This is a genomic window from Escherichia sp. E2586 (assembly GCF_005781105.1).
In the GTDB taxonomy this organism is placed as follows: domain Bacteria; phylum Pseudomonadota; class Gammaproteobacteria; order Enterobacterales; family Enterobacteriaceae; genus Escherichia.
The window spans coordinates 113,727-229,069 of record NZ_VATN01000019.1 but is presented as its reverse complement, the minus strand read 5'-3'; the positions used below and the strand labels follow the sequence as shown (position 1 = coordinate 229,069).

At 50.2% G+C, this 115,343-nt stretch carries 109 protein-coding genes, 2 tRNA genes, 2 other RNA genes, 2 pseudogenes and 1 other annotated feature (1 of these 116 only partly in view); of the genes and pseudogenes, 56 read left to right on the top strand and 59 right to left on the bottom strand.

The features are described 5' to 3' along the window. The first annotated feature begins 96 nt into the window (after positions 1–96). From yciZ to osmB, 3 genes are all read left to right on the top strand, one after another. Positions 97–270 carry a protein YciZ gene (gene yciZ / locus FEK50_RS18445; RefSeq protein WP_130208833.1) on the top strand — a complete coding sequence of 58 codons (174 nt, stop codon included), beginning with the start codon at positions 97–99 and terminating at the stop codon, positions 268–270. A gap of 93 nt (positions 271–363) precedes the next feature. Beyond that, positions 364–1,113, top strand: coding sequence for a DNA-binding transcriptional regulator YciT (locus FEK50_RS18440; protein ID WP_130208835.1), 750 nt, complete (start codon positions 364–366; stop codon positions 1,111–1,113). A gap of 266 nt (positions 1,114–1,379) precedes the next feature. Further along, the gene (gene osmB / locus FEK50_RS18435; protein ID WP_000498252.1) at positions 1,380–1,598 is read left to right on the top strand and encodes an osmotically-inducible lipoprotein OsmB; all 219 of its coding nucleotides are present in this window, start codon (positions 1,380–1,382) and stop codon (positions 1,596–1,598) included. A 126-nt stretch (positions 1,599–1,724) separates the two neighbouring features. On the opposite strand, the gene yciH is transcribed toward osmB, so the two are convergent. The 5 genes from yciH to pgpB form a co-directional block, all read right to left on the bottom strand. Then, complete coding sequence (gene yciH, locus FEK50_RS18430) at positions 1,725–2,051, bottom strand: stress response translation initiation inhibitor YciH (RefSeq protein WP_131161802.1); 327 nt, start codon at positions 2,049–2,051, stop codon at positions 1,725–1,727. After that, positions 2,051–2,788 carry an orotidine-5'-phosphate decarboxylase gene (gene pyrF, locus FEK50_RS18425; protein WP_130208839.1) on the bottom strand — a complete coding sequence of 246 codons (738 nt, stop codon included), beginning with the start codon at positions 2,786–2,788 and terminating at the stop codon, positions 2,051–2,053. Before pyrF ends, yciH begins: the two co-directional genes overlap by 1 nt. 193 nt (positions 2,789–2,981) lie before the next feature. After that, entirely contained in the window at positions 2,982–4,151 is a 1,170-nt protein-coding gene (lapB, locus tag FEK50_RS18420) for a lipopolysaccharide assembly protein LapB (RefSeq protein ID WP_130208841.1), read from the bottom strand. A gap of 6 nt (positions 4,152–4,157) precedes the next feature. After that, a complete protein-coding gene (lapA, locus tag FEK50_RS18415) occupies positions 4,158–4,466 on the bottom strand; it encodes a lipopolysaccharide assembly protein LapA (RefSeq protein WP_130208843.1) in 309 nt (102 codons plus the stop codon). A 148-nt stretch (positions 4,467–4,614) separates the two neighbouring features. After that, complete coding sequence (gene pgpB, locus FEK50_RS18410; RefSeq protein WP_130259732.1) at positions 4,615–5,379, bottom strand: phosphatidylglycerophosphatase B; 765 nt, start codon at positions 5,377–5,379, stop codon at positions 4,615–4,617. Between the two features lie 168 nt (positions 5,380–5,547). Here pgpB and ribA point away from each other — a divergent pair, with 168 nt between their 5' ends. Continuing rightward, complete coding sequence (gene ribA / locus FEK50_RS18405) at positions 5,548–6,138, top strand: GTP cyclohydrolase II (protein WP_130208847.1); 591 nt, start codon at positions 5,548–5,550, stop codon at positions 6,136–6,138. Positions 6,139–6,200: 62 nt separating this feature from the next. Here the strand turns inward: ribA and acnA are convergent, their stop codons facing one another. From acnA to topA, 6 genes are all read right to left on the bottom strand, one after another. Beyond that, positions 6,201–8,876: an aconitate hydratase AcnA gene (acnA, locus tag FEK50_RS18400; RefSeq protein ID WP_131161801.1), complete on the bottom strand. Its 2,676-nt coding sequence runs from the start codon at positions 8,874–8,876 to the stop codon at positions 6,201–6,203. Between the two features lie 163 nt (positions 8,877–9,039). Then, positions 9,040–9,135 (bottom strand): small membrane protein YmiC, encoded by a 96-nt coding sequence (gene ymiC, locus FEK50_RS18395; RefSeq protein ID WP_130208851.1) that lies wholly within the window; start codon positions 9,133–9,135, stop codon positions 9,040–9,042. Positions 9,136–9,250: 115 nt separating this feature from the next. Beyond that, positions 9,251–9,421: a hypothetical protein gene (locus FEK50_RS18390; protein ID WP_130208853.1), complete on the bottom strand. Its 171-nt coding sequence runs from the start codon at positions 9,419–9,421 to the stop codon at positions 9,251–9,253. 2 nt (positions 9,422–9,423) lie between these two features. Further along, entirely contained in the window at positions 9,424–9,564 is a 141-nt protein-coding gene (locus FEK50_RS18385; protein ID WP_212741620.1) for a YmiA family putative membrane protein, read from the bottom strand. A 319-nt stretch (positions 9,565–9,883) separates the two neighbouring features. Continuing rightward, positions 9,884–10,858, bottom strand: a complete 975-nt coding sequence (gene cysB, locus FEK50_RS18380) for an HTH-type transcriptional regulator CysB (RefSeq protein ID WP_064527218.1) — start codon at positions 10,856–10,858, stop codon at positions 9,884–9,886. 209 nt (positions 10,859–11,067) lie between these two features. Further along, the gene (gene topA, locus FEK50_RS18375; protein WP_130208855.1) at positions 11,068–13,665 is read right to left on the bottom strand and encodes a type I DNA topoisomerase; all 2,598 of its coding nucleotides are present in this window, start codon (positions 13,663–13,665) and stop codon (positions 11,068–11,070) included. Positions 13,666–14,043: 378 nt separating this feature from the next. Between topA and FEK50_RS18370 the strand changes: the two genes are divergently transcribed. Further along, positions 14,044–14,295, top strand: coding sequence for a YciN family protein (locus FEK50_RS18370; RefSeq protein WP_130208857.1), 252 nt, complete (start codon positions 14,044–14,046; stop codon positions 14,293–14,295). A 35-nt stretch (positions 14,296–14,330) separates the two neighbouring features. Here FEK50_RS18370 and sohB read toward each other — a convergent pair whose 3' ends face one another. After that, positions 14,331–15,380, bottom strand: a complete 1,050-nt coding sequence (gene sohB / locus FEK50_RS18365; protein ID WP_131161800.1) for a protease SohB — start codon at positions 15,378–15,380, stop codon at positions 14,331–14,333. Between the two features lie 218 nt (positions 15,381–15,598). Here sohB and FEK50_RS18360 point away from each other — a divergent pair, with 218 nt between their 5' ends. Together FEK50_RS18360 and cobO are read left to right on the top strand one after the other, a co-directional pair. Then, positions 15,599–16,357: a YciK family oxidoreductase gene (locus FEK50_RS18360; protein WP_131161799.1), complete on the top strand. Its 759-nt coding sequence runs from the start codon at positions 15,599–15,601 to the stop codon at positions 16,355–16,357. Beyond that, positions 16,354–16,944 carry a cob(I)yrinic acid a,c-diamide adenosyltransferase gene (gene cobO / locus FEK50_RS18355; RefSeq protein WP_130259727.1) on the top strand — a complete coding sequence of 197 codons (591 nt, stop codon included), beginning with the start codon at positions 16,354–16,356 and terminating at the stop codon, positions 16,942–16,944. Before FEK50_RS18360 ends, cobO begins: the two co-directional genes overlap by 4 nt. Positions 16,945–16,995: 51 nt before the next feature. Here cobO and FEK50_RS18350 read toward each other — a convergent pair whose 3' ends face one another. The 6 genes and pseudogenes from FEK50_RS18350 to rnm form a co-directional block, all read right to left on the bottom strand. Continuing rightward, on the bottom strand, positions 16,996–17,304 hold the full coding sequence (locus tag FEK50_RS18350; RefSeq protein WP_131161798.1) for a hypothetical protein: 309 nt from the start codon (positions 17,302–17,304) through the stop codon (positions 16,996–16,998). 10 nt (positions 17,305–17,314) lie between these two features. Further along, entirely contained in the window at positions 17,315–18,316 is a 1,002-nt protein-coding gene (locus FEK50_RS18345; RefSeq protein WP_131161797.1) for a hypothetical protein, read from the bottom strand. A 169-nt stretch (positions 18,317–18,485) separates the two neighbouring features. Further along, positions 18,486–19,361 carry a 23S rRNA pseudouridine(2605) synthase RluB gene (gene rluB, locus FEK50_RS18340; RefSeq protein ID WP_001291217.1) on the bottom strand — a complete coding sequence of 292 codons (876 nt, stop codon included), beginning with the start codon at positions 19,359–19,361 and terminating at the stop codon, positions 18,486–18,488. Between the two features lie 191 nt (positions 19,362–19,552). Next, positions 19,553–21,232 (bottom strand): annotated as a pseudogene (locus tag FEK50_RS18335) (DUF2207 domain-containing protein). Between the two features lie 27 nt (positions 21,233–21,259). After that, a complete protein-coding gene (locus FEK50_RS18330; RefSeq protein WP_131161796.1) occupies positions 21,260–21,880 on the bottom strand; it encodes an L-threonylcarbamoyladenylate synthase in 621 nt (206 codons plus the stop codon). After that, positions 21,877–22,758, bottom strand: coding sequence for an RNase AM (gene rnm / locus FEK50_RS18325; RefSeq protein WP_001285663.1), 882 nt, complete (start codon positions 22,756–22,758; stop codon positions 21,877–21,879). The genes FEK50_RS18330 and rnm overlap by 4 nt, the downstream gene beginning before the upstream one ends. A gap of 137 nt (positions 22,759–22,895) precedes the next feature. Here rnm and trpL point away from each other — a divergent pair, with 137 nt between their 5' ends. The 6 genes from trpL (at position 22,896) to trpA (ending at position 29,562) form a co-directional block, all read left to right on the top strand. Beyond that, a complete protein-coding gene (trpL, locus tag FEK50_RS18320; RefSeq protein WP_131161820.1) occupies positions 22,896–22,940 on the top strand; it encodes a trp operon leader peptide in 45 nt (14 codons plus the stop codon). Beyond that, positions 22,917–23,010: a sequence feature (Trp leader region), on the top strand. It overlaps the preceding gene by 24 nt. A gap of 21 nt (positions 23,011–23,031) precedes the next feature. Then, positions 23,032–24,594, top strand: a complete 1,563-nt coding sequence (trpE, locus tag FEK50_RS18315; RefSeq protein WP_131161795.1) for an anthranilate synthase component I — start codon at positions 23,032–23,034, stop codon at positions 24,592–24,594. Beyond that, complete coding sequence (trpD, locus tag FEK50_RS18310) at positions 24,594–26,189, top strand: bifunctional anthranilate synthase glutamate amidotransferase component TrpG/anthranilate phosphoribosyltransferase TrpD (protein ID WP_131161794.1); 1,596 nt, start codon at positions 24,594–24,596, stop codon at positions 26,187–26,189. Before trpE ends, trpD begins: the two co-directional genes overlap by 1 nt. Continuing rightward, positions 26,190–27,551, top strand: a complete 1,362-nt coding sequence (trpCF, locus tag FEK50_RS18305) for a bifunctional indole-3-glycerol-phosphate synthase TrpC/phosphoribosylanthranilate isomerase TrpF (protein WP_171025405.1) — start codon at positions 26,190–26,192, stop codon at positions 27,549–27,551. An 11-nt stretch (positions 27,552–27,562) separates the two neighbouring features. Beyond that, positions 27,563–28,756: a tryptophan synthase subunit beta gene (gene trpB / locus FEK50_RS18300; protein ID WP_130258918.1), complete on the top strand. Its 1,194-nt coding sequence runs from the start codon at positions 27,563–27,565 to the stop codon at positions 28,754–28,756. Then, positions 28,756–29,562 (top strand): tryptophan synthase subunit alpha, encoded by an 807-nt coding sequence (gene trpA / locus FEK50_RS18295; protein WP_130259720.1) that lies wholly within the window; start codon positions 28,756–28,758, stop codon positions 29,560–29,562. The genes trpB and trpA overlap by 1 nt, the downstream gene beginning before the upstream one ends. Before the next feature lie 50 nt (positions 29,563–29,612). Here the strand turns inward: trpA and ompW are convergent, their stop codons facing one another. Further along, on the bottom strand, positions 29,613–30,266 hold the full coding sequence (ompW, locus tag FEK50_RS18290) for an outer membrane protein OmpW (protein WP_064527188.1): 654 nt from the start codon (positions 30,264–30,266) through the stop codon (positions 29,613–29,615). A gap of 201 nt (positions 30,267–30,467) precedes the next feature. Between ompW and FEK50_RS24565 the strand changes: the two are divergent. The 4 genes and pseudogenes from FEK50_RS24565 to yciA all read left to right on the top strand — a co-directional run. Further along, positions 30,468–30,682, top strand: a pseudogene (locus FEK50_RS24565) (YkgJ family cysteine cluster protein); the annotation flags it as partial. A 27-nt stretch (positions 30,683–30,709) separates the two neighbouring features. After that, positions 30,710–31,453, top strand: a complete 744-nt coding sequence (locus tag FEK50_RS18285) for a YciC family protein (protein WP_130208877.1) — start codon at positions 30,710–30,712, stop codon at positions 31,451–31,453. A 29-nt stretch (positions 31,454–31,482) separates the two neighbouring features. Continuing rightward, positions 31,483–32,022 (top strand): septation protein A, encoded by a 540-nt coding sequence (locus FEK50_RS18280; RefSeq protein WP_000808667.1) that lies wholly within the window; start codon positions 31,483–31,485, stop codon positions 32,020–32,022. A 104-nt stretch (positions 32,023–32,126) separates the two neighbouring features. Further along, the gene (yciA, locus tag FEK50_RS18275) at positions 32,127–32,525 is read left to right on the top strand and encodes an acyl-CoA thioester hydrolase YciA (RefSeq protein WP_130208879.1); all 399 of its coding nucleotides are present in this window, start codon (positions 32,127–32,129) and stop codon (positions 32,523–32,525) included. A gap of 39 nt (positions 32,526–32,564) precedes the next feature. On the opposite strand, the gene tonB is transcribed toward yciA, so the two are convergent. Beyond that, the gene (tonB, locus tag FEK50_RS18270; protein ID WP_064528843.1) at positions 32,565–33,284 is read right to left on the bottom strand and encodes a TonB system transport protein TonB; all 720 of its coding nucleotides are present in this window, start codon (positions 33,282–33,284) and stop codon (positions 32,565–32,567) included. Between the two features lie 223 nt (positions 33,285–33,507). Between tonB and FEK50_RS18265 the strand changes: the two genes are divergently transcribed. After that, on the top strand, positions 33,508–33,804 hold the full coding sequence (locus tag FEK50_RS18265; protein WP_000967596.1) for a YciI family protein: 297 nt from the start codon (positions 33,508–33,510) through the stop codon (positions 33,802–33,804). 302 nt (positions 33,805–34,106) lie between these two features. Then, the gene (gene kch, locus FEK50_RS18260; protein ID WP_131161793.1) at positions 34,107–35,360 is read left to right on the top strand and encodes a voltage-gated potassium channel protein; all 1,254 of its coding nucleotides are present in this window, start codon (positions 34,107–34,109) and stop codon (positions 35,358–35,360) included. Positions 35,361–35,414: 54 nt separating this feature from the next. Here kch and FEK50_RS18255 read toward each other — a convergent pair whose 3' ends face one another. Beyond that, positions 35,415–35,588, bottom strand: coding sequence for a YciY family protein (locus tag FEK50_RS18255; RefSeq protein ID WP_122983112.1), 174 nt, complete (start codon positions 35,586–35,588; stop codon positions 35,415–35,417). Between the two features lie 142 nt (positions 35,589–35,730). On the opposite strand from FEK50_RS18255, the gene cls reads away from it, so the two are divergent. Then, positions 35,731–37,191, top strand: a complete 1,461-nt coding sequence (cls, locus tag FEK50_RS18250; RefSeq protein ID WP_131161792.1) for a cardiolipin synthase — start codon at positions 35,731–35,733, stop codon at positions 37,189–37,191. A gap of 34 nt (positions 37,192–37,225) precedes the next feature. Continuing rightward, positions 37,226–37,555, top strand: coding sequence for an HI1450 family dsDNA-mimic protein (locus tag FEK50_RS18245; RefSeq protein WP_000366958.1), 330 nt, complete (start codon positions 37,226–37,228; stop codon positions 37,553–37,555). A 55-nt stretch (positions 37,556–37,610) separates the two neighbouring features. On the opposite strand, the gene FEK50_RS18240 is transcribed toward FEK50_RS18245, so the two are convergent. The 7 genes from FEK50_RS18240 to ychE form a co-directional block, all read right to left on the bottom strand. Further along, on the bottom strand, positions 37,611–38,456 hold the full coding sequence (locus tag FEK50_RS18240; protein ID WP_130259717.1) for a potassium channel family protein: 846 nt from the start codon (positions 38,454–38,456) through the stop codon (positions 37,611–37,613). Between the two features lie 48 nt (positions 38,457–38,504). Further along, positions 38,505–39,509: a murein tripeptide/oligopeptide ABC transporter ATP-binding protein OppF gene (oppF, locus tag FEK50_RS18235; protein ID WP_131161791.1), complete on the bottom strand. Its 1,005-nt coding sequence runs from the start codon at positions 39,507–39,509 to the stop codon at positions 38,505–38,507. Next, positions 39,506–40,519 carry a murein tripeptide/oligopeptide ABC transporter ATP-binding protein OppD gene (gene oppD, locus FEK50_RS18230; protein WP_130208888.1) on the bottom strand — a complete coding sequence of 338 codons (1,014 nt, stop codon included), beginning with the start codon at positions 40,517–40,519 and terminating at the stop codon, positions 39,506–39,508. Before oppD ends, oppF begins: the two co-directional genes overlap by 4 nt. 11 nt (positions 40,520–40,530) lie before the next feature. Further along, on the bottom strand, positions 40,531–41,439 hold the full coding sequence (gene oppC, locus FEK50_RS18225; RefSeq protein ID WP_000979659.1) for an oligopeptide ABC transporter permease OppC: 909 nt from the start codon (positions 41,437–41,439) through the stop codon (positions 40,531–40,533). A 14-nt stretch (positions 41,440–41,453) separates the two neighbouring features. Beyond that, positions 41,454–42,374 carry an oligopeptide ABC transporter permease OppB gene (gene oppB, locus FEK50_RS18220; RefSeq protein WP_131161790.1) on the bottom strand — a complete coding sequence of 307 codons (921 nt, stop codon included), beginning with the start codon at positions 42,372–42,374 and terminating at the stop codon, positions 41,454–41,456. An 85-nt stretch (positions 42,375–42,459) separates the two neighbouring features. Continuing rightward, positions 42,460–44,091: an oligopeptide ABC transporter substrate-binding protein OppA gene (gene oppA, locus FEK50_RS18215; protein WP_131161789.1), complete on the bottom strand. Its 1,632-nt coding sequence runs from the start codon at positions 44,089–44,091 to the stop codon at positions 42,460–42,462. A 728-nt stretch (positions 44,092–44,819) separates the two neighbouring features. After that, positions 44,820–45,467 (bottom strand): NAAT family transporter YchE, encoded by a 648-nt coding sequence (ychE, locus tag FEK50_RS18210; protein WP_000616766.1) that lies wholly within the window; start codon positions 45,465–45,467, stop codon positions 44,820–44,822. Positions 45,468–45,944: 477 nt separating this feature from the next. Here ychE and adhE point away from each other — a divergent pair, with 477 nt between their 5' ends. Continuing rightward, entirely contained in the window at positions 45,945–48,617 is a 2,673-nt protein-coding gene (adhE, locus tag FEK50_RS18205) for a bifunctional acetaldehyde-CoA/alcohol dehydrogenase (RefSeq protein ID WP_130208892.1), read from the top strand. A 317-nt stretch (positions 48,618–48,934) separates the two neighbouring features. Here adhE and tdk read toward each other — a convergent pair whose 3' ends face one another. Further along, positions 48,935–49,552, bottom strand: coding sequence for a thymidine kinase (gene tdk, locus FEK50_RS18200; protein WP_130208894.1), 618 nt, complete (start codon positions 49,550–49,552; stop codon positions 48,935–48,937). Positions 49,553–50,153: 601 nt separating this feature from the next. Between tdk and hns the strand changes: the two genes are divergently transcribed. Next, the gene (gene hns, locus FEK50_RS18195; RefSeq protein ID WP_105289150.1) at positions 50,154–50,567 is read left to right on the top strand and encodes a histone-like nucleoid-structuring protein H-NS; all 414 of its coding nucleotides are present in this window, start codon (positions 50,154–50,156) and stop codon (positions 50,565–50,567) included. A gap of 143 nt (positions 50,568–50,710) precedes the next feature. Here hns and galU read toward each other — a convergent pair whose 3' ends face one another. From galU to rssA, 3 genes are all read right to left on the bottom strand, one after another. Then, entirely contained in the window at positions 50,711–51,619 is a 909-nt protein-coding gene (gene galU / locus FEK50_RS18190; protein WP_130208896.1) for a UTP--glucose-1-phosphate uridylyltransferase GalU, read from the bottom strand. 201 nt (positions 51,620–51,820) lie between these two features. After that, positions 51,821–52,834, bottom strand: coding sequence for a two-component system response regulator RssB (gene rssB / locus FEK50_RS18185; RefSeq protein WP_130216020.1), 1,014 nt, complete (start codon positions 52,832–52,834; stop codon positions 51,821–51,823). A gap of 86 nt (positions 52,835–52,920) precedes the next feature. Then, complete coding sequence (gene rssA, locus FEK50_RS18180) at positions 52,921–53,832, bottom strand: patatin-like phospholipase RssA (protein WP_131161788.1); 912 nt, start codon at positions 53,830–53,832, stop codon at positions 52,921–52,923. 112 nt (positions 53,833–53,944) lie between these two features. On the opposite strand from rssA, the gene FEK50_RS18175 reads away from it, so the two are divergent. The 6 genes from FEK50_RS18175 (at position 53,945) to FEK50_RS18150 (ending at position 56,015) form a co-directional block, all read left to right on the top strand. Continuing rightward, positions 53,945–54,403 (top strand): YchJ family protein, encoded by a 459-nt coding sequence (locus tag FEK50_RS18175; protein WP_130208902.1) that lies wholly within the window; start codon positions 53,945–53,947, stop codon positions 54,401–54,403. A gap of 49 nt (positions 54,404–54,452) precedes the next feature. Then, the gene (gene purU, locus FEK50_RS18170; RefSeq protein WP_130208904.1) at positions 54,453–55,295 is read left to right on the top strand and encodes a formyltetrahydrofolate deformylase; all 843 of its coding nucleotides are present in this window, start codon (positions 54,453–54,455) and stop codon (positions 55,293–55,295) included. A gap of 160 nt (positions 55,296–55,455) precedes the next feature. Further along, positions 55,456–55,540: transfer RNA gene (locus tag FEK50_RS18165), tRNA-Tyr, on the top strand. A 33-nt stretch (positions 55,541–55,573) separates the two neighbouring features. Further along, positions 55,574–55,658: transfer RNA gene (locus FEK50_RS18160), tRNA-Tyr, on the top strand. 47 nt (positions 55,659–55,705) lie between these two features. Beyond that, positions 55,706–55,837, top strand: a non-coding RNA gene (locus FEK50_RS18155) — RtT sRNA. A 47-nt stretch (positions 55,838–55,884) separates the two neighbouring features. Continuing rightward, a non-coding RNA gene (locus FEK50_RS18150) (RtT sRNA) lies at positions 55,885–56,015 on the top strand. 16 nt (positions 56,016–56,031) lie between these two features. On the opposite strand, the gene FEK50_RS18145 is transcribed toward FEK50_RS18150, so the two are convergent. From FEK50_RS18145 to narK, 12 genes are all read right to left on the bottom strand, one after another. Then, entirely contained in the window at positions 56,032–57,123 is a 1,092-nt protein-coding gene (locus FEK50_RS18145; protein WP_131162647.1) for an acyl-CoA desaturase, read from the bottom strand. Then, on the bottom strand, positions 57,110–58,234 hold the full coding sequence (locus tag FEK50_RS18140) for a sterol desaturase family protein (protein ID WP_131162648.1): 1,125 nt from the start codon (positions 58,232–58,234) through the stop codon (positions 57,110–57,112). The genes FEK50_RS18145 and FEK50_RS18140 overlap by 14 nt, the downstream gene beginning before the upstream one ends. After that, positions 58,227–58,829, bottom strand: a complete 603-nt coding sequence (locus FEK50_RS18135) for a phosphatase PAP2 family protein (protein ID WP_131162649.1) — start codon at positions 58,827–58,829, stop codon at positions 58,227–58,229. The genes FEK50_RS18140 and FEK50_RS18135 overlap by 8 nt, the downstream gene beginning before the upstream one ends. Then, a complete protein-coding gene (locus tag FEK50_RS18130; RefSeq protein ID WP_131162650.1) occupies positions 58,826–60,112 on the bottom strand; it encodes a F390 synthetase-related protein in 1,287 nt (428 codons plus the stop codon). The genes FEK50_RS18135 and FEK50_RS18130 overlap by 4 nt, the downstream gene beginning before the upstream one ends. Then, complete coding sequence (locus FEK50_RS18125; protein WP_131162651.1) at positions 60,109–60,915, bottom strand: MBL fold metallo-hydrolase; 807 nt, start codon at positions 60,913–60,915, stop codon at positions 60,109–60,111. The genes FEK50_RS18130 and FEK50_RS18125 overlap by 4 nt, the downstream gene beginning before the upstream one ends. Continuing rightward, positions 60,893–61,924 carry an NAD(P)-dependent oxidoreductase gene (locus tag FEK50_RS18120; RefSeq protein ID WP_131162652.1) on the bottom strand — a complete coding sequence of 344 codons (1,032 nt, stop codon included), beginning with the start codon at positions 61,922–61,924 and terminating at the stop codon, positions 60,893–60,895. Before FEK50_RS18120 ends, FEK50_RS18125 begins: the two co-directional genes overlap by 23 nt. Next, positions 61,921–62,928 (bottom strand): 3-oxoacyl-[acyl-carrier-protein] synthase III C-terminal domain-containing protein, encoded by a 1,008-nt coding sequence (locus FEK50_RS18115; RefSeq protein ID WP_131162653.1) that lies wholly within the window; start codon positions 62,926–62,928, stop codon positions 61,921–61,923. The genes FEK50_RS18120 and FEK50_RS18115 overlap by 4 nt, the downstream gene beginning before the upstream one ends. A gap of 235 nt (positions 62,929–63,163) precedes the next feature. Continuing rightward, positions 63,164–63,841: a respiratory nitrate reductase subunit gamma gene (narI, locus tag FEK50_RS18110; RefSeq protein ID WP_001160110.1), complete on the bottom strand. Its 678-nt coding sequence runs from the start codon at positions 63,839–63,841 to the stop codon at positions 63,164–63,166. Beyond that, positions 63,841–64,551 (bottom strand): nitrate reductase molybdenum cofactor assembly chaperone, encoded by a 711-nt coding sequence (narJ, locus tag FEK50_RS18105; protein ID WP_000571678.1) that lies wholly within the window; start codon positions 64,549–64,551, stop codon positions 63,841–63,843. Before narJ ends, narI begins: the two co-directional genes overlap by 1 nt. After that, positions 64,548–66,086 (bottom strand): nitrate reductase subunit beta, encoded by a 1,539-nt coding sequence (gene narH / locus FEK50_RS18100; protein ID WP_138211670.1) that lies wholly within the window; start codon positions 66,084–66,086, stop codon positions 64,548–64,550. The genes narJ and narH overlap by 4 nt, the downstream gene beginning before the upstream one ends. Beyond that, positions 66,083–69,826 carry a nitrate reductase subunit alpha gene (locus tag FEK50_RS18095; protein WP_130205689.1) on the bottom strand — a complete coding sequence of 1,248 codons (3,744 nt, stop codon included), beginning with the start codon at positions 69,824–69,826 and terminating at the stop codon, positions 66,083–66,085. The genes narH and FEK50_RS18095 overlap by 4 nt, the downstream gene beginning before the upstream one ends. A gap of 516 nt (positions 69,827–70,342) precedes the next feature. Next, a complete protein-coding gene (gene narK / locus FEK50_RS18090) occupies positions 70,343–71,734 on the bottom strand; it encodes a nitrate transporter NarK (protein ID WP_130205687.1) in 1,392 nt (463 codons plus the stop codon). A gap of 338 nt (positions 71,735–72,072) precedes the next feature. Here narK and narX point away from each other — a divergent pair, with 338 nt between their 5' ends. Together narX and narL are read left to right on the top strand one after the other, a co-directional pair. Further along, positions 72,073–73,869, top strand: coding sequence for a nitrate/nitrite two-component system sensor histidine kinase NarX (narX, locus tag FEK50_RS18085; RefSeq protein ID WP_130222809.1), 1,797 nt, complete (start codon positions 72,073–72,075; stop codon positions 73,867–73,869). Continuing rightward, the gene (narL, locus tag FEK50_RS18080) at positions 73,862–74,512 is read left to right on the top strand and encodes a two-component system response regulator NarL (RefSeq protein WP_000070491.1); all 651 of its coding nucleotides are present in this window, start codon (positions 73,862–73,864) and stop codon (positions 74,510–74,512) included. The genes narX and narL overlap by 8 nt, the downstream gene beginning before the upstream one ends. On the opposite strand, the gene FEK50_RS18075 is transcribed toward narL, so the two are convergent. Continuing rightward, positions 74,513–75,907, bottom strand: coding sequence for a YchO/YchP family invasin (locus FEK50_RS18075; RefSeq protein WP_130205683.1), 1,395 nt, complete (start codon positions 75,905–75,907; stop codon positions 74,513–74,515). A 184-nt stretch (positions 75,908–76,091) separates the two neighbouring features. Here FEK50_RS18075 and ychN point away from each other — a divergent pair, with 184 nt between their 5' ends. Continuing rightward, on the top strand, positions 76,092–76,445 hold the full coding sequence (gene ychN / locus FEK50_RS18070; RefSeq protein ID WP_064528737.1) for a DsrE/F sulfur relay family protein YchN: 354 nt from the start codon (positions 76,092–76,094) through the stop codon (positions 76,443–76,445). 51 nt (positions 76,446–76,496) lie between these two features. Here the strand turns inward: ychN and chaC are convergent, their stop codons facing one another. Together chaC and chaB are read right to left on the bottom strand one after the other, a co-directional pair. Next, a complete protein-coding gene (gene chaC, locus FEK50_RS18065) occupies positions 76,497–77,195 on the bottom strand; it encodes a glutathione-specific gamma-glutamylcyclotransferase (protein WP_130205681.1) in 699 nt (232 codons plus the stop codon). Positions 77,196–77,352: 157 nt separating this feature from the next. Next, complete coding sequence (gene chaB, locus FEK50_RS18060) at positions 77,353–77,583, bottom strand: putative cation transport regulator ChaB (RefSeq protein WP_131162217.1); 231 nt, start codon at positions 77,581–77,583, stop codon at positions 77,353–77,355. A gap of 268 nt (positions 77,584–77,851) precedes the next feature. On the opposite strand from chaB, the gene chaA reads away from it, so the two are divergent. The 3 genes from chaA (at position 77,852) to FEK50_RS18035 (ending at position 80,002) form a co-directional block, all read left to right on the top strand. Continuing rightward, positions 77,852–78,952 (top strand): sodium-potassium/proton antiporter ChaA, encoded by a 1,101-nt coding sequence (gene chaA / locus FEK50_RS18055; RefSeq protein ID WP_064528732.1) that lies wholly within the window; start codon positions 77,852–77,854, stop codon positions 78,950–78,952. A gap of 408 nt (positions 78,953–79,360) precedes the next feature. Continuing rightward, positions 79,361–79,468: a type I toxin-antitoxin system toxin Ldr family protein gene (locus FEK50_RS18045; RefSeq protein ID WP_064528728.1), complete on the top strand. Its 108-nt coding sequence runs from the start codon at positions 79,361–79,363 to the stop codon at positions 79,466–79,468. A gap of 426 nt (positions 79,469–79,894) precedes the next feature. Continuing rightward, positions 79,895–80,002 (top strand): type I toxin-antitoxin system toxin Ldr family protein, encoded by a 108-nt coding sequence (locus tag FEK50_RS18035; protein ID WP_001441942.1) that lies wholly within the window; start codon positions 79,895–79,897, stop codon positions 80,000–80,002. Between the two features lie 149 nt (positions 80,003–80,151). Here FEK50_RS18035 and kdsA read toward each other — a convergent pair whose 3' ends face one another. Genes kdsA through hemA form a run of 6 tightly spaced genes read right to left on the bottom strand, consistent with a single transcriptional unit; the run spans position 80,152 to position 85,456 of the window. Continuing rightward, positions 80,152–81,006, bottom strand: coding sequence for a 3-deoxy-8-phosphooctulonate synthase (kdsA, locus tag FEK50_RS18030; protein ID WP_000811058.1), 855 nt, complete (start codon positions 81,004–81,006; stop codon positions 80,152–80,154). 35 nt (positions 81,007–81,041) lie between these two features. Then, positions 81,042–81,851 carry an invasion regulator SirB1 gene (gene sirB1 / locus FEK50_RS18025; protein ID WP_001764444.1) on the bottom strand — a complete coding sequence of 270 codons (810 nt, stop codon included), beginning with the start codon at positions 81,849–81,851 and terminating at the stop codon, positions 81,042–81,044. 3 nt (positions 81,852–81,854) lie between these two features. Continuing rightward, on the bottom strand, positions 81,855–82,247 hold the full coding sequence (gene sirB2, locus FEK50_RS18020; protein WP_130259705.1) for an invasion regulator SirB2: 393 nt from the start codon (positions 82,245–82,247) through the stop codon (positions 81,855–81,857). Continuing rightward, positions 82,241–83,077, bottom strand: a complete 837-nt coding sequence (gene prmC, locus FEK50_RS18015; protein WP_131162218.1) for a peptide chain release factor N(5)-glutamine methyltransferase — start codon at positions 83,075–83,077, stop codon at positions 82,241–82,243. Before prmC ends, sirB2 begins: the two co-directional genes overlap by 7 nt. Beyond that, positions 83,077–84,159 carry a peptide chain release factor 1 gene (gene prfA, locus FEK50_RS18010; protein WP_130205673.1) on the bottom strand — a complete coding sequence of 361 codons (1,083 nt, stop codon included), beginning with the start codon at positions 84,157–84,159 and terminating at the stop codon, positions 83,077–83,079. Before prfA ends, prmC begins: the two co-directional genes overlap by 1 nt. Before the next feature lie 40 nt (positions 84,160–84,199). After that, entirely contained in the window at positions 84,200–85,456 is a 1,257-nt protein-coding gene (gene hemA, locus FEK50_RS18005; protein WP_130205671.1) for a glutamyl-tRNA reductase, read from the bottom strand. Between the two features lie 213 nt (positions 85,457–85,669). On the opposite strand from hemA, the gene lolB reads away from it, so the two are divergent. The 4 genes from lolB (at position 85,670) to dauA (ending at position 90,046) form a co-directional block, all read left to right on the top strand. Further along, positions 85,670–86,293: a lipoprotein insertase outer membrane protein LolB gene (gene lolB, locus FEK50_RS18000; RefSeq protein ID WP_130205669.1), complete on the top strand. Its 624-nt coding sequence runs from the start codon at positions 85,670–85,672 to the stop codon at positions 86,291–86,293. Then, positions 86,293–87,144, top strand: a complete 852-nt coding sequence (gene ispE / locus FEK50_RS17995; protein WP_131162219.1) for a 4-(cytidine 5'-diphospho)-2-C-methyl-D-erythritol kinase — start codon at positions 86,293–86,295, stop codon at positions 87,142–87,144. The genes lolB and ispE overlap by 1 nt, the downstream gene beginning before the upstream one ends. Positions 87,145–87,294: 150 nt before the next feature. Continuing rightward, on the top strand, positions 87,295–88,242 hold the full coding sequence (prs, locus tag FEK50_RS17990; protein WP_001298109.1) for a ribose-phosphate diphosphokinase: 948 nt from the start codon (positions 87,295–87,297) through the stop codon (positions 88,240–88,242). A gap of 124 nt (positions 88,243–88,366) precedes the next feature. After that, complete coding sequence (dauA, locus tag FEK50_RS17985) at positions 88,367–90,046, top strand: C4-dicarboxylic acid transporter DauA (RefSeq protein WP_131162220.1); 1,680 nt, start codon at positions 88,367–88,369, stop codon at positions 90,044–90,046. Between the two features lie 59 nt (positions 90,047–90,105). Here dauA and ychH read toward each other — a convergent pair whose 3' ends face one another. After that, entirely contained in the window at positions 90,106–90,384 is a 279-nt protein-coding gene (gene ychH, locus FEK50_RS17980) for a stress-induced protein YchH (RefSeq protein WP_064528711.1), read from the bottom strand. 277 nt (positions 90,385–90,661) lie between these two features. On the opposite strand from ychH, the gene pth reads away from it, so the two are divergent. The 3 genes from pth (at position 90,662) to FEK50_RS17965 (ending at position 92,820) form a co-directional block, all read left to right on the top strand. Next, positions 90,662–91,246 carry an aminoacyl-tRNA hydrolase gene (gene pth, locus FEK50_RS17975; protein WP_000152933.1) on the top strand — a complete coding sequence of 195 codons (585 nt, stop codon included), beginning with the start codon at positions 90,662–90,664 and terminating at the stop codon, positions 91,244–91,246. A 116-nt stretch (positions 91,247–91,362) separates the two neighbouring features. Beyond that, the gene (ychF, locus tag FEK50_RS17970) at positions 91,363–92,454 is read left to right on the top strand and encodes a redox-regulated ATPase YchF (protein WP_000505866.1); all 1,092 of its coding nucleotides are present in this window, start codon (positions 91,363–91,365) and stop codon (positions 92,452–92,454) included. Positions 92,455–92,643: 189 nt separating this feature from the next. Further along, on the top strand, positions 92,644–92,820 hold the full coding sequence (locus tag FEK50_RS17965) for a hypothetical protein (protein ID WP_165383448.1): 177 nt from the start codon (positions 92,644–92,646) through the stop codon (positions 92,818–92,820). 37 nt (positions 92,821–92,857) lie between these two features. On the opposite strand, the gene dhaR is transcribed toward FEK50_RS17965, so the two are convergent. Beyond that, positions 92,858–94,777 (bottom strand): dihydroxyacetone kinase operon transcriptional regulator DhaR, encoded by a 1,920-nt coding sequence (dhaR, locus tag FEK50_RS17960; RefSeq protein WP_130205661.1) that lies wholly within the window; start codon positions 94,775–94,777, stop codon positions 92,858–92,860. Between the two features lie 227 nt (positions 94,778–95,004). On the opposite strand from dhaR, the gene dhaK reads away from it, so the two are divergent. From dhaK to FEK50_RS17910, 10 genes are all read left to right on the top strand, one after another. Then, entirely contained in the window at positions 95,005–96,075 is a 1,071-nt protein-coding gene (gene dhaK / locus FEK50_RS17955; protein WP_131162221.1) for a dihydroxyacetone kinase subunit DhaK, read from the top strand. 10 nt (positions 96,076–96,085) lie between these two features. Continuing rightward, positions 96,086–96,718 carry a dihydroxyacetone kinase subunit DhaL gene (gene dhaL, locus FEK50_RS17950; protein ID WP_130259701.1) on the top strand — a complete coding sequence of 211 codons (633 nt, stop codon included), beginning with the start codon at positions 96,086–96,088 and terminating at the stop codon, positions 96,716–96,718. A 10-nt stretch (positions 96,719–96,728) separates the two neighbouring features. Then, positions 96,729–98,147, top strand: coding sequence for a dihydroxyacetone kinase phosphoryl donor subunit DhaM (gene dhaM / locus FEK50_RS17945; RefSeq protein WP_131162222.1), 1,419 nt, complete (start codon positions 96,729–96,731; stop codon positions 98,145–98,147). A gap of 121 nt (positions 98,148–98,268) precedes the next feature. Continuing rightward, entirely contained in the window at positions 98,269–99,966 is a 1,698-nt protein-coding gene (locus FEK50_RS17940) for an alpha,alpha-trehalase (RefSeq protein WP_131162223.1), read from the top strand. Between the two features lie 337 nt (positions 99,967–100,303). Beyond that, positions 100,304–101,326, top strand: coding sequence for an iron ABC transporter substrate-binding protein (locus FEK50_RS17935; RefSeq protein WP_130259699.1), 1,023 nt, complete (start codon positions 100,304–100,306; stop codon positions 101,324–101,326). Then, positions 101,326–102,306: an iron ABC transporter permease gene (locus tag FEK50_RS17930; protein WP_131162224.1), complete on the top strand. Its 981-nt coding sequence runs from the start codon at positions 101,326–101,328 to the stop codon at positions 102,304–102,306. The genes FEK50_RS17935 and FEK50_RS17930 overlap by 1 nt, the downstream gene beginning before the upstream one ends. Beyond that, complete coding sequence (locus FEK50_RS17925; RefSeq protein WP_130215977.1) at positions 102,303–103,061, top strand: ABC transporter ATP-binding protein; 759 nt, start codon at positions 102,303–102,305, stop codon at positions 103,059–103,061. Before FEK50_RS17930 ends, FEK50_RS17925 begins: the two co-directional genes overlap by 4 nt. Before the next feature lie 9 nt (positions 103,062–103,070). Further along, positions 103,071–103,883, top strand: a complete 813-nt coding sequence (locus FEK50_RS17920) for a class I SAM-dependent methyltransferase (RefSeq protein ID WP_131162225.1) — start codon at positions 103,071–103,073, stop codon at positions 103,881–103,883. Further along, positions 103,880–104,734, top strand: a complete 855-nt coding sequence (modD, locus tag FEK50_RS17915) for a ModD protein (protein ID WP_130259696.1) — start codon at positions 103,880–103,882, stop codon at positions 104,732–104,734. The genes FEK50_RS17920 and modD overlap by 4 nt, the downstream gene beginning before the upstream one ends. A gap of 25 nt (positions 104,735–104,759) precedes the next feature. Then, positions 104,760–106,730, top strand: a complete 1,971-nt coding sequence (locus tag FEK50_RS17910) for a TonB-dependent receptor (RefSeq protein ID WP_131162226.1) — start codon at positions 104,760–104,762, stop codon at positions 106,728–106,730. A gap of 49 nt (positions 106,731–106,779) precedes the next feature. On the opposite strand, the gene FEK50_RS17905 is transcribed toward FEK50_RS17910, so the two are convergent. Further along, positions 106,780–107,034 carry a GlsB/YeaQ/YmgE family stress response membrane protein gene (locus FEK50_RS17905; RefSeq protein ID WP_000511315.1) on the bottom strand — a complete coding sequence of 85 codons (255 nt, stop codon included), beginning with the start codon at positions 107,032–107,034 and terminating at the stop codon, positions 106,780–106,782. Between the two features lie 198 nt (positions 107,035–107,232). Here FEK50_RS17905 and FEK50_RS17900 point away from each other — a divergent pair, with 198 nt between their 5' ends. After that, positions 107,233–107,967 (top strand): flagellar brake protein, encoded by a 735-nt coding sequence (locus FEK50_RS17900; RefSeq protein WP_130259694.1) that lies wholly within the window; start codon positions 107,233–107,235, stop codon positions 107,965–107,967. Between the two features lies 1 nt (position 107,968). On the opposite strand, the gene emtA is transcribed toward FEK50_RS17900, so the two are convergent. Then, a complete protein-coding gene (emtA, locus tag FEK50_RS17895; protein ID WP_130205637.1) occupies positions 107,969–108,580 on the bottom strand; it encodes a membrane-bound lytic murein transglycosylase EmtA in 612 nt (203 codons plus the stop codon). Between the two features lie 99 nt (positions 108,581–108,679). On the opposite strand from emtA, the gene ldcA reads away from it, so the two are divergent. Together ldcA and FEK50_RS17885 are read left to right on the top strand one after the other, a co-directional pair. Continuing rightward, positions 108,680–109,594, top strand: a complete 915-nt coding sequence (gene ldcA, locus FEK50_RS17890; protein ID WP_130205635.1) for a muramoyltetrapeptide carboxypeptidase — start codon at positions 108,680–108,682, stop codon at positions 109,592–109,594. Positions 109,595–109,688: 94 nt separating this feature from the next. Continuing rightward, positions 109,689–111,425 carry a potassium/proton antiporter gene (locus FEK50_RS17885; RefSeq protein ID WP_131162227.1) on the top strand — a complete coding sequence of 579 codons (1,737 nt, stop codon included), beginning with the start codon at positions 109,689–109,691 and terminating at the stop codon, positions 111,423–111,425. Positions 111,426–111,481: 56 nt separating this feature from the next. Here the strand turns inward: FEK50_RS17885 and dadX are convergent, their stop codons facing one another. Both dadX and dadA read right to left on the bottom strand, forming a co-directional pair. Beyond that, the gene (gene dadX / locus FEK50_RS17880) at positions 111,482–112,552 is read right to left on the bottom strand and encodes a catabolic alanine racemase DadX (protein ID WP_130259691.1); all 1,071 of its coding nucleotides are present in this window, start codon (positions 112,550–112,552) and stop codon (positions 111,482–111,484) included. A gap of 9 nt (positions 112,553–112,561) precedes the next feature. Then, positions 112,562–113,860: a D-amino acid dehydrogenase gene (gene dadA, locus FEK50_RS17875; protein ID WP_131162228.1), complete on the bottom strand. Its 1,299-nt coding sequence runs from the start codon at positions 113,858–113,860 to the stop codon at positions 112,562–112,564. A gap of 329 nt (positions 113,861–114,189) precedes the next feature. Between dadA and FEK50_RS17870 the strand changes: the two genes are divergently transcribed. Beyond that, positions 114,190–115,343 carry the 5' portion of a SpoVR family protein gene (locus FEK50_RS17870; RefSeq protein WP_130205627.1) on the top strand. The gene runs 379 nt beyond the window's last position, so only the first 1,154 of its 1,533 coding nucleotides appear in the window; the start codon lies at positions 114,190–114,192; the stop codon falls past the right edge of the window.

Genomic DNA, 115,343 nt, shown 5'->3' with positions numbered 1-115,343 from the left:
TCGAATGAAAATTGGCCTTTGCCACTATACGCTTCTCTTTTAGTGGCAATTTTTGCATTATTCATTTTTGCCTTTATTTGCCATAAGGATGCCCTCATGTCTGAATTTGATGCCCAGCGCGTTGCCGAACGTATTGATATTGTGTTAGATATCCTTGTGGCGGGCGATCACCACTCTGCGATCCATAATCTCGAGATACTAAAAGCAGAACTCTTGCGCCAGGTTGCTGCATCTACGCCAGACATCCCGAAGGCACCGTGGGAGATTTAACAGTCGTGCTTTCAGGCTTTCCATTTAGCAGAAAAGGATGCCAGGCGCGTCAGCTTTTTTATTGAATATTATAACGTTATAAGAATTACAGCGATGAATTCCCGACAACAAACAATTCTACAGATGGTCATTGACCAGGGTCAGGTTAGCGTAACCGAACTGGCAAAAGCCACTGGTGTTTCTGAAGTTACTATTCGCCAGGATCTCAACACCCTCGAAAAACTGAGTTATCTGCGCCGCGCGCATGGTTTTGCAGTTTCGCTTGATAGCGATGATGTTGAAACCAGGATGATGAGTAATTATACGCTGAAGCGTGAACTTGCCGAGTTTGCGGCTGCTCTGGTTCAGTCAGGTGAAACTATCTTTATTGAAAATGGCAGCAGCAATGCCCTTCTGGCTCGCACGTTAGGCGAACAGAAGAAAGATGTTACCATCATTACGGTTAGCAGCTACATTGCGCATTTGTTGAAAGACGCCCCCTGTGAAGTCATTTTACTTGGTGGCGTGTACCAGAAAAAAAGCGAAAGCATGGTTGGCCCTCTGACACGTCAGTGTATCCAGCAGGTTCATTTCAGTAAGGCATTTATTGGTATTGATGGCTGGCAACCTGAAACTGGATTTACTGGACGCGACATGATGCGTACCGACGTAGTCAATGCAGTGCTGGAAAAAGAGTGCGAAGCAATAGTTCTGACGGACAGCTCAAAATTTGGTGCCGTACATTCTTACTCCATCGGCCCTGTTGAGAAAATCAAACGGGTCATTACCGACTCGAAGATACCTGCCAGCCACCTGTTGCATCTTGAGCATAATAGACTGACAGTTCACGTCGTCGACAATTAATTTCCCCTCCTCTACGGATGATTTGCACTTTCGCAAATCATCCGCTCTAAGATGATTCCTGGCTGTTAATTAAGACTATTTACCTGTCCTTAAAACTTCAAAGTTGTAAACTTAACATTAGCGATATAACAGGAAGTGACTGTCACCTGCGTGATATAACCCTGCGCGAGAGGATTTCACGGAAAATAACTTTTTCAGAAAGCGTGTTAACTATTATAGTTAAAGAGAGCTTACTTCCGTGAATCATAAATTCAGGAGAGAGTATTATGTTTGTAACGAGCAAAAAAATGACCGCGGCTGTTCTGGCGATTACGCTGGCTATGTCTCTAAGTGCCTGTTCTAACTGGTCTAAACGAGATCGTAATACCGCAATCGGTGCGGGTGCAGGTGCTTTAGGTGGCGCAGTACTGACTGATGGCAGCACGCTGGGTACGTTAGGCGGTGCGGCAGTCGGTGGTATTATCGGTCACCAGGTCGGTAAATAATCGTAAATAAATGTCGATTAGCGACTCGCAATTATAATACGCTTAACTCTGTTCAGTACGAAATAACTGAATAATACACACAGTAAAATAAACGAAAGCCACGGAATATTTTCGTGGCTTTTTTTGTTAACCGCCGGCAAGTTTTACCTTCATGCCTTTCGCTTCAAGCATTGATTTTAATAAATCACGCTTATCTCCCTGAATTTCGATAATTCCTTCTTTTACTGACCCTCCGCAGCCGCATTTTTTCTTCAGTTCTGCCGCTAGCTTTATCAGTTCAGCTTCATCGAGATCAACACCAGTAATCAGGCAAACACCCTTACCTTTGCGACCGCTGGTTTGACGTTGAATACGCACAACGCCATCACCTTTAGAGCGTAAAGGGGCCACTTTCGGTTCATCGATACGTCCGGTCTCCGTTGAATAGACCAGACGGCTGTTGGAATCACTCATTATGCACTCCGCTGTAACGAGGCGTTGATCGCTTTCAGCGTTTGCGCTGGATCCGCAGATTGCGTCACCGGGCGACCAATCACCATATAATCAACCCCAGCTGCCAGCGCCTGTTCTGGCGTCATAATGCGGCGCTGGTCTCCAGCATCACTCCCCTGCGGACGAATACCCGGCGTAACCAGTTTGAAGTCCTGACCAAACGCTTGTTTAAAACGAACGGCTTCCTGGGCAGAACACACCACACCATCAAGACCACATTTTTGTGTCAGCGCTGCCAGACGCTCTGCATAATCCGCTGGTGACAGTGTCACGCCGAGATCCGCCAGATCGCTTGATTCCATGCTAGTCAGCACAGTTACCGCTATTAACAACGGCGCGTCTTTGCCAAACGGAACCAGCGCCTCACGAGCAGCGGTCATCATACGCGCCCCGCCAGAGGCATGAACATTCACCATCCACACACCTAAGTCAGCCGCTGCAGCCACGGCGTGCGCTGCTGTGTTGGGAATGTCGTGAAATTTCAGGTCAAGGAAGATATCAAAACCACGCTCTTGCAGTTCACGGACAAACTGTGGCCCAAACAGCGTAAACATCTCTTTGCCAACTTTCAGACGACAATCGCGTGGGTCGATTTTGTCGACAAATGCCAGCGCAGCATCACGATTATTATAATCAAGGGCAACAACGACGGGAGAACGCGTAACAGCGCGGGAAGAAGATGAAGCAGTTAACGTCATGACCAGACCTTCTTGATGATGGGCACCGGAAGTGGCGCGAAAAAGGTAAACGGCGTGCATTCTACCCGTGGAAATAAAAAATTAACAGTTGCGATTTCTCCCCTGTCAGGCTTTTCCATACAGGAGTTACCGAAGCACATTTGTTGATAACAACCATTAGTATGTTGTAACTAAAGTTGATTTTTTTTAAAAACTACAGACCGTCCAGACCACGAATTGGTTTAATGGTCGACCAAGCCCGACAGGACGGACAATGCCAGTAAAGGGTATAAGCGGTAAAACCACACTTCTGGCAGCGATAACGCGGCTTACTGCGTACCTTCTCACCAACCATATCGCGCAGCACCATCAGGCTCTCTTTTGCACGCCCTTCTTCCGCTTCATTGAGGTGGTAATCCATCAATTTGTGGAACACGCGCATGGTTGGATGACGTTGCAACTGCCGCGTAATGTAAACCTGAGCTGCATCGCTCCCGTCACGCGATTCAATGATGTCAGCAAGCATCAGTTCAGCATCAGCACCCGTATTTTCTTCCACCGCTCGCTGGAGAAACTCTGCCCATTCGTCAGTTTTACCCAACTGCTGATAGCAGGTTTGCAGCATTTCCAACGTTTCGCTGACCAGTTCTCTGTCCTGAGAAATAACGCGTTGCAGGCTTTCGACCGCTTTGCCATACTCGCCTTTGGCCATAAAAACACGCCCCATCATGATGGATACGCGCGCGCTGTTTTTGTCGGCCGCCGCCCCTTTTTTCAGCAACGTCATGGCACGATCGAGATCTTCGCTGGCAATGTATTGAAGAGCTAATTCACAATAGAAATGAGCTATTTCGACCCGCTGTTTATCTTTACCCAGTTTAACCAAACGTTCGGCGACATCGATCGCCTTTTGCCATTCACTGGTGGCCTGGTAGATTTGCAGGAGTTGTTGCAAAGCGCCAACACGGAAGTCAGTTTCATCAGTCAATTGATTAAACATATCTTCCGCACGATCGTACAATCCGGCAGCCATGTAATCACGACCCAGTTGCTGAATTGCCAACAGGCGCTGTTCATAGGTCAGCGAGGCGCTTTCCATTAAGGTTTGGTGGATGCGAATTGCGCGATCGACTTCGCCACGGGATCGGAACAAGTTTCCGAGCGTAAGGTGGGCTTCAACGGTGCCGGTGTCCTCTTTGAGCATATCGAGGAACAGGTCCACCGCCTTATCTTGTTGATTGCTAAGCAGAAAGTTAACCCCCGCCACGTAATCACGTGACAGGCGATTGGCTTCATCTTGCTTGTTTTGTTGCGCACTTCTGCGGCCCATATACCAGCCATAGGCAGCGGCTACAGGCAAAAGCAGAAACAACAACTCCAGCATAGAAGGTTATTCCTTCGCCACTGACGCATGCGGCGCTACCGCCACATCAGTCGCGGGTGAAAGCTGGTTTTCCAGTCGCTTTATTTTACGTTCAGCACGCGCCAGAGAAACACGAACTCGCAGCCAGAACAGTCCGCAAATTAACCAACCGATAGCAAAACCCGCAGCAAACAATACCGCCAGCAAAGTAGAGATACGATACTCCCCTTGCGCTAACAGATAGTTAAACGTCACCTGTTGATCGTTCTGCGCACCTAACGTGACCGAAATCACGAAAATCGCCAACACCAATAAGAAAATGAGTAAATATTTCACATTACTTCCCGTTATGTGGTTAGAGCGCATAAATTATGGTCAACTTACCGCAATAGCCCTTTAAAGTACCATTTTCACGCCGACTGCGAAATGGCAACTACGTGCATTGTTGGTGATTTAAGGGCGAAAATCAGAAAATCAACCAGCGTTAACTTTCTTCTTCTCGTTGCGCTATCTCACGATTTTCTTCCGGAGGTGGTGTTAATGGCCCACAAATTCGTTGTGCAAGCCAGGTTGCCACCGCCACCAGCGCCCACGAAATCAATGTAGCCACCACCAAATCACGCGGCCAATGCATCCCGAGTAGCAGACGGCTTCCCATGACTCCCGTGGCCCAAACCAGCAAGAGTGCAATGGTGAATGTTCGCCGACGCGGCCACAGTAACCCAACGGCCAGCAGCGCCCAACTGGCAGCAAACATCGTGTGACCGGAAGGAAAGGCAAAACCCGTCTCTTTCTGCCAGTGAGAGCGTAAATAGCCCGGTATATTATTTTCTGCAGCCAACTGTTCTTTCACTAAACTTCCGCGTTCCGCACGTTTTAAAGTGTAGAACTCCTCAACCGGAATATGATGTGTTTTTTCCAGCCATATCACAAAGGGGCGCGGCTCCTGAACTTTATCTTTTATCCAGGATTTCACGCCTTGTCCAATGAGGATCGCCGCAGCCAGAATGGTAAACAGCATAATTGCGGCTTTGAGGCGAAAACGCAGACACCAGAGAAACCAAGCGAATAAAATCAGATGTGTAATGACGCCCCAGGGCTGAGTAACGGTTTCAGTGATCCAAAAGGCCGCTTTTAACAGCCAACTTTGATCTCCTGGTTGCCAACGCCAGCCAGAAATCCATACAGCTACCGGCATTACAAGTAATAGTGCAGCTCCCACTGCGGTACGTCTGGCAATCGAACGCATGGCCTCTCCTTTTTATAATTCCCACAATCATAACTGAAAATGCCTGCTCCAGTAAAAATTGACAGATTTGTGCCATTCAGTGAACGATTGGCGCGTCGTGATTAGGAGAACCCCTTCGCGTTATGGCAAAATAAGCCAATACAGAACCAGCATTATCTGGAGAATTTCATGCAGCTTAAACGTGTGGCAGAAGCCAAACTGCCAACCCCATGGGGCGATTTCCTGATGGTGGGATTTGAAGAACTGGCAACCGGACACGATCATGTCGCGTTAGTTTATGGCGACATTTCAGGACATACTCCTGTCCTGGCACGCGTCCATTCTGAGTGTCTGACCGGTGATGCCCTGTTCAGCTTGCGCTGCGATTGCGGCTTCCAGCTTGAAGCGGCACTGACGCATATTGCCGAAGAAGGCCGTGGTATTTTGCTGTACCACCGTCAGGAAGGACGTAACATCGGTTTGTTGAATAAAATCCGTGCTTATGCGTTACAGGATCAAGGTTACGATACTGTAGAGGCCAATCATCAGTTAGGTTTCGCCGCTGATGAACGTGATTTCACCCTCTGCGCCGACATGTTCAAGTTACTGGGCGTTAATGAAGTCCGTCTGTTAACCAACAACCCGAAAAAAGTCGAAATTCTGACCGAAGCGGGTATCAACATTGTTGAACGCGTGCCGTTGATTGTTGGCCGTAACCCAAATAATGAACACTATCTCGATACTAAAGCCGAGAAAATGGGCCATTTGTTCAACAAATAACCCTGTTCGCTACAGGCTTAATATATTTGCCGGATGATCCACATCCGGCAACTAAAGTTGAATTACTTCAACATATTACGAATGACATAATGCAAAATACCGTCGTTCTGGTAATAGGTTAATTCTGTTGCAGTGTCGATGCGACAACGGCACGGCACAACGTCCTGCACACCATCAGCTCGCGTTACTGTCACAGAAACCGTAGCGCCAGGTTGCAGATTTTGCAGATCGGCAATATCAATCTTCTCTTCCCCCGTCAGCCCTAACGATTTACGCGTCACCCCTTGCGGGAACTCCAGCGGCAAAATACCCATGCCGATTAAATTCGAACGGTGAATACGTTCAAACGATTCTGCAATCACCACGCGAATACCGAGCAGACGCGGGCCTTTTGCCGCCCAGTCTCGACTCGAACCTGACCCATATTCTTTCCCGGCAATTACCGCCAGCGGTGTTTTCTCTTGCTGATAGCGCATCGCCGCATCATAAATAGAGATAACATCATTGCCTGGTAGATGGCGCGTCATCCCCCCTTCAACACCAGGCACCATTTCGTTACGAATGCGAATATTGGCGAACGTGCCACGCATCATCACTTCATGGTTACCACGACGCGAACCGTAGGAGTTAAAATCTTTACGCTCAACACCACGACCTTGTAGATATCGACCCGCGGGACTATCAGGCTTAATGCTGCCTGCCGGAGAGATATGGTCAGTGGTAACCGAATCACCCAGCATTGCCAGAATTCGCGCACCGTGAATATCTTCCACTGGCGCAGGGGTTGCCTGCATTTCATCAAAGAAAGGGGATAAGCGAATGTAGGTCGAATCATCCTGCCATCCGTAGGTATCTGATCGTACAACCTTAATCTCCTTCCACTCCGCAGTCCCTTCGAAAACTTCCGCGTACTCCTTACGGAACATTTCAGTGGAGACTTGCGCAACAGCGCGAGCAATCTCTTGAGTCGATGGCCAGATATCTTTCAGATATACCGGATCGCCTTTACGATCGTGCCCCAGAGGTTCGGAAGCCAGGTTGATATTCATATTGCCCGCCAGTGCATAGGCAACCACCAGCGGCGGCGAAGCCAACCAGTTGGTTTTAACCAGCGGATGAATACGTCCTTCAAAGTTACGGTTGCCAGACAGTACCGCGCCAACGGTTAAATCGCCCTTTTTGATCGCGGTTTCGATAGGATCGGGCAACGGACCAGAGTTACCAATACAGGTGGTACAACCATAGCCCACAAGGTTAAAGCCCAGTTCATCAAGATACGGCGTCAGTTTGGCTTTTGCCAGATAGTCAGAAACCACTTTCGAGCCAGGCGCGAGAGACGCTTTGACCCACGGTTGTCGTTTCAGCCCCAAGGTGACGGCTTTTTTCGCCAGTAATCCGGCCGCCATCAGCACGCTGGGGTTAGAGGTGTTGGTACACGACGTTATCGCAGCAATAACCACCGCACCATCAGGCAACTGATACTGATGCCCGTTCATAACATAATCGACCGGCTGGCGATCTTTATGCGTGGCGTTGACTTCCAGTTCGTTACTGGCGGCAAAAGTTTTTGGCACATCAGGCAGCGCAACACGATCTTGTGGACGCTTTGGACCGGCAAGACTAGCGACTACGTCGTTCATATTCAATTCAAGCGTACTGGTAAACACCGGTTCATCACCTGCGTTCCGCCACATCCCCTGCGCTTTAGCATATTTCTCAACCAGTTCAACCTGGTCTTCACTACGGCCGCTTAACCGCATGTAATCGAGAGTGACAGCATCGATTGGGAAGAAGCCGCAGGTCGCACCATATTCCGGCGACATATTGGCAATGGTTGCACGATCCGCCAGTGGCAGTGAATCCAGACCATCACCGTAAAATTCGACGAATTTACCTACTACGCCATGTTTACGTAGCATCTGAGTAACGGTCAGCACCAGGTCGGTGGCGGTAATGCCTTCACGCAGTTTACCGGTGAGTTTAAAGCCCACCACATCAGGAATAAGCATGGAAACTGGCTGACCTAACATCGCCGCTTCCGCTTCAATTCCACCAACGCCCCAGCCTAACACACCAAGACCGTTGATCATGGTCGTGTGCGAGTCGGTGCCAACGAGCGTATCCGGATAAGCAATCCACTCCCCCTCCTGCAATTCACTCCACACCGCTTTGCCGAGATATTCGAGGTTCACCTGGTGGCAAATCCCAGTGCCTGGTGGCACAACGCTAAAACGACTGAACGCCTGCTGCCCCCATTTCAGAAATACATAACGCTCGTGGTTGCGCTCCATTTCCAGGCGTACGTTTTCCTCAAATGCCTCATCATCGCCAAAGCGATCGACGGTCACCGAGTGGTCAATCACCAGATCGACCGGTGAGAGCGGATTCACCTTCGCGGTATCGCCACCGAGACGTTTTACGGCTTCCCGCATCGCCGCAAGATCAACAACAGCAGGTACGCCGGTAAAATCCTGCATCAGCACTCTGGCTGGACGGTAGGCAATTTCGCGGTCGGCATGGGCATTTTTCAGCCATCCCGCCAGCGCATGAATATCGTCTTCGGTGACCGAATTGCCATCCTGCCAGCGCAGCAGGTTTTCGAGCAGAACTTTGAGCGACTTAGGCAGACGGGTGATATCGCCCAGTGATTTGGCAGCAAGCGGCAGGCTGTAGTAGTGGTAAGTTTTATCTTTGGCCTGCAACGTGTCCTTACTGGCTTCTCGTAGGGTTGACGACATAGCTCCTCCTTAATAACAGGGTTGCGATGCCCTGATTCTCTTCAGGGTGAATATTAAAGATAACACAAACATCGCGTAACGATTTGATAACAACCCAAATTGATAAAAGAGGAGAAACCGTGTGGCAAAGCAAAAGAAAACCCCGCTGCAGCGGGGTCAGGGATCAGTGAGTAACGATCCAGAGGAGTTCAGCCCAGAAGAGCATCGACAGAGAAAATGCGCCCATCCAGGACCAGTATTTCGTATTTGTAGTGATCATAGGCTACACCCTTAATAGTTATTACTTTATGTTGAGATAACTCAACCTGTTATTGCTGTGGTGTAATAAAAGCCGTTATATTCATTAATATATTGGGGAACAAGAATGATGATAATTATTGTTTCTGCTGATCATCTTCAGCAAACATCTCTATAAAGGCTTGCTGTTGCGGTGTTAGTTTCCAGCTATGGGGTATAACGACGGAACAATCCCGTTTCGTTTCCGTTGCATTGTCATTCTGCTGACATAATGGTGACGGCTCCTGATGTTGCTCCTGAACGACCATAGTTATCCCCACACTTTCCAAATCAGCAGTGCGACAACCACCCAAAAGAGCGCAGAACCAAGAAATACCGCAAGCCAGGCTTTGCGTTTTAATTCAGGGTCCCGGCGGGGGTCCTGATTTCCAGAAGGCATTGCTAACCTCATATAATCGCCATCACTTATCAGAAAGACGCTAAACGATTGGTGTAATTAATCAAATGATAGGACAAATCCTAATGAAACTTTAGTCAAAAATCCAGCGAATTTACGAATCGTTTCCAGTGAATAATTCAATCTTTTGACCTGAAATAGATATTTGAAGAGTGGAGTTTGCAACGCGGATAAATAGACACTACTTTATGCTCGATTTGCCATAAAAATTTTGTGGATATTTATATTGTGAGCGACTAACAAATAAAAAGGAATAGAGAATATATTCCGGCACCTTTGTCACATAAAAAGATGCCGAAAATAACGTGGGTAATTATTTTTCTGGCAATTTGATATCTTTGAACATGACTTCAATTTCTTCATTGGAACGCAGTGCAACGGCGGCATCAACGACGTCTCGCGTTAAATGCGGCGCAAAACGCTGAATGAAATCATACATATAGCTGCGTAAAAACGTACTACGGCGAAAACCAATTTTAGTTGTGCTGTGGCTGAAGATATCATGTGCATCGACACGCACCAGATCGGGGTCTGAAACCGGATCGACCGCCATGCTGGCAATGACCCCTACTCCCAGCCCAAGACGAACGTAGGTTTTAATGACGTCAGCATCAGTTGCTGTGAAGACAATTCGCGGCGTCAGCCCTGCGCGGTTAAAGGCTGTGTCCAGTTCGGAACGGCCGGTAAAGCCGAAGGTATACGTTACTAGCGGATACTGCGCCAGTTCTTCAATCGTGATCTCCTTTTTGCCCGCCAGAGGATGATCCGGGGTTACCACAATGGCCCGGTTCCAGTGGTAGCACGGCAACATCACTAAATCTTCATATAAATGCAGGGCTTCCGTGGCAATTGCGAAATCAGCATTACCTTTAGAGACTGCATCAGCAATTTGTGTCGGCGAGCCCTGATGCATATGCAAAGAAACTCGAGGATAACGCTCGATAAAGCCTTTAATGACATTTGGCAGCGCATAACGTGCCTGAGTATGGGTAGTGGCAATATACAGCGAGCCTTTATCAGGCCAGGTGTGTTCACCGGCTACCGATTTAATGGCGTCGACCTTTGACAACACTTCACGAGCAATACGGATAATTTCCTGCCCTGCGGGGGTTACCTGCGTCAGGTGCTTACCGCTACGGGAAAAAATTTGAATGCCCAGTTCATCTTCCAACATTCTGACTTGCTTACTGATCCCGGGTTGTGATGTGTAAAGTCCTTCAGCCGTTGAGGAGACATTCAGGTTATGATTGACTACCTCAACAATATAGCGAAGTTGTTGTAATTTCATGTTAAACCATCCAATTAGACGCCATCAGAACATCGTTTTTTCGCCACACCTGGCGGGTGACTAATACGATTTAATAATAAAAAAAGTGATAACTATAACCACTATATCATTTATAGCTTTAGTGTATAGGTATGTAGAAAAAATAATATGCAATGAAAAAGGGCCGCTTTTGCGACCCTTTGTTTATAAAAACCTGACAGACTTAAAGGTTATTTTTTCCCTTCAACCCATTTGCCATCAACATAAAATGCTGACCAGCCAGTTGCCTTTCCGTCTTTTTCCGAAGAGACATATTGCTGTTTAGTTTTGCGGCTAAAGCGAACCATTGTCTTATTACCGTCTGGATCTTGCTGCGGAGCCTCCGCCAGATAACGCAGTTTTTCCGGTAGACGGTCGCGGAAGCGATAAAGCTCTTCAACCAGCGGCGCACGCGTTTCACGAGATTTCGGGAAGGTGTTGGCAGCCAGGAACACTCCAGCAGCGCCGTCACGGAGCACGAAATAAGCATCCGATTTTTCGCACGCTAATTCTGGCAGCGGAACCGGATCTTCTTTCGGTGGCGCCACTTCGCCGTTACGTAAAATCTTACGCGTGTTTTTACACTCTTCGTTGGTGCAGGCCATGTATTTACCGAAACGCCCCATTTTCAGGTGCATTTCAGAGCCACATTTTTCACACTCAACGATCGGGCCGTCATAACCTTTAATGCGGAATTCGCCCTCTTCGATCTCGTAACCATCGCAGGTTGGGTTATTACCACAAACATGCAACTTACGTTTTGGATCGATGAGATAGCTGTCCATCGCCGTGCCGCATTTCGGGCAACGACGTTTGGCGCGCAGGGCGTTAGTTTCAGCGTCTTCGCCTTCCAGTACGTTCAGTACTTCGTTTTCCGGCACCAGGTTAATGGTGGTTTTGCAACGCTCTTTCGGCGGCAGCGCATAGCCAGAACAGCCAAGGAATACCCCGGTGCTCGCTGTACGAATACCCATTTTGCGGCCACAGGTAGGGCAATCAATGCTGGTCAAAACCATCTGGTTTGGACGCATACCGCCCTCTTCCGGATCTTTTTCCGCTTTATCAAGCTGCTGGGTGAAATCCGAGAAGAAGTGATCCAGTACGGCTTTCCACTCCGCTTCGTGATTTGCCACCTGGTCGAGGCTGTTTTCCATCTGCGCGGTGAAGTCGTAATTCATTAATTCGCGGAAATTTTCTTCCAGACGATCGGTTACGATTTCACCCATTTTTTCCGCATAGAATCGACGGTTTTCCACACGCACATAGCCGCGATCCTGGATGGTCGAAATAATCGACGCATAGGTAGACGGACGACCAATACCACGTTTTTCCAGTTCTTTAACCAGCGAGGCTTCGCTGAAACGGGCTGGCGGCTTGGTAAAGTGCTGTGCCGGAGTCAGTTCAACAAGCGACAGAGAGTCGCCTTTATCGACTGCCGGTAAAATACGATCTTCATCGCCTTTACGCAGCGCAGGCATTACTTTCGTCCAGCCATCAAAGCGCAGAATACGTCCGCGTGCTTTCAGGCGGAAATCGCCTGCACCAACGGTCAGCGTGGTGGAATCATATTTCGCCGGGGTCATCTGACAGGCAACAAACTGACGCCAGATTAACTGGTAAAGTTTCTGTGCGTCCGCTTCCATATCCTTCAGCGATTCCGCCATCACATTGACGTCAGAAGGACGAATTGCTTCGTGCGCTTCTTGTGAGTTTTCTTTGCTGGCGTACTGATTCGGACTTTCCGGCAGATATTTATTACCAAAATTATCGCTGATATAACCGCGAACCATATTTACCGCGTCCTGACTCAGGTTAGTGGAGTCAGTACGCATGTAAGTGATATAGCCTGCTTCATACAGACGCTGCGCCATCATCATGGTCTTTTTCACGCCAAAACCAAGACGAGTGCTGGCAGCCTGTTGCAGCGTAGAGGTAATAAAAGGAGCGCCAGGTTTGCTTGTGGTCGGTTTGTCTTCACGTTCCAGCACGCTATAGCGCGCTTTTTCCAGCAGACTTACCGCAGCCTGAGTTTGTTCTTTATTGACCGGGCGGAACGGTTTGTCATTCTGATGAGTCACCTGCAAAGCCAATGCCTCGCCGGATGGCGTGGTCGTGCTGGCATCCACTTCCCAGAACTCTTCCGGTACGAACGCTTTAATTTCACGCTCACGTTCAACCACCAGGCGGACCGCTACCGACTGCACACGCCCGGCAGACAGACCACGAGCAATTTTTTTCCACAGCAGCGGAGAAACCATATACCCCACCACGCGGTCCATAAAGCGACGCGCCTGCTGGGCATTAACACGATCGATATTCAGCTCACCTGGCTTGTTAAATGCCTGACGAATCGCGTTTTTCGTAATTTCGTTAAATACCACTCGGCTATAGCGCGCATCATCACCACCAATCACTTCCCGCAGGTGCCATGCAATGGCTTCCCCTTCGCGGTCAAGGTCGGTTGCGAGATAGATGTGGTCGGCTTTTTCAGCCAGTTGTTTCAGTTCAGAGACGACCTTCTCTTTACCTGGCAACACTTCATAGTGCGCCTCCCAATTGTGCCACGGGTCAACCCCCATACGGTTGACGAGAGCGCCACGTTCATCCTTTTTAGGCTTTTTAGCCGTCTTGGTGGAGGTAGAGTCGGCACTCTTTTTGGCTGCTGAGCCACTGGTCGGCAAATCGCGGATGTGACCGACGCTGGATTTCACCACGTAGTCACTACCCAGATACTTGTTGATCGTTTTGGCTTTTGCCGGGGACTCAACGATGACAAGAGCTTTACCCATATTCACCTTACCTAATTTGATTCTTCCAGGAATGCGTCGCACATTGATAAACCTTCCACTGGCAACGAGTTACCGATATGGACTCGCTCTCTGCGGATATCAACCCCTTGTCGTGACTCTGTTCACGATAATTCAGGTGACTGAGTTAACAGGTCTGGCCTACAGGCGCTATAGCACGACGTAATTTTGGTCGAATGTCAAGCAAATCTATTGCCAGATTGACGAAAGCGTCACACTGTACCTGATAAAATCCGTTACGCAACTTTATTAGCATGCAAAATCCAAAGTTGCCAGTAAGGCGCTCTTGCCGTCAGCGTGGTATATTTGTCTGCAAGCCATGCCTGGCGTAGACTAATGTCCTTGTTTAAGGAGTAAATAATGAACAAAGAGACACAACCCATCGACCGCGAAACGCTGTTGAAAGAGGCTAACAAAATCATACGTGAGCATGAGGATACGCTCGCAGGGATTGAAGCCACCGGCGTCACGCAGCGTAATGGCGTGCTGGTGTTTAGCGGCGATTATTTTTTAGATGAACAAGGATTGCCGACAGCGAAAAGCACCGCGGTGTTTAATATGTTCAAACACCTGGCCCATGTGCTCTCGGAAAAATACCATCTGGTCGATTAAAGCAAAACGCGAGGTTTTATCCTCGCGTTTATCTTTTACATCAACGGCTTTTGCCCGCGTTGCCACCAGCGTAGCAACAATCGGTCGGCGCTCTCTGCCGCGCTGCCAGTGAATCGATCGATCAACCGTTTACGCTGCATATAGCGTACATTGATCACTTCACGACCTTCCATCAGGCTAAGGATCACTTCATCACTGGTGTTGATTTCGTCAACCAGGCCTTTCTCCACCGCCTGTTGTCCGTACCAGTGTTCACCGGTTGCCACCATTTCAATGTCCAGAGACGGACGCATACGCTTCACAAAATCTTTAAATAACTGATGCGTTTCGTTCAGTTCTTCGCGGAATTTCTCGCGCCCTTCTTCGGTGTTTTCACCCAGCACTGTCAGCGTGCGCTTATACTGCCCGGCAGTGTGCAGTTCGATATCAATATCTTTGCTTTTCAGGAAGCGGTTAAAGTTGGGCATTTGCGCCACAACACCAATAGAGCCAACAATTGCAAACGGCGCTGAAACAATTTTATCCGCCACACAGGCCATCATGTAACCGCCGCTGGCAGCCACTTTGTCTACCGTAACGGTTAAAGGAATATTTTTATCGCGTAGGCGCTGCAACTGTGAAGCCGCCAGACCGTAACCATGTACCATGCCTCCGGGGCTTTCCAGACGCAGAACGACCTGATCCTGCGGTTTAAATGCCGCGAGTACCGCAGTAACCTCTTCACGTAGCGCGTTCACTTCATGGGCGTCCATGCTGCCCTTGAAATCCAGCACCCAGACTCGTGGCTTGCTTTCGGCTGCCACCTCGCCCAGTTTGGCTTTTGCTTTCGCTGCCTTCGCTTCTTGCTTGTGCTTTTTCTTCTGCGCTTTGTGCCACTGTTTTTGCTGATGTGGATCCATCAGCGCCGCAGCCAGTTCTTCTTTCATCTCCTTATACTGTTCGCTGAGATTGTTGACTCGTAACTCGCCACGCTGGCGTTTATTACGTTGAGCAACATTGACAATAATGGCGGCAATAGCCGCAATCGCCACCACAACGGTGACGATTTTCGCCAAAAACAAACCATATTCAGACAACAATTCCACGAGTCCCACCTTGGTTAAACAACGCTTTGGCTCACAGTTTACAACAGGCATGTTAAGCCGTCTCGCAGAGATGTTATTGCGGCGAAAGTATGACAACGTATTCATTTTACGGCGTTATCGCCCCAGGCTGATTGAAATGTCCTCCTGTTTCAGGCATAAAACCCCAAAGTCATAAAGTACACTGGCAGCGCGACTGTTGATGTCGTCGGGGAGTAGCCATGCATTACCAACCAAAACAAGATTTACTCAATGATCGTATTATCCTGGTGACAGGCGCCAGCGACGGCATTGGTCGTGAAGCCGCTTTAACTTATGCGCGCTATGGCGCGACGGTCATTCTGCTGGGCCGGAACGAAGAAAAATTACGTCAGGTGGCCCAGAGCATGTTCGAAGAGACAGGACGCCAGCCGCAATGGTTTCTTCTCGATTTGCTGACCTGTACGTCCGAAGACTGCCAACAACTGGCACAGCGTATTGCTGTTAATTACCCGCGTCTGGACGGCGTGCTGCATAACGCCGGATTGCTCGGCGATGTTTGCCCAATGCACGAACAAAATCCGCAGGTCTGGCAGGACGTCATGCAGGTCAACGTTAATGCCACCTTTATGCTCACCCAGGCACTGCTTCCTTTATTACTCAAATCGGACGCCGGTTCGCTGGTCTTTACCTCATCAAGCGTTGGGCGTCAGGGGCGTGCCAACTGGGGCGCATATGCGGTGTCGAAATTTGCCACCGAAGGAATGATGCAAGTGCTGGCCGATGAATATCAGCAGCGCCTGCGCGTCAACTGCATTAACCCCGGCGGTACACGTACTGCAATGCGTGCCAGTGCTTTCCCCACCGAAGATCCACAGAAACTCAAAACACCCGCCGATATCATGCCACTCTATTTATGGCTGATGGGCGATGACAGCCGCCGTAAAACCGGCATGACCTTTGACGCCCAACCGGGCCGCAAACCAGGAATTCCCCAATGAGTGATGAACGCTACCAACAGCGTCAGCAGCGTGTTAAAGAGAAAGTTGATGCTCGCGTGGCGCAAGCGCAGGATGAGCGTGGCATTGTCATCGTCTTTACCGGCAATGGAAAAGGCAAAACCACCGCGGCATTTGGTACCGCAACTCGCGCGGTTGGCCATGGCAAAAAAGTGGGGGTCGTGCAGTTTATTAAAGGTACCTGGCCTAACGGCGAGCGCAATTTGCTGGAGCCACATGGCGTTGAGTTTCAGGTGATGGCAACGGGCTTTACCTGGGATACGCAAAATCGCGAGTCTGATACCGCCGCCTGCCGTGAAGTCTGGCAACATGCAAAGCGGATGCTGGCAGATCCCTCAGTGGATATGGTTTTGCTCGATGAGCTGACTTATATGGTGGCGTATGACTATTTGCCACTTGAAGAAGTGGTGCAGGCGTTAAATGAACGTCCAGATCAGCAGACGGTGATTATCACGGGTCGTGGTTGTCATCGGGATATTCTTGAACTGGCGGATACGGTAAGTGAGTTACGCCCCGTGAAACATGCGTTTGATGCTGGCGTAAAAGCGCAGATAGGGATCGATTACTAAGTGAAAGCACCTCAAAAGAAACCTCTTGAGGTGCTTTAATCATAATTATATTCAAGCGGCAATAGCAAAATTCAGAATGCGTGTAATCTCATTAAAATGTCTCTGATATGTTCCATGATTCTCAGCGTCAACATCTTCAATAAATAATATCAATTCAGTAATTAACGCATTAGCATCGTCATAATTTATCTCGGCTAACTCTGGCGAAGTTTCAGTACCATAGTTAATCGTCAGGTTGTTCATAACTGTGAGGATATGGATAAAATATTTATGACAAACATTGCATGTGGTTTTATTGCCCAGGGTATTATACAGCATATCAAGTAATGCCAGTATCCTACGATTTTGCACATCGTTCATAAAAAGCCTCCTATAACATTATTCCGCTGGCAATAAGTAATTTTGCCAGCCCCTCAGACGCCTTTAACCCACTAATGACCTGTGCGCGTAATATCTCATTTAACCTTTTTTGTTCAGCTGCCGTGCGTGTTTTATTAACGTATAAGCTTTTCAGATAATCACCCTTATCTATAAAGGCATTTAAAGCCTCAATCGCAGGCATGGCAGGTGCCGATGCCTGTAGCCTGGTTTCATTCACATTGATTACTGAACTTAGAAACTCTTTCCTGTTTTTCAGCGTGTTAAACTCTGTATTCTTAGAGTTTTTAGATGCCGTATTATAATAAAACATATTATCATGCACATTCGCAAAGGTATAATTTTCAATCTTGTTGCTTTTTGTATAAATATCATTACGCAAAACTGTCATGTTCTTTATAAGTCTTACCCAGTTTTCATCTACCGTTGTACCTATTTTTCCAGAATTGACTTTTATTATATATAACTCATTGAAATAATTTACTAAATCTTTAACCGCCGCTGCAAACTGAGCTAAATCTTTGCTATGTGAAACACCAAGTAGTGTTTGTGCGTTGTTTGCGTGATCCAGAGCCTGTTTAAGTAATGCCACTTGCTGACTTTCCGTTGTTGCCATATCCTCAGTCAGAAGTTCTACATAAGCGCTCATGCTATTAATGACTTCCATTGAAGCCAGTAGTTTTTCTTTCTCGAAAGGGACTAATTGTACTTGTTTTGTATTTGGCCCTGGACGCTGGCATAATTTCCCTCCATTACCATCACCGCCTATATCTATGGCATAATCAGGTCGCAGGGCACAATCCGGATTAGTTGCATAGAAATTAACAAGGAAGTTTTCACGAGAAGCATAATATTGTTTAAAGAAACTTGCATTCGCTGCCACCGCTTTGTTACCCACAGTAATAACAGTTTCAGCTTGTTCGTTTTTCAATGCTTCAGTTGCACAACCTGAAAGCATTAACAGCGATAGAAATATTCCACTATATCTAATCATAACCCACCTCTTAACGTTGAGTTTATCTCAGATAATTAAATAGTAATGTGGCTATTTCCGGGCATTATTCATAAGCAAGTATGAAATTAAATTAAAATACTGCGACTATTTATCATGCTTCAAATGAAGAAAAGGCCCCGCAGGGCCTTTATTTTATACTTATCTTAAATTAACCGTTATTATTACGTCCGCCAGAACGACGACCGCCGCTCACCTGGCTATGACGTTTCACCGCACGTCGAATTTGATTTGCCTTCATGCGACGACGATCTTTTTCTACAGCGACTTTAGAGCTGGTTTCTGGCGGTAGCTCCACCAGTTCGCGCAGATAGTTAGTCTGGGCGAGATCCAGCTCCGTCCAGCCGCCGCGTGGCAGACCTTTCGGCAGTGGAATATCACCGTAACGCACACGGATCAGGCGACTTACCTGCACGCCAACCGCTTCCCACAGACGACGAACTTCACGGTTACGGCCTTCGGTCAAAGTAACGTTGTACCACTGGTTGATCCCTTCACCGCCGCTGAACTTGATGGTTTTAAAGGCTGCCGGACCATCTTCCAGCTGCACACCACGGCTTAAATCACGCAGTTTCGCGTCGTCAACCTGACCAAATACACGCACGGCATATTCACGTTCAACTTCACGGCTTGGATGCATTAAACGGTTTGCCAGTTCACCATCGGTGGTGAACAGCAACAGACCACAGGTGTTAACGTCCAGACGACCCACGGCAATCCAGCGTGCGCCACGTAGTTTTGGCAGGCGATCAAACACCGTTGGACGCCCTTCCGGATCGTTACGGGTACACAACTCACCTTCTGGTTTGTAATAGGCCAGAACGCGACAAATTTGTTCAGCGGACTCACGTACCGAAATCAGGTGACCATCGATACGGATTTTCAGTCCAGGGGTAACTTCAACGCGATCGCCGAGTTTAGCAATTTTGCCATCAACACTCACACGACCGGCTTCAATAATAGATTCGATTTCACGGCGAGAACCGTGGCCGGCACGCGCCAGCACTTTCTGTAACTTTTCGCTCATTGAGCTTCCTTTTGGTGTCGCCTTCCCAGGCGTCTGGTATGCTTTTGTGCAACAGTGAGTCAGAACTTACATCTGACTCACTGATAGTAAAGTCTGTTTGAACTCTTCAGGCCGTAGCTGGCCTGCCTTTGAGGCGGAACATCATACACGATCTTTATGGTTAAAGCTTGTTTCGATTAACATCGGCTTTATTACCAACCACCACCAGCGCCAGAACCACCACCGGAATAGCTCCGCCCCAACAAACTGGTATAGGCCCCGCAACTCAGGTGCGTCTGTAATGAGAATAAAACGCCGTTACGGGCAATCTCTGGAGCGCGAATCGCCGAAGAAAGCGAAGGAACGATGCGTAACGCCCATTCCCTCCCCAAATTTGCCGATATAGCCCAACCTAACAACGCGTAATCCAGCTTCCGTGTTTCCCCTTTCCGCCGCCGCCCACTGTGCGTTGCTGCCTCTTTACGTGCAAGATAGTTAACGATAGCTTCACCGTGGGCATAACGTTGTTGCCCAGTTTGGGTAAACTTTGGCAGAAAAATATACCCCATGCCAGTGAGATAACCGGTCAGGAAAACAGCGCTAAAATAACCCGCCGGCATGTACCAGTAAAAGAATACATCTCCGACATTGATATAGAGAGAATAGAAGGCCACGCCTGAACAAATCAGTGGTAAAAACAAAGTGATGATTACACGATTAACGCAAGGCTTGTCATCATCGCGGGCAAACAAAAGCTCAAGGGAACAAAATAAAAAAGGAAGAAGCCAGCAGATCATAATAAACATATCGCCCACCAGACTCATTCCTGCCCAACCTACGGGACTCAGGTTACCGTAGAGAATGACCGCCAATATCGCCATTCCGCCCCCTTGCAAAAACGCATCAGGTCGGTAAAACGAAGACTTTTTACGCGGCAGATAAAATTTCTGCATCCGTAAAAATGCTCTGCGTAAGACTCTGTTGCGCCTCCCCGTAAGAACGACCTTATCGCCTTTACGAAATAGCGCTTCCAGTAATAACTGTTCGGTGGGCAGTAATACCGCATTATTTCTGGTCGCGCCTTCATTAACACGAATCAGGGTTTGCTGATTTTTGTCATACTGATCTTCCAGATGAATTTTTCCTTTCACAATCAGATTTACGATATCGGCACAAAAACCTTTATTCGTCGTGTGTTGTGCCGGGGCATTATCCAGCAAGGCATGAGGCCAGCGGTAGAGAACCGTGAAATCTTCACGATAAAACGGATCGCGAGATTCAATTTTTCCGTCCTCAAGGATGCGGTCATTTCGATATGTGTCGCCCTCTTCTCAAGTAAAGAGATCGATTTCGCTAAATGGATTACCCGCAATATTAGAGAACTGGAGAGAAAATCGGGTCTTATAAATTTCAAACGGCCAGTTGTTACCGGTCACGTTCCAGATTAGCAGGTCAGAGTCACCATCGCGTAGAAAAGCATTTTTAACCTGATAATGAATTTGATAATGATAGTCGCCTTGAGGCAAGAAACGTTGTTTATCGCCCACGACAATACTCATTAACCCGATATGCCAGTCAAGATGCCAGAGTTCAGGAACGCCATCACGGGTGACGCCAACAATACGATAGTTCAGCAGTGCAGCATCCCCATTAGGCTGCATCCATAGTCGTGGTAAATCACGAGAAAACCCGTGCTTAATCTGCTGATTTCGCGCCTGAAAATGAATGTTCTCTTTGATGTCGAGCACCCCATCCGGTTGCAGAGTGGCTTCAACATCAAAGAGCGAGACCCCTTCTTCATATGAAGGGATCTCCGTGTTTTTCGCATAACTCAACGAAGAGAAAAAAAGCCCAACTATCAACAGCAAAATGCAGCGATATATCCCTGCCATAATCTTCCATCCGTGGAACGCAATTTTTTATAAGAAAGGCTTCACATCACCCACGCCTTCACGCACCACGACCGGCGTATCATCGGTAAGATCAATGACCGTTGTCGGTTTCTGCCCGAGATAGCCGCCGTGGATAATCAAATCCACCTTTTTTTCCAGACGGTCTTTAATTTCTTCCGGATCGGATTCGGTAAATTCGCTGCCCGGTAGCATCAGCGATGTGGAAAGCATCGGTTCGCCCAATACCTCAAGCAACGCCTGCGCAATCGGGTTAGAAGGCACACGCATCCCAATGGTTTTGCGTTTTTCCTGCAACAGACGGCGTGGCACTTCCTTCGTCCCCTTCAGGATGAAGGTATAGTTGCCCGGCGTGTTGTTTTTCATTAAACGAAACGCAACGTTATCCACGAATGAATAGGTCGAAAGTTCAGAAAGATCGCGACACATCAGGGTAAAGTTGTGACCGTCCGGCAGCTGGCGAATACGACAAATACGCTCCATCGCGTTTTTATCTTCAATTTTACAGCCGAGTGCGTAGCCGGAATCAGTTGGATAAACAATCACCCCGCCTTTACGCACGATCTCCACCGCCTGGTTGATCAGACGTTGCTGCGGGTTATCAGGATGAATATAAAAAAACTGGCTCATAATTCCCTCTCTGTGGTGTTCTGCGGCTGTTCCCATAGCTGCCAGACGCCTTCAACGCCTGCGGGCAGCCAGAGTTTACGACCCAGTTCGATCCACGGGCATGGCTGATGAAAATCAGATCCTTGTGATGCCCATAAATGATGCTGGCGGGCAAGTGTCGCCAGCTGGGTACGTTCATTGGGCGATTGCTGGCACTGCGCGACTTCCATCGCGTCGCCGTGGTGTTCGGCAAAATGCGCAACCAATCTTTTCAGCCATTTAGCACTAAGATTGTACCGCCCAGGATGAGCAAGCACCGCCTTACCGCCAGAATGATGAATGACATCAATAGCTTGTTCTATTGTACACCACTGTGGCGGAACGTATCCGGTTTTCCCGCGCGCCAGATACTTTTTAAAGACATCCGCCATTGAACTGGCTTTGCCGCACTCCACCAGGAAACGAGCAAAATGACCGCGCGTCACCGCACCGCCCTGCGCCAGTCGTTGCGCGCCTTCCAGTGCCCCAGGTATTTGCGCTTTTTCAAGTCTTTCGGCAATCAGCTGCGCCCGCTGATTGCGCCGTTCTGTCTGCTGCGCGAGGAACTCACACATTAGCGGATGAGTAATATCAATATTCAGCCCGACAATATGAATTTCATGATTTTCCCAGACCGTGGAAATTTCCACGCCGGGAATAAGATTCAGCGCCAGTCCCGAACGTGAAATTTCCTCTCTTGCTGGCGCGATTGCAGCTGTGGTGTCATGGTCGGTGATCGCCAGAGTGCCGACGCGCATCTCGACCGCACGGTGCACCAACGCCTCTGGCGTCAGGCAGCCATCGGAAGCTGTGGTATGGCTGTGCAGGTCGTAAATCACTGCGTAATTCGTGTCGCTCAAGGCGCACTCCCGTTTTGGATAATGTTTTTGGCGCCGACATCATAACGGTTCTGGCAAATATTCTGAAATGAGCTGTTGACAATTAACCACCGAACTAGTTAACTAGTACGCAAGTTCACGTAAAAAGGGTATCGACAATGAAAACGATTTTCGTACTGAAAGGTTGGTGGCGCACTTCCTGAAACGGGCAGTGTATTCACCATGCGTAAAGCAATCAGATACCCAGCCCGCCTTATAAGCGGGCTTTTTTTTGAACAAAATTAGAGAATAACAATGCAAACACAAAAACCGACTCTCGAATTGTTAACCTGCGAAGGCGCTTATCGCGATAATCCCACCGCACTTTTTCACCAGTTGTGTGGGGATCGTCCGGCAACGCTGCTGCTGGAATCCGCAGATATCGACAGCAAAGATGATTTAAAAAGCCTGCTGCTGGTAGACAGTGCGCTGCGCATTACAGCTTTAGGTGACACTGTCACAATTCAGGCGCTTTCCGGCAATGGCGAAGCCCTGCTGACACTACTGGATAACGCCCTGCCTGCGGGTGTGGAAAATGAACAATCACCAAACTGCCGTGTGCTGCGCTTCCCCCCTGTCAGTCCACTGCTGGATGAAGACGCCCGCTTATGCTCCCTTTCGGTTTTTGACGCTTTCCGCTTATTACAGAATCTGTTGGATGTACCGAAGGAAGAACGAGAAGCAATGTTCTTCGGCGGGCTGTTCTCTTATGACCTTGTGGCGGGATTTGAAGATTTACCGCAACTGGTAGCGGAAAATAACTGCCCTGATTTCTGTTTTTATCTCGCTGAAACGCTGATGGTGATTGACCATCAGAAAAAAAGCACCCGCATTCAGGCAAGCCTGTTTGCTCCCAATGAAGAAGAAAAACAGCGTCTCACTACGCGCCTGCACGAGTTGCGCCAGCGACTGACCGAAGACGCGCCGCCGCTGCCGGTGGTTTCCGTGCCGCATATGCGTTGTGAATGTAACCAGAGCGATGAAGAGTTCGGTGGCGTAGTGCGTTTGTTGCAAAAAGCGATTCGCGCCGGAGAAATTTTCCAGGTGGTACCATCTCGCCGTTTCTCTCTGCCCTGCCCGTCACCGCTGGCGGCCTATTACGTGCTGAAAAAGAGTAATCCCAGCCCGTACATGTTTTTTATGCAGGATAATGATTTCACCCTGTTTGGCGCGTCGCCGGAAAGCTCGCTCAAGTATGACGCCGCCAACCGCCAGATTGAGATCTACCCAATTGCCGGAACACGCCCACGCGGTCGTCGTGCCGATGGTTCACTGGACAGAGACCTCGACAGCCGCATCGAACTGGAAATGCGTACCGATCATAAAGAGCTGTCTGAACATCTGATGCTGGTGGATCTCGCCCGTAATGATCTGGCACGCATTTGTACCCCCGGCAGCCGCTATATCGCCGACCTCACCAAAGTTGACCGTTACTCTTACGTGATGCACCTGGTCTCCCGCGTTGTCGGTGAGCTGCGCCACGATCTCGACGCCCTGCACGCTTACCGCGCCTGTATGAATATGGGGACGTTAAGCGGTGCGCCGAAAGTACGCGCTATGCAGTTAATTGCCGAAGCGGAAGGTCGTCGACGCGGCAGCTACGGCGGCGCAGTAGGTTATTTCACCGCGCATGGCGATCTCGACACCTGCATTGTGATCCGATCGGCGCTGGTAGAGAACGGAGTCGCCACCGTGCAGGCCGGTGCTGGCGTGGTACTTGATTCTGTTCCGCAGTCGGAAGCCGACGAAACCCGTAATAAAGCCCGCGCTGTACTGCGCGCTATTGCCACCGCGCATCATGCACAGGAGACATTCTGATGGCTGACATTCTGCTGCTCGATAATATCGACTCTTTTACTTACAACCTGGCAGATCAGTTGCGCAGCAATGGTCATAACGTGGTGATTTACCGCAACCATATTCCGGCGCAGACCTTAATTGAACGCCTGGCGACGATGAGCAATCCGGTACTGATGCTTTCTCCTGGCCCCGGTGTGCCGAGCGAGGCCGGTTGTATGCCGGAACTCCTCACCCGCCTGCGCGGTAAGCTGCCAATCATTGGCATTTGCCTCGGACATCAGGCGATTGTCGAAGCTTACGGGGGCTATGTCGGTCAGGCGGGCGAAATTCTGCACGGTAAAGCGTCGAGCATTGAACATGACGGTCAGGCGATGTTTGCCGGATTAACAAACCCGCTGCCGGTGGCGCGTTATCACTCGCTGGTTGGCAGTAACATTCCGGCAGGTTTAACCATCAACGCCCATTTTAATGGCATGGTGATGGCGGTGCGTCACGATGCGGATCGCGTTTGTGGGTTCCAGTTCCATCCGGAATCCATTCTTACCACTCAGGGCGCTCGCCTGCTGGAACAAACGCTGGCCTGGGCGCAGCAGAAACTAGAGCCAACCAACACGCTGCAACCGATTCTGGAAAAACTGTATCAGGCGCAGACGCTTAGCCAACAAGAAAGCCACCAGCTTTTTTCAGCGGTGGTACGTGGCGAGCTGAAGCCGGAACAACTGGCGGCGGCGCTGGTGAGCATGAAAATTCGCGGTGAGCACCCGAACGAGATCGCCGGGGCAGCAACCGCGCTACTGGAAAACGCCGCGCCGTTCCCGCGCCCGGATTATCTGTTTGCCGATATCGTCGGTACTGGCGGTGACGGCAGCAACAGCATCAATATTTCTACCGCCAGTGCGTTTGTCGCCGCGGCCTGCGGGCTGAAAGTGGCGAAACACGGCAACCGTAGCGTCTCCAGTAAATCCGGCTCGTCGGATCTGCTGGCGGCGTTTGGCATTAATCTGGATATGAATGCCGATAAATCGCGCCAGGCGCTGGACGAGTTAGGCGTCTGTTTCCTCTTTGCGCCGAAATATCACACCGGATTCCGCCACGCGATGCCGGTTCGCCAGCAACTGAAAACTCGCACCCTGTTCAACGTGCTGGGGCCATTGATTAACCCAGCGCATCCTCCGCTGGCGTTAATTGGTGTCTACAGCCCGGAACTGGTGCTGCCAATTGCCGAAACCTTGCGCGTGCTGGGGTATCAACGTGCAGCGGTGGTGCACAGCGGTGGAATGGATGAAGTTTCCTTACACGCTCCGACCATTGTTGCCGAGCTGCACGATGGTGAAATTAAAAGCTATCAACTGACCGCTGAAGATTTTGGCCTGACGCCCTACCACCAGGAGCAACTGGCTGGCGGAACACCGGAAGAAAACCGTGACATTTTAACACACTTGTTACAAGGTAAAGGCGACGCCGCCCATGAAGCAGCCGTCGCGGCGAATGTCGCCATGTTAATGCGCCTGCATGGCCATGAAGATCTGCAAGCCAATGCGCAAACCGTTCTTGAGGTACTGCGCAGTGGTTCCGCTTACGACAGAGTCACCGCACTGGCGGCACGAGGGTAAATGATGCAAACCGTTTTAGCGAAAATCGTCGCAGACAAGGCGATTTGGGTAGAAGCCCGCAAACAGCAGCAACCGCTGGCCAGTTTTCAGAATGAGGTTCAGCCGAGCACGCGACATTTTTATGATGCGCTACAGGGTGCACGCACGGCGTTTATTCTGGAGTGCAAGAAAGCGTCGCCGTCGAAAGGCGTGATCCGTGATGATTTCGATCCGGCACGCATTGCCTCGATTTATAAGCATTACGCTTCGGCAATTTCGGTGCTGACTGATGAGAAATATTTTCAGGGGAGCTTTGATTTCCTCCCCATCGTCAGCCAAATCGCCCCGCAGCCGATTTTATGTAAAGACTTCATTATCGATCCTTACCAGATCTATCTGGCGCGCTATTACCAGGCCGATGCCTGCTTATTAATGCTTTCAGTACTGGATGACGAACAATATCGCCAGCTTGCAGCCGTCGCCCACAGTCTGGAGATGGGTGTGCTGGCCGAAGTCAGTAATGAAGAGGAACTGGAGCGCGCCATTGCATTGGGGGCAAAAGTCGTTGGCATCAACAACCGCGATCTGCGTGATTTGTCGATTGATCTCAACCGTACCCGCGAGCTTGCGCCGAAACTGGGGCACAACGTGACGGTAATCAGCGAATCCGGCATCAATACTTACGCTCAGGTGCGCGAGTTAAGCCACTTCGCTAACGGCTTTCTGATTGGTTCGGCGTTGATGGCCCATGACGATTTGAACGCCGCCGTGCGCCGGGTGTTGCTGGGTGAGAATAAAGTATGTGGCCTGACGCGTGGGCAAGATGCTAAAGCAGCTTATGACGCGGGCGCGATTTACGGTGGGTTGATTTTTGTTGCGACATCACCGCGTTGCGTCAGCGTTGAACAGGCGCAGGAAGTGATGGCTGCGGCACCGTTGCAGTATGTTGGTGTGTTCCGCAATCACGATATTGCTGATGTGGTGGACAAAACTAAGGTGTTATCGCTGGCAGCAGTGCAACTGCATGGTAATGAAGATCAGCAATATATCGACGCACTGCGTGACGTGCTGCCCGCTAACGTTGCCATCTGGAAAGCATTGAGCGTCGGTGAAACTCTTCCCGCGCGCGATTTTCAGCACGTCGATAAATATGTTTTCGACAACGGCCAGGGTGGAAGCGGGCAACGTTTCGACTGGTCACTGTTAAATGGTCAATCGCTTGGCAACGTCCTGCTGGCGGGTGGCTTAGGCGCAGATAACTGCGTGGAAGCGGCACAAACCGGCTGCGCCGGGCTTGATTTTAATTCTGCTGTAGAGTCGCAACCGGGCATTAAAGACGCACGCCTTTTGGCCTCGGTTTTCCAGACGCTGCGCGCATATTAAGGAAAGGAACAATGACAACATTACTTAACCCGTATTTTGGTGAGTTTGGCGGCATGTACGTGCCACAAATCCTGATGCCTGCTCTGCGCCAGCTGGAAGAAGCTTTTGTCAGCGCGCAAAAAGATCCTGAATTTCAGGCCCAGTTCAACGACCTGCTGAAAAACTATGCCGGGCGCCCAACCGCGCTGACCAAATGCCAGAACATTACAGCCGGGACGAACACCACGCTGTATCTGAAGCGCGAAGATTTATTGCACGGCGGCGCGCATAAAACCAACCAGGTTCTGGGCCAGGCTTTGCTGGCGAAGCGGATGGGTAAAACCGAAATCATCGCCGAAACCGGAGCCGGTCAGCATGGTGTGGCGTCGGCCCTTGCCAGCGCCCTGCTCGGCCTGAAATGCCGTATTTATATGGGTGCCAAAGACGTTGAACGCCAGTCGCCTAACGTTTTTCGTATGCGCTTAATGGGGGCGGAAGTGATCCCTGTGCATAGCGGTTCCGCGACGCTGAAAGATGCCTGTAATGAGGCGCTGCGCGACTGGTCAGGCAGTTATGAAACCGCGCACTATATGCTGGGTACCGCAGCTGGCCCGCATCCTTATCCGACCATTGTGCGTGAGTTTCAGCGGATGATTGGCGAAGAAACGAAAGCGCAGATTCTGGAAAGAGAAGGTCGTCTGCCCGATGCCGTTATCGCCTGTGTTGGCGGTGGTTCGAATGCCATCGGCATGTTTGCTGATTTCATCAACGAAACCAATGTCGGCCTGATTGGCGTGGAGCCAGGCGGTCACGGCATCGAAACCGGCGAGCATGGCGCACCGTTGAAACATGGTCGCGTAGGCATCTATTTCGGCATGAAAGCACCGATGATGCAGACCGAAGACGGGCAAATTGAAGAATCTTACTCCATCTCTGCCGGACTGGATTTCCCGTCCGTTGGCCCACAACATGCGTATCTCAACAGCATCGGTCGCGCTGATTACGTGTCGATTACCGATGATGAAGCGCTGGAAGCCTTTAAAACGCTGTGCCTGCACGAAGGGATTATCCCGGCGCTGGAGTCCTCCCACGCCCTGGCCCATGCGCTGAAAATGATGCGCGAAAACCCAGAAAAAGAGCAGCTACTGGTGGTTAACCTTTCCGGTCGCGGCGATAAAGACATCTTCACCGTTCACGATATTTTGAAAGCACGAGGGGAAATCTGATGGAACGCTACGAATCTCTGTTTGCCCAGTTGAAGGAGCGCAAAGAAGGCGCATTTGTTCCTTTCGTCACCCTCGGTGATCCGGGCATTGAGCAGTCGCTGAAAATTATCGATACGTTGATCGAAGCAGGTGCTGATGCTTTGGAGCTAGGCATCCCATTCTCCGACCCGCTGGCAGATGGCCCGACCATTCAAAACGCCACACTGCGTGCTTTTGCGGCAGGTGTGACCCCGGCACAATGTTTTGAGATGCTGGCACTGATTCGTCAAAAACATCCGACCATTCCTGTTGGCCTGCTGATGTACGCCAACCTGGTGTTTAACAAAGGCATTGATGAGTTTTACGCTCAATGTGAAAAAGTCGGCGTCGATTCGGTGCTGGTTGCCGACGTGCCAGTGGAAGAGTCTGCGCCCTTCCGCCAGGCCGCGTTGCGCCATAATGTCGCCCCTATCTTTATTTGCCCGCCGAATGCTGATGATGATTTGCTGCGCCAGATTGCCTCTTACGGTCGTGGTTACACCTATTTGCTGTCGCGTGCGGGCGTAACCGGAGCGGAAAACCGCGCGGCATTACCGCTCAATCATCTGGTCACGAAGCTGAAAGAATACAATGCCGCGCCTCCATTGCAGGGCTTTGGCATTTCAGCACCGGAACAGGTAAAAGCAGCGATTGATGCAGGAGCTGCGGGCGCGATTTCTGGTTCTGCAATTGTAAAAATCATCGAGCAACATATTAATGAGCCAGAAAAAATGCTGGAAGCACTGAAAGCTTTTGTACAACCGATGAAAGCAGCTACACGAAGTTAATTTGAGACAAACCGCCAGAATATATCTGGCGGTTTATTGATGGTAAAAAATTAGAAGCGGTAACCCGCAGAGAACATAAATACCCATGGGTCGAGGCGTACGTTGTCAGAATAGCGTCCTGCAGGCAGCACTGCGCCATTGGATTTATATTTCACCTCAGTGTCGATATCCATGTACCAGACCGACATATTAAGCAACCAGTCACGGTTGATGAGATAATCCAGCCCTACTTGTCCCGCCACGCCCCATGAATCCTTCAGACTAAGGTCGGATAAACCAAGACCTTCACCGGTGTCATTGAAGTCATTATTAAAAAAGGTAGTGTAGTTAATACCCGCACCAATGTAAGGACGGAATTTACTGCCGGAATCGCCAAAATACCATTGTGCCATCAGTGTTGGCGGTAAATGGTGGACTGTCGCAATATCTCCGGTTGTGGCTGTGCCAACCTTATGACGAAACGGAGATGCCGCCAGCAATTCCACACCAATGTTATCAGTCGCCATATAGGTGAAGGTCAGGCCCAGTTGGGTGTTATTGGTCACGCTAAAGCCACCCAGGCTTCCCAGAGTTCCATCCGCGCCTTCCGTTGGACGTACCGTTGCCGAACCTGCACGAATAAAGAACTCGCCTGCTTCGTGAGCATAGACGCTACCAGAGAGAAGTGTACTGACTGCCAATGCCGCCACTGTTAATTTTTTCATGTTCGCTCCGTCGTTATGGTTATAAAAACGTGACGAATATACCTACATTGGAGTAACAAATGATCCTACATAGATCACATTGCATTCGCTAAATGACCATTTATTGATCTGGATTAATTTAGAAGTTGTATCGCAAATCCTGGTCAACATGATTCAAATCAATTTGAATGCTTTCCATCTCCGAAAGTATTCTTTTGCTACCTTATTGGCCTTTTAAGCAGGCGGTAAGTTGCGGTATTTATGCAAACAGCCCTTCTGCTTGTCAGGAATTTGTCGTGTCCGGAGAAAGCAATGGATCCTGTGATCGCACCCACGCACGCTGTGGATTACCTGCGCTTTACAAAGATATGCTTTTCCATACAAGTCGTGATGCTGCCACTGAAGGGATAACCAGGGTACAATTGCCCGCTAATTAACACCTGCATAAAACTCAAGGAGAGTGCATGTCTATCACGGCGCAGTCCGTATACCGTGACACCGGAAATTTCTTCCGTAATCAATTTATGACCATTCTGTTGGTATCGTTGCTTTGTGCATTTATCACAGTGGTGTTAGGACATGTTTTCTCACCCAGTGACGCACAGCTTGCGCAGCTCAATGACGGCGCGCCCGTTAGTGGCGGCGGTGGGTTGTTCGATCTGGTGCAAAATATGTCCCCGGAACAGCAACAAATTTTGCTGCGTGCTTCCGCTGCGTCCACTTTTTCAGGATTAATCGGTAACGCCATACTCGCCGGAGGCGTAATATTAATCATCCAACTGGTGTCTGCGGGTCAGAGAGTCAGTGCGCTACGCGCTATTGGTGCTAGTGCGCCGATATTGCCAAAGTTATTTATTCTGATTTTTCTGACTACCCTTTTAGTACAGATTGGCATCATGCTGGTGGTCGTTCCGGGGATTTTAATGGCCATTTTACTAGCACTGGCGCCGGTGATGTTGGTGCAGGATAAAATGGGCGTTTTCGCCTCTATGCGCAGCAGTATGCGGCTGACATGGGCGAATATGCGTCTGGTGGCACCTGCAGTACTAAGCTGGTTACTGGCAAAAACACTGTTGCTGCTGTTTGCCTCTTCGTTTGCCGCATTAACCCCGGAAATTGGTGCCGTACTGGCGAATACTTTAAGCAACCTGATTTCAGCCGTATTGCTTATCTATCTGTTCCGCCTGTACATGTTGATTCGCCAATAACCTGAAGTATTTGATTACGGAATCGTAAAATGAAGCAGTTTCTTGATTTTTTACCGCTGGTTGTCTTCTTCGCGTTCTACAAAATTTATGACATCTATGCGGCAACTGCGGCGCTCATCGTCGCCACGGCAATTGTGCTTATTTATAGCTGGGTTCGCTTCCGGAAAGTTGAGAAGATGGCCCTGATCACCTTTGTTCTGGTGGTCGTTTTCGGTGGTCTGACGCTGTTCTTCCACAATGATGAGTTTATTAAATGGAAGGTCACCGTCATCTACGCTCTGTTTGCCGGTGCTTTGTTGGTTAGCCAATGGGTAATGAAAAAACCGCTGATTCAGCGGATGCTGGGTAAAGAACTCACTCTACCGCAGCCAGTATGGTCGAAGCTGAACCTGGCCTGGGCAGTCTTCTTTATTCTTTGTGGTCTGGCGAATATCTACATCGCATTCTGGCTACCGCAAAATATTTGGGTCAACTTCAAAGTGTTCGGTCTGACCGCCCTCACCTTAATCTTCACACTGTTAAGCGGTATTTATATCTACCGCCATATGCCGCAGGAAGATAAATCATAATCTGTCTGCCGGCCCTTCGTGGCCGGCGCTGCATATCCTCTGTTCTCATTTGGAAAATCATAGTAGCATCGCGCCTGTGATTTTCCTTTTATGTCGGTTTTACCATGTCTACAACACCTAACGTCCCTCAGGGCGATCTTGTTTTACGTACTTTAGCCATGCCTGCCGATACCAATGCCAATGGCGATATCTTTGGTGGTTGGTTGATGTCGCAGATGGATATTGGCGGTGCCATTCTGGCAAAAGAAATTGCCCACGGTCGCGTCGTGACCGTGCGGGTTGAAGGAATGACTTTCTTACGGCCAGTTGCGGTTGGTGATGTGGTGTGCTGCTATGCGCGCTGTCTCCAAAAAGGGACGACATCAGTCAGCATTAATATTGAAGTATGGGTGAAAAAAGTGGCGTCTGAACCGATTGGGCAGCGCTATAAAGCGACGGAAGCGTTATTCAAGTATGTTGCCGTCGACCCTGAAGGAAAGCCTCGAGCTTTACCTGTAGAGTAATAGTCAAAAGCCTCCAGTCGGAGGCTTTTGACTTTCAGGTTATTGAATTTCGGTGGTGCCGTTAATTTTAAACAGGATATTCACCACAATCCCACTTCCGGGTTTGCCCGGCTCATAACGCCATCTGCGCATCGCGTTTTTCACTTCGCGCTCAAACATGTTCGCCGGTTTGGCTGAAAGAATTTGTACGTTATCCACGCGACCATCCGGTGTGACGTCAAATTTAACTTTAACCTGCCCTTCAATGCGTAGTGCCTGCGCGCGCGCCGGATACTGCGGCTGATTACGGCTTAATGCCCGTGGACCAGACGCGACACTTGTGACCGGTTTGCTGGTTGCAGCCGTTGCCGTACTTGATGTTGGGCGAGCAGGTGCCGTATTTTCAAACGGTGACGCCGGACGTGACTCTACCGGTTTGACATCGCGTTTCGGCTGCTCCTGTACCTTTTTCACCGGCTTCGGTTTTGGCTTAGGTTTCGGCTTCGGCTTTTCAATGACTACCGGTGCTTCTTTTGGCGGTTCTGGTATCGGCTCAGGCTCCGGTTCTGGCTCCACCACTGGTTCCGGCGGCGGTTGAACGGCTTGTGGCGGCTCAAGTTCGGCCGGGGCAACCATGGTGACAGAAATCGGCTGCGCGGGCGCAGGTAGTTCAATAACCTGATGTACCGAGGTATAGAGTAGACCCGCCACAACAGCACCATGAATGCAGACCGAAAGTAACGTCGGCCAAGGGAAGCGGCGAGGTAAATCAAGGGTCATTGAAGTCATAATCGTTTCAGTAAAAAAACCAGGCCTCGATTTTAAATGCAAATAGCAATCATATTCAATAAGACAAGGCGATCAGGATCAGTGAAAACGCAATTTTTGGCGCTATTAACCTTACTTTTAGTGACGCCTTAACAAAGACATCATCTTTCCGTTGCAGATCTTCGCCCTTTCAAATAACGTACTTTATAACTTTTCCGAACAAGGAGTTGTGCCCGTGTTGTATGTTATTTACGCTCAAGACAAAGCCGATAGCCTCGAAAAGCGCCTTTCCGTTCGTCCGGCACATTTAGCACGTTTGCAGTTACTGCATGATGAAGGGCGTCTGCTGACCGCCGGTCCAATGCCAGCGGTAGACAGTAACGATCCAGGCGCCGCAGGATTTACTGGCTCAACCGTTATTGCTGAATTTGAATCGCTGGAAGCAGCCCAGGCCTGGGCAGATGCCGATCCATACGTGGCTGCGGGAGTCTATGAGCAAGTTTCCGTGAAACCCTTTAAGAAAGTGTTCTGAATATCAACATCCAGGGGCGCGGTGACAGAAACCGTGCTCTTGTTTTTTCTTTATATTTACCGATACCCCCAATCCACCACCACAAACAGATAATAACTTTATCTGTATCTCCCTATATACCCTCGGCATCTCCGTCTAAAAATGACAAAATTTCTCTGCCTGATTCGGTTTTGATCAATCAAAACCTTTGATTGCTGCGGATAAAGTCATCTACTATGGTTTAACACATTCACGTGCCGCATGTTTTTCACATTCTGTACGCGTGAAGATAATTAAACAAAATTGTGGTTACAGAGGTATCAGTGAGTCACTGGGCTACATTCAAGCAAACAGCGGTAAATTTATGGGTGACCCTGCGGCACGATGTTATCGCGCTGGCGGTCCTTTCAAATGGATTGCTTATTTTTAAAACAATTTATGGCATGTCGGTCAATCTGCTCGATATTTTCCATATCCAGGCGTTTTCAGAACTTGACCTCTCCTTGCTGGCCAATGCGCCACTGTTTATGCTCGGCGTCTTTCTTGTTTTGAACTCGATCGGCTTGCTATTTCGGGCAAAGCTGGCATGGGCTATCAGTATCATTTTATTGCTGATAACGCTGATTTACACCCTGCACTTTTATCCCTGGCTGAAATTCAGCATTGGTTTTTGCATCTTTACCTTGATAATTTTGTTGGTGCTGCGTAAAGACTTCTCTCACAGTAGTGCTGCGGCCGGGACAATTTTTGCTTTTATTAGTTTTACGACGTTACTGTTTTACTCTACCTACGGCGCACTTTATTTAAGCGAAGGTTTTAATCCGCGAATAGAGAGTCTAATGACCGCGTTCTATTTTTCGATAGAAACTATGTCAACCGTGGGCTACGGCGATATCGTCCCGGTTTCTGAATCAGCGCGCCTGTTTACTATTTCGGTCATTATTTCCGGTATTACCGTTTTTGCCACCTCCATGACCTCGATTTTCGGCCCGCTTATCCGCGGAGGATTCAATAAACTTGTGAAAGGAAACAATCATACAATGCATCGTAAAGATCACTTTATTGTTTGCGGGCATTCCATTCTGGCAATCAACACGATTCTGCAACTGAATCAACGCGGACAAAACGTCACGGTTATCAGCAACCTGCCAGAGGATGACATAAAACAGCTTGAACAAAGACTCGGTGACAATGCCGATGTTATCCCCGGTGACAGCAATGACAGTTCAGTACTAAAAAAAGCGGGAATTGATCACTGTCGAGCTATTCTGGCGTTAAGTGATAATGACGCCGATAATGCTTTTGTCGTTCTGTCGGCGAAAGATATGAGCAAAGATGTTAAAACCGTGCTTGCCGTCAGTGATAGCAAAAACCTGAATAAGATTAAGATGGTGCATCCGGATATTATTCTTTCACCGCAGCTATTTGGTAGCGAGATACTGGCGCGTATTCTCAATGGGGAAGAAATTAATAATGATATGCTCGTCTCGATGTTGCTGAACTCCGGGCATGGCATTTTCAGCGATAACAATGACGACGAAACCAAAATTGACAACAATGAATCTGCGCAAAAATAGATTTTAACGGCGGAAAGATAATCTTAATGGGCACCGCGTTGGTGCCCAGAACATTTAGATATTGTAGATCGCAAACAATAACGAGTTTCGCTGTTTGTTTAGAAGGCACTTCCTGATGCTGTGGATACGCATATTTCGGCGTGACTGCCCCTCAAGCCAACGCGATTTCCGTCGGCTAGCCTGACGCTGCATGCGCCAGCGCCCCACTTCCGTTCTACTCCGCTTCATGTTAACTACTCTATGCAATAACAGAGCGGTCATTATACCCCCGGTCCCGACGCTGGCCAGTGCTTTTACCGCGTTTTTATTTGCCAGATGAATCCATATGCGTAAACTCATAACAATGCGCTTTCAAAAGGATTTCTAATCTATGACAACCGTTTATACGTTGGTGAGTTGGTTGGCCATTCTGGGATACTGGTTGCTCATTGCAGGCGTAACTTTACGCATTCTAATGAAACGACGCGCAGTTCCCTCCGCCATGGCCTGGCTGTTGATCATTTACATTCTGCCGTTGGTCGGAATTATTGCTTATCTGGCTGTTGGCGAACTCCACTTAGGCAAACGCCGCGCCGAACGCGCCAGAGCGATGTGGCCTTCCACGGCGAAATGGCTTAACGATCTTAAAGCCTGTAAGCATATTTTTGCGGAAGAAAATAGCAGCGTCGCTGGACCGTTATTCAAGCTCTGCGAGCGTCGTCAGGGGATCGCCGGGGTCAAGGGTAATCAGCTGCAACTGATGACCGAGTCTGATGATGTGATGCAGGCGTTAATCCGCGACATTCAACTCGCTCGCCATAACATTGAGATGGTGTTTTATATCTGGCAACCAGGCGGTATGGCAGACCAGGTGGCAGAATCTTTGATGGCCGCCGCACGACGCGGTATTCATTGCCGATTAATGCTCGACTCTGCGGGGAGTGTTGCTTTTTTCCGTAGCCCGTGGCCAGAGTTAATGCGAAATGCCGGTATCGAAGTGGTCGAGTCCTTAAAGGTTAACCTGATGCGCGTATTCTTACGCCGCATGGACCTGCGCCAGCACCGCAAGATGATCATGATCGATAACTACATTGCCTACACCGGCAGCATGAATATGGTCGATCCGCGCTTCTTCAAACAGGATGCGGGCGTAGGACAATGGATTGATCTGATGGCTCGCATGGAAGGCCCTATCGCCACCGCGATGGGAATTATCTACTCTTGCGACTGGGAGATTGAGACGGGAAAACGTATTTTACCACCATCGCCTGATGTCAATATTATGCCGTTCGAGCAGGCCAGCGGTCATACGATTCATACCATCGCTTCCGGCCCTGGATTCCCGGAAGACCTGATCCACCAGGCTTTGCTGACTGCAGCTTATTCAGCTCGTGAATATTTAATCATGACGACGCCCTACTTCGTCCCCAGCGATGACTTACTTCACGCAATCTGCACGGCGGCGCAACGCGGGGTTGATGTCAGTATTATTTTGCCGAGGAAAAATGACTCAATGCTGGTAGGCTGGGCCAGTCGCGCATTCTTTACAGAACTACTTGCTGCTGGGGTTAAGATTTATCAGTTTGAAGGTGGGTTACTGCATACCAAGAGCGTGCTGGTCGATGGCGAATTAAGTCTGGTTGGCACCGTTAACCTCGACATGCGTAGTCTGTGGCTGAATTTTGAAATCACGCTGGCTATTGACGATAAAGGTTTTGGTGCCGACCTGGCTGCCGTTCAGGACGACTATATTTCTCGTTCGCGTCTGCTCGATGCGCGGCTGTGGTTAAAACGTCCACTCTGGCAACGTGTCGCCGAGCGACTGTTTTACTTCTTCAGCCCGTTGCTGTAAAACGTCGCCAACAGAGATTAAACAGGTAGTGACTATGGATATGGATTTAAACAATCGCCTGACTGAAGATGAAACGCTTGAGCAGGCCTACGATATTTTTCTTGAACTGGCCGCTGATAATCTCGATCCGGCTGATGTTCTGTTGTTCAATCTGCAGTTTGAAGAGCGCGGTGGTGCAGAGTTATTTGACCCGGCAGAAGACTGGCAGGAACATGTTGATTTCGACTTGAACCCGGACTTTTTTGCCGAAGTGGTGATTGGTCTGGCAGACAGTGAAGATGGCGAAATCAACGATATTTTCGCCCGTATTTTGTTATGCCGCGAAAAAGATCACAAACTTTGCCATATTATCTGGCGGGAATAACGCTTGCCATCGGATGTGACGTAGCTGCGTCACATCCGTTCTTCCTTTTACACATCTACCTTTCCCCTCCTCCCAGTTCATTGCCACAAATACGACAATACTTCGCATCGTGTGCATGATGTTGGGTATTGCATTTAGGACAACAGAGAAGTTTTTTAGTCTGTTCAAGTTCACTGGTGAGTTGCGCAGTAATAATCCCCGTCGGAATTGCAATGACTGAGTAGCCAATCAAGATTAATACCGAAGCCACCATCCTTCCTGCCGCAGTATGTGGTGTAATATCACCATAACCAACGGTGGTTACCGTCACTATCGCCCAGTATACGGCTGTGCCCAGCGAGTTAAATTCGTTTGATGCACCTTCTATGGCGTACATTAACGCCCCAGCGACGATCATCACAATGGCAATAAAAGCATAAAAAAGAATCAACTGATGGCGGGCATTATTTATCGCCCGCCATAGACTGTTTAAGGCAGGCATAAAGCGGAGCAGGCGCAAAATTCGCAACGCACGAATCGCTCTCATCGCTCGCCAGGCAAATAAATAAGTAAAACCAATTTCAGGCCATAGCCAGATGACATACAGCGGCAAAATGGTGGCCAGATCGATAAATCCCCAAAAGCTAAAAACATAACGTACCGGATTCGGCCAGCTTAATATTCGCAGGAAATACTCGATCGTGAAGACAAAAGTAAAGAAGAATTCTACCCAAACAAAGATATGCCATTCGTCGTAGGTTAGCTGGAATTGCGATCCAATACCGGATTCTATGAAGACAGCGCCAACGCTTAACAATGCGAGGAAACCAAACAGCGCCTCGCAGCGTCGCCCGGTTTTCGTATGCTGATCAAAAAGGAAATGATAAACCCGTTGGCGATACTCTGAAAGATGTGCTGTCACCTGTACCTCCCATGAAAAAGGGCCGGCAATCTGCCAGCCCTTAACACGTTATAATGGGTCTACTTTCAGGCAAGAGACGGCATGTCTGAAACTGCCTTCCAGCACCGGGCGTGTTTTGGCACACTCAGGACCGGCTATCGGGCAACGGGTACGGAACACACATCCAGAAGGCGGGTTGATGGGCGACGGTAATTCCCCTTCCAGTAACTGGATAGATTTGTTCTTCTCCAGATCAGGATCTGGAATGGGGACTGCCGACATCAATGCTTTGGTATAGGGATGCAACGGATTGTGGTAGACCTCATCATACGTCCCCAACTCTACCGCATGGCCGAGATACATCACCAGCACGCGATCGGAAATGTGTTTTACCACGGCCAGATCGTGAGCGATAAAGATTAATGACAATCCCATCTCACGTTGCAACTGCTGGAGTAAATTCACCACCTGCGCCTGGATTGACACATCCAGTGCCGACACCGGTTCGTCGCAGATAATCAGCTTCGGTTCAAGGATTAGCGCACGCGCAATCCCGATACGCTGACACTGACCGCCGGAGAACTCATGCGGATAGCGGTTAATCAGGTTAGGTAGCAAGCCGACTTTCATCATCATCACCTTCACACGCTCGCGAATTTCCTGGCGTGACATTTTCGGATGATAGGTACGCAGCGGTTCAGCGATGATCTCGCCGATGGTCATACGCGGGTTTAGCGATGCCAACGGGTCCTGGAAAATCATCTGAATATCACTGCGGACGGCACGCCATTCATCGGGCTTCATGCCCAGCAACTCTTTACCTAACCAGGCAACATGACCATCGGTGGCCTTGACCAAACCAATGATAGCGCGAGCAAAGGTAGACTTACCGCAACCTGATTCCCCTACGACGCCCAACGTTTCCCCTTCATATAACCTGAGCGTCACACCATCAACGGCCTTAAGGGTTTTCGGCGGTTGCCAGAACCACTGTTTGCCATCTTTGATCTCAAAGTGCACTTTCAAATCGGCAATTTCGAGGAGGACTTTTCTTCCTTCGGTTGCAGCATTCATAACAGTTCCTCCACCGGTTTAAAGCAGGCACGCAGTCGGCCTGGCGTGAACTCTTCCAGCGGCGGCGCGCTACTGCAAATCTCCATCGCATACGGACAACGCGGCTGGAACGGGCAACCTTTCGGCAAACGTAGCAGGTTTGGCGGGTTACCTGGGATGGTCAACATCGTTTCACCTTCAGCATCAAGACGCGGTACCGCATTGAGTAAACCGATAGAATAAGGATGAACGGGTTCATAAAAGACATCGCGCGCGTTGCCATATTCCATTGTGCGCCCAGCGTACATCACCAGCACTTTGTCACAGATCCCCGCGACTACGCCGAGATCGTGGGTGATCATGATAATGGCAGTATTAAATTCCCGTTTCAGTTCATTCAATAGCGTCATGATCTGCGCCTGTACGGTCACGTCCAGCGCAGTAGTCGGTTCATCGGCAATCAGCAATTTAGGTCGGCACAACAACGCCATCGCAATCATCACACGCTGACGCATGCCGCCAGAAAACTCATGAGGAAACATCTTCATACGCTTACGCGCTTCTGGCATTTTCACCGCATCGAGCATTCGTACCGATTCTTCAAACGCTTCGGCCTTGCCCATACCTTTATGCAGCATCAGCACTTCCATCAACTGCTCGCCGACGCGCATGTATGGATTTAACGAGGTCATCGGGTCCTGAAAAATCATCGAGATTTGTTCAGCACGCAGTTTATTAAGTTCACGTTCTGGCAGATTGAGGATTTCGCGCCCATTAAAGGTTGCCGATCCACCAATGCGTCCGTTAGCCGCCAGCAGCCCCATTAAAGCAAACGCGGTTTGCGACTTACCGGAGCCAGATTCGCCAACGATACCCAGCGTTTCCCCGGCACGCAGGGAAAAATTTAAATCATTGACCGCCGTGACGTCACCGTCCGGGGTGCTAAATGTCACTCGCAAATCTTTCACGTTCAGCAGTGCGTCAGCCTGTTGCTGTGCGAGCGGCACGGTTGCAGTTTCAATTACGCTCATGGCTGCACTCCTTAACGATCTTTCGGGTCGAGGGCATCACGCAAGCCATCGCCGATAAAGTTGAAACAAAACAGTGTCACCACAAGGAAACCTGCTGGAAATAGCAGCAACCATGGAGAGACTTCCATCGAGTTCGCGCCATCACTGAGCAATGCGCCCCAACTACTTAATGGCTCTTGCGTACCTAGTCCCAGGAAGCTAAGAAAAGACTCAAAGAGGATCATGCTGGGTACCAGCAGAGAGGCATAGACCACCACCACACCAAGCACGTTCGGCACAATGTGGCGAATCACAATGCCGGGCGTAGATACACCGCCAACTTGTGCCGCCTCAATAAACTCTTTGCGCTTCAGACTAAGGGTTTGACCACGCACGATACGTGCCATGTCCAGCCAGGAAACCATCCCAATCGCTACGAAAATCAGCAGGATGTTTTGACCGAAAAAGGTCACCAGCAAAATGACGAAGAACATGAACGGAAAGGAGTTGAGGATTTCCAGCAGGCGCATCATTACGGAATCCACCTTGCCGCCAAGATAACCGGAAAGTGAACCGTAAAGGGTTCCTACGACTACTGCCACCAGTGCTGCAGCAACACCAACCATTAATGAGATGCGCCCACCAATTGCAACGCGCACCAGCAGATCGCGACCGGAAGAGTCGGTACCAAAGTAGTGACCAGATTCCATATCCGGGGCGCTGGACATCATCGCCCAGTCGGTGTCGTCATAGGCAAATTGCGAGAGCATCGGCGCCAGGATAACAAACAGTGCAATAAGCACCAGTACAATCAGACTGGCCACTGCTGCACGGTTATGCATAAAACGTCGACGTGCGTCCTGCCATAAACTGCGGCCTTCGACCTCCAGCTTCTCACTGAAATTCTCCAGCGTCTCGCTGTTTTTCTTACTTAACATCATCGCGAGCTCCAGTATCAGTAACGGATTTTCGGGTCGATAACCGCATATAGCACATCGACAATGGCATTGAACAAAATGGTTAAAGCACCAACCAGAATGGTCAGACTTAACACCAATGAATAGTCACGGTTCAAGGCACCATTAACAAACAATTGTCCGATGCCCGGCAAACCGTAAATGGTTTCGATAACCATAGAACCGGTGATAATGCCAACAAATGCGGGTCCCATATAAGAAAGTACCGGTAGCAACGCAGGTTTTAATGCGTGGCGGAAAATAATGCGCCGCATGGGCAGACCTTTCGCGCGTGCGGTACGAATGAAGTTGGAGTGTAAAACTTCAATCATTGATCCACGGGTAATACGCGCAATACTGGCGATATAAGCCAGTGATAAGGCAACCATCGGCAGGATCATAAATTTCAGCGCCCCACCATTCCAGCCACCGCCCGGTAGCCAATGCAAAATGATCGCGAATATCATGACTAATAATGGCGCAACGACAAAGCTTGGTATAACCACTCCCGTCATAGCCAATCCCATGACGGTATAGTCCCATTTGGTGTTTTGTTTTAATGCGGCAATAACGCCAGCACTAACGCCCAGTAACACTGCGAGGAAAAATGCAGCAGCTCCCAGTTTTGCTGAAACGGGAAAACTGGATGCGACCAGGTCATTGACCGAATAATCTTTATATTTAAATGAAGGGCCGAAATCGCCATGAGCAAGTTGTTTCAGATAGCTGAAATACTGCGTCATGATGGGATCGTTAAGATGATATTTCGCTTCAATATTGGCCATTACTTCTGGCGGTAATGTACGTTCGCCGGTAAAGGGACTTCCCGGCGCGAGGCGCATCATAAAGAACGAAATAGTAATAAGAATAAATAGCGTCGGAATCGCTTCCAGACAGCGACGTAGAATAAATTTTAACATTGCCGTACCTTCTGGCCTGTGCCTTCTGTAATGCGATAAAAAGCAGACACCGTGGAGCAGGATACACCTGCCCCACGCATTGCCATTAGTGCTTCACAATGTACATATTTCGGGTGTAGGTATTATCCAACGGATCTTTACCGGTATAACCCCCAACCCACGGTTTTACCAGACGCGCGTTCACGTAGTAATAAACCGGAACAATGGCCGAATCTTTATCCAACTGTTGCTCTGCTTTCGTGTACAGCGCCGTGCGCTGCGCCTCGTCTGTAGCTTTCAGGGTTTCCGCCATAATGCTGTCAAAGGCCGGGCTCTTATAATGCGCGGTGTTCATCGAACTGTTCGACAGCATGGTGTTCAGGAAGGAAGTTGGTTCATTATAGTCTGCACACCAGCCTGCACGGGCCACATCGAAAGTACCCTGGTGGCGGGTATCGAGGAATGTTTTCCATTCCTGGTTAACCAGTTTAACGTCCACGCCGATATTTTTCTTCCACAGTGAAGAGGCGGCAATCGCCAGCTTTTTATGCAGATCGGACGTGTTATATAACAGATTAATCGTTAGCGGTTTGTCTGCGGTATAGCCCGCTTCTGCCAGCAGTTTTTTCGCTTCTTCGTTACGTTTTTCCTGGCTCCAGCCAAACCATTCTGGTTGCGTCAGTTTTGCGCCATCGGTATATGGTGGCGTGTAACCATAGGCCGGCATATCGCCCTGCGCTTTGACTTTATTAACAATGATATCGCGATCCATACCCAGTTTCAGTGCGGTACGCACACGCACATCATTGAATGGCGGTTTCTGGTTGTTAATCTCGTAATAGTAAGTGCACAGGTATGGATCAACGTGAACTTCGTTCGGGATTTCTTTTTTCAGTTTCTGGAACAGTTCGATCGGCATGTTGTTATAAGTCATATCGATTTCGCCGCTACGATAACGGTTAACATCGGTGACTTCAGAAGCGATCGGTAAATAGGTCACCTGGTTAATTACCGTTTTAGCGTTATTCCAGTAGGTCGGGCTGCGCTCAAGAACGATACGTTCGTTAACAACCCAATCTTTTAATGTATAGGCGCCGTTAGTAACGATATTGCCTGGCTGGGTCCATTTTTCGCCAAATTTCTCAACAGCGGCTTTTGGCACCGGGGAAGTAGATGGGTGAACCAGTAACTTATAGAAATACGGAACAGGTTCACTTAAGGTGACTTCTAATGTGTGGTCATCGAGGGCTTTAACACCGAGATCGGTAATTGGTTTCTTCCCTTCCAGTATTTCATCAATACCCGCAATATGCCCGTATTGTAAGTAGCTTGCGTAGGGAGAAGCGGTGTTCGGATCAACAGAACGTTGCCAGCTATACACAAAGTCTTGTGCCGTGACTGGCGTGCCGTCAGACCATTTCGCATCTTTACGCAGGTGGAACGTCCAGACTTTAGCGTCTTTGTTATCCCAGGATTCAGCCACGCCAGGGGCCGGATGACCATCAAGATCGCTAACCAGCAAACCTTCAAACAGGTCACGGCTGATATTAGACTCAGGAACCCCTTCAATTTTGTGCGGATCTAATGACTGAACTTCAGAACCATTGTTGCGAACCAGCGTTTGTTTTTCCGCTAGTGTGACTCCTGCGGGTACATCAGCTGCCAGTGCGATATTCCCTGCCATAAGCGCAGCCAGAACGCCTGCTGCCACTAAACTTCTCTTGGTGATGTTGGTCATTGTGTTTTGGACTCCCTCATTATAATTACTGGTTTTTACCAGCATGTGTAATCCCGGATTAGGATACCTGTACAGCTCGGAGACTTTTTGCTGCCAGGTTGCTTTATCGTTACTAATTGCTATCACCGACTTTATTTATTCTGGTGATTCAGATGACCACCTTATGTCGATTCTTACTGTGTCTCCCCTGTCGAGACACATTATTTTTTGCAGCGTCTTTTAATCGCAAATCATTCTCATTGCCAATAAAAATCGCCAAACGGTTGGCCGAAAAGTATCAAATGCCCTTCTTGCCCGCCAATACATTTTGCAAAATTGTTACGCAATTCTCTTTTACTAACCATACCAGTACGTATACCCCTCGTTATCCAATCAATAAAATAATTTAAAAACAAAGGGATATAACTAAAGAAAGCAATACTGCCTTTTCCGGTTATAGTCCAGATAGAAAATACGCACAATAATTTAACAAACGAATGCTATTTAGCACTTTTCTCTGCCAAAGCCAGTAGAATTACTAATATCATTTCAATTATTCTTCAGCAAGGCCCAGGATTATGATGTGATGAAAATAACATGATGTTGTGGATCGCCAGATAAGGATAGTCTTATAACTATCTGTAAAATGGGGATAAAATTATCTATTTCTTTTGTTAACTACGTTGGCTTGCAGTAAAAATAGTGATGAAAGAAACGGAGCATCATGACTCCGTTTCATATGAAAGGAATTAATTGAGCAGACCCGGGAAAATCCCTTTGATACCGTTGACGATAAATTCAATCCCTAATGCCATTAGCAAGAGCCCCATAATACGGGTAATGACGTTGATGCCAGTCTGACGCAGCACCCTCACCAGCCAGGGTGCCATGCGGAATAAACCCCAGCAACATAAAGCGAACAACGCGATTGCTACAAAAAAACCGAACAGATAACCAATGCTGTGATAACGCGTTCCCCATACGATAGTTGAACTGATTGCCCCTGGTCCTGCCATCAGAGGTAATGCGAGCGGTACAACGCCAATGCTTTCACGAATTGCGGTTTCTGATTTTTCTTGTTTGTTCTGTTTATCCTCGCCAAGCTTACCGCTGATCATCGACATTGCAATTGTCACGACCAGTATGCCGCCCGCGATGCGGAACGAATCAATAGATATTCCAAAAAGTTGCAGAATCGTGTCGCCGAGAAACAGTGCGATCCACAAAATAATGGCTACAGACAAGTTGGCGGTCAGATTTGTTTTGTTTCTCGCTGCCGCAGTCTGATAGCTGGTCATACTGATGAACACGGGGATGATCCCTACCGGGTTAACCAGCGCAAATAACCCGATGAAAAACTTAAAATAAACGGGAAAATCAAAAAGTGTCTGAATCACGGTTAGCTCCGAAGCAAAAGCCGGATAATGTTATCTTTAAACAAGGGTAAAAATACGTGCTGACAATACGCCTTTTGTCAGCATTTTTCACCTCCTAACTATCTAAAATTACTATCATTCATTATTGTTATCTAGTCGTACAAAACATGCTAAGGTAGCCAACAATTAATACTACAATTTATTAACTATTAGCTATTATGGCTAAAAGCGGAGCTGAAAGGTGTCAGCTTCGCGAAATTTTGATCTGGATCACTTAATCGGTACCCAGAAGTGAGTAATCTTGCTTACGCCACCTGGAAGTGACGCATTAGAGATAAATGACTCTAATGTTTAAACTCTTTTAGTAAATCACAGTGAGTGTGAGCACGAGTAAGATTTTGATTTTCAAAGGTTAAGCAAATCATCATCGCACTGACTATACTCTCGTATTCGAGCAGATGATTTACTAAAAAAGTTTAACATTATCAGGAGAGCATTATGGCTGTTACTAATGTCGCTGAACTTAACGCACTCGTAGAGCGTGTAAAAAAAGCCCAGCGTGAATATGCCAGTTTCACTCAAGAGCAAGTTGACAAAATCTTCCGCGCCGCCGCTCTGGCTGCCGCAGATGCTCGAATCCCACTCGCAAAAATGGCCGTTGCCGAATCCGGCATGGGTATCGTGGAAGATAAAGTGATCAAAAACCACTTTGCTTCTGAATATATCTATAACGCCTATAAAGATGAAAAGACCTGCGGTGTTCTGTCTGAAGACGACACTTTCGGTACCATCACTATCGCTGAACCAATCGGTATTATCTGCGGTATCGTTCCAACAACTAACCCGACTTCAACCGCTATCTTCAAATCTCTGATTAGCCTGAAGACCCGTAACGCCATCATTTTCTCACCACACCCGCGTGCTAAAGATGCAACCAACAAAGCTGCTGATATCGTTCTGCAGGCTGCTATTGCTGCTGGTGCACCAAAAGATCTGATTGGCTGGATCGATCAACCGTCTGTTGAACTCTCCAACGCACTGATGCACCACCCTGACATTAACCTGATCCTTGCGACCGGTGGTCCAGGCATGGTTAAAGCAGCATACAGTTCCGGTAAACCGGCGATCGGCGTAGGCGCAGGCAACACCCCAGTTGTTATTGATGAAACTGCTGATATCAAACGTGCAGTTGCATCCGTACTGATGTCCAAAACCTTCGACAACGGCGTAATTTGTGCTTCTGAACAGTCTGTTGTTGTTGTTGATTCTGTTTATGATGCTGTACGTGAGCGTTTTGCCACCCACGGCGGCTATATGCTGCAGGGCAAAGAGCTGAAAGCTGTTCAGGACGTTATCCTGAAAAATGGCGCGCTGAACGCAGCTATCGTTGGTCAGCCAGCTTATAAAATTGCTGAACTGGCAGGCTTCTCTGTACCAGAAAATACTAAGATTCTGATCGGTGAAGTGACTGTTGTTGATGAAAGCGAACCATTCGCTCATGAAAAACTGTCCCCGACTCTGGCAATGTACCGTGCGAAAGATTTTGAAGACGCGGTAGAGAAAGCAGAGAAACTGGTTGCTATGGGCGGTATCGGTCACACATCTTGCCTGTACACCGACCAGGATAACCAGCCGGCACGCGTTTCTTACTTCGGTCAGAAAATGAAAACTGCCCGTATCCTGATCAATACCCCGGCTTCTCAGGGCGGTATCGGTGACCTGTACAACTTCAAACTCGCGCCTTCCCTGACTCTGGGTTGTGGTTCCTGGGGTGGTAACTCCATCTCTGAAAACGTTGGTCCGAAACACCTGATCAACAAGAAAACCGTTGCTAAGCGAGCTGAAAACATGTTGTGGCACAAACTTCCGAAATCTATCTACTTCCGCCGTGGCTCTCTGCCAATCGCGCTGGATGAAGTGATTACTGATGGCCACAAACGTGCGCTCATCGTGACTGACCGCTTCCTGTTCAACAACGGCTATGCTGACCAGATCACTTCTGTACTGAAAGCAGCTGGCGTAGAAACTGAAGTGTTCTTCGAAGTTGAAGCTGACCCGACTCTGAGCATTGTTCGTAAAGGTGCAGAACTGGCGAACTCCTTCAAACCAGACGTGATTATCGCGCTGGGTGGTGGTTCCCCGATGGATGCCGCGAAGATCATGTGGGTTATGTACGAACACCCAGAAACTCATTTCGAAGAACTGGCGCTGCGCTTTATGGACATCCGTAAACGTATCTACAAGTTCCCGAAAATGGGCGTGAAAGCGAAAATGATCGCAGTCACCACAACTTCCGGTACCGGTTCTGAAGTTACACCGTTCGCGGTTGTAACCGATGACGCAACTGGCCAAAAATATCCGCTGGCAGACTATGCTCTGACCCCGGATATGGCGATTGTTGACGCCAACCTGGTTATGGATATGCCGAAGTCCCTGTGTGCTTTCGGTGGTCTGGACGCAGTAACTCACGCCATGGAAGCATATGTTTCTGTACTGGCTTCTGAGTTCTCTGATGGTCAGGCTCTGCAGGCGCTGAAACTGCTGAAAGAATATCTGCCAGCGTCCTACCACGAAGGGTCTAAAAACCCGGTAGCGCGTGAACGTGTTCACAGTGCGGCAACTATCGCAGGTATCGCGTTTGCTAACGCCTTCTTGGGTGTATGTCACTCAATGGCACATAAACTGGGCTCCCAGTTCCACATTCCGCATGGTCTGGCAAACGCCCTGCTGATTTGTAACGTTATCCGCTACAACGCGAATGACAACCCGACCAAGCAGACTGCATTCAGCCAGTACGACCGTCCGCAAGCTCGTCGTCGTTATGCTGAAATTGCAGACCATCTGGGTCTGAGCGCTCCGGGCGACCGTACTGCTGCTAAGATCGAGAAACTGCTGGCATGGCTGGAAACGCTGAAAGCTGAACTGGGTATTCCGAAATCTATCCGTGAAGCTGGCGTTCAGGAAGCAGACTTCCTGGCAAACGTTGATAAACTGTCTGAAGATGCATTCGATGACCAGTGCACCGGCGCTAACCCGCGTTATCCGCTGATCTCCGAGCTGAAACAGATTCTGCTGGACACCTACTACGGTCGTGATTACGTAGAAGGCGCAACCGTTGCTAAAGAAGCAGCTCCGGTTAAAGCAGAGAAAAAAGCGAAAAAATCCGCTTAATCGGTAGCTCTGTATAACATCATAAACGGTCCCATTTGGGGCCGTTTTTTTGTTTCAGGCAAAGAACGGCTATGTAAACTCAATAATCCAGCTGTATTAATTCATCATGTTTGCATTGTCGGAAAACGAGCACAACGCGAGATTGTCGACAAATAACTCTACCTCGTAGGTAATGAGGCATCGACGCACTAAAATCGTTCTGTGGTACGTTGAGTGATGATTAAGAATAGAGAAAGGATGATGACTCGGAAGAAGTTAGTAAAACGGACTGACAGGATAAAAGCGCCCTATTCACCCTGTCAGTAAAGAAAAATTTATTAGTCGTGCCGATGATTGTCCTGAATCGCCGTCAAAGAGCCGATCTCTAACGCTTCTTTATAGTGTTTACGGCAAACCGAGACGTAACGCTCATTACCACCAATAACCACCTGCTCACCTTCGTTATAAGGTCTACCCGCCAGATCAAGACGTAGCACCATGCTTGCTTTGCGGCCACAAAAACAAATAGTTTTTAATTCGACCAGTTTGTCTGACCATGCCAGTAAGTATTGGCTACCAACAAACAATTCACCGCGAAAATCGGTACGCAAACCATAACAAAGTACGGGTATATCGAGTTGATCGACAACCTCCGATAATTCATATACTTGTTGTCTGGTTAAAAACTGGCATTCATCAACAAGTACGCAATGAATTGTCTGCTGTTCGTGTTCCGCACGAATCTCATCAAATAATGATGAATTTTGGTTAAATAATTTTGCAGGTGATGACAAACCTATACGCGAGCTGACTTTCCCTGCCCCGAAACGATCATCAATTTCCGCCGTATATACGACAGTGCGCATACCGCGTTCCTGGTAATTGTATGAAGATTGCAACAATGCCGTAGACTTACCCGCATTCATTGCGGAATAGTAGAAATATAGCTGCGCCATCAGCCACAGGCCCTCAATGATATGAAATAAAGTTGGCAGGAGTTTATCATAATTCGTCAGTTTTACAGCGTAACAGTGCGCACAGAAGTAGTATATTCGTCATCCATTACGAATGACTGGCATAATCCTTCAGAGCTATCTTTGCCACGGCCTTGCTTGTTATAAACGCGTAAATGACTCTTGGTAACTATTCACAATCTTTAACCTGTTGCGCACGTAATAACCCCAGTTGGCCTCCAGGAAAGAGCAATACGAAGTCCTTGCACTTATTGCGACTGTTCTACTTTTCATCATTCGCTTAATAGGGGATTTTCATAAACAGGGCTAATACCCAAGAGTGAAAAGGTTCCAGCGCATGTTAATCTCCACATAAAATGTGACATGAATCAGGAAGTTTTAACCTTAAGTGATGTGAAAGCATCGATGTAAATAGGGCTATATGCCACGTCATTTCTGGCTAATTTTATGAAAAGATATTTATTGTCGGTACGAAATAAAGAACATTTTTGAATTCCTTACATTCCTGGCTATTGCACAACTGAATTTAAGGCTCTATTATTACCTCAACAAACCACCCCAATATAAGTTTGAGATTACTACAATGAGCGAAGCACTTAAAATTCTGAACAACATCCGTACTCTTCGTGCGCAGGCAAGAGAATGTACACTTGAAACGCTGGAAGAAATGCTGGAAAAATTAGAAGTTGTTGTTAACGAACGTCGCGAAGAAGAAAGCGCAGCTGCTGCTGAAGTTGAAGAACGTACTCGTAAACTGCAGCAATATCGTGAAATGCTGATCGCTGACGGTATTGACCCGAACGAACTGCTGAATAGCATTGCTGCTGTTAAATCTGGCACCAAAGCTAAACGCGCACAGCGTCCGGCTAAATATAGCTATGTTGACGAAAACGGCGAAACCAAAACCTGGACTGGCCAGGGCCGTACTCCAGCTGTAATCAAAAAAGCAATGGATGAGCAAGGTAAATCCCTCGACGATTTCCTGATCAAGCAATAATCTTTTCTTGATTCTGTTTGCTTAAAATCCCGCCATTGGCGGGATTTTTTATTGTCCGTTTTAAGACTCTCTGATAAGAATACGCTATAAAAAAACGGCATTGATCACTCAATGCCGTTTCGTAGAAAACATCGTGATAAATGTTACTTCTTAATGCCTATCTCTTCTTCAAGCCAGGCTTTAAATTCAGTACCCAGAGTGTTGTGGCGAATACCGTATTCAACGAAGGCCTGCATGTAACCTAATTTATTACCGCAGTCATGGCTCTTCCCTTTCATATGATAGGCTTCAACCGTTTCTTTTTCGATCAGCATATCAATCGCGTCGGTGAGCTGAATTTCATCACCTGCTCCCGGAGGGGTTTTTGCCAGCAGCGGCCAAATATCAGCACTGAGAACATAACGGCCGACAATAGCAAGATTAGACGGCGCTACATCTGCTTTCGGTTTTTCTACCACACCGACCATCGGTACACTTTCGCCAGGCGCTAAATCCACACCTTTGCAATCCACAACACCATATGCCGTCACATCAGCAACAGGCTCCACCATTATCTGGCTGTGGCCAGTTTCATCAAAGCGACGAATCATCTCTGCAAGGTTATCCTGCGATAAATCGGATTCATATTCATCCAGAATAACGTCAGGCAAAATAACAGCCACAGGTTCATCACCAACTACCGGATGGGCACACAATACTGCGTGTCCCAAACCTTTCGCCAGCCCCTGACGAACTTGCATAATAGTCACGTGTGGTGGACAAATGGACTGCACTTCATCAAGCAACTGGCGTTTTACACGTTTTTCCAGCATTGCTTCCAGTTCAAAACTGGTATCGAAATGGTTTTCAATAGAGTTTTTAGATGAGTGAGTGACCAGCACAATTTCAGTAATGCCAGCCGCAATACATTCATTCACGACGTATTGAATTAATGGCTTATCGACAAGCGGCAGCATCTCTTTCGGGATAGCTTTCGTCGCCGGCAACATCCTGGTTCCTAATCCCGCAACGGGGATAACGGCTTTTTTGACTTTCGTATTAATGGCAGCCATTTAAATTCTCCTGGACTGTTCGTGTATTGAACGTGTTCATATTTCTGTGTCGCATCCCAGTATATCAGTACCCTGGCGAGGCCTGGTTCTGAAAAGGAGGCGAGTTAACATAATTAAGACAATTACTTAAACGAATGGCGACGATAGTACCACCAGCCGACACCAGCGCGTAATGCAATTTTATCCCATATAATCGTTTGCTCATTCCGCAGACAACATCAAGCGCAGTCTTCCACCTGTTCCCCAAATTTGACATTGCCAGGCATCACATCGCTGGCTCAATTGATTCAAATAGGCGTTGCCTAATGTTCCTAACGGAACGCCATTACTGATTTGAATCTGGTGTTCACCAGCATTTAACGTTGCATTCAGGCCAGCGGAAACCAAAATGAGATTTTTTAATTCACGATGATAATAGCCGACTAATAGCGGGAACTGGCCAGGCAGATTGGCCTGCCGCAGTAAATGATTTACCTGCTTCAATAACGCTCCCAACTCTGGCAAACGCTGATTTTGGTGGGCAATCTGTTCCTGTAATAACCCATTAAACAGCGCGCGTAATAACAAGGCGGCAAGGACACCATTATGTCCGGCGCGAGTTACATCGAGACAATAAAAAGCCAGATCGTTTTCCGAAAGAGCTGCAATATCAAGCACCAGCCCCGGTTTATCAACGGCCACCAGTTGGCGATAATTAACCCGGCAATGGGAAATCACCTGCTGAACCGGAGGTTGTAATTCTTGCAATAATTTAGCAGCCGCAGTGGGATTATCCACCATCGCATCCCAGTCGCGAAAAAGCCTTTCTTCTTCCTCTACACGCGAATTAAACATGCTGGGATAGAGACACGCAAAAACCATCTCGCGCAGACGGTTGAGATCTTTAACTGGTTTTAGCAAAACATCTTCCACGCCCAGACGTAACGCTTTCGCAATATCTGCCATGTTTTCCGTAGCGGAAATCACCAGGACTGGTGTTTGGTCACCCCGGTTGCGAATATGTTCCAATAGTTTCAGGCCGTTCATTCTCGGCATTGCAATATCACATATCATTAGATCGGGTGTGAAACCTCCCAGTAGCTCAAGGGCATCCACCCCATCAGCCGCCAGTACCGTTGTCGCTCCCAATGAGGAAAACCACGAATCCAGAAGCGAGCGAAATACCGCCTCATCTTCAACTATGAGAATCTGTTTTCCGACCAATGGCTGCGTCATGTTCTCTCCCCTGACTGGCTTTATTCAATAGTGGCATGCTATTGCCATCAGTGCCTGTCAGAATTAACTTAAGTGTAGATAAAAAATCAGGTCAAAACGTTAGTTCGAACTAGCGGTAAAAGCTCATCCATTTTCTTCTCAACCGCCAATTGTCCTGCCGAAATGGCAGCCTGCGCACGATGAAAATCGAGCGTGGAAATCTGTGGGCAAACGGGCTGAATCAGAATATCAGGCGGGTCCCCTGCCATACGGTTTCTTTTAAGGCGGTTTTCCAATACCTGAATAGAGGTAGTCATAATCTCTGTTGCTGTCGGTGCCATGACGCCTCGACGCGCAGTAATGCTACTTAGCCGCTCTTTCAGCCGCGCATGCCAGGGGAGATCATCTTCACTCTCGCCATTTTCAGCACCGACATTAAATGAAAGAAGATCTTGCTGCATTAGGTGAGCGTCGTGCTGGAGATCAACCGCAATTACGATATCTGCGCCCAACGCACGAGTAAGAGAGATAGGAATGGGATTAACGACTGCGCCATCAACAAGCCAGTAGCCGTTATGCGCGACCGGTGCCATCAAGCCCGGAATACTGCAGGATGCACGAATAGCGAGATGGAGATCACCTTCGGTAAACCATAATTCACGCCCTGTGCTTAGATTGGTGGCGACTGCAGCGAAGCGGCGTGAACAATTCTCGATTTCTGTTTCTGGCATTATTTCACGATATCGATTGAACACACGCTCACCGCGCAGCAGTCCACCGCGCTGCCAGGAGAGGTCCATCAGTCGTAAAACATCCCAATAGCTAAAAGAGGTAACCCACTCTTCCAGCGCAGATAATCGACCACAGGCATAGGCTGCGCCTACCAGCGAACCAATTGAACATCCTGCGACGATATCAATTTCAATGCCCATTTTTTTAAGCGCGTTAATGACGCCAATATGCGACCATCCTCGTGCAGCACCGGATCCCAGCGCCAGCCCTATTTTTACTTTTCTCATTGTTCCTGAAAGCGTCCCCTGGAATGCAGCCGTAGCCACATCGCTACCGCTCGGTTAACATAGTGCTACTCCGGCGGTTAAAACGCCGTTATTGTTTCCAGGGAGATTATTTGTGTCTAAGCTTTGTCCCTGTGGTAGTGCTGTCGAGTATAGCCTATGTTGCCACCCTTATGTGTCTGGTGAAAAGGTTGCACCAGATCCCGAACGTCTCATGCGTTCGCGTTACTGCGCTTTTGTGATGCACGACGCAGATTATTTAATTAAAACCTGGCATCCATCCTGTGGCGCCTCGGTGTTACGCGCTGAATTAATTGCCGGATTTGCACATACCGAATGGTTAGGTTTGACCGTATTTGAACGTTCATATCACGAAGGTGACGACGTAGGTTATGTCAGTTTTGTCGCTCGTTTTACTGAGAAGGGTAAATCCGGGGCGATTATTGAGCGTTCGCGATTTTTGAAAGAAAACGGTCAATGGTACTATATTGATGGTACACGTCCGCAGTTTGGTCGCAACGATCCCTGCCCTTGTGGTTCAGGTAAAAAATTTAAAAAGTGCTGCGGCCAATAAAGGTTGACGGTACGGTTTAGCAAACACTCTCAACAAGGTTTTTCCAGCAATGCATTCACTCCAACGTAAAGTTCTGCGTACTATTTGCCCGGATCAAAAAGGTCTGATCGCGCGTATTACTAATATTTGCTACAAGCACGAGTTAAACATCGTGCAGAACAATGAATTTGTTGACCACCGTACCGGGCGCTTTTTTATGCGCACGGAGCTGGAAGGTATTTTTAATGATTCCACCCTGCTGGCGGATCTCGATAGCGCATTGCCAGAAGGTTCAGTGCGTGAACTGAATCCCGCAGGTCGCCGTCGCATAGTCATTCTGGTGACCAAAGAAGCGCATTGCCTGGGCGATCTGCTGATGAAAGCCAACTACGGTGGACTGGATGTTGAAATCGCTGCGGTTATTGGTAACCACGAGACTTTACGTTCTCTGGTGGAACGTTTTGATATTCCGTTTGAATTGGTGAGCCATGAAGGGTTAAGCCGCAACGAGCACGATCAGAAGATGGCGGATGCCATTGAAGCGCATCAACCTGATTATGTGGTGCTGGCGAAATATATGCGCGTGCTGACGCCGGAGTTTGTCGCGCGCTTCCCGAATAAGATCATCAATATTCACCATTCGTTCTTGCCTGCGTTTATTGGCGCACGCCCCTATCACCAGGCTTATGAACGCGGCGTGAAGATTATTGGCGCAACAGCACACTATGTAAATGACAACCTGGATGAAGGTCCAATCATCATGCAGGATGTCATTCATGTGGATCACACTTACACAGCCGAAGACATGATGCGTGCAGGTCGTGATGTTGAGAAAAACGTATTAAGCCGCGCGCTTTACCAGGTTTTGGCACAGCGTGTATTTGTTTACGGTAACCGGACGATTATTCTTTAATCGCTGGCAAAATAGAACTGGTTGGCTTTAATCCGTTACGGATGAAAATTACGCAACCAGTTCATTTTTCTCAACGTAACCCTTTACAGCGGCGTGTCATTTGATATGATGCGCCCCGCTTCCCAGTGAGGGAGCAGGCCAGTAAAAAGCATTACCCCGTGGTGGGGTTCCCGAGCGGCCAAAGGGAGCAGACTGTAAATCTGCCGTCATCGACTTCGAAGGTTCGAATCCTTCCCCCACCACCATCTCAAGCATTACCTACAATATGAATTACCCCTGGTGGGGTTCCCGAGCGGCCAAAGGGAGCAGACTGTAAATCTGCCGTCATCGACTTCGAAGGTTCGAATCCTTCCCCCACCACCATCACTTCCTGATAAAAACTCATTTCAAACTTATCGATATCGTTTCATATTCTGCCCATGCGGGGAAGGATGAGAAGCTTCGACCAAGGTTCGACTCGAGCGTCAGCGAGAGAGCGTTGCCGCAGGCAACGACCCGAAGGGCGAAGCGCGCAGCGCTGAGTAATCCTTCCCCCACCACCATCACTTCCTGCTAAAAACTCATTTCAAACTTATCGATATCGTTTCATATTCTGCCCATGCGGGGAAGGATGAGAAGCTTCGACCAAGGTTCGACTCGAGCGCCAGCGAGAGAGCGTTGCCGCAGGCAACGACCCGAAGGGCGAAGCGCGCAGCGCTGAGTAATCCTTCCCCACCACCATCTCTTAATTCGTTTCTCAATCTATCTGCGCCTCCCCCATTCGCCGTAAAAACTGCTGCTGTAGCCTCAGCAAATCGGCTAACGTCAATAACTGATAATCCAGACCTTGCTGGCTGGCAATTTGCGCGATAATGCGGCTTAACGCTGGATAATGGCGATGATGCCAGTGAGGAAAAAGATGATGGGTAAGATGCAAATTAATTCCGCCCAGCCAGTAGCCAAGCCATGCAGGTTGCGGCGTCCAGTCAAAGGTAGTGGCGAAGGTATGCGCCAGCCGGCCCACGGCCATTTTGCCCTCTTCTGGCGGTAACTGCGTATGCCCCTTCGCCCAGTGCGTTCCGATAATCAACATCACAAAGATCAATGACGCCAGCAGCTGGCTAAGCAGATAAGTCAGCAGGATGGTCATAAAACCAAATTCAGACAGTAGCCAGGGAAGTATCAGACAGAGCGCACAATGCGCCAGTTTCCCGGCTAAGAAATATCCCCAGCCAGCAAAACCACGCAGGGCCAGATGCCGTGTTACCGGCGTAAACCCGGCGCGATCGAGCCAGTCCACCACCCAGATATACCAGGGAAAGGTGAGCGCGGCGACCAGCGGCCAGTAGCGATGTTGCTGGCGCATAAAAGGTCGCCACCGTTGCCACGGAGTCTGGCGAAGAATGCCATTTTCTGCAGTATCCGGATCGTAAAATTCAATATTGGTAAAGCCGTGATGAAAGCGAACGTGGCGCACCCGCCAACAGTCCGGATCAAGCCCCATTGGAAAAGCAACCCACCGGTTAAGCCACGCATTGGCCTTTTTACCGCGCAAAAACGCATCATGCGACGCGTCATGCACCACATTGACCGCTAACAGCATGGCGCAAAACATCATCGCCAGATACCACAACAGATACATCCCCCACTGGCTTTGAGACAACGCCAGTGCATAACAGCACAGACAGGCAATAATCAGTGCCGCCATTTTGGTGAATGCCCAGCCGTCGGCATAACGATGATCGCCTGCTTTTGCGAGGTACGATTTCGTACCATTCTGCAACTGTTTCACCAGTTGCGGATCATCAGCAGGAAAAGTGATTAACCTGTCGGGATTAAACAGGTTCATAGCGTTTCCTTAGCGACTTACGTCCTACACCGATTAGGAATAACACGCAATGGGCCAGCAAAATGCCCGCTAATCCCTTCCAGAGCAGAGTGCTCCATGAACACATATAAAGAATAAAATAGAGCAGTGACAACGTCACAGAGCACCACAAAATCATTCCCCAACGCTGCCCGTCGCTCATGCCCCCCAGCGCAATGGAGCCTGCCACCAGCAGAACAAATAATACGGCTTGCTCACTGGTAATAAACTCGATGCCATAGCCATATTGTTGAATGTAGCCAAGCACCAACATAAACAGCAGGATCACCCCAGCCCCCACTGCCCACGCGGAACTTTGGTAACGACGTTCAATCGCTTTGCCAAATGAGCGAAAGCCCATTAAGCGTAAAAATGGCAGGTTACTCTCGCGCATCGGGTTACAGGACAAGCGACTATTTTTTACGCCGTAGCCTACGTCATGATCCGGCCCGGCGTTATACGAACCAAAAAGCTTATCCCACAGCAAAAAGGTGCCGCCGTAATTGGTATCGGCATATTGCTTTTCATTCAGGTGGTGAACGCGATGGTGCGAAGGCGTGATCAGCACTTTTTCCAGCCAGCCCAGTTTCGGTGTTAGCGCGTTATGGTTAAAAAACTGCCAACTGTAGTGAATAATAGAAACCGCCAAAAAGACCTGCAACGGCACGCCAAGTATCGCCAGCAGCATAAAAAACGGGATTGAGGTTAACGAGGAGTACCACGAGTTACGCACGCCTAATGACAGGTTGTAGTGTTCCCCCTGATGATGCACCACATGTACCGCCCACAGCGGGCGCATCTCGTGATGCCAGCGATGTAGCCAGTAAAAGCCGAAATCCCACGCCAGAATAGTAAAAAGCCACAGCAGGATCACCGGCGCATTATCAAACAGTCCAAGGCTGAAGTGATTGACCACCAGGCCATAGCAGAGCACTTCCAGGCAGCGAAATAACCACAGCATCATATGACCGGAGTTGATATTAAAAATCACATCCAGCCAGTCCACTTTTTGCCGCCCGGTGATTTGCAATACGCCCGCTTCGGCTAACACCAACAGCACCATCAAAATGATGGGGAATAATAAATCACTCATAATCCGTCTTCCCTTTCTCGTATGTTGCGCATATCCAACCGCAAACCGACGCCAGCAACGCGCCGCCTACTAAATCGATAAATAAATGTCTGCGTAATTGCAGAATCGAAAAGGCGATCGCTATCGCCCAAACCACGCTCATTAGTGTTAGCCAACGGCTCCCCTTTTTGGCAATTGCCCATACCGCCAACAGCGTGAGCGCGGCGTGTAAGGAGGGAAAACAGTTCTGACTTGAGTCAATGGCGATCAGCCCATTTAGAGCCCCCGCAGATATCCCCGACTGAGCAAACGCGGGATATTGCATGGTTGTGGGCCAGAGTAGATAAAACACGCCTGCCACCAGCGCCGAAAGTTGCATTGCGCGGACAAGCCAGCGCAGGTGGCAAAGTGGCGTGGATAAATAACCTAACGGCACAATTAGAAAAAACGAGAGATACAGCCACACGGCGGAGGGTGAAAACGCAATTAAATTATCAATTACTGACGGCGTTAATTGATACCCTTCACCTTGCAGGGAGTCGCTAAAATTGTAGATAACCCCAACGGTTCCCCAGCCCAGCAGCATCTGTTTCAGGCGTAGCAGTAAATTGCTCATTCCCGCCCCCACTCACGCACAATTCGCCGCCGCTTGGCTGTAAAAGAGACTGGCACAGTTTGCGATTCCAATGACCATATTAATTGCTCCACTGCGATATTCTGGCGCATAAACAAGGCATTCAACGCTTCCCGGCAATGCTCCAGCATCCGCTGCTCACAATCGGCTATTAACGTCAATTGTGCTGCCCCGGTTTGTAGCAGGCGATAATCAGCAGTTAACGGCAGCGTCATCGCCAGCACCCGACTACATGCATCGGCAAATACGGTCTGAATATCGCCAGATCTTGTCGGCAGTTGCAGTTGATCGTCCTGCCGCCCTTCGATACGCGCAATCGCCATTGTCGCACTGCCACAAGGGCATGGCTTTTCGCTTGCCACCAGCACATCATCAAGTCGATAACGCACCACCGGCTGCGTGGTGCGGGTAAAGTCTGTGACGATCGGCACGAAACGGTGCTCATCCAGCCATTGCGGTTCAATGTGAACAAATTCTTCGTTGAGATGTAACGTGCCACACCGGCAGGTAGAGGCGAGAAAGCCTTCTGTCGCCTGATAGATTTCGCCCACATTGTTGAACACGCTTCGCAGTAATTCCCGATCCTGCGGCTCCAGAACTTCCGCCACCGAAATCACTTTTTTGATCTTTAGCGTTAGCTCTCCGGCAATCACCGCCAGCGCCAGTGCGCGTAATACCTGAGCTGGCGCGACAATAATAGTGGGCGCTCGCTGTTCCAGTTGTTTGAGTTGCGCCTGAAATGGCGCCAGCAGATCGTAAAAGTCGAGACTTAACCAGCGGTTATTCACGCTTTGATAGAGGTTGTTGTCCGCGCGCAAAAACAGTGCCACCCGCTCTTTGGCAAATAAACCGTCGGGCAGCACTTTTGCCAGCACACCGGCGGCCCAAATCTGTTGCTCGTGCGGGCTAACCACGAAAAGTCCACGACGCCCGGATGTACCTGATGAAAGCCCAACGCTGAACTTGCCCACGCTGGGTTTGAAATCACGACTCTGCTCACTGCGCATTGCACAGGCGAGAAGCTCGTCGCGCTTTAAACCCGCGGTATTCATCTCATCGAAATGCGTCATCATTAATGCTTTGTCCATCAACGGCCACTGGTTAAAGGGCAACGCCAGATAACGCTGAAACCACGGGCTTTGAGATAAAACATTTTGCCGGAACAAATGCAGCCTTTTTGCCTGCCAGTATTCCAGCGCCTGGCGATCGGTGAAATGCAGCCTGCGGGTACGAAAGTAGCGCCAGAGTAAAGCCAACGGGATCATAAATCCCCCTCGTGGCACAACCGAATGTCCACTGCGCCGTTTTGCCAAAGCTGATGTAATTGCCCAAGCGTGCGGTAGTAGGCGTGGCTGTCGGACATAACCAGATGCGCCAGTGGTGAAGGCCCGCGCAATTCGCGGTAGTTTGCAGGAGCCCATGCCGCATCCCCAGCCAGTAAAGTCCAGCCATCGTCTGTTTGCACAAACGCACCGATATGTCCGCCAGCATGTCCGGGAAGCGGCACGAGGATAATTTCGCCATTGCTTTCTGGCAGCAAATAGCCACTCTCAAACGGTGCCAGTTCAGGAGGCATATTCACCGATGAGAAACTTTCAATAAAACGCAGTGAGGATTCAAAATTCTCCGGGATCAACCCTGGTACAAAGGCCTGACGCAGTGCGGCTATGCCACGCAGCGTTCTTACCTGCTGCCAACCTTCACCGGAACAGATACAGGCGACATCAGGGAAATCGCGCAGGCCAGCAATATGATCGGCGTGAAAATGCGACAGAATAATCGCATCAACATCTTTTGCCGCCAGTCCGTGCGCGGAAAGTTGTCGCACCAGCGCCTGTTGTGGATCGAAATAAACCGGCGTGACCTGGCGATAAAGACGAAATACGCCGGATTGCGTGTAGTGTTCGAACCACGATGAATAACCGGTGTCCCACAGCCATCGTTTCTCGCCCGCTTCCAGCAGCCAGGCGCGGGCGGGGAATTTACACACTTTAAGCCCAGCCCCTTTTAGCGCAATACAGCCAATATGGGTACACCAGCCCGTTTCAAATGCGGTTATTTTTGCCATGTTCCCTCAGCCCATGTTCCCGCAACCATTGTCCCGTGATTGCAATACCTTGCTCCATCGAAAAGCGCGGGTGATATCCCAACTCCGTAATGGCCTTTTGCGCACTCAGCGTCATATCAAAACAGAGTGTTCCGGCGCTGTAACGTGTGATAACAGGTTCCTGATTAACGCATTTCCCGTACAGCTCCAGGCCGCGCGCGACCAGAGAAAGCAATGGCCAGGGAACGGTAGCAATTTGGTAGCTCAATCCCAGTTGCTGGCGCAGCAAGGCGTCAAGCATTACAGATAATTTCTGTGGCTGATGATTGCTGATGTTGTAAATACTGCCCGAGCACAAGCCTTCAACTTGCGTTGCCAGCTGCATGGCATACACCACATTTTGCACGAAAGTGAGATCCAATAACGCTTCACCACCGCGCGGCAAACGTAAGCTGCCGCCCCCCTGTTGCAACTGCTGCATCAGACGAGGAACAATCACCTGGTCATGAGGGCCAAACAAACCACGGGGACGCAAAAGGATAAACCTCGTGGCAGGATATTGCGAAACGGCCACGGTAATAACCTGTTCAGCAGCATATTTACTGCTGGCGTAATGACTGGAAAATGTTCGCGCAAGATAATTTTCTGGCAGGTCATAGTGATGTTGAAAATCAAAGTAAACTGCAGGCGTGGAGATATGGATAAACCGGGGAATGTTCAGCCTGCCAGCCGCCTGTGCCAGGGTGTGGGTCGCTTTGACATTGGCAAGCCAGAACGCCGTTTTGTCGCCCCAGGGCGAAGACTTTGCCGCACAGTGCCAGACGGCATCGCAACCCTCCATCAAGCGGGCGCAGTCATCCTCAGTTGCCTCGGTTAAATCGAGAGCCACAAATTGTGCACCTGCGCTTGCGAGAACTTTGCCAATCTCACGATTTCGCCCTGTTGCCACAACCGAAACACCCGATTGCAACAAATATTGCACGGCATTTCGCCCGAGGCCGCTGGTCGCCCCTGTTACGAGGATCTTCACGGTAAAAGCACCATGCCAGCCAGCGTTAACCCCGCCGCCGTGCCAATCAACAGCGCAGGTTTATCCGCAGTAAAACGACCGCTAATTACCGCTTCATGCAGCGCTGTGGGTATAGACGCAGCAACCTGATTGCCGTAGAAGCGGTAGACATCAATAAGCGCAGATTCCGGCACTCGCAGCCGTTTACGCATATGTTCAAGGGAAAGATGACTAGCCTGATGCGGAACGACCGTAACAATATCAGCCAGTTGCAGGCCGCTTTTTTGCAGTAAGCGCGAAAAATAATCTTCAATAAGTGAAGAGGCAAAACGAAACAGCGGTTTCCCCTGCATATGAAAAAGAAAGTCGCTGTCACTCACACCAGAACGAGGATTACGCCGCGTGCCGCCCGCACGAATTTCACACAGTTCGCTGCCTTCGGGATACATTTCGATCAGGCTGGCGATAATCCCGCTGCGACCATCACCTCGCTCAACAATCGCGCACGCCGCGCCATCACCAAAAATGAGTGACGATTCTTCATGATTCCAGTCGATGCCGCGTGAAGCAATATCTGCCGAGACGATAGCAATGCGCCGATATGCTCCACAATTTAATAATCCGGCAGCGACTTCCAGAGCGGAAATAAAACTGACACAGCTACTGTTGATATCAAATCCGGCAACGCCTGCGGGCATAGCAGCGGCTTTAAGAATATGAATTGCGCTACAGGGTAATGCCTGTACGGCAATGGCTGACGCACAAATTAACAGATCAATATCAGAAGGTTTTAAGGCAGCCGATGCTAACGCATTATGCAAGGCTTCTGCCGCCAGTTCGGCCTGGCTGGCGTCGTTGCTGGCAAAATAGCGCCAGCAAATGCCGGAACGTCGCTCAACGTAGCCCGCAGGTTTATTTAACTGAACATCCAGTTGTTGAGAGGTAATTTTATCAGGTGGTAAGGCGATCCCCGTGGCGATTATTTTTAATGCCGCAGAGATCGTCGATTGATTAGGTTGATCCACGGTCAGTGCTCCTTCACTGCTCCATAGGTGGGCCAATCATATCGATGAGGTTCGTTTCTCTACAATCTGAAATATCGACAATGTGTAACTGATGATTTCAGCAGGCTGACAACGTGCGTTACGTTATGCCGGATGCGGCGTGAACGCCTTATCCGGCATGCATATCACGTAATATCAATGAATTGTACGACTCTGTAGGCCTGATAAGCGCAGCGCATCAGGCACTATGTCGTGCTTAGTGGCGAGCGCGCACCAGCTGATACTTACGTGTCAGATACTCCACCGGTACGCTCCAGATGTGCACCAGACGCGAGAACGGGAACAGCAGGAATAACGTCATCCCCAGCACCAGGTGCAGACGGAAGATAAACGCGACACCATCAAGATGTTGAGAAGCGCCACCGTGGAAGGTCACTACCGACTGCGCCCAGCCAACCAGTTTCATCATCTCGCTACCGTCCATATGCTGGGCAGAGAATGGAATGGTCAGCAGACCCAGCGCGCACTGGATAACGAGCAGCGACAGGATCAGGATATCCGCTCCGGTAGTGGTTGCACGCACGCGAGGGCTGAACAGACGGCGCTTCAGCAACAGCACGCCGCCAATCAGACACAGCACGCCGCTGGCACCACCAGCAAACATCGCCATTTTTTGTTTCACTTCGATCGGCAACCACGCTTCATACATCCAGTGCGGCGTCAGCATACCGAAGAAGTGGCCGACGAAAATCCCCAGAATGCCGATATGGAACAGGTTCGACGCCAGGTTCATTCCTTTACGGTCCAGCATCTGGCTGGATGCCGCGCGCCAGGTATACTGCCCGTAGTCATAACGCAGCCAGCTACCAATCAGGAAGACCGCCCCGGCTATGTACGGGTAGATATCAAAGAAGAACATATTCAGGAATTGCATTAGTGCTGTCCTCCGGTGGTGATATTCAGATATTGCGGCGCGACGGCACCGGCAAAGCGACGCTGATGAGCAGTGATTGCTGAATCACCGCAGCCTTTGTCAGCAAAGAATTTAACCTGCTCTTCTTCCCAGACGGCATCCAGCGCCTGCGGCGTATCGTCGCGCGCTTCGTCGGCAATTTTTTCCGCCACTTTGTCACTGTCGATAGCGGTATTCGCCAGTTTCAGCAGCAGATCAAACAGCACGGCATAACGGCTTTCACGCTGTTGCAGACGCGCGCTCAGCAATGCCAGAATCGGCGCGATATCTTTCAAACCTTCCACGGCTTCGCTTTGCGGCAGCTGCGCCAGATATTCCAGATACAGCGGCAGATGGTCCGGCAATTCGCGGCTGTTTAACTGCAAGCCGTGCTGCTCGTACTGCGCCAACAGGTCAACCATTGCCTGACCACGATCGCGGGATTCACCGTGAACATGTTCGAATAGCAACAGTGACGTGGCGCGACCACGATCGAACAGTTCGCTGTACTGCGCCTGGGCATCCAGCGGATCCATCGCCGTTAAATCGCGCAGGAAAATGCCCAGCGCATGGGCATCTTCTTTCGACAAATTTTCCGACGCGGCAATCGCCTCGAACATCTCCTGTTGATGCTGCCATAAGGCAGCATCCGGATATTCAAGGAGACGCGATACAATCACGAGTTCGATCATGGATGCGGCTCCATTTTGCTGGTCACATCGATGGCATCGATACGACGGCTGTTGAACAGATTGAATTTGGTATCTGAACCGTGGCAGCCGTCACCAAAGGTAAAGCCGCAGCCATTTTTCTCCGGGAAGGCTTCCCGCGCCAGTTCACGATGACTGCTCGGCACCACAAAGCGATCTTCGTAGTTAGCAATCGCCAGATAACGATACATTTCCTGCGCCTGGGCTTCGGTCAGACCGACCTCTTCCAGCGCACGGGTATCAACTTTACCGTCAACGGTTTCAGCACGTTTGTAATGACGCATCGCCAGCATGCGTTTCAGCGCACGCAGTACCGGTTGGGTGTCGCCTGCGGTCAGCAGGTTAGCCAGATACTGTACCGGGATACGCAGGCTTTCGACGTCTGGCAAAATGCCGTTGCTGCCCAACTCGCCAGCGTCTGCCGCAGACTGAATCGGAGACAGAGGCGGTACGTACCAGACCATCGGCAGGGTGCGATATTCCGGATGCAGCGGCAGCGCCAGTTTCCATTCCATCGCCATTTTATAAACCGGCGACTGCTGCGCAGCTTCAATAACGCTCAGCGGGATACCATCTTTGATCGCCTGCTCGATGACCTTCGGATCGTTCGGATCGAGGAACACGTCCAGCTGACGCTGGTAGAGATCTTTTTCGTTCTCGGTGCTGGCCGCACGTTCAATGGCGTCCGCATCGTACAGCAGCACGCCGAGATAACGGATACGACCGACACAGGTTTCTGAACACACCGTCGGCTGACCGGCTTCAATACGCGGATAGCAGAAGATGCACTTCTCAGACTTACCGCTCTTCCAGTTGAAGTAGATTTTTTTGTATGGGCATCCGGTGATGCACATACGCCAGCCACGGCATTTGTCCTGATCGATCAGGACGATGCCATCTTCTTCACGCTTGTAAATCGCACCGCTCGGGCAGGTCGCCACACATGCCGGGTTCAGGCAGTGTTCGCACAGGCGCGGCAAATACATCATGAAGGTGTTTTCGAACTGGCTATACATCGCCTTCTGGATGTTGTCGAAGTTCTTGTCTTTCGCCAGTTTGTCAAACTCGCCGCCCAGGTCATCTTCCCAGTTCGGCCCTTTTTCGATTTTCGCCATCCGTTCGCCGGTAATCAGCGAACGCGGACGGGCAATCGGCTGCGATTTGCTGCCTTCCGGCGCGGTATGTAGGTTCTGATAGTCAAAATCAAACGGCTCGTAATAATCGTCGATCCCCGGCAGATGCGGGTTAGCGAAGATTTTACCCAACAGCATGGCGCGGTTACCCATGCGCGGTTGCAGTTTGCCGTTGATTTTACGGATCCAGCCGCCTTTGTATTTTTCCTGGTTTTCCCAGTCAGTCGGGAAGCCCTGGCCCGGCTTGGTTTCAACGTTGTTGAACCACGCGTATTCCACGCCTTCGCGGCTGGTCCAGACGTTTTTACAGGTAACTGAACAGGTGTGGCAGCCGATGCACTTATCGAGATTCAGCACCATGCCGACTTGTGAACGAATTTTCATTTTACGCTCTCCTGTACCTGGTCATTGCCTTCGCCATCTAACCAGTCAATGTTCTTCATCTTACGCACTACAACAAACTCATCGCGGTTAGAACCTACAGTGCCGTAGTAGTTAAAGCCGTATGCCAGATGGGCATAGCCGCCGATCATATGCGTCGGTTTCGGCGTGATACGGGTGACCGAGTTATGGATACCACCACGCTGTTGGGTAATTTCCGAACCAGGCAGGTTAACGATACGTTCCTGCGCGTGGTACATCATGGTCATCCCTGCCGGAACACGCTGGCTGACAACCGCACGGGCAGTCAGTGCACCGTTGCTGTTGAAGACTTCAATCCAGTCGTTATCGGCGATACCCAGATCTTTGGCATCGGCTTCACTCAGCCAGACCACCGGACCACCGCGACCTAAAGTCAGCATCAGCAGGTTGTCGCTATAGGTGGAGTGGATCCCCCACTTCTGGTGCGGCGTCAGGAAGTTGAGCGCTTTTTCCGGATTACCGTTGGATTTCTGGCCCATCACTTCTTTCACCGAACGGGTGTCAATCGGCGGACGATAAACCAGCAGGCTTTCACCGAAATCACGCATCCACTGATGATCCTGATAAAGCTGCTGACGACCCGAGAGCGTGCGCCACGGGATCAGCTCGTGAACGTTGGTGTAACCGGCGTTGTAAGAAACGTGTTCATCTTCCAGACCAGACCAGGTCGGGCTGGAGATAATTTTGCGCGGCTGTGCCTGAATATCGCGGAAGCGGATCTTCTCGTCTTCTTTATTCAGCGCCAGATGCGTATGGTCACGACCGGTAAATTCGCTCAGGGCAGCCCAGGCTTTCACGGCTACCTGACCGTTAGTTTCCGGTGCCAGCGTCAGGATCATCTCTGCCGCATCAATGGCGGTGTTCAGCATCGGCTGGCCTTTCGCCGGACCTTCCGCTTTGGTGTAGTTGAGCTTACGCAGCAGATCCATCTCGCTCTGGGTGTTCCAGGCAATCCCTTTACCACCGTTACCGATTTTCTCCATCAGCGGGCCGATAGAGGTAAAGCGTTCGTAAGTTGCCGGATAATCGCGCTCTACGACCATAATGTGCGGTGCGGTTTTACCGGGGATCAGGTCGCATTCGCCTTTTTTCCAGTCTTTCACATCCAGCGGCTGCGCCAGTTCAGCGGCAGAGTCGTGCTGGATCGGCAGCGTGACGATGTCGGTTTCTTTACCCAGATGACCAACGCACACTTCGGAGAATTTCTTGGCGATGGCTTTGTAGATTTCCCAGTCACTTTTCGCTTCCCAGGCCGGATCGACCGCCGCAGACAGCGGGTGAATAAACGGATGCATATCCGAAGTATTCATGTCGTCTTTTTCGTACCAGGTCGCCGTCGGCAAAATGATGTCGGAATAGAGACAGGTGCTCGACAGACGGAAGTCCAGCGTCACCACCAGATCCAGCTTGCCTTCCAGACCGTTGTCCTGCCAGTCCACTTCTTCCGGCTTCACGCCGCCCTGCTGCCCCAGATCTTTACCCTGGATACCGTGTTCCGTCCCCAGCAGGTACTTGAGCATAAACTCATGACCTTTACCGGAAGAACCGAGCAGGTTAGAACGCCAGATGAACAGGTTACGCGGGTGGTTTTTACCGTTTTCTGGTTGTTCAGCCGCAAAACGGATGGAACCGTCTTTCAGGGATTTCACGGTGTAATCCACCGGATTCATCCCGGCTTTTTCTGCTTCGCGAGCGATAGTCAGCGGGTTAGTGCCTAACTGCGGTGCAGACGGCAGCCAGCCCATGCGTTCCGCACGAACGTTGAAGTCGATCAGATGTCCGGTGTAGCGGGATTTATCCGCCATCGGCGACAGCAGCTCTTCCGCAGTCACGGTTTCATAACGCCACTGGCTGGAGTGGTTATAGAAGTAAGAGGTGCTGTTCATGTGACGCGCCGGACGCTGCCAGTCAAGGGCAAACGCCAGCGGCTGCCAGCCGGTTTGCGGACGCAGTTTTTCCTGACCTACGTAGTGCGCCCAGCCGCCGCCGCTCTGACCAATACAGCCGCAGAAAATCAGCATGTTGATCAGACCACGGTAGTTCATATCGAGGTGGTACCAGTGGTTCAGACCCGCACCGACGATAATCATCGAACGACCGTGCGTCTTGTCAGCGTTATCAGCAAATTCACGGGCAATACGGATAATCTGGCTGCGAGAAACGCCAGTGATCTGCTCGGCCCACGCCGGAGTGTAAGCTTTCACATCGTCGTAGCTGGTTGCGCAGTTAACGTCGTTCAGGCCGCGTTCCAGACCGTAGTTTGCCAGCGTCAGATCATAAACGGTGGTCACCAGAGCGGTGCTACCGTCGGCCAGTTGCAGGCGTTTTACCGGCAGTTTGTGCAGCAGAATGTTTTCCAGCTCCACTTTGTTGAAGTGTTCAGTGCCGTCGCCGCCAAAGTACGGGAAGCCCACTTCAGCGATCTCATCCTGGCTACCCAGCAGACTCAGTTGCAGCTCAGTTTCTTCGCCGGTTTTACCGTCGCGCTGCTCCAGATTCCATTTGCCCTTCTCGCCCCAGCGGAAGCCAATAGAACCGTTCGGCGCAACCATTTCGCCATTGGTATTAAAGGCGACAGTTTTCCATTCCGGATTGTTTTCCTGGCCCAGCGCATCCACCAGATCGGCAGCGCGCAGCATACGACCCGCAGCGTAGTAACCGTCGCGCTCTTCCAGCATCACCAGCATCGGCATGTCGGTGTAGCGACGCACATAGTCGGTGAAATACTGGCTTGGGTTGTCGAGGTGGAATTCACGCAGCATTACGTGGCCCATCGCCAGCGCCATTGCCGCATCGGTGCCTTGTTTCGGTGCCAGCCAAAGATCGCACAATTTGGCGATTTCAGCGTAGTCCGGCGTTACGGCAACAGTTTTGGTGCCTTTGTAACGCACTTCAGTAAAGAAGTGAGCATCCGGGGTACGCGTCTGCGGCACGTTTGAACCCCAGGCGATGATGTAGCTGGAGTTGTACCAGTCAGCGGATTCCGGAACGTCAGTTTGCTCGCCCCAGGTTTGCGGAGACGCAGGAGGCAGGTCGCAGTACCAGTCGTAGAAGCTCAAGCAAGTACCGCCAATCAGCGAGAGATAGCGCGCACCCGATGCGTAAGAAACCATCGACATTGCCGGAATTGGCGAGAAGCCAGCGACACGGTCCGGGCCGTAGTTTTTGATGGTGTAAACGTTAGATGCGGCGATCAGTTCGTTCACTTCCTGCCAGGAAGAACGAACAAAACCACCGCGTCCACGCGCCTGCTTAAAGCTTTTCGCTTTATCGGCGTCTTCAATGATAGAAGCCCATGCCTCAACCGGATCGCTATGCAGCGCCTTCGCTTCACGCCACATTTTCATCAGGCGTTTGCGCATCATTGGGTATTTCAGGCGGTTGGCGCTATAGAGATACCAGGAGTAGCTGGCGCCGCGCGGGCAGCCGCGAGGTTCATGGTTTGGCAGGTCCGGACGGGTACGCGGATAGTCAGTCTGCTGGGTTTCCCAGGTCACCAGACCGTTTTTAACGTAGATTTTCCAGCTACAGGAGCCGGTGCAGTTTACCCCGTGGGTAGAGCGGACGATTTTGTCATGCTGCCAACGCTGGCGATATCCATCCTCCCAGTCACGGTTGGTATTGAGAAGCTGGCCATGCCCATCGGCAAAGGTTTCGCCCTTCTGCTTGAAGTAGCGAAACCGGTCCAGGAATTTACTCATCGGTTTTCTCCTGTGGGAGCCTGTCGGCTCTCTGATAAATCGACATTGCTAATGTTTAAAGGCAAGGTAACGCTCTGAAACAACGTGGGAATTGATAACGATCAAGAGTGGTGGGGATGAAAAATAAAGTAAATTCCTAAGATACTCCTTAAGGGTAATTAATAATTTATATCTAACATACTGTAAATTAATGGTTTTTATGCTATCTCACATTTATACATTTCGGATTTTTATACAGGTGGGTATTAAGGAGTATCCCCCATGGATGACATATTAATGGTGCTTAATTGACGCAATTGAAAATAATTATCGCCCTCAAAGTATGTTGTAACTAAATGACAAATAAAAAAAGCGCGACATTACGCCGCGCAAAGGATAATCAAATATTTTACTCTATATAATTCGAGTTACAGGAAGGCGGCAAGTGAATGAATCCCAGGAGCTTACTAAAGTAAGTGACTGGAGTGAATGAACGCAGCCGCAGCACATGTAACCCGAAGTATGACGAGTAACGATTTATTTTTTAGAATGCCGACCGTATACCGCCCAGGTAATCACCACGCAGGCGATATAGAAAATCAAAAATACTTTCATTGCACCGACTGGCGAACCCGTTAATGCCAGTGAGCTACCAAACGCTTTCGGGATAAAGAAGCCACCGATAGCACCAATCGCAGAGATGAAGCCAAGTGCCGCCGCAGTGTCGGTTGCCGCTTCACGCATGGCACGTTCGTCAGAACCCCCTTCTGCTTTCACGCGATCCATTGTCAGTTTACGGAAGATCACGGAAATCATCTGGAAAGTGGAACCACTACCCAGCCCTGCGGTCAGGAACAGCGCCAGGAAGACCGCAAAGAACGCCATGAAGCTTCCGCCCTGCCCGTCAGTCGGTAAGGTGAGGAACAGCAAGCCACTGAAAATCGCCATCAGCACGAAGTTCACCAGCGTGACACGGGTACCGCCAAGACGGTCAGACAATGCACCACCAGCAGAACGCGCCAGTGCGCCAATAAACGGTCCGAAGAAGGCGTAGTGCAGAATCTGCACGTCCGGGAACTGCGTTTTTGACAACATGGCAAAGCCCGCAGAGAAACCGATGAAGGAGCCGAAGGTTGCCAGATACAGCAGACTCATAATCCACAGATGCCCACGTTTGAGTACCGGTAACTGCTCCTTGATGGAGGCTTTCGAGGTAGCAAGGTCGTTCATGCCAAACCATGCCGCGATGGTGAAGATGGCGAGGAACGGCACCCATACCCAGGACGCGTTCGCCAGATACAGCTCGGTGCCATCAGGCTGTGTTACCCCCTGGCTACCAAATGCAGCAAAAATTGACAGTGATACCACCAGCGGAGCAACCAGCTGCATAACGCTGACACCCATGTTGCCCAGACCACCATTCAGGCCCAGCGCGCCACCCTGCTTCTGTTTCGGAAAGAAGAAGCTGATGTTTGCCATACTGGAGGCGAAGTTCGCGCCAGCAAAGCCGCACAGCAGAGAGATGATGATGAAGACGCTATAAGGCGTGGAGGTATCCTGCACGGCAAAACCCAGCCAGACGCAAGGAATAATCAGAATACCGGTGCTGAATGCCGTCCAGCGACGACCACCGAAGATTGGAACCATAAAGGAGTATGGAACACGTAATAATGCGCCAGAAACTGAAGGTAGCGCAGTCAGCATAAATAGCTGATCGGTCGTAAAATTAAAGCCGACTTTCGGTAGGTTCACCGCAACGGCACTGAATAACATCCATACGCAAAACGCCAGAAGCAGGCAGGGAACGGAAATCCACAGGTTACGGCTGGCGATGCGTTGACCGCGTTGTTGCCAGAACGCAGGATCTTCCGGTCGCCAATCTGTAATGACTGCTCCAGTAGCCCTTTCGGGGGCGGATGAGTGACTCATAGACACCTCTGATACTCGTTTCGATGTCTGCCACCTTAGTGTCTGTAGCCAAAGGCAATTTGATGTAAATCAAACGACAATATAACTTTATCTATCATTGATATTTATCATTACCCATAGTGAGTACAGAGATTTCATAAAAATTTTGAGATTTTTCACGACACTGTAAAATCCCTACCCTTACTGACGTAAAGCGACTAACCACACGGCAAATAAGGAGTAACTCTTTCCGGGTATGGGTATACTTCAGCCAATAGCCGAGAATACTGCCATTCCAGAATGTATCGTCACATTCATTAAGGTTATTGCTCATTCAAAGCCTGAAGGAAGAGGTTTATATGCTTAAACGTTGTCTCTCTCCGCTCACCCTGGTTAATCAGGTTGCGCTGATTGTTTTGCTTTCTACCGCCATTGGACTGGCGGGGATGGCAGTTTCTGGCTGGCTGGTGCAAGGCGTTCAGGGCAGCGCCCATGCGATCAACAAAGCGGGATCGCTGCGCATGCAAAGTTACCGTCTGCTGGCGGCTGTGCCATTAAGCGAGAATGACAAGCCCTTAATCAAAGAGATGGAACAAACGGCATTTAGCACCGAGTTAACTCGTGCGGCAGAACGAGACGGGCAACTGGCGCAATTACAGGGGCTACAGGATTACTGGCGCAATGAATTGATTCCTGCGCTGTTGCGTGCACAAAACCGCGAAACGGTGTCGGCAGACGTCAGCCAGTTTGTTGCCGGGCTTGATAAGCTGGTTTCTGGTTTCGATCGCACCACCGAAACGCGTATTGAGACAGTTGTGCTGGTCCACCGGGTAATGGCGGTCTTTATGGCGCTTTTACTGGTGTTTACCATTATCTGGCTGCGAGCGCGTTTGCTTCAACCGTGGCGACAATTACTGGCAATGGCCAGCGCTGTCAGTCATCGCGATTTTAGTAAGAGAGCGAATATCAGCGGACGCAACGAGATGGCGATGTTGGGGACTGCACTGAACAATATGTCTGCTGAACTGGCGGAAAGTTATGCCGTGCTTGAGCAGCGGGTACAGGAGAAAACTGCCGGACTGGAGCATAAAAATCAGATTCTCTCTTTTTTGTGGCAGGCCAACCGCCGTTTGCATTCCCGCGCTCCGCTGTGTGAACGCCTGTCGCCTGTGCTTAACGGTCTGCAAAATTTAACCTTGTTGCGTGATATCGAACTACGGGTATATGACACGGAAGATGAAGAGAACCATCAGGAGTTCACCTGTCAGCCAGATATGACTTGCGATGATAAAGGCTGCCATCTCTGCCCACGCGGCGTTTTACCCGTTGGCGATCGCGGCACTACGTTGAAATGGCGGTTAGCGGATTCTCATATGCAGTATGGTATTTTGCTGGCTACCCTGCCGCAGGGGCGTCATCTTAGCCATGATCAACAACAACTGGTGGATACCCTGGTTGAACAGCTCACCGCCACGCTGGCGTTGGATCGCCATCAGGAGCGCCAGCAGCAGTTGATCGTGATGGAAGAGCGTGCCACCATTGCGCGCGAACTGCATGATTCTATTGCTCAATCGCTCTCTTGCATGAAAATGCAGGTAAGTTGTTTACAGATGCAAGGCGACGCGCTGCCAGAAAGCAGCCGCGAACTGTTAAGCCAGATCCGTAACGAACTGAATGCGTCCTGGGCGCAGTTGCGTGAGTTACTCACCACATTTCGTTTACAGCTCACCGAACCAGGATTACGTCCCGCACTGGAGGCGAGCTGCGAAGAGTACAGCGCCAAATTTGGCTTCCCGGTGAAGCTGAATTACCAATTGCCGCCACGTCTGGTGCCTTCACATCAGGCAATCCATCTGTTGCAAATTGCCCGTGAGGCATTAAGTAACGCCCTCAAACATTCGCAAGCAAGTGAGGTGGTGGTTACGGTGGCGCAAAACGATAATCAGGTAAAACTGACCGTTCAGGATAATGGCTGCGGCGTGCCTGAAAATGCCATCCGCAGCAATCACTACGGCATGATAATAATGCGCGACCGTGCGCAAAGTTTACGAGGCGATTGCCGCGTCCGCCGTCGTGAATCAGGTGGCACCGAAGTGGTGGTCACCTTTATTCCCGAAAAAACTTTCACAGACGTCCAAGGAGATACCCATGAGTAATCAGGAACCGGCTACTATCCTGCTGATTGACGATCACCCGATGCTGCGAACTGGCGTAAAACAGCTTATTAGTATGGCACCAGATATCACCGTGGTTGGCGAAGCGAGTAATGGCGAACAGGGTATTGAACTGGCGGAGTCTCTTGATCCCGATCTGATCCTGTTAGATCTCAATATGCCCGGCATGAACGGTCTGGAAACGCTGGATAAACTGCGCGAAAAGTCCCTCTCTGGCCGTATTGTGGTGTTCAGCGTCTCTAACCATGAAGAGGACGTGGTAACCGCATTGAAACGCGGTGCAGATGGCTATCTGTTAAAAGATATGGAGCCAGAAGATTTACTGAAAGCATTGCATCAGGCTGCCGCTGGCGAAATGGTCTTAAGCGAAGCGTTGACCCCTGTTCTGGCCGCCAGCCTGCGCGCTAACCGCGCTACGACTGAGCGTGATGTTAACCAGTTAACACCACGTGAACGCGACATTCTAAAACTAATAGCCCAGGGCTTACCGAATAAGATGATTGCCCGTCGCCTGGACATCACTGAAAGCACGGTTAAAGTGCATGTGAAACACATGCTGAAAAAAATGAAGCTCAAATCTCGTGTAGAAGCTGCGGTATGGGTGCATCAGGAACGTATTTTCTGATTACGGTTCCCAGATCGGTTCGTCGTTCGACATTGCGTCGAAAGGTTCGGCAAGCGTTAGCGTGATCTCATTGGAAGAGACACGCTGCCCCTGGTTATCCTCCACCACTACCGACAATCGCCATTGATTGCTCGCCCCTTCCCCACTTTGCCAGTCCGGCATGATCAACGTCCAGCCATCCGCACTATTGGCTGTCGCTCCCGATGTCAGACTTAACATCTGCGTATCTCCCTGCCAGATCAATTGCCGAATACCGTAATGACTGCGAATTTGTAATTTCAGTGGCACGGTTTCACCAGGTTTAAGATCCCAGGGCGGCGTTGCCAGAAACACCGTTAAGGTTTTACGTTGCCGATACTCAATAGTCGGCAGATTATTTCGCTGCGGATTGTCATAGCGACTGCCGCGTAGCGACTGGCTTTCAGCAACTTCGCCAGCAGAAAGCTGTTTGTTGAGCGGCACGCCAAAACGGTAGTTAATATTCAGTCCGAGGTTATTTTGCCTTTCTCCACTTTCCCCCTGTTTATGCAGGGCGGTTACTGTAACGAGTGGGACAGGTGTGTAATTTAGTCCAAGACTCAAGGCGACGGGATTGTGATAACCCGTGCCGGTGTTAAACAAATCAACACTCTGACCAAAATATTGTTCGAGGCTAACGCTGGTGTTGATATGCTGGTAAAACGGCATCCGCATCCGGGCCGTCAAGTCGTAACCACGCGCCATTCGTTGCTCGAGCGTGGCGGTCTGTTCACGCCAGGAGGCAAAAGGCTGGTAATAGTTTGCTGACAACCGCAAATATTCCCCCCACGCTTCGGCACCGAAACCTGCTCGCTGGAGATTTTGATCCAGCAAGTTGTCATAAAAAGTGTTATATCCCACCAGCCAGTTGCCACGCGCCCAGCGTTGGCCTGCGCCAAGGTTACTGACCAGACCATCATCCTGCTGAGTGAGCCCAATCTGGCTCCATGTAAGATAACGTTCGTTATCCTGTAGCGGTACAAACCAGCTCCCCCGGCTACCTGTAAAATGTCCTTCGTTATCCACTTTGACGTCGACACTGGCGTTCCCCCACGGCGATAGCCAGGATTCCACGTGCTGATTGACCTGCTGGCTAAGCGCATCGCGGACTTTTCCCAACGCAAAAGCTCTCGCCTGCTCGCCAGTGTCCTGACCTTTATCAGTCATACTGGTTTCACCAAAATCTTTCACAATTTCAGCAAAATGTTTTTCACCGTCATGATTTTCCGCAGCCATTCCTAAGTCAGGAAGACCGTCACTGTCGTTATCAAAAGGATTTGCCGCTTGCTGTTTAAAAGAGGACTGTGCGCTAGCTATACCGCCTGCCAGCAGCAAGAGTAAACAAATTGCGATAATGCGCGGGACGAAACGGCTCAAAACGTCAGTAATTTCCAATAAAAATGAACAGCTACAGCTTTATAGAATAACGATTACTGGTAATTTTTCTTGTACTTTTGCATGCTTTATGACAAATCCTAAAAAATGTGTCGGATTGGTCAGACAGCACACAAGCTGTAAGATAGAAACTGAACATCTAATTCCCTGAATACAGGAGTAAATAATGCAAAGAATCGTGATCGTTGCCAATGGCGCCCCCTACGGGAGCGAATCCTTATTTAACAGCCTGCGGCTGGCCATTGCGCTACGAGAGCAGGAAAGCTACCTGGATCTGCGTCTATTCCTGATGTCTGATGCGGTCACTGCCGGATTGCGCGGACAAAAACCTGGGGAAGGCTATAACATTCAGCAAATGCTGGAGATCCTCACGGCGCAAAATGTGCCAGTGAAATTGTGCAAAACCTGCACCGATGGTCGTGGCATCAGCACACTTCCACTGATTGATGGAGTGGAAATTGGTACTCTGGTAGAACTGGCGCAATGGACGCTGCTTGCCGATAAAGTGCTCACATTTTAACGTAAGTATGGGGCGCTCAAGATAATAGAGATGCCCCACTGCTAAAATGTTTTATCGGGCAAACCCGGGCCGTAACACACCATCCGGGAAATTTTCCGCCAGAAGTTTTTTCACCGACACCAGTAAATCACTCAGCCCGTCATCCTGCATCCCCAGTTTGTTAAGCGCTTGTTCCAGGGAAAACAAGTACTGTGCGTTGGTTCCCAATGGCCCACTCGCCGCAGCAATCAACGGGGCAATCACCTGAGCGCGGGTATCGGATTCATACTCAGGATGACGCGGGTCCATAATGAACACCAGCGCATTGACGGTGCGGCCATCGTCAAGATGAAGCTGACACCAGGACGGCAGATAGCAGCCAGTAATCATCTCACGCTTCCACAGTAAGGTCAGCTCCTGCTCCAGGGACTCTTCCGGCAGACGATACGCAACGCCCGTGGTACGCCCGCCCTCTTTCAGTGCAAGCATCCTCCCCGGCTGGTGCGCAGTTCCCCGCCCGGCAGTAAGCCGCAAACAGAAAGCGCGATGCCACCCAACCAGCGTACCGGTGCACGACTCGGTAAACTCCAGCGCCGGATTCCACATTAATGATCCATAGCCGAAGATCCACACCGGTCCCTCATCAGGTCGACAAGCCAGCGTCGCCGCCAGTGAGGCCGCCCGTTGTTCTGCCGACCATAAGAGTGATTCTTCAATGGCACCAAATGCCGTTTTACAATCGGCATTCATCAAGAAATCACGCGTTATCACCTTACACCTCCGCCACTGCATACTTCCCTGCGACAACTTTTTGGTGTCTTCCGGACATTTTTACTGCTCATTTTGAAACCACTATTGGGACAATATGCAATCCACAGACCACTTGCAAGGCAACACCGCACGAATAGCTTTAACTTGCCGCTGAGTTTTACGATGTTTTATGCCATTTATCATCATCGCCTTTGGCATATTCATGTTTCACCGCAGCCCAGGCTACTTTATGTGCGGTCTCTTCGCGACTGGCATCATCACGCCGGTCTTCTTTATCTTTATATTGCTCCCAGGCGCTGTTGAATGCTTCTTTATAGATATCCTGGGCATGAGTGGGTAAAACGTGTTTTACGCTTTCCGGCAGGTCGCTTTTCGTTTTATACGGCATTGTTGACTCCTTTTTTAAAATTGAACATTAAGTGTGATCAACAATATCCCCTCTTGCCAAAACATAAGAATTCTCAGGTCAGACTCTTCTTAAGAGACGCGAATACAAACATTGTCTAAACACGTAGCTTATTTTTATGCACCGAAGAGTAAAAAAACGACTACGGGGTAAAATTTCGTAAAATGTTACCGATATCCTGACACTTTCTGTTATTTTTCCTGCCTATTTATTACATTTCCGACAAATTCATCTGCAAAGGATAACCATAATGACAAATGCTCACGAGGCGGTAAAAACCCGCCACAAGGAGACTTCGCTTATTTTCCCGGTTCTGGCGCTGGTAGTGCTGTCCCTGTGGGGAAGCAGCCAAACACTACCAGTGGTTATTGGCATCAATCTTCTTGCTCTTATTGGTATTTTAAGCAGTGCTTTTAGTGTTGTCCGTCATGCGGACGTACTAGCCCATCGTCTGGGTGAACCTTACGGTTCGCTTATTCTTAGCCTTTCCGTCGTTATTCTTGAAGTCAGTTTGATTTCAGCCTTAATGGCGACCGGCGATGCAGCGCCGACGTTAATGCGAGATACGCTCTATTCAATCATTATGATTGTTACCGGCGGACTGGTTGGTTTTTCATTACTGCTGGGCGGCCGTAAATTTGCTACCCAATATATGAATCTGTTTGGTATTAAACAGTATTTAATTGCTCTGTTCCCATTAGCCATAATCGTGCTGGTATTTCCGATGGCGCTACCTGCGGCGAATTTTTCGACCGGTCAGGCGTTACTTGTGGCATTAATTTCCGCAGCGATGTACGGCGTATTTTTGCTGATTCAGACCAAAACGCATCAAAGCCTGTTTGTTTATGAACATGAAGATGACAGCGATGATGACGACCCGCATCATGGCAAACCGTCTGCTCATAGCAGCCTGTGGCATGCCATCTGGTTAATTATCCATCTAATTGCCGTTATTGCGGTCACCAAAATGAACGCCAGCCCGCTAGAAACATTGCTCACCAGCATGAATGCGCCGGTGGCCTTTACCGGTTTCCTGGTAGCGCTATTGATTCTGTCGCCGGAAGGTTTGGGCGCGTTAAAAGCAGTTTTAAGCAACCAGGTCCAGCGCGCGATGAATCTGTTCTTTGGCTCGGTATTAGCGACTATTTCGCTTACCGTACCTGTTGTAACGCTTATCGCCTTTATGACGGGTAATGAATTGCAGTTTGCTCTGGGCGCACCAGAGATGGTGGTAATGGTAGCCTCTTTGGTACTGTGCCATATTTCATTTTCAACTGGCCGTACCAACGTGCTCAACGGCGCGGCGCATCTGGCACTGTTTGCAGCTTATTTAATGACAATATTTGCCTGACATTTATATCTCCTCCGATGGCGGAAATCGGAGGAGATAATAAAAATTATCTGCTTATAGTATTTCTTCATACTACCTGAACAGATCGTTAATCAGATTTGCGAGCCTGTACCACAACCTGCACGCAACCACTGCAACAGCTGATGAAAAGCCGGAACGCGTACAGCATTGCGCACATTTCAGGGATGAAGTGAATATAAATTGAGCCGTAGTATCCACACCAAGCCGGAGTTATCCGGTGAGGCGCAATGTTGTGGGGGCTTTATCCCTGGCGGCATTGGTTGCTGGAAAGAGAAAACCCCCGCACGTTGAGAGGTCAAACCTGACAACAGAACGGGGGCTAATCTTGAACCAGAACAATTCAAGAATAGCCGCGAAATGTTGTCATTACAACAAAAAGGCGGCTATATGACGCTCGCGCAGTTTGCCGTGATTTTCTGGCACGACCTGGCAGCACCGATCCTTGCGGGAATTATTACCGCAGCAATTGTCAGCTGGTGGCGTAGCCGAAAGTAAGGTGAAAACGGGCGTCAGGCTGCCGTAAAAGCAATATGCGCCCGAAACCGGCCGCAGGGTTAACAGCCTGCGGCCTTTTTTGTATTTATCTCTTCCACAAGTAGACACTGGCAACCAGATCTGGAAGCTCATCCAGTGCACTCATGAAACGACTGCAACAGCTGATGAAAAGCCGGAACGCGAACAGCATTGCGCACATTTCAGGGATGAAGTGAAGATGAATTGAGACGTAGTATCGACACCAAGCCGGAGTTATCCGGTGAGGCGCAATGTTGCGGGGGCTTTATCCCTGGCGGCATTGGTTGCTGGAAAGAGAAAACCCCCGCACGTTGAGAGGTCAAACCTGACAACAGAACGGGGGCTAATCTTGAAACCAGACACTTCAAGAATAGCCGCAAAATGTTGTCATTACAACAAGGCGGCTATATGACGCTCGCGCAGTTTGCCGTGATTTTCTGGCACGACCTGGCAGCACCGATCCTGGCGGGAATTATTACCGCAGCGATTGTTGGCTGGTGGCGTAACCGGAAGTAAGGTGAAAACGGGCGTCAGGCTGCCGTGATGGCAATGTGCGCCCGAAACCGGTCGCAGGGGTAACAGCCTGCGGCCTTTTTTGTCTTCTTTGACCATCAAAAAAGCCCTATCGTATAACGATAAGGCTTTTGTTTTCAAAGCAGAAAAGATTACTTGCTGGTATCCAGCTCTTCGAAACCTTTAACCAGATCATCAATCGCTTTCATCTGCTTGAGGAACGGCTCCAGTTTAGCCAGCGGCAGCGCGGATGGACCGTCACATTTCGCATGTTCCGGATCCGGATGCGCTTCAATAAACAGACCAGCCAAACCTACAGCCATACCGGCACGTGCCAGTTCGGCAACCTGGGCGCGGCGACCACCAGAAGCTGCACCAAACGGATCGCGGCATTGCAGTGCGTGGGTAACGTCGAAAATTACCGGGGAGTTGCCAGAGACTTTCTTCATTATGCTGAAGCCCAGCATATCAACGACCAGGTTGTCGTAACCAAAGTTAGCGCCACGGTCACAAAGAATCACTTTATCGTTGCCGCCTTCTTTGAATTTATCAACGATATTACCCATTTGGCCTGGGCTCACGAACTGTGGTTTCTTGACGTTAATTACCGCGCCAGTCTTCGCCATTGCTTCCACCAGGTCAGTCTGGCGAGCAAGAAACGCTGGCAACTGAATAACATCTACCACATCAGCAACAGGCTGTGCCTGGCTTGGCTCGTGAACGTCAGTGATAATTTTTACGCCAAATGTCTGTTTCAGTTCCTGGAAGATTTTCATCCCTTCTTCCAGTCCTGGTCCACGATAAGAGTGGATGGAGGAACGGTTGGCTTTGTCAAAAGAGGCTTTGAACACGTAAGGGATACCCAGTTTCTGGGTTACGGTTACGTAGTGTTCGCAAATGCGCATCGCCAGATCGCGAGATTCCAGCACGTTCATACCACCAAACAGCACGAACGGCAGGTCATTTGCTACGTTGATGTCGCCAATGCTAACCACTTTTTGTTTCATAGGATCGCCTTAATCTTAAGTAAAGTGTCGATTAATTAATGCAGCACAATATGTTTATGCGCAATGTTGTTAATTTGCGCACGTATCATTTCGCTGATCGGGTCTTCCGGACACTGTTCAACGAAATAATTTAAATCATTCAACGCAACGTGTTCGCAATCCAGTTGCGCGTAAATCAACCCACGATCGCGAATTTCATAAGGATCTTCCGGGTTAAATTGTAATAAGGCCTCGCTGGTGCGTAATGCCAGTTCCATCTGATTTTCTTCCATCAGCGACGCTTTCAGCGTATCCAACAGTTTACGGATAACCTCAATGTTATCGGCTTCATCCAGGTCTTCATAAAACAGTTCCGCAGACGGGCTGATATTTCCCTTTAACCACACATCCAGCATATGTTCGCTTAATGATTCACCGTTAAAAGGGTTAATCAGCCAGATTTCTCCGTCCGGGCATTCTATGCGCAATATAAGCTGCGTCGGGAATATCACCGGCAATAGCGGCAAATCGAGACGATTAGCAACCCACAATAAAACGGCGCCTAACGATACCGCACTGCCCTGCCGATTTTTTAGCACTTGATCAAGCCATAATGCATCGGAAAGACGATAAACACCACGTGAGGCTTTAAACCCCCATTCGCCGTAAAACAGCGCGATTAATTTTTCCAGCTGCTCTTCTAATGGCAGAAGCTGGCTAATTTCTTCCTTCGCCAGACTAACGAGACGCTCCAGTTCGTCGTAGACATCTTGCGAGGGAAAATCGCGGCGGATTGCTTCGCAAGCCAGGATCATGCCTTCGCACAATGGTGCTTTATTAAATTCGAAATCAGCTAACGATCTCATGACTTACCCCAGTAACGGTACTTTTGTGGTGGCGAGTTTAATGATGATGTACAGCACCACCAGCGCCAGCGGGAAGGCAATAATGCGCGCCTGCTGACTGTGCATCCGACGATAATCGAGTGCAATAAAACCCAAAACGATATAAATGATAACTCCAAACAGCTTTTCAGTCAGCCATTCAGCCTGCCCGGAAAATGGCAGGATGTGCGCTTTAGCCATCAGCGCGATGCCGCTAAGCAATAACACCGTGTCGACAACCGGCGGCACAATGCGCGTCCAACGAGCGAATGCCAGTGGATGCTCCTGGTAACGTAGCCAGAATCGTAGGGTTAAGAGCCCAACAGAAAGCGCAATGCTAATGAGATGAACGCTAAGCAGCGTAGTAAAACTTAACATCGATAATAGCGACCGAGCGTTACACGCTCGTTATCACCATAGTCCCGACAGGTTTCGACTTCATGATATCCCGCGTGGATAAATGCCTGTCGCACAGCTTCGCCCTGCTGCCAGCCATGTTCCAGAAGCAGAAAACCGCCGGATGCCAGCGCGTTACGCGACTGTTCGATGATATGCACGATGTCTGCCATTCCGCTGTCTGCCGCAACCAGCGCAGTGAGTGGCTCAAAGCGAACATCGCCTTGTTGAAGATGTGGATCCTGCTCGTCGATATACGGCGGATTGCTGACAATCATCGTAAACTGCTGCCCGGCTAGCGCGCTAAACCAGTCGCTTTGCAGGATGTGGATATTTTTGATCGCCAGATGCTGGGCATTACGTTGTGCGAGGGCGACAGCATCGGGCATACGATCTACAGCGGTAATTTCGCAATCCGGGCGTTCGCTGGCCAATGCCAGCGCAATCGCCCCGGTGCCAGTTCCAAGATCGAGAATGCGACAAGGTTGTTCAGGCAACCGCGCCAACGCCAGTTCCACCAGACATTCCGTATCCGGGCGCGGAATTAAGGTCGCTGGCGAAACAAATAACGGCAACGACCAGAACTCACGCACACCGGTTAAATGAGCAATAGGTTCACCGGCACGGCGACGGGCTAAAAGCGCGTCGAGTTGCTCACATTGCTCTTCAGTCAACTGCGTTTCACCAAAGGCGAGAATATAAGTGCGCCCCTTGCCGGTAACATGCTCCAGCAGGATTTCAGCATCGCGCCGCGGGCTTTCGCTCGCCTGAAGTTGGCTTATTGCTTCACGTAACCAGTGTTGATATTCCATTATTCCTGCTCGGACAACGCCGCCAGTTGGTCGGCCTGATGTTCCTGGACGATCGGTTCTATCAGCATATCCAGTTTACCTTCCATTACTTCATCCAGACGGTAGAGCGTCAGGTTGATGCGGTGATCGGTAACACGCCCCTGCGGGAAGTTGTAGGTACGGTTACGATCGCTGCGATCGCCGCTACCCAGCAAGTTGCGACGGGTGGAAGCCTCTGCCTGCTGGCGTTTTGCCATTTCCGCCGCATGGATACGAGCACCGAGCACTGAAAGTGCCTTCGCTTTGTTTTTATGCTGCGAACGTTCGTCCTGACATTCAACAACAATACCGGTCGGCAAGTGGGTAATACGAATTGCCGAATCGGTGGTGTTGACGTGCTGACCACCTGCGCCTGAGGAACGGAAAGTATCGATGCGCAAATCTGCCGGGTTGATATCCGGTAGTTCCGCTTCCGGCAGCTCCGGCATTACCGCTACGGTACAAGCAGAAGTATGAATACGCCCTTGCGATTCCGTCGCAGGAACACGCTGCACGCGATGGCCGCCAGATTCGAATTTCAAACGTCCATACACACCATCACCGCTAATTTTGGCGATGATCTCTTTATAACCGCCATGTTCACCCTCGCTGGCGCTCATGATTTCTACACGCCAGCGGCGGGCTTCGGCGTAGCGGCTGTACATACGGAACAGATCGCCAGCGAACAGCGCCGCTTCATCACCACCAGTACCGGCACGCACTTCAAGGAAGGCGTTACGTTCGTCATCGGGATCTTTTGGCAGCAAAAGAACCTGTAACTGTTGTTCCAGTTGCTCGCTTTTTTCTTTGGCTTCACGCAGCTCGTCCTGCGCCATTTCACGCATTTCCGGATCGTCGAGCATCATCTGCGCGGTTTCGATATCTTCCTGAACCTGTTGCCAGTCGGTAAAACAGCGCGAAACATCACTTAATTGCGCATATTCACGTGATAATGCGCGAAAACGTTCCTGGTCGGCGATGGTTTGCGCATCACCCAGCAGTGCCTGAACTTCTTCATGGCGTTCATGCAGGGCTTCCAGTTTGGCAACGATAGAAGGCTTCATAGGCGTAAATGCACCCTGTAAAAAAGAAAATGATGTACTGCTACTCCAGCCCGAGGCTGTCGCGCAGAATATTCAGGCGTTCGTTATCCCCGTCACGGGCGGCCTGTTGAAGTGATTTCGTTGGCGCATGGATCAGGCGGTTAGTCAGTTTCCATGCCAGATCCTGCATTATGGCTTGCGCGTCGCCGCCCTGTTCCAGGGCCGCTAACGCTTTGGCGGTTAACTCATCGCGAACTTGTTCAGCCTGGCTGCGATAATCGCGAATGGTTTCGCTGGCGCTTTGTGCGCGTAGCCACGCCATAAATTCGCTGGTTTCCTGAGCAACGATAGTTTCCGCCTCAACTGCGGCGGCTTTACGTTGCGCCAGGTTGTGCGAAATAATGCTTTGCAGATCATCAACGCTGTAAAGGTAGGCATTCGCCAGTTTGCCAACTTCTGGCTCAACATCGCGTGGAACGGCAATATCGACCAGCAGCATCGGTTGGTTGCGACGACTTTTTAATGCGCGCTCCACCATGCCTTTACCGATAATCGGCAACGGGCTAGCGGTGGAACTGATGATGATATCGGCTTCACACAGACGCTCGTCGATATCGCTCAGGGCAATCACTTCCGCGCCGACTTCATCTGCCAGAATTTGGGCACGTTCGCGAGTACGGTTGGCGATAATCATCTTCTGTACTTTGTGTTCGCGCAGATGACGTGCCACCAGCTCGATGGTTTCGCCCGCGCCAACCAGCAATACGGTCACCGTAGAGAGCGATTCAAAGATCTGCCGCGCCAGCGTACAAGCCGCAAATGCAACAGATACCGCACTGGCGCCAATATCCGTTTCAGTGCGAACGCGTTTCGCCACGGAGAAAGATTTCTGGAACATACGCTCCAGTTCGCTGGCCTTCATATGGCCTTTTTGCGAATCGGCAAAGGCTTTTTTTACCTGGCCGAGGATTTGCGGCTCGCCCAATACCAATGAGTCCAGGCCACTGGCAACACGCATTAAATGGCTGACTGCGTCGTTATCCTGATGCCAATAGAGGCTATTACGCAGATCTTCTTCGTTGAGATTATGGTAATCGCACAACCAGCGAATGAGCGCCTCTTGCAGGTTATCCTGCTCTTCAACGCTAAGATAAAGTTCTGTGCGGTTACACGTCGACAGCACCACGCCGCCCTGCACCATCGGCTGCGCAAGCAGGCTGTCCAGCGCCTGATCGAGCTTATCCGGCGAAAACGATACACGTTCTCGCAGCGATACAGGTGCCGTTTTATGGTTGATACCGAGTGCTAAAAGGGTCATGTCTGCGGGAAATAATACCAACGTTGATATGGTTAGTCTGCTCGCATCATACAGGATGCGCGGGATCAATAAAAGAGAGCGCCCCCTTTTGGAGTAATTGCCTAAACCCGTTAGATTCTGGCAATTAAGACAACTTGAACATAGACGATGGCTGACGGTAACGCTAGCATTAAGGGTTATAACTGCAACGTATCTCAAGGACTTGTCATTATTATGCCCCTGCCCGATTTTCGCTTTATCCGCCTGCTACCGCTGGCTGCTCTCGTGCTCACGGCCTGTTCCGTTACGACGCCGAAAGGTCCGGGCAAAAGCCCGGATTCGCCACAGTGGCGTCAGCATCAGCAAGACGTGCGCAACCTGAATCAGTACCAGACACGCGGTGCGTTTGCCTATATTTCTGACCAACAAAAAGTGTATGCCCGTTTCTTCTGGCAGCAAACTGGCCAGGATCGCTACCGTCTGCTGCTGACTAACCCATTGGGCAGCACTGAGCTGGAGTTGAATGCCCAGCCGGGTAATGTGCAGTTAGTGGACAATAAAGGCCAGCGTTACACCGCCGATGACGCCGAAGAGATGATTGGCAAATTGACCGGAATGCCGATTCCGCTCAACAGTTTGCGCCAGTGGATTTTAGGTTTGCCAGGTGATGCAACCGACTACAAACTGGACGACCAGTACCGCCTGAGCGAAATTACCTATAGTCAGAACGGTAAAAAATGGAAAGTGGTATACGGCGGTTATGACACTAAAACGCAACCTGCGATGCCTGCCAATATGGAACTCACCGAAGGCGGTCAGCGCATCAAGTTAAAAATGGATAACTGGATAGTGAAATAATGCGGACTCAGTGGCCTTCTCCGGCAAAGCTTAATCTGTTTTTATACATTACCGGTCAGCGTGCGGACGGCTACCACACGCTGCAAACGCTGTTTCAGTTTCTGGATTACGGCGACACTATCAGCATTGAACTTCGCAACGATGGGGAAATCCGCCTGTTAACGCCAGTTGAAGGTGTGGAACACGAAGATAACCTGATTGTTCGCGCGGCACGGTTGTTGATGAAAGCAGCCGCCGCCAGTGGGCGTCTTCCGAAAGGAAGTGGTGCAGATATCAGTATTGACAAGCGTTTGCCTATGGGTGGTGGTCTGGGCGGTGGTTCATCCAATGCCGCAACAGTTCTGGTAGCTTTAAATCATCTGTGGCAATGCGGACTGAGCGTTGATGAGTTGGCAGAAATCGGTCTGACGCTGGGCGCAGATGTTCCGGTTTTTGTCCGTGGTCATGCTGCTTTTGCCGAAGGGGTCGGCGAAATATTAACGCCGGTGAATCCACCAGAGAAATGGTATCTGGTTGCGCACCCTGGTGTGAATATTCCTACACCAATGATTTTTAAAGATCCCGAACTCCCGCGCAACACGGCGAAAAGGTCAATAGAAACGTTGCTAAAATGTGAATTCAGCAATGATTGCGAGGTTATCGCAAGAAAACGTTTTCGCGAGGTTGATGCGGTGCTTTCCTGGCTGTTAGAATACGCCCCGTCGCGCCTGACTGGGACAGGGGCCTGTGTCTTTGCTGAATTTGATACAGAGTCTGAAGCCCGCCAGGTGCTAGAGCAAGCCCCGGAATGGCTCAATGGCTTTGTGGCGAAAGGTGTCAATCTTTCCCCATTGCACAGAGCCATGCTTTAAGCCGGGCAAGCTGAGTTTCGGTGACAACGTCACCTTGTTCCAGACGTTGCATCGCGCTCTTTAATACACCGCCTGGAAAGAATATTGCCTGGCCCGCACAGTTTTCGGCAGTTTCTTTCCACCAATGGACGCATGCCTGAGGTTCTTCTCGTGCCTGATATGAAGCTTTTTGCTGGTAACGCCACCCCGGAACTAGCACAACGTATTGCCAACCGCCTGTACACTTCACTCGGCGACGCCGCTGTAGGTCGCTTTAGCGACGGCGAAGTCAGCGTACAAATTAACGAAAATGTACGCGGTGGTGATATTTTCATCATCCAGTCCACTTGTGCCCCTACTAACGACAACCTGATGGAATTAGTCGTGATGGTTGATGCCCTGCGTCGTGCTTCCGCAGGTCGTATCACCGCTGTTATCCCCTACTTTGGCTATGCGCGCCAGGACCGTCGCGTCCGTTCCGCTCGTGTACCAATCACTGCGAAAGTGGTTGCAGACTTCCTCTCCAGCGTCGGTGTTGACCGTGTGCTGACAGTGGATCTGCATGCTGAACAGATTCAGGGTTTCTTCGACGTTCCGGTTGATAACGTATTTGGTAGCCCGATCCTGCTGGAAGACATGCTGCAGCTGAATCTGGATAACCCGATTGTGGTTTCCCCGGACATCGGCGGCGTTGTGCGTGCCCGCGCTATCGCTAAGCTGCTGAACGATACCGATATGGCAATCATCGACAAACGTCGTCCGCGTGCGAACGTTTCCCAGGTGATGCATATCATCGGTGACGTTGCAGGTCGTGACTGCGTACTGGTCGATGATATGATCGACACTGGCGGTACGCTGTGTAAAGCTGCTGAAGCTCTGAAAGAACGTGGTGCTAAGCGTGTATTTGCGTACGCGACTCACCCGATCTTCTCTGGCAACGCGGCGAACAACCTGCGTAACTCTGTAATTGATGAAGTCGTTGTCTGCGATACCATTCCGCTAAGCGATGAAATCAAATCACTGCCGAACGTGCGTACTCTGACCCTGTCAGGTATGCTGGCCGAAGCGATTCGTCGTATCAGCAACGAAGAATCGATCTCTGCCATGTTCGAACATTAATCGAACCCGGCTCAAAGACCCGCTGCGGCGGGTTTTTTTGTCTGTAATATCCATTTGTATGACCTATGCCTCCTTCACCTGCCATTTAGTTGACAGATGATGCGCTCACGGATGAAACATTATTGTGAACAAAATATTTTCCTCACATGTGATGCCTTTCCGCGCTCTGATCGACGCTTGCTGGAAAGAAAAATACACTGCCGCACGGTTTACCCGTGACCTGATTGCCGGGATAACCGTTGGGATTATTGCTATTCCTCTGGCGATGGCGTTGGCAATTGGCAGTGGTGTGGCTCCTCAATACGGTTTATATACCGCTGCCGTTGCGGGGATTGTCATAGCTCTGACGGGTGGGTCGCGCTTTAGCGTTTCCGGTCCGACTGCAGCATTTGTAGTAATTCTCTATCCCGTTTCGCAACAGTTTGGACTGGCAGGCCTGCTGGTTGCGACGTTGTTGTCGGGGATCTTTTTGATCCTGATGGGTCTGGCGCGCTTTGGTCGTCTGATTGAATATATTCCGGTTTCCGTCACCTTAGGTTTTACCTCGGGTATCGGGATTACCATCGGTACCATGCAGATTAAAGATTTTCTCGGTCTGCAAATGGCTCATGTCCCGGAACATTATCTACAAAAAGTCGGCGCATTATTTATGGCGCTGCCGACCATTAATGTCGGTGATGCTGCGATTGGTATCGTGACGCTTGGCATTCTGATTTTCTGGCCACGTTTGGGTATTCGTTTACCTGGTCACCTTCCGGCCTTGCTGGCTGGTTGCGCGGTGATGGGGATTGTTAACCTGCTTGGCGGACATGTTGCTACCATCGGGTCGCAATTCCACTACGTTCTGGCCGATGGTTCTCAGGGTAACGGTATTCCGCAACTGCTGCCGCAACTGGTGCTGCCGTGGGATCTGCCTAATTCAGAATTCACACTAACCTGGGATTCTATTCGCACTCTGCTGCCTGCGGCATTCTCAATGGCAATGCTCGGGGCAATCGAATCTCTGCTCTGCGCCGTCGTACTGGATGGTATGACCGGGACTAAGCACAAGGCGAATAGTGAACTGGTCGGTCAGGGGCTGGGGAATATCATCGCTCCATTCTTTGGTGGTATTACCGCTACTGCTGCCATCGCACGTTCTGCCGCTAACGTCCGTGCTGGGGCAACTTCCCCTATCTCGGCGGTGATCCACTCTATTCTGGTTATTCTCGCACTGCTGGTACTGGCACCACTGCTCTCCTGGCTGCCGCTTTCCGCCATGGCGGCCCTGCTGTTGATGGTGGCGTGGAACATGAGTGAAGCGCACAAAGTGGTCGACTTGCTGCGTCATGCGCCGAAAGATGACATCATCGTCATGCTGCTGTGTATGTCACTGACCGTGCTGTTTGATATGGTTATTGCCATCAGCGTGGGGATTGTTCTGGCATCGTTGCTGTTTATGCGCCGTATCGCCCGTATGACTCGTCTGGCGCCGGTGGCAGTAGACGTTCCTGACGATGTGCTGGTCTTGCGTGTTATTGGCCCGCTGTTTTTCGCGGCGGCTGAAGGTCTGTTCACCGACCTGGAATCACGTCTGGAAGGAAAACGGGTTGTTATTCTGAAGTGGGATGCCGTTCCGGTGCTTGATGCCGGTGGTCTTGATGCGTTCCAGCGTTTTGTGAAGCGCCTGCCTGAAGGGTGTGAACTGCGCGTGTGTAACGTGGAATTCCAGCCTCTGCGTACAATGGCCCGATCCGGTATTCAACCGATTCCGGGACGTCTGGCGTTCTTCCCGAATCGCAGCGCAGCGATGGCTGATCTGTAAGAAAGGCATTAAATTGACCAGTCAGCGCAAACTGACTGGTCAGCAAACTACTTTAGTTGTTAGCTATGACGGCGATTATCGCTACGGCGGCAACGTTTGTCATAGTGGCGAACCCACCAGTAACGGTCGCACACCTGTTCATGCCCGCCAACACGGGCTCCCGCCAGCCAGAGAATGGCACCGACGAAAATACTCAGCACTGCACCGTGTGCGAAATACTGGGGCATATCAAACTGTGGTAATTGGTTGAGGATTGAATACCCCACGCCGACCACCATCACCACCAGACCCAACCCCATAAGCACGTTACCGAGTAACGAAGCGTTTTTGCGTTTCATGTGTCACCTCCGGAACTTTCTGGGTTGTAACAGGGAATACCCCTCTTCCTTATGTGTAAAGTATAGACAACACCCTGTGGCTTATGTGCGGGCGTGATCACAATTACAACCCTTATTTCAACAAAACTTTACAAATAACCGTCTGAACACCTTGACTTTCTAATAGTCGATACTGGCAATTATTATGTTATCTGCGTTTAACACGCTGTTTTTTGTCAAGCGGGGCCGCAACCAGTAAACTACGCGCCAGTTATGTACTCACTCAGGACAAAAAAACGTGACGATTAAATTGATTGTCGGCCTGGCGAACCCCGGCGCTGAATACGCCGCAACGCGACATAATGCTGGCGCCTGGTTCGTTGACTTACTGGCGGAGCGTTTACGCGCTCCCCTGCGCGAAGAGGCTAAATTCTTTGGTTATACCTCGCGAGTTACCCTCGGAGGCGAAGATGTCCGCCTGTTAGTCCCGACTACATTTATGAATCTCAGCGGCAAAGCCGTCGCAGCGATGGCCAGTTTTTTCCGCATTAATCCGGACGAAATTCTGGTTGCTCACGACGAACTGGATCTGCCTCCGGGCGTCGCCAAATTTAAATTGGGCGGTGGCCACGGTGGTCACAATGGACTGAAAGACATCATCAGTAAATTGGGTAATAACCCTAACTTTCACCGTTTACGCATCGGAATCGGTCATCCGGGCGATAAAAACAAAGTTGTCGGGTTTGTGTTAGGCAAACCACCTGTTAGTGAACAGAAGTTAATTGATGAAGCCATCGACGAAGCGGCGCGTTGTACTGAAATGTGGTTTACAGATGGTTTGACCAAAGCAACGAACCGATTGCACGCCTTTAAAGCGCAATAAGTCGTTGTCTGCGGCATTTTTGCCGAGTGCCGTGTATAATAGGCAAAGTTATTTCCATTTCTGCAATCTGTTTGTGATAACAGATTGATTATTAAGATATTAAGGTGATTTAAATCATGGGATTCAAATGCGGTATCGTCGGTTTGCCCAACGTCGGGAAATCTACCCTGTTCAACGCGCTGACCAAAGCCGGTATTGAAGCGGCCAACTTTCCATTCTGTACCATCGAGCCGAACACGGGCGTCGTACCAATGCCTGACCCTCGCCTGGATCAACTGGCTGAAATCGTAAAACCGCAGCGTACGCTTCCCACGACCATGGAATTTGTCGATATCGCCGGTCTGGTAAAAGGCGCGTCGAAAGGTGAAGGTCTGGGTAACCAGTTCCTGACTAACATTCGTGAAACCGAAGCGATCGGCCACGTTGTTCGCTGCTTTGAGAATGACAATATCATTCACGTTTCCGGCAAAGTTAACCCGGCGGACGATATTGAAGTTATCAACACCGAACTGGCACTGGCGGACCTCGACACCTGCGAACGTGCGATTCACCGCGTACAGAAGAAAGCCAAAGGTGGCGATAAAGACGCGAAAGCCGAGCTGGCGGTACTGGAAAAATGCCTGCCACAGCTGGAAAACGCAGGCATGCTGCGCGCGCTGGATTTAAGTGCTGAAGAGAAAGCGGCGATTCGTTACCTGAGCTTCCTGACGCTGAAACCAACGATGTACATCGCCAACGTCAACGAAGACGGTTTTGAAAACAACCCGTATCTTGACCAGGTGCGTGAAATCGCGGCGAAAGAAGGTTCTGTTGTGGTTCCGGTTTGTGCTGCTGTTGAAGCTGACATTGCCGAACTGGACGACGAAGAACGTGACGAGTTTATGCAGGAACTGGGGCTGGAAGAACCGGGCCTGAACCGTGTGATCCGTGCCGGTTATAAACTGCTGAACCTGCAAACTTACTTCACCGCTGGGGTGAAAGAAGTACGCGCATGGACCATTCCGGTTGGTGCAACCGCGCCGCAGGCAGCTGGTAAAATCCACACTGATTTTGAAAAAGGCTTTATCCGCGCACAAACCATCTCGTTTGAAGATTTCATCACTTACAAAGGTGAACAAGGTGCGAAAGAAGCGGGCAAAATGCGTGCAGAAGGTAAAGACTACATCGTTAAAGATGGCGATGTGATGAACTTCCTGTTCAACGTCTAATTCCGCGTAATATCCTGGCGGTTAATAACGAGCCATTATGTGAGTCGCACATAATGGCTTTTTTACGCCTGCTACGCTGCTTCTTTCAATTCTGAGTTACCGAAACCCATAATCAGACTCCTGGCAATATTAACAATGCGGCTTTTATGTGATAACAATCACAGTGCATTAACCGTTCAAGAGTTTGTCATGAAAAAAACATTTACCTTCAGTCTGTTAGCAATTGTCTTTGCGAGCCTGTTAAGTGCTTGTGTTCCTCACCATCATCACCGCCACAACGATGGCCCGCGTGGCCCTGCGGCTTCCGGTAAGCCAATGCCACCTTCAAATGGTGGGCCAAATCATGGCAGTCATGGTCGCTATTAATTAGCAAGTCATACGCGGGAGAGTGCCTACTTTCCCGCTATCCACGGCGCTTAAACTGACTCGCATCAATGCCGTATTGCTTCATTTTTCGCCACAGCGTAGTGCGACCAATCCCGAGTAAAACCGACATTTCCTGAATACGTCCGCCAGTAACCTGGGCCGCGTTAATAATCGCTTCTTTTTCAACTTCCGCGAATGACAGACTGGTAGAAAGGCGTGTAGCGCTGGCATCATCTGTCGCCTGTTCAGTAAACAGGTGTTCCGGCAAATCACTGACACGAATGCGTCCGTTTTCGCTACTCAGCGCAAGATTCTCGATGACGCTGTAAAGTTCAAAATCATTGCCGGGCCATGCGCAAGAAACCAGGCGAGTAAGCGCATCGTCATCAATTTTCAGACGCGTAGAGAAGCGTTTTTCAAGGCTGCGTAATTTGTTATTCACCAGCGCCGGAATACTGTCGCGCCGCATCCGCAAAGGAGGGATGGTAATTTCAAATGCATGAAGCGCGTAATAAAGCTGGCGACTAAAGCGATTCTGCTCCACCAGCATCGCCAGATCCGCTGTTGTAGTGGCAATCACTTTGACATCAATGGGTATTAAACGCCGCGCATCCAGTCTTGTGATGACGCCTTGTTTGATGACCTGGAGCAACGCAGACTGTAACTCTGCCGCCAGATATTCAATCTTTTCAAGGAACAACGTGCCGCCATGTGCCAGTTCCAACCGACTCAGACGACCATTTTCATTCTCCGTTCGATCGCCACCAATAAATTCTTCCGCCAGCGCCGCATCGCCATATAACTCGCAATTAACCGCGATATAGGGACCCGCCGCACGCTCGCTTTCATTGTGAATGGCCTGGCTTAACAGTGCTTTGCCAACGCCTTCTTCTCCACAGAGTAACACCGGGAAACTGCTGCGCGCCGCCTGGCGGCCAAAATGGATCAACCGGCGGGTTTGCGGATCGTCCTGTGGCATATGAGCGAAGGTATGGCTGACTTTTCCTAATTGACTGGTCATCAACTGCCGCATCTGTTCTACCGGATGGAGCAACAGAATAAAGCTGGTCCCTTGCGTTTCAATTATCGGTTTAAGGGTAATGACCGCATCAATAAACTGGTGCTGACTTTCAAAAGTCGCTTCCACATGTTTGAGGGGATGAGCTTGCTTTATTGCCTGTTGCAATACGGTTGGTAGCGTTAATAGCTCAGTGATCGCCCTTCCCTGACTTGCCGTCGCGTCCAGACACAAAACACGCGCCGCCTGGGCATTGATAAATTGCAAATTACCCTGCTCATCCCAGCTAATCACGCCATCGTCCATACTTTCCAGCAAGGCGTTAAGCTGATTTAAATGCCGGTTTGTTTCAGCCAGTAAACTGTCTGTCAGCAGTAAATTTCCTACCTCGCGCGCAATTGCCAGCGTCAACGGCAAATCGGCTGCGGTGGTTTGCTCAACCGGACATGCCAGCGCTATCGTTCCCGTTAATCGGCCCTTGCTGTCAAACAGTGGCGTTGCGCAAAATGCCCAATCCCATAGCGCCTGCTTGAAATGTTGATCGGCCATCGTTTTCACTGCCTGACCGGAGATAGCCGCTAACGATAGCGCACAAGTACCAATAATTCCCTCTGCGCAATACGTGCCGTCATTGAATCCCAGGACACTAAGCTGGTGCAACGTTTGCGGATCGCCATAACGACTAAGGATGCAGGCGGTTTCATCAAGGATGAACAGTCCGCACGCCCGCGATTCCATATATTCCCAGGCATCTTCCAGTGCCGCTTGCCCGAGAGCCAGCATCGCTTCCTTACGCCGATAGATAGAAGCAAATGTCACGCCCCGAGCCTGATGCGGTACGCTCCATGACTCCCGTTTCATCAGCTTGCGGCATCGCTCCCAGGATGCTGCTATCAAGGGAGATACGCTCTGTTGCTGGTTGTTAAAACCGTCATTCATATTTGCTGCCCTTATGACAAAAAGGTGTTCCGCATCGCAAATTTACTTATCCAGATTCGGCATTGTTCCGTTATGGAACATTTATTAAAGCATATGTTTCATTGTGAAACATAATTTGGGTTAATTTTCTTTTCCCCTCCCTGATGCACAATGGATTTACCGGCAGTCAGTGGTCGCCGTGTCGTTGAACATCATCCATGCCCTACCCTAATTGCTGGAGCAAAATAATGAAAAAATTGATCAATGATGTGCAAGACGTACTGAACGAACAACTGGCGGGACTGGCGAAAGCGTATCCTTCGCTGGCACTGCATCAGGATCCGGTGTATGTCACCCGAGTCGATGCGCCAATTGCAGGAAAAGTGGCGTTATTGTCGGGCGGCGGCAGCGGACACGAACCCATGCACTGTGGTTATATTGGCCAGGGTATGCTCTCGGGGGCGTGTCCGGGCGAAATTTTCACCTCACCGACGCCCGATAAAATTTTTGAATGTGCCATGCAAATCGATGGTGGCGAAGGTGTACTGCTGATTATCAAAAATTATACCGGCGATATTCTTAACTTCGAGACAGCGACCGAATTACTGCACGATAGTGGCGTAAAAGTGACCACCGTGGTCATTGATGACGACGTTGCAGTAAAAGACAGTCTTTATACCGCCGGGCGGCGCGGCGTTGCCAATACAGTATTAATTGAAAAAATTGTTGGCGCAGCGGCAGAACGCGGCGACTCGCTGGAGGCTTGTGCACAACTGGGGCGTAAGTTGAACAATCAGGGCCACTCTATTGGTATCGCCCTCGGTGCCTGTACCGTTCCTGCTGCAGGCAAACCTTCTTTTACGCTGGCAGATAATGAAATGGAATTTGGTGTCGGCATTCATGGTGAGCAGGGTATTGACCGCCGCCCCTTCTCCTCTCTTGATCAAACTGTCGATGAAATGTTCGACACGCTGCTGGAAAATGGCACATACCACCGCACGCTGCGCTTCTGGGATTATCGACAAGGTAGCTGGCAGGAAGAGACGCAAACTAAACAACCGCTTCAGTCTGGCGATCGAGTGATTGCGCTGGTCAACAATCTTGGCGCGACACCGCTTTCTGAACTGTATGGCGTCTATAACCGCCTGACCACGCGTTGCCAGCAAGCTGGCTTGACTATCGAGCGCAATTTAATCGGCGCGTACTGCACCTCACTGGACATGACCGGTTTTTCCATCACCTTACTGAAAGTTGATGACGAAACGCTGGCGTTATGGGACGCCCCGGTCCACACCCCGGCGCTTAACTGGGGTAAATAAGGAGATAACCATGTCACTGAGCAGAACTCAAATTGTTACCTGGCTCACTCGCTGTGGAGAAATTTTCAGCAAAGAGAGCGATTATCTTACCGGGCTGGATCGTGAAATCGGCGACGCTGACCACGGGCTAAATATGAATCGTGGCTTTAGCAAAGTGGTGGAAAAACTCCCTGCCATCGCGGATAAAGACATCGGTTTCATTCTCAAGAATACCGGCATGACGTTGCTTTCCAGCGTCGGCGGTGCCAGCGGCCCACTGTTCGGTACGTTCTTTATCCGTGCGGCACAGGCCACTCAGGCACGTCAAAGCCTGACGTTGATAGAGCTTTATCAGATGTTCCGTGATGGCGCAGACGGCGTAATCAGTCGGGGGAAAGCAGAACCAGGCGATAAAACCATGTGCGATGTCTGGGGGCCGGTGGTTGAGTCGTTACGCCAGTCCAGTGAGCAAAACCTTTCTGTTCCGGCGGCGCTCGAAGCCGCCAGTCGCGTCGCGGAATCCGCCGCACAAAGCACGATTACGATGCAAGCCCGCAAAGGCCGCGCCAGTTATCTCGGTGAACGCAGTATTGGTCACCAGGATCCTGGTGCAACCTCCGTGATGTTTATGATGCAAATGTTGGCGTTAGCCGCAAAAGAGTAAGGAATTGGTGATGGTAAACCTGGTCATAGTTTCACATAGCGCCCGACTGGGAGAAGGTGTCGGTGAATTAGCTCGCCAGATGTTAATGGGCGATAGTTGTAAAATCGCCATTGCCGCAGGAATTGACGATCCGCAGAATCCCATCGGTACAGATGCCGTCAAAGTGATGGAAGCCATCGAATCCGTTGCCGATGCCGACCATGTGTTGGTCATGATGGATATGGGTAGTGCGTTATTGAGTGCAGAAACCGCACTGGAATTGCTGGCGCCAGAGATCGCCGCGAGAGTACGTTTGTGCGCTGCACCGTTGGTCGAAGGAACGTTAGCAGCCGCCGTCAGCGCAGCCTCGGGAGCGGATATCGACAAAGTCATCCATGACGCCATGCATGCGCTGGAAGCCAAACGAGAACAACTGGGTTTACCATCATCCGCTACTGAAATCTCCGACATATGCCCCTCGCACGATGAAGAAGCCCGTTCTCTGGCAGTGGTGATTAAAAACCGTAACGGACTCCACGTCCGTCCAGCCTCCCGACTGGTCTATACCTTATCGACATTTAATGCAGACATGTTGTTGGAGAAAAACGGTAAGTGCGTAACACCGGAGAGTATTAACCAGATTGCGCTGTTACAAGTCCGCTGTAACGATACGCTGCGCCTGATTGCAAAAGGGCCAGAGGCTGAAGAGGCGTTAGCCGCTTTTCGCCAGTTGGCTGAAGATAACTTTGGTGAAATGGAAGAGATAGCACCGCCAACTCTGCGTCCAGTTCCGCCTGTCACAGGCAAAGCCTTTTATTATCAACCGGTTTTATGCACAGTACAGGCAAAATCATCACTGAGCGTGGAAGAAGAACAGGAACGGTTACGCCAGGCAATTGACTTCACGTTGTTAGATCTGATGACGTTAACGGCAAAGGCAGAAGCAAGCGGGCTCGACGATATCGCAGCAATTTTTTCCGGCCACCATACACTATTAGACGATCCTGAACTGCGGGTAGCGGCAAGCGAACTCCTTCAGCATGAACATTGCACGGCGGAGTATGCCTGGCAGCAGGTTCTTAAAGAACTTAGCCAGCAATACCAGCAGATTGATGATGAATATTTGCAGGCTCGCTATATTGATGTGGACGATCTTCTGCATCGCACCCTGCTCCACCTGACACAGACAAAAGAAGAACTCCCTCAGTTTAGCGCGCCGACCATTTTACTGGCGGAGAACATTTATCCCTCCACGGTACTTCAACTGGATCCGACAATCGTTAAGGGCATCTGCCTTAGTGCCGGAAGTCCGGTATCCCACAGCGCTCTAATTGCCCGTGAACTGGGTATTGGCTGGATTTGTCAGCAGGGAGAGAAGCTGTATTCGATTCAACCTGAAGAGACGCTAACGCTGGATGTAAAAGCACAATGCTTCAGGCATCAGAGTTAAATTAGATTTGTCTGTCAGTTCGCAGAAAAAGATTTCAATCATGCTCTTACGGCGATCCTGAACTAAGGTTTTCTGATACTTGAATACCGTTTTGTTCGGTATCGCCAAAGGAGAATGATTGATGAAACCACTTGTCCCTCGTCGCTCGCAGAAAGTGGCGTTAATACCTGCTGCCGTATTATTGTGTGCCACCGCGCTATCTGCACAGGCAGAAGAAACACCGGTGACGCCACAATCGCCTGATATTTTGTTAGGCCCTCTGTTTAACGATGTGCAAAACGCCAAACTTTTTCCTGATCAAAAAACTTTTGCCGATGCCATTCCTAACAGCGATCCATTAATGATCCTCGCAGACTACCGGATGCAGCAGAATCAGAGCGGGTTCGATCTGCGCCATTTCGTTAACGTCAATTTCACCCTGCCGAAAGAGGGAGAAAAATATGTGCCTCCAAAGGGGCAGTCACTGCGCGAACACATTGACGGACTTTGGCCGGTGTTAACCCGTTCTACCGAAAGTACCGAACAATGGGATTCTCTGTTGCCGTTGCCGAAACCCTATGTCGTGCCGGGAGGTCGTTTTCGCGAAGTGTATTACTGGGACAGTTACTTCACCATGCTGGGGCTTGCCGAAAGCGGTCACTGGGATAAAGTGGCGGACATGGTGGCCAACTTTGGTCATGAAATAGATACTTATGGGCATATTCCAAACGGTAACCGCAGCTATTATTTGAGCCGATCGCAGCCGCCCTTTTTTGCCTTGATGGTAGAGTTACTCGCGCAACATGAAGGTGACGACGCGTTGAAACAATATCTGCCGCAACTGCAAAAAGAGTACGCGTACTGGATGGACGGTATTGAAAACCTGCAGGCCGGGCAACAGGAAAAACGCGTTGTTAAACTCAAGGATGGCACTATTCTTAACCGCTATTGGGATGACCACGATACGCCACGCCCGGAGTCGTGGGTAGAAGATATTGCCACCGCCAAAAGTAATCCGAACCGCCCTGCCACTGAAATTTACCGCGATCTGCGTTCTGCCGCCGCGTCTGGCTGGGATTTCAGTTCACGCTGGATGGACAACCCGCGGCAGTTAAATACGTTACGCACCACCAGCATCGTACCGGTCGATCTCAATAGTCTGATGTATAAGATGGAGAAAATTCTCTCCCGCGCCAGTAAAGTCGCCGGGGATAACGCGATGGCCAGCCAATATGAAACGCTCGCCGATGCCCGTCAGAAAGGGATCGAAAAATACCTGTGGAACGATCAACATGGCTGGTATGCCGACTACGATCTGAAGAGCGATAAAGTACGCAATCAGTTAACTGCCGCCGCCCTGTTCCCGCTTTATGTCAATGCAGCGGCAAAAGATCGCGCGACCAAAATGGCTGCTGCCACTAAAACACATCTGTTGCAACCTGGCGGGCTGAACACCACATCGGTTAAAAGTGGACAGCAATGGGATGCGCCAAATGGCTGGGCTCCGCTGCAATGGGTCGCGACAGAAGGGTTGCAAAACTACGGGCAGAACGAGGTGGCGATGGACATTAGCTGGCACTTCCTGACCAATGTTCAGCACACTTATGACCGGGAGAAGAAGCTGGTCGAGAAATATGATGTCAGTACCACCGGAACAGGTGGCGGCGGTGGCGAATACCCGTTGCAGGATGGCTTTGGCTGGACCAATGGCGTCACGCTGAAAATGCTCGATTTGATCTGCCCGAAAGAACAACCGTGTGACAACGTTCCGGCAACGCGTCCGACCGGTAAATCAACCACACAGCCGGTTAAACAAAAAGAGGCGGATCCTACGTCTTAACTTTGCTGTATATCGGGCAATGCCATTGCGCGCATAAAATTGGCATTGCTCTTTTTTTCCACGAAAAACCAAACATCGATTATTATACGATCTATGTCTTAATTTTCTTATATCAGAGAAGATATTAATTTTACATTATCAATTTATTAATCATTACTCTTCTATTTATATTTTTCCGCCACTCACGCATTCTCCCTGACAATTTTCTTGTTGAACAAAGCGTTGTTTAGCAAATAAGCAGATCATTCTGTTTCTTTAGACAAATCTTGACATCAAACATGATCTTTATCGATATATATGTAAATATATAGCGGTTTTAATTGTCAGGATATTACTTATGTCACTAACCAGACGGATGTTTACGCAGGCTCTTGCGTCTACCTTGTTCCTGCATCATCTGCCGTCCTTTGCACAATCAGTTAAATTCTGGGCCTCATTGACGCTTCCTGAAGCCAAAAAAATTACGCGTATTGTCAGTGCCGGTGCGCCTGCCGATCTGCTTTTGCTGGCTGTCGCGCCAGAAAAACTGGTCGGTTTTTCTTCTTTTGACTTTGCTCGCGAGGCGGCAATTCCATTAACTCCGGCAATACGTCATTTACCTAAACTTGGACGACTCGCCGGGCGCGCCAGTTCGCTTTCAATGGAAGGGCTTATGGCATTGCAGCCCGATTTGGTCGTTGATTGCGGCAATACGGATGAAACCTGGCTCTCCCAGGCACGGCAGGTTAGCGAACAGACACAAATCCCCTGGTTATTGCTTAATGGGAAACTGGAGCAATCGGCAGAACAGTTAACAACGCTGGGCAAAACATTAGGCGAAGAGCACCGCACCGCAGAACAAGCCAATCTCGCCAGCCGCTTCGTTGGTGAAGCTCAGGCATTCGCCACCTCACCCGCCGCTAACCTCCGCTTTTATGCTGCGCGCGGTCCCCGAGGGCTGGAAACGGGCTTACAGGGTTCGTTGCATACCGAGGCGGCGGAATTATTAGGTTTGCACAACGTCGCGCAAATAGCCGATCGCCATGGCCTGGCACAGGTTTCCATGGAAAATCTACTGCGCTGGCAGCCGGATATTATTCTGGTTCAGGATGCTGTGACTGCAAACTTTATCCGTAACGATCCTCTCTGGCAGGGCGTAAAAGCCGTTGCGGAACATCGCATCCTGTTTTTGAGTGGCTTGCCTTTCGGCTGGCTGGATGCCCCGCCGGGAATCAACCGTCTTCTGGGATTGCGCAGACTCCACGCCTGGCTGGATCCCGCAGTCAACAGCCAGTTTAAAAACGATATGCAACGTTACGCTCAACTGTTCTGGCATTGCCCATTAAGTGACGCCGACTATCAAAAAATGGTGGCGAGCTAATGAGAACCGCGAACGGATGTATTCTGCTGCTGGCAGCTATCAGTATCACTTTTGCCGCCGTAAATGGGGCTTATCATCTCGATACACAGCAACTGCTGGCGCTAATTCTTCGTCAAGAAGATGTTCCTGTGCAGGAACAAATTGTCTTCTGGCAAATCCGCGTGCCGCGCATTCTGGCGGCGTTGTTACTGGGCGCTGCGCTGGCAGGCGCCGGAACCACCTATCAGGGGATGTTTCGTAATCCCTTAGTTTCACCGGATATTTTAGGCGTCTCCGCCGGTGCCGGACTTGGTGCCTGCGCTGCAATCCTGTGGGGATTATCGATAGCTTACATCCAACTCTATGCATTTTTCGGCGGTCTGCTGGTGGTCGCGGGCGTCTGGCTGATTACATGTCGGGTGACTCGTCACGATCCGGTGCTCACGCTGGTGCTGGTCGGCATTGCGTTAGGAACGTTGTGCGGAGCAGGGATATCGCTAATTAAAACGCTGGCCGATCCCTATACCCAGTTGCCCTCGATTACCTTCTGGCTACTCGGTGGCCTGTCTACGGTGACCTTACGCGACCTTTACTACGCGGCACCGCTCATTCTGGCTGGCTCTGTTCCTCTGCTATTCCTCCGCTGGCGCATGAATTTACTCACGCTTTCTGATGACGAAGCCCGCTCGCTGGGGCTGAATGTTGCGCGTCTGCGATTAGGATTGATTGTCTGCGCCACACTAATCACCGCCAGCACGGTAGCAATAGCGGGCATTATTGGTTGGGTTGGTCTGGTCGTTCCGCACATTGCCCGCTTGTTGACCGGTCATAACCATCAGCAACAGTTGCCCATGGCAATGTGTACTGGCGCGATTCTGCTCCTGCTTACCGATACGCTGGCGCGCAGCATTGGGACAACAGAAATCCCGCTCGGCATTCTTACCGCTTTTGTTGGCGCACCGTTTTTCCTGCTTTTGTTGTTACGCGGAGGTCGCCAGTGACTTTGCTTGCCGTCCGTCATGCGTCTCTGGGTTACTCCCGCCATCCGGTGCTAAGTGACGTTTCCTTCGCCCTGTCGCAAGGAACAATTTGTTGTCTGCTTGGCGCCAATGGTTGCGGCAAAACCACACTCATGCGCTCCATTCTTGGCGTTATTCCGTTATTAAAGGGCGAGATCTTACTGGATAGCATCCCTGTTCAGACACTTAGCCATCGCCAGCGCGCGCAAGCAATTGCCTGGGTACCGCAGGCGCACGACGGTATTTTTGCTTTCAGTGTGCTGGATATGGTGTTGATGGGCCTGGCCCCCACCATGGGCGCTTTTTCCGTTCCCGGTAAGCAAGAACGCCTGAAAGCAACGGAACAACTGGAAAAGCTGGGTATTTTGCATCTGGCGACAAGACGCTGGAATACCCTTAGCGGTGGTGAACGCCAGCTGGCTTTAATCGCCCGTGCACTCGTCCAACAACCGCGCTTGTTGTTACTGGATGAGCCCGCCTCCAGCCTCGATTTCGGTCATCAGATCCAACTTCTGGACACGCTGGCGCAGCTAAAAAATAACGGCATGACAATGTTAATGTCGACTCACCATCCGCTCCATGCCAACGCCATTGCCGACAGCATTATTCAGGTAGAGCCAGATGGACGAGTAACACAAGGCTTACCGACCGAACAGTTAACAACGAACAAACTGGCGGCCCTGTATCGGGTTTCTGCCGACCAAATTCATCATCACCTCTCTGCAATTAGCCGCTAAGGAACAATCATGCTCATTGATGATATTGATTTTGCAGACCTTTATCTGCAGCAACTCAAACTGGCTCACCGCACAGAAAAAACGCCCGATCACTGGGATCAACGGGCGGAGAAAATGGCTGAAAATTGTGCCTCGCCAACGGACAGCTACCTGCAACAACTGATCGCTAAAATTGACCTGCAAGGCGCGCAGACCTTATTCGATATGGGCTGCGGACCAGGCACCGTATCGCTGGCGCTGGCTGACAAACTCACTACGATTTATGGCGTTGATTACAGTCAGGGGATGCTGAACGTTGCCGCCCGCCGCGCCGCCGCGCTGAAGGCAGACAATGTCCACTGGATCCAGCGCGCCTGGGAAGAGGACTGGAGTGACCTGCCACGCTGCGATATTGCCGTGGCTTCCCGATCCACACTGGTGGCTGATATGCGCCAGGTAATGAGCAAACTGAATAATCAGGCACGGCTGCGCGTCTACACCACCCATCTGGTCAGCACCTCGTTCGTCTCCCCGGCCATTCAGCGGGCGGCAGGTCGGGAAGTGATCGAATTACCCAACTATATCTTTGCGCTCAACGTCCTGTATCAAATGGGAATTTATGCTCACGTCGATTTTATCCGTGGACAAAATTGCCAACAGGATAACAGCACCTGGGAACGTTTTGAGCAGAACGTCAGCTGGAGTCTTGGCGCGCTTAACGACGATGAGCGTGAACGGTTATATCGCTGGTATCAACAACAAGATGCTCGTGCCCTCGCCCCTGCCAGCCGCGACTGGGCGCTCATCTGGTGGGATAGCGTGCCGCCGGAGGCACTGCGATGATCTTCATTTCTCAGGCACAAATCGATGCGTTACTTCTGGAAGATATCCAGGGCGGTGACCTGACCACGCGGGCATTAAATATTGGACACCAGCCTGGCTATATTGCGTTTTTTCACCGCCAGGGCGGCTGCGTCAGCGGCGTTTCTGTCGCGTGTAAGATGTTAACCACGCTGGGGTTAACCATTGATGACGCGGTCAGCGACGGTTCACAAGCGGATGCAGGTCAGCGGCTGATCCATGCCCACGGCGACGCTGCTGCGCTTCATCAGGGATGGAAAGCGGTCCAGAACGTACTGGAGTGGAGTTGCGGCGTCTCAGATTATCTCGCTCAAATGCTGGCGTTGCTTCGTGAACGTTATCCTGACGGCAATATCGCCTGCACCCGAAAAGCTATCCCTGGAACCCGGTTGCTGGCAACACAAGCTGTCATTGCCGCTGGCGGGCTGATTCACCGTGCCGGATGTGCGGAAACTATATTATTGTTCGCCAACCACCGTCATTTTCTTGCTGACAATCAGGACTGGTCGGGCGCAATCGCCCAGTTACGTCGCCACGCCCCCGAGAAGAAAATTGTTGTTGAAGCCGACACGTCTGAAGAGGCTATCGCCGCGTTACGCGCGCAACCAGACGTACTTCAGCTCGACAAATTTAGTCCGCAGCAGGCAACTGAAATTGCGCAAATAGCGCCGTCGCTGGCTCCCCACTGCACGCTGGCTCTGACCGGCGGAATTAATCTGACGACACTCAAAAATTACCTCGACTGCGGCATTCGCCTTTTTATTACTTCCGCGCCTTATTACGCGGCACCGGCTGACATCAAAGTCAGTCTGCAACCCGCAGCCTCTTTTTAATTCTTTGTTAAACGGAATTTATTCTATGAGACTCAAAAAACGTTATCTCTGCACAGCACTATCACTTGCCTTTACCCAGCAGGCCGTAGCGGCTCAGGAAAGCGACACGCTGACCGTATGGTCCAGTCCGGTATCATCGACGACGACCACCGTTCTCGATCACCCCACCATGAAGGCCCTGGATAAGCAGAATGTCGCTCAGGCATTAAGCGTCGTCCCTGGCGTAGTGCTGCAAAAGTCAGGCAGCCGCAACGAAGAACAGGTCAAAGTTCGTGGTTTTGATAGCCGTCAGGTACCGGTCTATTTCGACGGCGTACCGATTTATGTTCCCTATGACGGCAACCTCGATCTGGCGCGGATTCTGACCAACAATCTGGGCGCGGTCGAAGTTTCCAAAGGGTATTCGTCGCTGCTTCAGGGGCCTAATCAGATGGGCGGTGCCATTAATATCACCACCCGGAAGCCAACGAAACCTCTGGAAGCAAATCTGGGATATCGCCAGGGATGGAGCCGTAGCCGGGACAATGCCTACGATATGCATGCTTCATTTGCCGCCAGCAGCGATCTGGGGTATTTGCAAGTCAGCGGTAGCCAGCTAAAGCAGGATTTTCTCGGCCTGCCGCATGGTGTAAATAACGATATTGCAGGCAAACACGGCAAGATGATTAACTCATCGGCTGATGATAAACGCGGCATTGTGAAGCTCGGTTTTACACCGCGCGAAAACGATGAATACACACTGACTTACATTAAGCAGGATGGTGAAAAAGATAACCCGCCATACAGCGGAAACAGTGGTCAGAAATCACGCTACTGGCAGTGGCCGGAGTATGACAAAGAAAGTTTTTATTATCAGGGAACGACCCAGCTAAACGAGCGTTTTACTTTGAAAAGTCGGCTGTATCGCGACACCTTTGAAAATACGCTGATGATGTACAACTCGCTGGCTGATTTGAAAAATAAAAAAGGCAGCTACAGCCATTATTCCGATTACAGCGACGGTGCCGGATTACAACTGGCAGCCGATGTGCGTGAAAACGATCTGCTGTCGTTTGCCGTTAACTGGAAAGATGACGTACACCGGGAAAAAGGTGCGCCGCACGCCGCTTACGATCGCTATGAAGATCGCACCTGGTCGCTCGCCAGTGAATATCAATGGGCTGCCGCCGATAATGTCGATGTCGTGGCGGGAATCAGCTATGACTGGCGCGATAGTGTAGAAGCGAAAAAACATGAGAACGATGGCAGCATCACCCATTATGACGACAACAATCAGTCAGCTTTTAACTGGCAGGTGATGGGGAAATACCACTTTGCCAATGAAGACACGCTGGCGCTTTCGTACTATGACCGCACACGCTTTCCGACGCTGAAAGAACGCTATACCACGTCCAAACCAGCGTATAACCAGATAGCGATTGTTAACCCGCAGCTCAAGCCGGAACGCGCACGCGGGGTAGATTTAACCTGGAATGGTGCCTTCACGCGCGACTGGGGATTTGAGGTCAGCGTTTACTATAATCGGGTGAGTGATGCCATCCTCTCGCACAATATCGATGCCGATACCATTCAAAACCAGAACAGCGGCACGGTGGATTACAGCGGTCTGGACGCCGGTATTAAGGGGAAAATCAGCAATATACTGGATGTAGGGTTGAGCTACGCCCTGATCCACGCTGACGCTAAACGCAAAGACATCGGCAAGATAACCGATCTGCCAACGCAGACAATGACCGCATGGATGACTCTCAAACCGTGGGAGCCGTTAAGCGTAACACTGTCGGAAGAGGCGCGTTCCTCCAGCTACAGCAACAGTGACGGTTCACAAAAAGCCGCCGGTTTTGCGGTGACCCACATTCGAGCCGATTACGCCTTAGGTCATGGCTTCAGCGTCAATGCGTCGATCAATAACCTGTTTGATACCCAATATGCCTACAGTGAAGGGTTTATTGAAGAAGGTCGCAATTTCTGGGCAGGTGTCGAGTATACGTTCTGATGTGAAAGCGGATAGCGGCATCTGTATCGCTATCCGCCTTATGAAAATCTTATTCTCTTCGCAGGAGGCGGAATACGCCCAGAACGAGAATAGCTCCCACTACCGCCACCAGGAAGCTGTGCAGATTAAAACCGCTGATGGAGCCGCCAATGCCAAACATGGTCGCCAGCCAGCCGCCGACCACCGCACCGACTATCCCGAGAATACAGGTCAGGAAAAATCCACCACCATCACGCCCCGGCATGATTAGCTTGGCGATAATGCCGGCTATCAGGCCAAAAATAATCCAGGCAATAATTCCCATGTTCAGGCCCTCGTTTCTATGAACAGGACGCAAGAAATGCTTACGTCAACGCTCTAAGTATAGGCAAGGGTAAGTTTGATGTTGGGCGTCTGGCGGTTGATTTGCAGCCAATATGTAAAAAAAATTCTCATTTGTATAAAGTTTTGTTAATCGCTACCGATAAACCAAAGACAGTTTGTCGGTCAGGAGTTTTTCCGCGTGAGTCACTACCATGAGCAGTTCCTGAAACAAAATCCTTTAGCAGTGTTGGGCGTTTTACGCGATTTGCATAAAGCCGCAATTCCCTTGCGTATCAGTTGGAGTGACGGTCAACTGATCAGCAAAATACTGGCAATAACCTCGGATAAGCTGGTGCTGGATTACGGCAGTCAAGCAGAAGACAACAATGCCGTGCTTAAGGCGCGGCACATTACCATTACCGCCGAAACTCAGGGTGCGAAAGTCGAGTTTACTGTTGAACAATTACAGCAAAGTGAATACCTGCAGCTTCCGGCCTTTATTACCGCACCACCTCCCGCGCTATGGTTTGTGCAGCGACGCAGATATTTCCGCATCTCCGCCCCGCTCCATCCGCCTTATTTTTGCCAGACCAAACTGGCGGATAACAGCACGTTACGTTTTCGCCTGTATGATTTGTCGTTAGGCGGCATGGGCGCATTACTGGAAACGGCAAAGCCTGCCGGATTGCAAGAAGGCATGCGCTTCGCACAGATTGAAGTCAACATGGGACAATGGGGCATTTTTCACTTTGATGCCCAGTTACTGACGATCAGCGAGCGTAAATTGATTGATGGTAAAAATGAAACCGTCTCCACTCCCCGTCTGAGCTTTCGTTTTCTTAACGTCAGCCCGACGGTGGAGCGGCAATTACAGCGAATTATTTTCTCACTGGAGCGGGAAGCCCGTGAGAAAGCGGACAAAGTACGCGACTGAGTTACATTGCGTCCAGAGCCTGCTCGAGTTTATAGATATAACGTGGAGCCTGCGGCGCGGGGTGATTTCTCGCGACGTGATCGAGGAACTCGTCAGCGTCCAGATCGTTGATTTTGCTGATCGCCTTTTTCCGATCTGAGGAGAAAGTCCGTAGCAGTGCGCCTGCCCCGTTAGCGTATGACACTACCAGCGCATATTGCAGTACTTTCGGATCTTCAATACCTGCCAGCGGGCCGGTTTCCAGAATATTCAGGTAAGCTGCCCCCATTGAGATATTACGCTCTGGATTTTTCAGCTCACTGGTCGTCGGCTCACCACTCCAGCCCATACGGCGATAAACATCGCGTCCGGACGTGGAGGCTTTTAACTGCATCAAACCAATGGCATTCGATTTACTCACCGCGTTCGGGTTACCGCCCGACTCGATAGCGATAATCGCCGTGATCAATTGTGGATCGACACCCCAGGCAGCACCGGCTTTCTGACTTATTGGCATCCACTTCATTGCACGTTGTACCGGAACTTTCGCGTTCCACGGAGGATTCGTATAGTCATGTTTTGATGAACAACCCGCTAATAACACAATCAAAAAGGCAAACCATCTCAATTTCACTTCATCTATCCTTATAGCCTGGAATCGCCGTTGAGGTGACAACGGCACACCTAAGCGGCATGATATACAATTCGTTTCTGTTGTCAGCAAGGAATTGCCATGTCTCAGTTTCACTTAATCGCCCCGTCGGGTTACTGCATTAATCAGCACGCCGCGCAGCGCGGTATTCAACGCCTGATGGATGCGGGTCATCAGGTCAATAACGTAGAGGTCATTGCCCGTCGCTGTGAGCGGTTTGCAGGTACGGAAACGGAGCGGCTGGCGGATATTAATTCCCTTGCAGGGCTGACATCACCCAACACTATCGTACTGGCGGTTCGCGGCGGTTACGGCGCCAGCCGCTTACTGGCGGATATTGACTGGCAGGCGCTGGTTGCTCGCCAACAACATAATCCGTTGCTGATCTGCGGGCATAGCGATTTCACAGCCATCCAGTGTGGACTGCTGACCCAGGGTAATGTCATCACCTTTAGCGGCCCGATGCTGGTGGCGAATTTTGGCGCGGAAGAGCTGAACGCCTTTACCGAGCACCATTTCTGGCTGGCATTACGCAATGAAACATTCACCATTGAATGGCAAGGGGAAGGCCCGACGTGTCGGACCGAAGGCACGTTGTGGGGAGGCAATCTCGCGATGCTGATTTCGCTGATTGGTACGCCGTGGATGCCGCAAATTGAGAACGGTATTCTGGTGCTGGAAGATATTAACGAGCACCCTTTCCGCGTCGAACGTATGCTGTTACAGCTCTATCATGCCGGAATTTTACCGCGTCAGAAGGCGATTATCCTCGGTAGCTTCAGTGGTAGCACGCCCAATAATTATGACGCGGGTTACAACCTGGAGTCGGTGTACGCGTTCTTGCGTTCCCGCCTGTCTATTCCACTCATAACTGGCCTCGATTTTGGTCATGAACAACGCACAGTTACGCTGCCGTTGGGCGCACATGCCATCCTTAATCACACCCAGGAAGGCACACAGTTGACGATTAGTGGTCATCCTGTTCTTAAAGTGTAAAAAAATCACGTTTCAGGGCTAAGTAAAACGCTGTTTCTGCCGCTAATATGGTAGGGTTTATATAAGAGACAGCGTAATCAGGAGTAACCGACCGTTGGATGCCACAACAATAATTAGCCTTTTCATCTTAGGATCCATCCTTGTCACCAGCAGTATTTTACTTAGTTCATTTTCTTCCCGTCTTGGCATTCCCATTCTGGTTATTTTTCTGGCGATCGGCATGCTGGCGGGGGTTGATGGCGTCGGCGGCATCCCGTTTGATAATTATCCTTTTGCTTACATGGTAAGTAACCTCGCGCTGGCGATTATTTTGCTCGATGGTGGGATGCGTACCCAGGCCAGTTCATTTCGCGTGGCGTTAGGTCCGGCGCTGTCACTGGCGACGGTGGGCGTGCTGATTACTTCTGGTTTAACCGGCATGATGGCGGCGTGGCTTTTTAATCTCAATTTGATTGAAGGCTTATTAATCGGCGCCATTGTCGGTTCCACGGATGCCGCTGCGGTATTTTCTCTGCTTGGCGGCAAGGGGCTTAACGAACGTGTTGGCTCGACGCTGGAAATTGAATCCGGCAGTAATGATCCAATGGCGGTCTTTCTGACCATTACCCTGATTGCGATGATCCAGCATCATGAGAGCAATATTAGCTGGATGTTCATTATCGATATTCTGCAGCAATTTGGTCTGGGCATTGTAATAGGTCTTGGTGGCGGTTATTTACTGCTGCAAATGATCAACCGCATCGCCCTGCCTGCCGGATTATATCCATTGCTGGCATTAAGCGGCGGTATTCTGATTTTCTCATTAACCACTGCGCTGGAAGGTAGCGGTATTCTGGCGGTGTATCTGTGCGGTTTTCTGCTGGGTAATCGCCCTATTCGCAACCGCTACGGCATTCTGCAGAATTTCGACGGCCTCGCCTGGCTGGCGCAGATCGCCATGTTCCTGGTGCTTGGGCTGTTGGTTAACCCAAGCGACTTACTGCCTATTGCCATTCCAGCGCTCATTTTGTCCGCATGGATGATTTTCTTCGCTCGTCCCCTTTCGGTATTTGCCGGATTGCTGCCGTTCCGTGGCTTCAATTTGCGCGAGCGCGTATTTATCAGTTGGGTCGGGCTGCGCGGCGCGGTGCCAATTATCCTGGCGGTGTTCCCGATGATGGCGGGCCTGGAGAATGCACGGCTGTTCTTTAATGTCGCCTTCTTCGTGGTTCTGGTTTCGCTGTTGTTACAGGGAACGTCGCTCTCGTGGGCGGCGAAAAAAGCCAAAGTGGTGGTTCCGCCCGTCGGACGCCCGGTATCACGCGTTGGCCTTGATATTCATCCGGAAAACCCGTGGGAACAGTTTGTTTATCAGTTGAGTGCCGATAAATGGTGCGTGGGCGCGGCGCTGCGCGATCTGCATATGCCAAAAGAGACGCGTATTGCGGCACTATTTCGTGATAACCAATTGCTTCATCCCACTGGCAGCACCCGACTGCGTGAAGGCGACGTCTTGTGCGTGATTGGTCGGGAACGCGATCTCCCGGCGCTCGGTAAACTGTTCAGCCAGTCACCGCCAGTCGCGCTGGATCAACGCTTCTTTGGTGACTTCATTCTTGAAGCCAGTGCCAAATATGCCGATGTGGCGCTGATATATGGTCTGGAAGACGGTCGGGAGTATCGCGATAAACAGCAAACGCTGGGGGAAATTGTCCAGCAATTGTTAGGCGCGGCTCCGGTTGTCGGTGATCAGGTGGAGTTTGCCGGGATGATCTGGACGGTGGCCGAGAAAGAAAATAATGAAGTGCTGAAGATTGGCGTTCGGGTAGCGGAGGAAGAAGCCGAATCTTAAGTTTGATCCGTCTTGTATCGCCGGATACGACGCTGGTCGCATCCGGCTACAACAAGTTACACCGTCACAACAGGCACACGTAACGCCAGCGCGCACATCAACTCATAGCCAACGGTTCCGGCAGCGGCGGCGACATCATCAATTTTGATCTCTTTGCCCCACAGCTCAACCGGTGTACCAATACCCGCCTGCGGGCAAGGCGTTAAATCGACCGCCAGCATATCCATCGAGACAGTCCCTACCGTCATGGTGCGTACGCCGTCGACTAAAACCGGCGTACCGGTTGGCGCATGACGCGGATAACCGTCAGCGTATCCGGCGGCAACAATGCCAATTCGCTGTTCATCGCGCGCGGTATAGCGACCGCCATAGCCCACACGATCTCCCGCTTTTAGCGTCTGGATACCAATAATCTCGCTGCTTAACGTCATTACCGGACGTAATCCGGTATTGGCGATATCGCGCCACTGACCGGACGGCGATGCACCATACAAAACAATCCCCGGACGCACCCAGTCAAAATGCGCTTCCGGATGCCACAGCGTCGCGGCCGAGTTAGACAACGAACGTCGACACTCAAGCCCTTCCGCCGCCTGGTCAACACGCGCCATCGCCTCGGTAATCCCATCAGGATGCTCGGCCTCGGCAAAATGCGACATCAGGGTCATTTCGCCAACATTCGCCATCGCCCGCAGCTGCTGCCAGACGGTGGACACGCGATCGGGCAGGAAGCCCAGCCGATTCATTCCACTGTTCACTTTAAGATAAATATCCAGTGGTGCTTTTAGTCGCGCGTTTTGCAACGCCTTGAGCTGCCAGTTACTGTGAACGCAGGTAGTCAGGCGATACTGGTCATAAATCTCCAGATCCTGGGCGTGGAAAAAACCTTCCAACATGAGGATCGGCCCTTTCCAGCCGCGCTCACGTAGGGTAATGGCCTCTTCCAGATTAAGTAAGGCAAAGCCATCAGTCGCCCCGAGCGCACTCCAGATACGTTCAATACCATGCCCATACGCGTTCGCTTTTACCACCGACCAGACGCGCGCATGCGGCGCGGCCTGGCGGACAATGTTCAGATTCTGTTTTAATGCCTGTAGATCGAGGCTGGCCTGTATCGGTCTGGTCATCTCGATTCCTTAGCTGTGCGCGCCATGTAAATGGCCCGGGCGTGATGGCGTAAATCCACGGCTGTAGCGCGCTACGCTTAAATCCTCATACGGGATAGCGGGCGTGCGCCCCGAGAGCAGATCGCTTAACAGCTGACCGGAACCGCAAGCCATCGTCCAGCCGAGCGTACCGTGACCGGTATTCAGCCACAGATTTTTAAAGCGTGAACGACCAACAATCGGCGTGCCGTCTGGCGTCATCGGGCGCAGACCGGTCCAGAAAGTAGCCTGCTCGACATGACCGCCGCGCGGATAGAGATCGCGAACGACCATTTCCAGCGTTTCACGACGCGGCTGTAACAGTTCAGTGTTAAAGCCAACAATTTCCGCCATTCCGCCAACGCGGATGCGGTTATCGAAACGGGTAATGGCGATTTTGTAGGTTTCATCCAGAATGGTGGATACCGGCGCGCCATCTGCCTGCGCTATCGGAATGGTCAGGGAATACCCCTTCAGCGGATATACAGGAATATCAACAATGCCTTTAAGCATCGCCGTCGAGTAAGAACCAAACGCCATAACATACGCATCGGCCTTAATCACTTCATCACCACACTTCACGCCATAGATTTGTTCGCCGTCACAAAGCAGCTGATCAACTGGCGTATTAAAGCGGAATTTAACCCCTGCCTGCTCCGCCATCCGCGCCAGATTCTGGGTAAACAGCTGGCAGTCTCCGGTTTCGTCATTGGGTAACTGCAGGCCGCCCGTCAGTTTGTGCGCCACTTCTGCCAGCGCGGGCTCCACCTCCGCCAGGCGGCTGGATTCCAGTAATTTGTACGGCACACCAGCATCTTCCAGTACGGCGATATCGCGAGTGGCATTTTCATACTGTTGTTCGGTACGGAACAGTTGCAGCGTCCCGCCCTGCCGACCTTCATACTGGATATTTGTCTCTGCGCGTAATGCTTTCAGGCAATCACGGCTGTATTCCGCCAGGCGCACCATCCGCCCTTTATTTTCCATATAGTGGCTGGTGTCGCAGTTACGTAACATTTGCCACATCCATTTCAACTGGAACTGCGTACCGTCGAGACGAACGGCCAGCGGCGCATGGCGCTGAAACATCCATTTAATCGCTTTTAAAGGCACGCCTGGTGCTGCCCACGGCGCGGCATAGCCGGGGGAGATTTGCCCGGCATTCGCTGCGCTGGTTTCAAGAGCCGCCCCCGGTTCCCGATCAATGACGGTGACCTCATGTCCTGCCTGATTCAGATACCAGGCGCTGGCAACGCCTACCACACCACTTCCCAGTATGACAACTCGCATAGCCACTCCGATAACGGTAGATACAGTAAAAGAATAATAATCTAATTACATCTTGATAACTCAGTTGAAAATATTATTCAACATATGGGTTTTTTATGGTGAGCCAGCTCACATCTCCCTGACACAGCGGGAATATGCTGTCTTTGGCATCTCCTGCTGAACGTGCTTTTTATCCAGCAGAAAATTCCGTTGAGAAGCTAATTATTGGCACTCCGATAATAAGAAATCGCAAAGAAAAAAATTCTCCGGCGACGCGGTTTTTAACAGGTGTTCTATGCTTGAAATGAGGAGCTCCACACAGAGAGCGCCGACAACAATGAGGTGCGCGTATGGCGACGATCGATTCTATGAATAAGGACACCACACGTTTGAGCGATGGACCCGACTGGACGTTCGACCTGCTGGATGTTTACCTTGCAGAGATAGACCGGGTGGCGAAACTCTATCGGCTGGATACCTACCCGCACCAGATTGAAGTGATCACTTCGGAACAGATGATGGATGCCTACTCCAGCGTCGGCATGCCGATTAACTATCCGCACTGGTCATTCGGTAAAAAGTTTATCGAAACCGAACGTCTGTATAAGCACGGTCAGCAAGGGCTGGCCTATGAAATTGTCATTAACTCTAACCCGTGCATCGCTTACCTGATGGAAGAGAACACCATTACCATGCAGGCGCTGGTGATGGCACACGCCTGCTATGGTCACAACTCTTTCTTCAAAAACAATTACCTGTTTCGCAGCTGGACTGACGCCAGTTCCATTGTCGATTACCTGATTTTTGCCCGTAAATATATTACCGAGTGCGAAGAGCGTTATGGCGTTGATGAAGTAGAAAAGCTGCTGGACTCCTGTCATGCCCTGATGAACTACGGCGTGGACCGGTACAAACGTCCGCAAAAAATCTCTCTCCAGGAGGAAAAAGCCCGGCAGAAAAGTCGCGAGGAGTATCTGCAAAGTCAGGTCAACATGCTGTGGCGTACCCTGCCGAAGCGCGAAGAAGAGAAAACAGTCGCCGAAGCGCGCCGCTATCCTTCCGAGCCGCAAGAAAACCTGCTTTATTTTATGGAGAAAAATGCCCCACTGCTGGAATCATGGCAGCGTGAAATCCTGCGCATCGTGCGAAAGGTGAGCCAGTATTTTTATCCGCAAAAACAGACCCAGGTGATGAATGAAGGCTGGGCGACCTTCTGGCACTATACCATCCTTAACCATCTGTATGATGAAGGGAAAGTAACGGAACGTTTTATGCTGGAGTTTTTGCACAGCCACACCAATGTGGTCTTCCAGCCGCCCTATAACAGCCCGTGGTACAGCGGAATAAATCCGTATGCGCTTGGTTTCGCCATGTTCCAGGATATTAAACGGATTTGTCAGTCGCCAACGGAAGAAGACAAATACTGGTTCCCGGATATCGCCGGTTCTGACTGGCTGGAAACATTGCATTTTGCGATGCGTGATTTCAAAGATGAGAGTTTTAT

Coding starts and splice junctions, on each gene's coding strand:
- FEK50_RS18370 (WP_130208857.1), top strand. CDS start 14,044: ATGAACAAAGAGACACAACCCATCGACCGCGAAACGCTGTTGAAAGAG.
- oppB (WP_131161790.1), bottom strand. CDS start 42,374: ATGTTAAAATTTATTCTACGTCGCTGTCTGGAAGCGATTCCGACGCTA.
- FEK50_RS18440 (WP_130208835.1), top strand. CDS start 364: ATGAATTCCCGACAACAAACAATTCTACAGATGGTCATTGACCAGGGT.
- oppC (WP_000979659.1), bottom strand. CDS start 41,439: ATGATGTTAAGTAAGAAAAACAGCGAGACGCTGGAGAATTTCAGTGAG.
- trpA (WP_130259720.1), top strand. CDS start 28,756: ATGGAACGCTACGAATCTCTGTTTGCCCAGTTGAAGGAGCGCAAAGAA.
- osmB (WP_000498252.1), top strand. CDS start 1,380: ATGTTTGTAACGAGCAAAAAAATGACCGCGGCTGTTCTGGCGATTACG.
- narI (WP_001160110.1), bottom strand. CDS start 63,841: ATGCAATTCCTGAATATGTTCTTCTTTGATATCTACCCGTACATAGCC.
- FEK50_RS18350 (WP_131161798.1), bottom strand. CDS start 17,304: ATGAACGATGTGCAAAATCGTAGGATACTGGCATTACTTGATATGCTG.
- cobO (WP_130259727.1), top strand. CDS start 16,354: ATGAGTGATGAACGCTACCAACAGCGTCAGCAGCGTGTTAAAGAGAAA.
- ychF (WP_000505866.1), top strand. CDS start 91,363: ATGGGATTCAAATGCGGTATCGTCGGTTTGCCCAACGTCGGGAAATCT.
- trpD (WP_131161794.1), top strand. CDS start 24,594: ATGGCTGACATTCTGCTGCTCGATAATATCGACTCTTTTACTTACAAC.
- acnA (WP_131161801.1), bottom strand. CDS start 8,876: ATGTCGTCAACCCTACGAGAAGCCAGTAAGGACACGTTGCAGGCCAAA.
- FEK50_RS17940 (WP_131162223.1), top strand. CDS start 98,269: ATGAAACCACTTGTCCCTCGTCGCTCGCAGAAAGTGGCGTTAATACCT.
- narH (WP_138211670.1), bottom strand. CDS start 66,086: ATGAAAATTCGTTCACAAGTCGGCATGGTGCTGAATCTCGATAAGTGC.
- tonB (WP_064528843.1), bottom strand. CDS start 33,284: ATGACCCTTGATTTACCTCGCCGCTTCCCTTGGCCGACGTTACTTTCG.
- hns (WP_105289150.1), top strand. CDS start 50,154: ATGAGCGAAGCACTTAAAATTCTGAACAACATCCGTACTCTTCGTGCG.
- FEK50_RS18140 (WP_131162648.1), bottom strand. CDS start 58,234: ATGAGTGATTTATTATTCCCCATCATTTTGATGGTGCTGTTGGTGTTA.
- FEK50_RS18125 (WP_131162651.1), bottom strand. CDS start 60,915: ATGGCAAAAATAACCGCATTTGAAACGGGCTGGTGTACCCATATTGGC.
- chaA (WP_064528732.1), top strand. CDS start 77,852: ATGACAAATGCTCACGAGGCGGTAAAAACCCGCCACAAGGAGACTTCG.
- dadA (WP_131162228.1), bottom strand. CDS start 113,860: ATGCGAGTTGTCATACTGGGAAGTGGTGTGGTAGGCGTTGCCAGCGCC.
- lapB (WP_130208841.1), bottom strand. CDS start 4,151: ATGCTGGAGTTGTTGTTTCTGCTTTTGCCTGTAGCCGCTGCCTATGGC.
- prfA (WP_130205673.1), bottom strand. CDS start 84,159: ATGAAGCCTTCTATCGTTGCCAAACTGGAAGCCCTGCATGAACGCCAT.
- narX (WP_130222809.1), top strand. CDS start 72,073: ATGCTTAAACGTTGTCTCTCTCCGCTCACCCTGGTTAATCAGGTTGCG.
- FEK50_RS18360 (WP_131161799.1), top strand. CDS start 15,599: ATGCATTACCAACCAAAACAAGATTTACTCAATGATCGTATTATCCTG.
- modD (WP_130259696.1), top strand. CDS start 103,880: ATGATCTTCATTTCTCAGGCACAAATCGATGCGTTACTTCTGGAAGAT.
- FEK50_RS18390 (WP_130208853.1), bottom strand. CDS start 9,421: ATGGTCGTTCAGGAGCAACATCAGGAGCCGTCACCATTATGTCAGCAG.
- ymiC (WP_130208851.1), bottom strand. CDS start 9,135: ATGATCACTACAAATACGAAATACTGGTCCTGGATGGGCGCATTTTCT.
- FEK50_RS17910 (WP_131162226.1), top strand. CDS start 104,760: ATGAGACTCAAAAAACGTTATCTCTGCACAGCACTATCACTTGCCTTT.
- FEK50_RS18280 (WP_000808667.1), top strand. CDS start 31,483: ATGAAGCAGTTTCTTGATTTTTTACCGCTGGTTGTCTTCTTCGCGTTC.
- narL (WP_000070491.1), top strand. CDS start 73,862: ATGAGTAATCAGGAACCGGCTACTATCCTGCTGATTGACGATCACCCG.
- FEK50_RS18245 (WP_000366958.1), top strand. CDS start 37,226: ATGGATATGGATTTAAACAATCGCCTGACTGAAGATGAAACGCTTGAG.
- FEK50_RS18330 (WP_131161796.1), bottom strand. CDS start 21,880: ATGAGCCAGTTTTTTTATATTCATCCTGATAACCCGCAGCAACGTCTG.
- sirB2 (WP_130259705.1), bottom strand. CDS start 82,247: ATGTTAAGTTTTACTACGCTGCTTAGCGTTCATCTCATTAGCATTGCG.
- yciZ (WP_130208833.1), top strand. CDS start 97: ATGTCTGAATTTGATGCCCAGCGCGTTGCCGAACGTATTGATATTGTG.
- ompW (WP_064527188.1), bottom strand. CDS start 30,266: ATGAAAAAATTAACAGTGGCGGCATTGGCAGTCAGTACACTTCTCTCT.
- ispE (WP_131162219.1), top strand. CDS start 86,293: ATGCGGACTCAGTGGCCTTCTCCGGCAAAGCTTAATCTGTTTTTATAC.
- pgpB (WP_130259732.1), bottom strand. CDS start 5,379: ATGCGTTCGATTGCCAGACGTACCGCAGTGGGAGCTGCACTATTACTT.
- yciA (WP_130208879.1), top strand. CDS start 32,127: ATGTCTACAACACCTAACGTCCCTCAGGGCGATCTTGTTTTACGTACT.
- FEK50_RS17965 (WP_165383448.1), top strand. CDS start 92,644: ATGAAAAAAACATTTACCTTCAGTCTGTTAGCAATTGTCTTTGCGAGC.
- FEK50_RS18035 (WP_001441942.1), top strand. CDS start 79,895: ATGACGCTCGCGCAGTTTGCCGTGATTTTCTGGCACGACCTGGCAGCA.
- chaB (WP_131162217.1), bottom strand. CDS start 77,583: ATGCCGTATAAAACGAAAAGCGACCTGCCGGAAAGCGTAAAACACGTT.
- yciH (WP_131161802.1), bottom strand. CDS start 2,051: ATGAGTGATTCCAACAGCCGTCTGGTCTATTCAACGGAGACCGGACGT.
- sirB1 (WP_001764444.1), bottom strand. CDS start 81,851: ATGAGATCGTTAGCTGATTTCGAATTTAATAAAGCACCATTGTGCGAA.
- rluB (WP_001291217.1), bottom strand. CDS start 19,361: ATGAGCGAAAAGTTACAGAAAGTGCTGGCGCGTGCCGGCCACGGTTCT.
- FEK50_RS18095 (WP_130205689.1), bottom strand. CDS start 69,826: ATGAGTAAATTCCTGGACCGGTTTCGCTACTTCAAGCAGAAGGGCGAA.
- ychN (WP_064528737.1), top strand. CDS start 76,092: ATGCAAAGAATCGTGATCGTTGCCAATGGCGCCCCCTACGGGAGCGAA.
- cysB (WP_064527218.1), bottom strand. CDS start 10,858: ATGAAATTACAACAACTTCGCTATATTGTTGAGGTAGTCAATCATAAC.
- trpB (WP_130258918.1), top strand. CDS start 27,563: ATGACAACATTACTTAACCCGTATTTTGGTGAGTTTGGCGGCATGTAC.
- rssB (WP_130216020.1), bottom strand. CDS start 52,834: ATGACGCAGCCATTGGTCGGAAAACAGATTCTCATAGTTGAAGATGAG.
- FEK50_RS17905 (WP_000511315.1), bottom strand. CDS start 107,034: ATGGGAATTATTGCCTGGATTATTTTTGGCCTGATAGCCGGCATTATC.
- galU (WP_130208896.1), bottom strand. CDS start 51,619: ATGGCTGCCATTAATACGAAAGTCAAAAAAGCCGTTATCCCCGTTGCG.
- oppF (WP_131161791.1), bottom strand. CDS start 39,509: ATGAATGCTGCAACCGAAGGAAGAAAAGTCCTCCTCGAAATTGCCGAT.
- dhaR (WP_130205661.1), bottom strand. CDS start 94,777: ATGAATGACGGTTTTAACAACCAGCAACAGAGCGTATCTCCCTTGATA.
- FEK50_RS18130 (WP_131162650.1), bottom strand. CDS start 60,112: ATGATCCCGTTGGCTTTACTCTGGCGCTACTTTCGTACCCGCAGGCTG.
- cls (WP_131161792.1), top strand. CDS start 35,731: ATGACAACCGTTTATACGTTGGTGAGTTGGTTGGCCATTCTGGGATAC.
- topA (WP_130208855.1), bottom strand. CDS start 13,665: ATGGGTAAAGCTCTTGTCATCGTTGAGTCCCCGGCAAAAGCCAAAACG.
- FEK50_RS18255 (WP_122983112.1), bottom strand. CDS start 35,588: ATGAAGCGGAGTAGAACGGAAGTGGGGCGCTGGCGCATGCAGCGTCAG.
- oppA (WP_131161789.1), bottom strand. CDS start 44,091: ATGACCAACATCACCAAGAGAAGTTTAGTGGCAGCAGGCGTTCTGGCT.
- FEK50_RS18385 (WP_212741620.1), bottom strand. CDS start 9,564: ATGAGGTTAGCAATGCCTTCTGGAAATCAGGACCCCCGCCGGGACCCT.
- trpCF (WP_171025405.1), top strand. CDS start 26,190: ATGATGCAAACCGTTTTAGCGAAAATCGTCGCAGACAAGGCGATTTGG.
- pyrF (WP_130208839.1), bottom strand. CDS start 2,788: ATGACGTTAACTGCTTCATCTTCTTCCCGCGCTGTTACGCGTTCTCCC.
- FEK50_RS17920 (WP_131162225.1), top strand. CDS start 103,071: ATGCTCATTGATGATATTGATTTTGCAGACCTTTATCTGCAGCAACTC.
- ribA (WP_130208847.1), top strand. CDS start 5,548: ATGCAGCTTAAACGTGTGGCAGAAGCCAAACTGCCAACCCCATGGGGC.
- narK (WP_130205687.1), bottom strand. CDS start 71,734: ATGAGTCACTCATCCGCCCCCGAAAGGGCTACTGGAGCAGTCATTACA.
- oppD (WP_130208888.1), bottom strand. CDS start 40,519: ATGAGCGTAATTGAAACTGCAACCGTGCCGCTCGCACAGCAACAGGCT.
- FEK50_RS17935 (WP_130259699.1), top strand. CDS start 100,304: ATGTCACTAACCAGACGGATGTTTACGCAGGCTCTTGCGTCTACCTTG.
- dadX (WP_130259691.1), bottom strand. CDS start 112,552: ATGACCAGACCGATACAGGCCAGCCTCGATCTACAGGCATTAAAACAG.
- dhaK (WP_131162221.1), top strand. CDS start 95,005: ATGAAAAAATTGATCAATGATGTGCAAGACGTACTGAACGAACAACTG.
- trpE (WP_131161795.1), top strand. CDS start 23,032: ATGCAAACACAAAAACCGACTCTCGAATTGTTAACCTGCGAAGGCGCT.
- rssA (WP_131161788.1), bottom strand. CDS start 53,832: ATGAGAAAAGTAAAAATAGGGCTGGCGCTGGGATCCGGTGCTGCACGA.
- tdk (WP_130208894.1), bottom strand. CDS start 49,552: ATGGCGCAGCTATATTTCTACTATTCCGCAATGAATGCGGGTAAGTCT.
- dhaM (WP_131162222.1), top strand. CDS start 96,729: ATGGTAAACCTGGTCATAGTTTCACATAGCGCCCGACTGGGAGAAGGT.
- FEK50_RS18045 (WP_064528728.1), top strand. CDS start 79,361: ATGACGCTCGCGCAGTTTGCCGTGATTTTCTGGCACGACCTGGCAGCA.
- adhE (WP_130208892.1), top strand. CDS start 45,945: ATGGCTGTTACTAATGTCGCTGAACTTAACGCACTCGTAGAGCGTGTA.
- FEK50_RS18345 (WP_131161797.1), bottom strand. CDS start 18,316: ATGATTAGATATAGTGGAATATTTCTATCGCTGTTAATGCTTTCAGGT.
- hemA (WP_130205671.1), bottom strand. CDS start 85,456: ATGACCCTTTTAGCACTCGGTATCAACCATAAAACGGCACCTGTATCG.
- FEK50_RS18135 (WP_131162649.1), bottom strand. CDS start 58,829: ATGAGCAATTTACTGCTACGCCTGAAACAGATGCTGCTGGGCTGGGGA.
- ychH (WP_064528711.1), bottom strand. CDS start 90,384: ATGAAACGCAAAAACGCTTCGTTACTCGGTAACGTGCTTATGGGGTTG.
- narJ (WP_000571678.1), bottom strand. CDS start 64,551: ATGATCGAACTCGTGATTGTATCGCGTCTCCTTGAATATCCGGATGCT.
- ldcA (WP_130205635.1), top strand. CDS start 108,680: ATGTCTCAGTTTCACTTAATCGCCCCGTCGGGTTACTGCATTAATCAG.
- purU (WP_130208904.1), top strand. CDS start 54,453: ATGCATTCACTCCAACGTAAAGTTCTGCGTACTATTTGCCCGGATCAA.
- FEK50_RS18285 (WP_130208877.1), top strand. CDS start 30,710: ATGTCTATCACGGCGCAGTCCGTATACCGTGACACCGGAAATTTCTTC.
- kdsA (WP_000811058.1), bottom strand. CDS start 81,006: ATGAAACAAAAAGTGGTTAGCATTGGCGACATCAACGTAGCAAATGAC.
- lolB (WP_130205669.1), top strand. CDS start 85,670: ATGCCCCTGCCCGATTTTCGCTTTATCCGCCTGCTACCGCTGGCTGCT.
- FEK50_RS17930 (WP_131162224.1), top strand. CDS start 101,326: ATGAGAACCGCGAACGGATGTATTCTGCTGCTGGCAGCTATCAGTATC.
- dhaL (WP_130259701.1), top strand. CDS start 96,086: ATGTCACTGAGCAGAACTCAAATTGTTACCTGGCTCACTCGCTGTGGA.
- FEK50_RS18145 (WP_131162647.1), bottom strand. CDS start 57,123: ATGAACCTGTTTAATCCCGACAGGTTAATCACTTTTCCTGCTGATGAT.
- prmC (WP_131162218.1), bottom strand. CDS start 83,077: ATGGAATATCAACACTGGTTACGTGAAGCAATAAGCCAACTTCAGGCG.